The sequence below is a fragment of the Streptomyces sp. NPDC007808 genome, from assembly GCF_042868655.1.
GTDB lineage: Bacteria > Actinomycetota > Actinomycetes > Streptomycetales > Streptomycetaceae > Streptomyces.
This window is the reverse complement of record NZ_JBIAEQ010000012.1, coordinates 150,726-262,317: the sequence shown is the minus strand read 5'-3', so window position 1 is coordinate 262,317 and position 111,592 is coordinate 150,726. Positions and strand designations below refer to the sequence as shown.

Sequence of the window (111,592 nt, the reverse complement as noted above, 5' to 3'; positions counted from 1 at the left end):
GCCGTCGTCCGGAGCGGGTGGCGACGTACCGCCGCCGCCTCCGCCTCCTCCCCCGCCACCCGGGAAGCCGAAGGGGCGCTAGGGGGTGGCGGGAGGTCCCGCACAGCACCCACGGCGCCCGGCACGCACGCTCGCCGCACCGGACGAACTCCGCGAACGCCCAGTACGGGGACTTTCGTCCGGCACTCCCCAGCCTTCGCCCGGGGGCACCCCAGGGCACGCACCGGGCACCGCGGGCACCGCACAGGACTTTCGAAACTCCCTGGGGAGCGCCGCCGTGCCGGTTCGGGGGCGCGGACGCGTCCGCGGCCGGAACGCAAGGCCCACGCCACCCGGGCGACACCCAGTGTTCCCTGTCCGGCAGGCGGACCTCACGGGCGAGGGGCACTGCGTGCCGGATACGGTGGAGGCACCATGAGCGCATCGCAGACCTCTGACATCCCCACCCTTCTCGTCAAGATCTTCGGGAAGGACAGGCCGGGCATCACGGCCGGCCTCTTCGACACGCTGGCCGCCTACTCGCTGGACGTGGTCGACATCGAGCAGGTCGTCACCCGTGGCCGGATCACGCTGTGCGCGCTCGTGACGCAGCCGCCGGCCGGTCTGGAAGGCGATCTGCGGGCGACCGTCCACAGCTGGGCGGAGTCGATGAAGATGCAGGCGGAGATCATCTCCGGTCGCGGCGACAACCGGCCCCGTGGGCTCGGCCGGTCCCTGGTGACCGTGCTCGGACACCCGCTCACCGCGGAGGCCACTGCCGCGATCGCCGCCAGGATCACCGAGTCCGGCGGCAACATCGACCGTATCTTCCGGCTGGCCAAGTACCCCGTGACGGCGGTGGAGTTCGCGGTGTCCGGCGTGGAGACGGAGCCGCTGCGCACCGCCCTGGTGACCGAGGCGGCGGCACTGGGTGTCGATGTCGCCGTCGTCGCCGCCGGGCTGCACCGGCGCGCCCAGCGGCTCGTCGTCATGGACGTGGACTCCACGCTCATCCAGGACGAGGTGATCGAGCTCTTCGCCGCGCACGCCGGCTGCGAGGACAAGGTGGCCGAGGTGACGGCGGCCGCGATGCGCGGGGAACTCGACTTCGAGCAGTCGCTGCACGCGCGCGTCGCCCTCCTGGAGGGGCTGGACGCCTCGGTGGTGGAGAAGGTGCGCAGCGATGTGCGCCTGACGCCGGGCGCGCGCACGCTGATCCGCACCCTCAAGCGGCTCGGCTACCAAGTCGGAGTCGTCTCGGGTGGGTTCACCCAGGTCACCGACGATCTCAAGGAGCGGCTCGGGCTCGACTTCGCGCAGGCGAACACGTTGGAGATCATCGACGGCAAGCTGACCGGGAAGGTCACCGGGGAGATCGTCGACCGGGCGGGCAAGGCGCGACTGCTGCGCCGGTTCGCCGCCGAGGCGGGGGTGCCGCTGTCCCAGACGGTGGCGATCGGTGACGGTGCCAACGATCTGGACATGCTGAACGCGGCCGGGCTGGGCGTCGCCTTCAACGCCAAGCCGGTGGTGCGGGAAGCGGCGCACACGGCGGTGAACGTGCCGTTCCTGGACACCGTCCTGTATCTGCTGGGCGTCACCCGGGAAGAGGTCGAGGCGGCGGACATGCACGACGAGGACTGACCGCACGGCCGGCACGTCCGCAGAGCACGGGGGCCCCGCACCACGACGGTGCGGGGCCCCTCGCGTGCCGGTCGGTCACTCCGAGGGTGCCCAGTAGTCGAGCAGCGTGGCCACGCCGGGCTCCAGCGCCTTCCAGGTGCCGCCGAAGGACAGGACGGCGAAGGCGGCGGCCGGGAAGCCGCGGCGGCTCATCCGCTCGCGCGCGTCGCCCTCGGCCGAGCCGGCGAGGATGTCTGCGAGTCCCTGCACACCCGGGTTGTGGCCGATCAGCAGGACGTTCTGCACGTCGTCGGGCGTCTCGTTGAGCACGGCGATCAGCTCGCCGGGCGAGGCCTCGTAGACCCGCTCCTCGTAGATGGTTTTCGGCCGGTGCGGGAACTCGTGGACGGCGAGCTTCCAGGTCTCCCGGGTCCGGGTCGCGGTGGAGCACAGGGCCAGGTCGAAGGGGATGTCGGTGTCGGCCAGCCGGCGCCCGGCCTCTGCCGCGTCCATTCGGCCCCGGTCCGCGAGGGGCCGCTCATGGTCGGTCACCTGTGGCCAGTCGGCTTTCGCATGCCGGAAGAGGACGATCCTGCGGGATTCTGCGACGCTCATGAGACCCAGCTTCGCATGAAACAGGCCACGGGGCGCAGGGAGTTGACGTGCGGCTTCCGGGGTGCTCAGCGTGTGATCAGCTGCAGTACGCGCTCGAAGAGCCGGGTGACCGCGGGCTCGGCGGGCGCGGCATGGGCGTCGGCCGGGTCGAGTATCAGCAGCAGCAGGGTGACGAAGGCCAGCGTCGGCAGGGCGAGGGCCCACCAGGGCAGCCGGATGTCGGCACGGCCCGTGGACGCCGGGTGGGGCGAGGTGTGCGTGCGGGCCGACATGACGCCTCCGTGAGTCTTCGAGTGGTCCGGTACCGCGCTCTCGCGGTCACACTTCGAAGGTACGGAGGTCTCGGCTCTCAACCCATCCGGTGATCCACCCAGTTGACCCTGACACTCGCCCCCTAGGGGATGGGGGGTTAGCCCCACCACGGGGTTAGCCCCACCACCGGGTCAACCCCACCACGGGCGTAGCCCCACCACGAGAAAGGCGCACCGGCGCCGGACAATGCGTGGGCGCGGGCGTCGAGAAGGGTGGGCCGGGACACCTCAGGGAGAGGCGATCGTCGCGATGATCCCGATGATCAGGAAGATGGCGAAGAACGCGCCGAAGACGAGCAGCATCTTCTTCTGGCCGTTCTGGGGGTTCGGGTCGAGCACTGGCATACGGCAAGTCTCGCACCCTTCGCCCCCGCCCGCGGCGCCGGGGTGAGGCTCAGCGGGCCGCCTCGTCCTCCACCGTGCGGTCGCGGCCCGCCAGGACGCCCACCGCCATCTGCGGGATCATGAGGCCGGCCATGAGCGCGATGGGCAGCCCCCAGCCGTCGCTGTGCTGGTAGAGCACACCCACCAGGAGCGGGCCCGGGATGGAGAGCAGGTAGCCGGTGCTCTGCGCGAAGGCCGACAGCTGGGCCACTCCCGCGCTGGTCCTGGCGCGCATGCCGACCATGGTCAGGGCCAGCGGGAACGAGCAGTTGGAGATGCCGAGCAGCACGGCCCAGGCCCAGGCGCCGGAGTCCGGGGCGAGGTACAGGCCGGCGTAGCCCGCGAGGCCGCAGACGCCGAGCGCGACGACGATCGGGCCCTGGTGCGGCAGCCGGGTGGCCAGGCGCGGGATGACGAAGGCCAGCGGCACGCCCATCACCATGGTGACGGCGAGCAGCACCCCGGCCGTGCCGGCGTGCACTCCCGCGTCCCGGAAGATCTGCGCCATCCACCCCATCGTGATGTAGGCGCCGGTCGCCTGGAGACCGAAGTAGACGGCGAGGGCCCAGGAGGTGCGGCTCCGGGTGATCCGCAGCGGGGGCGCGGCCACGCGCGCGTGCTTGTCGGCGGAGGGCGCGGCGGGCGCCGCCTCCCGGTCCCGCGCGAACGGGAGCCACGGCAGCACGGCGGCCGCCCCGAGCCCGGCCCAGACCGCGAGCCCGGTCTGCCAGCTGCCGCCCAGCACGTCGGTCATGGGCACCGTCACCGCGGCCGCGGAGGCGGTGCCCAGGGCGAGGGCCATGGAGTACAGGCCGGTCATGGAGCCGACCCGGTCCGGGAACCAGCGCTTGACGATGACCGGCATCAGGACGTTGCTGACCGCGATGCCCATGAGGGCGAGCGCGGTGGCGGCCAGGAAGCCGGCCGTGCTGCCCACGTACGGCCGTAGGAGCAGACCCGCGGTGATGGCGGCCATGCCCGCGCACACCACCGCCCCCGGGCCGAAGCGGCGGGCCAGGCGCGGGGCCGCCACGCCGAACACGGCGAAGCAGAGCGGGGGCACGGAGGTCAGCAGTCCGGCGACGCTGCCGCTCATGCCGAGCGCGTCGCGGACCTCTTCGAGGAGGGCGCCGAGGCTGGTGATGGCGGGGCGGAGGTTCAGCGCGGTCAGCACGATGCCGAGCACGAGCAGCCGCGTCGTCCACGCGCGCGTGGCGGGTTCCGCGGCGGTGCGGGTCTGTGAGCTGCGTATCGGCATGGACGTCACCGTCCGGGTCTTGTCGCTGGCCATGCCGCCCATCATAGAATCATGGGATGATTGGTTGTCCACTGCCCAGGTGCCCGGCCTCGGCCGTCCCGTGCGAAGGTGTGCCATGCCCTTGAGCCACCCCCGCCGCTCGGCGCTGTCCGAGCAGGTCATCGCGGCCCTGCGGAACCAGATCACGTCGGGTGAATGGCCGGTCGGGTCCCGTATCCCGCCCGAGCCCGAGCTGGTCGAGCAGCTCGGTGTGGCCCGCAACACGATCCGTGAGGCGGTTCGCGCGCTCGCCCACAACGGCCTGCTGGACATCCGCCAGGGCTCCGGCACCTACGTCGTGGCGACCAGTGAGCTGGCCGGCGTCATGCACCGCCGCTTCGCCGACGCCGACCCCCGGCACGTCGCCGAGCTGCGCTCCACACTGGAGTCGGCCTCCGCGAAGCTGGCCGCCGAGCGGCGCACGGAGAAGGACCTCAAGCAGCTGGACGTCCTGCTGGCACGGCGTGAGGAGGCATGGGAGTCCGGCGACGCCGAGGCCTTCGTGGCGGCCGACGCGACCTTCCACCTGGCGGTGGTGTCGGCGTCCCACAACGACGTGATGATCGAGATGTACGCGGACCTGGGCGAGGTGCTGCGGGACTGGCTGCGCGAGGACATCGGCGAGGAGCTGACGCCGGAGACCCACATGGACCACACGCGGCTGGTCGACGCGATCCGCGCGGGCGACGCCGCGGCGGCCGCCGCGGAGGCGGCGAGCTACCCGTTCCTGTGCCGTCCGGGACGCTTCAGCCCTCCCGGCGGTGACTGATCCACACCGACCCGACCTCTTTCCAGCACCGCCCGACCAGCCGCACGGTCTGCGCGGGCCCGGCGGCCACCGGGGAGCCGTCGCTGTCCAGGTCCCACCAACGGGCGCACTCGACGTGCAGGCTGACCCGGTCGGTGTCCGGATAGGGGTTGTGGCAGTACGCGGTCACCTGGGAGCCGGTGATCCGGACCCGGCAGGCGGCGCCGAACGGGTCCTGCGTCTCGGCTCGCGTGACGTGCACGCGCGCGTGGGCCATCGCGTCGTACGACAGGGGCAGTACGAGAGCGACGGCGACGGTCGTTGAGGCCAGGCGGCGGAACAAGCGCACAAGGGGACCTCCTCGGCCGTAATGGGGAGGGGCTCGCGTGGTGAACGCGTACTCCAGAGTGCGCGGTTGAGTGCCTCGCCCGCCCGGAGTGGTAGGCCGAACGGGTGACGCCCCGCTCCCCGCGCGGTGCGGGAAACGGGGCGTCGCGAACTACCTGGAGGCTCAGGCGCCGATGGCGTGCAGGCCGCCGTCCACGTGGACGATCTCGCCGGTGGTCTTCGGGAACCAGTCGCTCAGCAGGGCGACGACGCCGCGACCGGCCGGCTCCGGGTCCTTGAGGTCCCACTCCAGCGGGGAGCGGCTGTCCCACACGGAGGCGAGCTCGTTGAAGCCCGGGATGGACTTGGCGGCCATCGAGCCGATCGGGCCCGCGGAGATCAGGTTGCAGCGGATGTTCTGCTTGCCGAGGTCGCGCGCCATGTAGCGGTTGGTGGCCTCCAGGGCGGCCTTGGCCGGGCCCATCCAGTCGTACTGCGGCCAGGCGAACTGGGCGTCGAAGGTGAGGCCGACGACCGAGCCGCCGTTCTGCATCAGCGGCAGGCAGGCCATGGTCAGCGACTTCAGGGAGTACGCCGAGACATGCATGGCCGTGGCGACCGACTCGAACGGCGTGTTGAGGAAGTTGCCGCCGAGGGCGTCCTGCGGCGCGAAGCCGATGGAGTGGACGACACCGTCAAGACCGCCCAGCTCCTCGCCGACGATGTCGGCCAGGCGCCCGAGGTGCTCGTCGTTGGTGACGTCGAGCTCGATGACCTTGGTGGGCTTGGGGAGCTTCTTGGCGATGCGCTCGGTCAGCGTGGGCCGCGGGAACGCGGTCAGGATGATCTCGGCGCCCTGCTCCTGGGCCAGCTTGGCGGTGTGGAAGGCGATGGAGGACTCCATCAGCACACCGGTGATCAGGACGCGCTTGCCCTCGAGAATTCCGCTCATGGTGATCAGTGACCCATTCCCAGTCCGCCGTCAACGGGGATGACGGCTCCAGTGATGTACGAGGCGTCGTCCGAGGCGAGGAACCGCACCGCCGCGGCGATCTCCTCCGGCTGCGCGTACCGGCCGAGCGGGACCTGCGACACGATGTTCGCGCGCTGCTCGTCGGTGAGCACCTTGGTCATGTCGGTGTCGACGAAGCCGGGCGCGACGACGTTGAAGGTGATGTTGCGCGAGCCCAGCTCACGGGCGAGGGAGCGCGCGAAGCCGACCAGGGCGGCCTTGGAGGCGGCGTAGTTCGCCTGCCCCGCGGAGCCGAGCAGCCCGACGACCGACGAGATCAGCACGACGCGGCCCTTCTTGGCCCGCAGCATCCCGCGGTTGGCACGCTTGACGACGCGGAAGGTGCCGGTGAGGTTGGTGTCGATGACCGAGGTGAAGTCCTCCTCGGACATGCGCATCAGGAGCTGGTCCTTGGTGACGCCGGCGTTGGCGATCAGGACCTCGACCGGGCCGTGCTCGGCCTCGATCTCCTTGTAGGCCTGCTCCACCTGCTCGGGGTCGGTGATGTCGCACTTCACCGCGAGGAAGCCGGCCGGCGGCTCGCCCGAGCGGTAGGTGACGGCGACCTTGTCGCCGGCGTCGGCGAAGACGCGGGCGATGGCGAGGCCGATGCCCCGGTTGCCTCCGGTGACGAGAACCGAGCGGCTCAACGGATCACCCTTTCGATAGGGATCTGACACATCCGCCCGAACACAGGGATGGCAGGCGGCTTCCCGGAAAACCTATCGGTCCCGTCCCTCGCCGGGACATTCGGGCACCGACAGTGGCACACCGGAGTCACTGTCGGGTCCCTACAGAAAGATGCGGACTCCAGCCGGAAACGTGTGGTCCCTGGCCCCGCCCGCGCGACATGATCGTGCCGAACAGGCCACGACAGCAGGGAGACCTCCGTGCCCCATACGATCGATGAAGCCTTCACGGCGCTTCCCCTACGCCCCCTGGCGGACGCGGCGCTGGCTCGCGCGCGTGCGCTGGGCGCCGAGCACGCGGACTTCCGCTTCGAGCGGGTGCGCAGCGCGTCCTGGCGGCTGCGGGACGCCCGGCTCGCCGGTTCGTCGGACACCACCGACCTCGGGTACGCGGTACGGGTGGTGCACGGCGGCACCTGGGGTTTCGCGTCCGGTGTGGATCTGACCCTGGACGCCGCCGCCAAGGTCGCCTCGCAGGCGGTGGCGATGGCCAAGCTGTCCGCGCAGGTGATCAAGGCCGCCGGCTCGGACGAGCGGGTGGAGCTGGCCGACGAGCCGGTGCACGCCGACCGGACGTGGATCTCGTCGTACGAGATCGATCCGTTCAGCGTGCCCGACGAGGAGAAGTCGGGACTGCTGGCCGAGTGGAGCGCGCGGCTCATGGCGGCGGACGGGGTCGACCATGTCGACGCCTCGCTGCTCACCGTCCACGAGAACAAGTTCTACGCCGACACCGCCGGGACCGTGACGACCCAGCAGCGCGTACGGCTGCATCCGCAGCTGACCGCCGTGTCCGTCGACGAGTCGAGCGGGGAGTTCGACTCGATGCGCACCATCGCGCCGCCCGTCGGACGCGGCTGGGAGTACCTGACGGGCACCGGCTGGGACTGGGAGTCCGAGCTGGCGCAGATCCCGGAGCTGCTCGCCGAGAAGATGCGGGCGCCGAGCGTCGAGGCGGGCCCGTACGACCTCGTCGTCGACCCGTCCAACCTGTGGCTGACCATCCACGAGTCCATCGGCCACGCCACCGAGCTGGACCGGGCCCTCGGCTACGAGGCCGCCTACGCCGGCACCTCGTTCGCCACCTTCGACCAGATCGGCAAGCTGAGGTACGGCTCCGACCTGATGAACGTCACCGGTGACCGCACCGCCGAGCACGGCCTCGCGACCATCGGGTACGACGACGAGGGCGTCGAGGGCCAGTCCTGGGACCTGGTGAGGAACGGCACCCTCGTCGGCTACCAGCTGGACCGGCGGATCGCGCGGCTGACCGGGTTCGAGCGGTCCAACGGGTGCGCGTTCGCCGACTCCCCCGGCCATGTGCCGGTGCAGCGCATGGCCAATGTGTCGTTGCAGCCGGATCCGGCCGGGATGTCGACCGAGGATCTGATCGGCAGCGTGGACCGCGGGATCTACGTCGTCGGGGACCGGTCCTGGTCGATCGACATGCAGCGCTACAACTTCCAGTTCACCGGCCAGCGGTTCTTCAAGATCGAGAACGGGCGGATCACCGGTCAGCTGCGGGACGTCGCCTACCAGGCGACGACGACGGACTTCTGGGGCTCGATGGCCGCGGTGGGCGGTCCGCAGACGTACGTCCTGGGCGGAGCCTTCAACTGCGGCAAGGCTCAGCCGGGGCAGGTCGCGGCGGTCTCGCACGGCTGCCCGTCCGCCCTCTTCAAGGGCGTCAACATTCTGAACACCACGCAGGAGGCCGGTCGATGAGCGCTCAGTCCGACAAGGCGCACAAGCCCCACGAGATCGTCGAGCGGGCACTGGAACTGTCCCGGGCCGACGGGTGTGTCGTGATCGCCGACGAGCGGTCGACCGCCAACCTGCGCTGGGCGGGCAACGCGCTGACCACGAACGGTGTCACGCGCGGGCGGACGCTCACCGTGGTCGCGACCGTCGACGGCAAGGAGGGCACGGCCTCCGGGGTCGTCTCCCGGTCCGCGGTGACCGCCGATGAGCTGGAATCCCTGGTGCGGGCCGCCGAGGCCGCCGCGCGCGGTGCCGGGCCCGCCGAGGACGCGCAGCCGCTGGTGACGGGCGTACCGGCGTCGCCGGACTTCGCGGACGCCCCGGCCGAGACGTCGTCCACCGTGTTCGCCGACTTCGCCCCGGCGCTCGGGGAGGCGTTCGCACGCGCGCGTGCGGGCGGTCGGGAGCTGTACGGCTTCGCCAACCACGAGCTGGTGTCGACGTACGTGGGCACCTCCACGGGGTTGCGGCTGCGGCACGACCAGCCCAACGGCACGCTGGAGCTCAACGCCAAGTCGCCGGACCGCACCCGCTCGGCGTGGGCGGGACGCTCCACGCGGGACTTCAAGGACGTCGACCCCACGGCGCTCGACGCCGAGCTGGCGGTGCGCCTCGGGTGGGCCGAGCGGCGCCTGGAGCTGCCGGCGGGCCGGTACGAGACGCTGCTGCCGCCGACCGCCGTGGCCGACCTGCTGATCTACCAGATGTGGTCGGCGTCGGGACGGGACGCGGTCGAGGGCCGGACCGTGTTCTCCAAGCCGGGCGGGAAGACACGCGTCGGCGAGCGGCTGACCGATCTTCCGCTGACCCTGCGCAGCGATCCGAACGAGCCCGGCCTGGAGTCCGCGCCCTTCGTGATCGCGCACTCCTCCGGCGGCGACCAGTCCGTGTTCGACAACGGGTTGCCGGTCGCGGCCACCGAGTGGATGCGCGAGGGCGAGCTGAAGCACCTCATGACCACCCGGCACAGTGCGGGGCTGACCGGTCTGCCGGTGGCGCCGGGCGCAGACAACCTGATCCTGGACGGTGGCGACGACCGCTCCGTCGAGGAGATGGTCGCGAGCACCGAGCGCGGACTGCTGCTGACCTGCCTGTGGTACATCCGCGAGGTCGACCCGGCGACGCTGCTGCTGACCGGCCTCACCCGGGACGGGGTCTACCTCGTCGAGAACGGCGAGGTGACCGGCGAGGTCAACAACTTCCGGTTCAACGAGTCGCCGGTGGGCCTGCTGGGACGGGCCACGGAGGCGGGGCGTACCGAGAAGACGCTGCCCCGGGAGTGGAGCGACTGGTTCACCAGGGCGGCGATGCCTGCGCTGCGCGTCCCCGATTTCAACATGAGCTCTGTCAGTCAGGGCGTATAACCTCGTAGTCGGCTGTCACCCGACCGCCCGAGGATCATCGAGGAGACACGAGAACCGTGACGGACATCGTCGACGAGCTGAAGTGGCGTGGCGTGATCGCCCTGTCCACTGACGAGGACGCATTGCGCAAGGCGCTCGCGGACGGTCCCGTCACGTTCTATTGCGGCTTCGACCCGACCGCGGCCAGCCTGCACGTCGGTCACCTGGTCCAGGTCCTCACCATGCGCCGCCTCCAGCAGGCGGGCCTGCGCCCGTTGGCGCTGGTGGGCGGGGCGACGGGCCAGATCGGTGACCCGCGCCCCACCGCCGAGCGCACGCTGAACGACCCGGAGACGGTCGCGAACTGGGTGAACCGGCTGCGCGGGCAGATCGAGCCGTTCCTGTCCTTCGAGGGCGAGAACGCCGCGGTGATGGTGAACAACCTGGACTGGACGGCCGGCATGTCGGCCATCGAGTTCCTGCGGGACATCGGCAAGCACTTCCGCGTCAACAAGATGCTGACCAAGGACTCGGTCGCCCGTCGGCTGCAGTCCGAAGAGGGCATCAGCTACACGGAGTTCAGCTACCAGCTGCTGCAGGGCATGGACTTCCTGGAGCTGTACCGGCGGTACGGCTGCACGCTGCAGCAGGGCGGCAGCGACCAGTGGGGCAACCTCACGGCGGGTCTGGACCTGATCCACAAGCTGGAGCCGCACGCGGGCGTGCACGCGCTGGCGACTCCGCTGATGACCAAGGCGGACGGCACCAAGTTCGGCAAGACCGAGGGCGGCGCCGTCTGGCTCGACCCGGAGATGACGACGCCGTACGCGTTCTACCAGTTCTGGCTGAACGCGGACGACCGGGACATCTCGACGTACATGCGCATCCTGTCCTTCAAGTCCCGTGCGGAGCTGGAGGAGCTGGAGAAGCAGACCGAGGAGCGCCCCCAGGCCCGTGCCGCACAGCGTGCGCTGGCCGAGGAGCTGACGACGCTGGTGCACGGCGCCGACCAGACGGCCGCCGTGATCGCCGCGTCGAAGGCGCTGTTCGGCCAGGGCGAGCTGACGGAGCTGGACGACCGGACGCTGGCGGCGGCCCTCTCCGAGGTGCCCCACATCCAGGTCGAGCGGCTCGGTCCGGTCGTCGACCTGCTCGCCGAGGTCGGCCTGGTGGCCAGCAAGTCCGCAGCGCGGCGCACCGTGAAGGAGGGCGGCGCCTACGTGAACAACGTGAAGGTCGCCTCCGAGGACGCGGTGCCCGCGAAGGAGGACCTGCTGCACGGGCGGTGGCTGGTGCTGCGCCGGGGCAAGAAGAACCTGGCGGCGGTCGAAGTGACCGGCGGCTGAGCAAGCATGTGAACGGGGCGGCTCCGGTGGCGGGGGCCGTCCCGTTCGCCGTATGCGCCGTCAGGCTCTCCGCTTGCTGCCCCGGGCCGCCGTGTATGCCCTGTCGCCGAGGCCGACGAGGATGACCGCGGCCACCAGCTGGAAGGCGTGGCGCCACCAGTCGATCCCCGAAGTCGCGTCGACACCGGCCGCCCGCGCGATCGCGTTGCCCCCGATGGCCCCGATCATGCCCAGAATGATCGTCAGCCACAGCGGGATGTGCTGCTTGCCCGGGATGACCGCCTTGGCGATCAGGCCGAGCACGAGTCCCACGATGATCGCCCACAACCAGCCCATGGTGGCCTCCTCGTACGGCTCGACGTGAGCACTAAGGCCAGTGTCGGTCCAGGCGCCTTACGCCGCATGCCGGATACGGTCGTACACGGTACGGCTGGCAGCGTTCCTCCAGGTCGCAGGGGCCCCGGTCTCGTAGGCGGCGCAGGCGAGGCGTACCGTGGGAGGTGTCCTGGCCCGGGCCCCCGACCGAGGGCGGGCGGGCAGGGACAGGGGGAGAGTCCGATGCGGGCGGATGGTGGAATGTGATGCGGAAGCTGCATGGCGACGGCAACGCCCAGGTGTTCCGGATCACCGGGGCCCGGGCGGGTCTCCAGGACGATGTGCGGGCCCGGCAGCGCCGGTACGTCATCTCGATGTCGGTGCGTACGGTGTCGGTGATCCTCGCGGCCTCGCTGTGGAACGTCGAACGGCACGTCGCGATCGTGGCGTTGGTGCTCGGGGCGGTCCTGCCGTACATCGCGGTGGTGATCGCCAACGCGGGGCGGGAGAACGCGCCGTCCTTGCCGTCGACGTTCGTGATGGCGCCGACGCGGCCGATGATCTCGCCGCCGCGGACGAACGACGGTTCCGCGGAATCCGTCCCGGAAGATGTCGCGGGTGAGCGCGCGTCCGGCGGACAAAGCAAACCCCACGACGGGACGTGATCCTGCGGAGTGGAGTACTCCGGAGTCGACTCCACGCCAAGCTCAGGAAAAGCTCAGATCAATAGTGTTGTTCCGGTGCCGGGGGACGGGTTACCCGTGACATACTTCGTGGACGCTCCGCATCCCCCGTCGGAGCGATGGACCGACGCCGGGCAGCTCCCCCCGTGGCTGCTCGGCGTCGCCTTTTTGTGCGCGAACCTGTGAGACGAATCTGTGAGTGACGAGACGCCGATCTGCTCCGCCAAGGGGTGCCGTGCCGACGCCGTGTGGGTACTGGCGTGGAACAACCCCAAGATCCATACGCCGGAGCGACGCAAGACGTGGCTGGCCTGTGAGGAGCACCGCGAGCATCTGTCTCAGTTCCTCGGGGTGCGGGGTTTCCTGAAGGACGTCGTCCCGCTGACGGAGTGGGAAGCGGCCTCTTCAGCCGCCGATGGCTGACATCGGCCGGTCCGGCTGGACGAAGCTCGGGTCGTCCAGGCCGGCGCCTGCCTTCTTGCCCCACATCGCCAGCCGCCAGATACGGGCGATCTCCTCGTCCGGGGCGCCCGAGCGCAGGGCGGCGCGCAGGTCGGTCTCCTCGGTGGCGAACAGGCAGGTGCGGACCTGGCCGTCGGCGGTCAGTCGGGTGCGGTCGCAGGCCGAGCAGAAGGGACGGGTGACCGAGGCGATCACGCCGACCACGTGGGGGCCGCCGTCGACGAGCCAGCGCTCGGCGGGGGCCGAGCCGCGCTTGTCCGCGCCCTCCTCGGTCAGCTCGAAGCGGGTGCGCAGGGAGGTCAGGATGTCCCCGGCGGTGATCATGCCGTCGCGCTTCCAGCCGTGCTGGGCGTCCAGGGGCATCTGCTCGATGAAGCGCAGTTCGTAGTCGTGCTCCACGGCCCAGGCGAGCAGGTCGGGGGCCTCGTCGTCGTTCAGCCCCGGCATGAGGACCGAGTTGACCTTGACCGGGGTCAGGCCGGCCTCGCGGGCGGCGTGCAGGCCCTCGATGACGTCCTTGTGGCGGTCTCGGCGGGTGAGGGTCTTGAAGACGTCGGGGCGCAGGGTGTCCAGGGAGACGTTGACGCGGTCCAGGCCCGCCGCCTTCAGGGCGGTCGCGGTGCGGCTCAGGCCGATGCCGTTCGTCGTCAGGGACATCTGCGGGCGGGGCTCAAGGGCCGCGACCCGCTCCACGATGCCGACCAGGCCGGGGCGCAGCAGGGGCTCGCCGCCGGTGAAGCGGACCTCCTCGATACCGAGGGAGGTGACGGCGATGTCGATCAGGCGGACGATCTCGTCGTCGGTGAGCAAATCGGGCTTCGCCAGCCACTGCAGGCCCTCCTCGGGCATGCAGTACGTGCACCGCAGGTTGCAGCGGTCGGTCAGCGAGACCCTCAGGTCGGTGGCCACACGGCCGTAGGTGTCGATGAGCACTGGGCCCCCTCCCTCGTCACGGAGCACATCTCTTCCGTTGCCTGCGAGCCTACGTGACCGTACCGACAACGACAGGGCCCGATCCCACGACGTAGGACGCGGCCGCGTCGTAGAGACCTACGACGCGGCCGCCGAGGGGGCCTGCTCAGTGGGCTCCGGTGCCGGTCAGGGACCGGACCTCCAGCTCCGCGTACTTGCCCTTGTCCGCCTCTTCCTTGGACAGGACCGTGCCGAGCCAGCCCATCAGGAAGCCGAACGGGATGGAGATGATGCCCGGGTTCTTCAGCGGGAACCAGGCGAAGTCGACGTCCGGGAACATCGCCTTGGGGTCGCCGGAGACGACCGGCGAGAACAGCACCAGGCCGACGGCGACGATGAGACCGCCGTAGATCGACCACAGCGCGCCCTGGGTGGTGAAGCGCTTCCAGAACAGGCTGTACAGGATCGTCGGCAGGTTGGCGGAGGCCGCGACCGCGAAGGCCAGGGCGACCAGGCCGGCGACGTTGAGGTCGCGGGCGAGGGCGCCGAGCAGGATGGAGACGGCGCCGATGCCGATCGTGGCGAGGCGGGCGGCCCTGACCTCCTGCTTCTCGGTGGCCTGGCCCTTCTTGATGACGTTCGCGTAGATGTCGTGGGCGAACGACGAGGACGAGGCCAGGGTCAGGCCGGCGACGACCGCGAGGATCGTCGCGAAGGCCACCGCCGAGATGGTGGCGAGCAGGATCGCGCCCCAGGCCGAGTCGACGCCGCCCAGGTGCAGGGCGAGCAGGGGTGCCGCCGTGTTGCCGGACGGGTTCGACGCGATGATCTCCTCCTGGGAGATGAGCGCGGCGGCGCCGAAGCCGAGGGCGATGGTCATCAGGTAGAAGCCGCCGATGATGCCGATCGCCCAGTTCACGGACTTCCGGGCGGCCTTGGCGTTGGGCACCGTGTAGAAGCGGATCAGGATGTGCGGCAGACCGGCGGTGCCGAGCACCAGGGCGATGCCGAGGGAGATGAAGTCCAGCTTGGAGGTGCCGGTGGCGCCGTACTGCAGGCCGGGCTCCAGGAAGGCGGCGCCCTTGCCGCTGTTCTCGGCGGCCTTGCCGAGCAGGTCGGAGATGTTGAAGTTGAACTTCAGCAGCACCAGGAAGGTGATCAGGATGGTGCCGCCGATGAGCAGCACGGCCTTGACCATCTGGACCCAGGTGGTGCCCTTCATGCCGCCGATGGAGACGTAGACGATCATCAGCACGCCGACCAGGGCGACGATGAGGATCTTGCCGGCGTCGGAGGTGATGCCGAGCAGCAGCGACACCAGGACGCCGGCGCCCGCCATCTGGGCCAGCAGGTAGAAGATCGACACGACGATCGTGGACGTACCGGCCGCCGTGCGCACGGGGCGCTGGCGCATGCGGTACGCGAGGACGTCACCCATCGTGTAGCGGCCCGAGTTCCGCAGCGGCTCGGCCACCAGGAGCAGGGCGACCAGCCAGGCGACCAGGAAGCCGATGGAGTACAGGAAACCGTCGTAACCGAAGAGGGCGATGGCGCCCGCGATGCCGAGGAAGGACGCTGCGGACATGTAGTCGCCGGAGACGGCGAGGCCGTTCTGGAAGGCGCTGAACGAACGGCCGCCCGCGTAGAAGTCGGCGGCGTCCTTGGTCTGGCGGCCCGCCCAGACGGTGATGAACAGGGTCGCGATCACGAAGGCCGCGAACAGGCTGATGATGAGCGGACGGTGCTGGCTGGCCTCGTTGGCGGCGAGCTGGAGCTGGGTCATCTCGGGGCTCATGCGCCGCCCTCCATACGGGTCTTGATGGCCTCGGCCTTGGGGTCGAGCTTGGCGCCCGCGTGGCGCGCGTACCACCAGGCGATGAGGAACGTGGTGACGAACTGGGCGATACCGAAGACGAACGCGATGTTGATGTTGCCGAACAGCTTGGTGCCCATGAAGTCGCCCGCGTAGTTGGAGAGCAGGACGTACAGCAAGTACCAGACGATGAAGGCGACGGTCAGCGGAAAGGCGAAGGAGCGGTACGAGCGGCGCAGTTCGGCGAACTCCGCGCTCTGCTGCACCTCGGCGAACTCCTCGGTGGAGGGGAGTTTGTGTTGCTCTTTCGAGGGGGGCGGTGCGTCGGTGGCCACGGAGTCTCCTCGCGTTGCGGGCGCTGTTGCGACGGTGGACGGGGACGAGTCGGGTGTGGGGGGCGGGTCGGGGGTCGGGGACGGATCGGAAACGGACATGCGACGGCTCTGTTCCTCGTGGTGATGTGGATCACTGGAGCCGGGTGGCGAATGGTAGGGCCCCGGCGGGTGACCCAACAGGGGCTCGATCGTGCTCGCGCCTCCTGCCCAAGGTCACGGCGCCACGCTAGGACCGGTTCAACGGCTCGGGCGTCTTTCCGAAGTCGCCCGGATCACGATTGCCGACCGGGAGGGCCGGGGATAGCTTCACCCTGCACCACTCGTCATGTACCTGCCCGCACGCTCACCCGCGCCCCGGGCGGTGCCCGTTCCGGATGATGTGGAGATCCCATGGCTCATCTGCGGTCCAGACGCAGGCTCGGCCTCGCCGTACCGCTGGTCCTGTCCCTCGCCGCCTCGCTCGGCCCGCTTCCGACGGCGGTCTCGGCGGCACCGCTCGCGGAGCCCGCCGCTCCGGCCGCACAGGCGCCCACCCTCGCGTACGTGGTCAACACCCGGACCGATCGCCGCACGGTGGAATCGGTGCGGAAGGCGATCGCCGAAGCCGGCGGGACCGTGGTGGTCACGCACGGGAGGATCGGCGTGATCGTCGTCCACTCGGCGAACCCCGGCTTCGCCGAGGCCATGCGCGCCGTGCGCGGGGTCGAGTCGGCGGGTGCGACCCGTACGGCGCCCCTGACGCCCGCCGGCTCGACCGACGAGGGGCCCGTCCAGGTCCTGACGAAACAGCAGGCCGCGAAGACGGCAGGTGCCGCGAAGGCCGGCGGTGAGCCGCTGGAGGCCGACCAGTGGAACCTGCGCGCGATCGGCGCCGACCGGGCCGCCGGCATCGACCCCGGCAGCGCCAGGGTGACCGTCGCCGTGATCGACAACGGCGTCGACGACACCCACCCGGACCTCGCGCCGAACTTCTCCGCCGCCCAGTCCGCCAACTGCGCCGGCGGCAAGGCGGACACCCGTGCCGGAGCCTGGCGGCCGTACTCCCCCGCCATCGGCCACGGCACACACGTGGCCGGTGAGATCGCCGCACCCCGCAACGGCGTCGGCATCGCCGGTGTCGCTCCCGGGGTCAAGGTCTCCGCCATCAACGTGAGCGACCCGGTCAACGGCCTCTATTACCCCGAAAGCGTGGTGTGCGCCTTCATGTTCGCCGCCGATCACGGGGTGGAGATCACCAACAACAGCTACTACGTCGACCCGTGGCTGTACAACTGCGTGGACGAGCCGGACCAGCGGGCGATCGTCGACGCGGTCGACCGGGCGCAGTCGTACGCCCAGCGCAAGGGCACGCTCCATGTCGCCTCCTCCGGCAACTCCAACCACGACCTCGACTCCGACGCACTCGTCGACGCCAGCAGCCCCGACGACTCGACGCCGGTCGAGCGCACCGTCGACCCGCACGAGTGCCTCGACGTGCCGACGCAGTTGCCGGGTGTCGTCACGGTCGGCGCGACGGGCGTGCGGAACGTCAAGTCGTACTACTCCTCGTACGGTTACGGCGTCGTCGACGTCGCGGCACCGGGCGGTGACCGGCTCTACCAGATCCCGGACACCCCCTCCAGGAACGGCCGCATCCTGTCCACCCTCCCGGACGGCAAGTACGGCTACCTGCAGGGCACGTCGATGGCGGCCCCGCACGCCGCGGGTGTCGCCGCGCTGCTGAAGTCGCGGTACCCGCACGCGACTCCGGCCCGGCTGAGGGCTCTGCTGAAGGCCCAGGCGGACAACCCGGGCTGCCCCGAGTCCTACGACCCGAACGGCGACGGCACACAGGACGCGGTGTGCGAGGGCGGCGAGCGGCGCAACGGCTTCTACGGGGCCGGCATCGTGGACGCGCTGGACGCGGTCGACTGACGCGCGGACTCCGGGAAGGGGCGGGGGCCCGGTGGCGTGCCGCACGGGCCTCACGGCCGAGGGCGGCGATGTGACGGGCAGTGGCGCCATGACCGACAGTGAGCCCATGACAGACGCATCCCGAGTCCCCGCCACCGCCCTGGAGTACGCATGGTCCGCGCTGGGCGCAGACCCCGCCCTCCTCACCCGCGTGTCGTGCCTGCCCCGGCCCGCCGTCCTCGAAGCGAGGCTTCCCGTAAGGGAGTTGGCGCGCGCGTGCGTCGGTGCGTGCGCGCTGGCCGCGGCCGAGCTGGGGGCGCGGCGGGCCGGGCTCACCGAGGTGCCGCAGGTGCGGCTGGACGACGGGGCGATCGCCACGGCGTTCACGAGTGAACGGCATCTGCTGGTCGACGGGCGCGCCCCGGTCACCTTCGCGCCCCTGTCACGGTTCTGGCGGACGGCGGACGGCTGGGTGCGGACGCACGCCAACTATCCGCATCACCGGGCCCGGCTGCTGGCCGCGCTGGATCTGCCGAAGGAGGATCCGGAGGCCGTCGCGGCCGCCCTCGCCGAGCGGTCCGCGGGTGAGGTGGAGGAGTCCGTGTACGCGGCCGGGGGGCTGGCCGTGGCGCTGCGCACGCCCGAGGAGTGGGCGGCGCACGAGCAGGCGGCCGAGGTGGCCCGGCGGCCGCTCGTGGAGCGCGAGGCACCGGCCGGTGAAGGTCGGGACGGCCGGCTCGGCGGGGCACGCGCGCGTGCGCTGCCGCCGATCGACGCTGCTCCCCTGCTGCCCGCCGCCGGGGTACGCGTACTGGATCTGACGCGGGTCATCGCGGGTCCCGTCGCCACGCGCACCCTCGCCCTGCTCGGCGCGGACGTCCTGCGCGTGGACCCGCCGCACCTGCCCGAACTCACCGACCAGCACGCCGACACCGGCTTCGGGAAGCGCTCGGCGGCCCTCGACCTGGCGGCCGACCGGCGCGTCTTCGAGGAGCTTCTCGCGGCGGCGGACGTCGTGGTCATCGGGTACCGGCCGGGCGCCCTGGACCGGTTCGGGCTGTCTCCGCAGGAGCTGGCGGCGCGGTGGCCGGGGCTGGTCGTGGCGCAGCTGTCGGCCTGGGGGGCCGGCGGTCCGTGGGGCGGTCGGCGCGGCTTCGACAGCCTCGTGCAGGTCGCCACCGGTATCGCCGCCCTGGAGGCGGCCCCGGCCGACGACTCGGCCCGGCGGCCCGATGCGCCGCCCGCGCGGGGCGGTTCGGTCGAGCGCCCGGGTGCGCTGCCCGCGCAGGCCCTCGACCACGGCACGGGCTATCTGCTGGCGGCGGCCGTGCTGCGGGCGCTGACCGAGCGGCAGGAGCACGGGTACGGCCGGTGGGTGCGCCTGTCACTGGCGCGCACCGCGTGGTGGCTGACGCACGGGATCCGGCCGGCTTCGCAGGGGACCGTCGCGTACGACGGGCCCGGGGCCTGGCTCACCGAGCGGGACAGCCCGCTCGGGCGGCTGCGGTACGCCCTGCCGCCGGTGTCGTTCGCGGGCGGCCCCGCCGACTGGGCGCGACCTCCCGGGGTCCCGGGGGCGGACGAGGCGCGCTGGGAGCGGTGGGACGCGGCACCTCGCGTGGACTGAGCACCCGGCCGGTGGCCGACGTACCCCTGGGTGGAATGCCGGAGCACCACTTGTTTTCCCGTGCTTGCCTGTTCTGTGGCGACTTGTGATGATCTTGAGGTGACATTGACGAAACCTTCCCTCGCCGGGGCGGACGGGAGCCCGTCCAGACCCCGCCCCGGCGTCGGTCCCGCGGTCGCCCTTCTCGTCCTGGTGGGGCTGGCGGCGCTCGTCCCGCTGCTCGGGCCGTCCGCCGCGTTGCGCGGCACCGGGGAGGCCGCCGCCCCCGGCACCGGTGGGATCGCGTTGCTGCGTTCGGTGCTGTTCGCGGCGCTGTGCGTCCCGCTGGGTGAGCTGCTCGTGCGGCGACTGGCCCGTTCCGTGCCCGGCGCTCCCTCGGCCCTGCCTCGCAGTTGGGCCCCCCATGCGGCCGCCGTCGGTTTCGTCGCCGCCCTCGGTCTCGCCTCGGTCGTCTCGACGGGCAACCTCGTGCCGGACAGCCCCTCCGACCTCGACATCGGCGGCCTGTACGCGTCACGGGACGGCAAGCTCGCCCTGGTGGAGGTCAACGCCTTCGCGGCGGCCTGGCTGTGCGCCCGCTCGCGCCGGCCCGCCGCGCAGGTCTGGCCGTCGGCCGCGATCGTGGTCGCCGAGGCGCTGCGTGCGCACCCGACGACCGAGTACAGCCCGCTGCTCGGCTCCGGACTGACGCTGGTGCACCTGACCTGCGCGTCGCTGTGGGTGGGCGGACTGCTGTACACGCTGCGGGCCCTGCGCGCAGGGGCCGCCCGGGAGGCGGGCGCGACTCTGCTGGGGCTCTACGCGCGCGTGGCGGCCGTCCTGCTCGCCGCCATCACCGCGACGGGGGTGGGGAGTTCGCTGCGCCGGATGCCGTCGGACACGATCCTCGCGCAGCTGACGGAGACCGCGTACGGGCGTGCCCTGCTGGCCAAGGTGATCCTGGTGGCGGCCGTGGCCGCGCTGGCCCTGTGGGCGCGTATCCGGTTGAGCCGGGCGGCGGACCCGCTGACCGCGTGCTCCCCCGCCCGGGCGGAGGTCGCCGTCCTGGCAGTGGTGGTCGCGCTGTCGGGGCTGCTGACAGCCCTTCCGGTACCGATCCGCTGGTGAACCCGGCCGCAAGCTTGTCGGCGGCCGTCGTACGGACGCCGGGCGGCGGGACGCGCGACCGCCGTCCCAGACGCCCGCCCGAGCGGAGATCGCCCTCCCGGGAACAGTGATCGCGCTGTCAGGGCTGCTGACAGCCCATCCGGTACCGATCCGCTCGTGAACCCGGCCGCAAGCTTGTCGGCGGCCGTCGTACGGACGCCGGGCGGCAAGGCACGCGACCGCCGTCTCAGGTCCCGGCCGCTTCCAGCAGCGTCCCGGCCGCGTAGGTGACGCCCATGGCGAGCGCGCCGCCCGCCACGTTGCGCAGCACCGCTCGGGCCGGGGCGGCGGCTCCCAGGCGGGCGCTGCTCCAGCCGGTCAGGGCGAGCGCGGCGAGGACGGAGGCGACGGTGACCGCCAGCCGCCACGGCGTCGGCGGCAGCACCATCGCGAGCAGCGGCAGCAGCGCCCCGGCCGTGAACGCCAGGAAGCTCGCCCACGCCGCGTGCCAGGGGTCGGTGAGCGCGTCCGGGTCGATGCCGAGCTCCACGCGCGCGTGGGCCCTGAGAGCGTCACGTCGCGTCAGCTGGACAGCCGCTTCCAGGGCCACCTCCCGCGACAGTCCGCGCCGCTCGAGCAGCTCCGCCAGCTCCTTGAGTTCCTCCTCCGGCCGCTCCCGCAACTCCCGCCGCTCCACGGCCAGGGCGGCCTTCTCCGAGTCGCGCTGCGTGGAGACCGAGACGTACTCCCCCGCCGCCATCGACATCGACCCGGCGAGCAGCCCGGCCAGTCCGGCCGTGAGCAGGGCCGAACGGTCGTCCGTCGCACCGGCCACACCGACGACGAGACCGGCGGTCGACACGATGCCGTCGTTCGCTCCGAGCACGGCGGCCCGCAGCCAGTTCAGCCGCTCGGCCAGTGGGCCGCCGTGGGCCTCGTCCCGCGTTGGTTCGGTCACATGCGGAGGATTTCACCGCAAGGGACATCAGGGACGTACCGACGCTCCCGGGCAACTCCGGCCCCCCGGCGCGGGACCATGGGACACCCAACGCCCCCTGCACGCCCACCGGTTGGCGCCCATGCGTTCGCCCCGCTCGAACGGGCGGGCGAGGCAAGGCACCTGACGGACCGGACTGTCAGTCGTGGCCCGTATCCTCAGTGACCATGCTCGAAGACCGTACGACCGTAGCGTCGTCCCCCACAGCGTGGCCGGCCGCGTATCCGCAGGGGTACGCGGTCGTTGACGTGGAGACCACCGGCCTGGCCCGGGACGACCGGATAATCTCCGCCGCCGTCTACCGGCTGGACGCGTGCGGCGAGGTCGAGGACCACTGGTACACGCTGGTCAATCCGGAGCGGGACCCGGGCCCGGTGTGGATCCACGGCCTGACGAGCGAGACGCTGGAAGGCGCCCCCCTCTTCACGGACATCGCGGAGGAGTTCTCGGCCCGGCTGGACGGCCGGGTGCTCGTCGCGCACAACGCCGTCTTCGACTGGCAGATGATCGCCCGGGAGTACGCGCGCGCGGAGCGCGAGGCCCCGGTGCGGCAGCGGCTGTGCACCATCGCGCTGTCCAAGGAGCTGGGCCTGCCGCTGCCCAACCACAAGCTGGAGTCGCTGGCCGCGCATTTCGGTGTCGTCCAGCGGCGCGCGCACCACGCGCTGGACGACGCGCGTGTGCTCGCGGAGGCATTCCGCCCGAGCCTGCGGGCCGCGGCGGCGGGCCGCGTACGGCTGCCGCTGCAGGAGTGCCGGCCGCTGACCGAGTGGCGGGACACGGCCACGCCCCGGATCGGGCAGCAGCCCGGCGGATACGGCGGTTACCGGCCGACCAGTTGGCGGCCCTCCCGGAAGAGGCCCGCCTGCCCCTACCCCAACCCAGGGCGGTACGAGGAGGGCAAAAGGCTTAAGCAGGGCATGCGGGTCGCCTTCTCGGGCGACACGTCGGTCGAGCGCGACCTGCTGGAGGACCGCGCGATCGAGGCCGGGCTGCATGTGGCGACGAGCCTGTCCCGACTGACCAGCCTGCTCGTGACGAACGACCCGGACGCGGGCACCTCCAAGGTGGTCAAGGCCCGGCAGTACGGGACTCCGGTGGTGGACGAGGCCGCGTTCGGACAACTCCTGCGGGACGTGGAACCGGCGTCGGAGCCGTGACCGTACGGACGGGTGATTGCCGCGCGACTCGCCCGCAGCCGTCTCGCCCGGACCGCGGCGACGGCTCACCCTGTGGCGCATGGCGACATGTGAAGTGTGCGGAAACGACTACGGAATGACCTTCGAGGTGCACGCGCAGGGCGCGGTGCACGTCTTCGACTGCTTCTCCTGTGCGATCCACCGCATGGCCCCGATCTGCGAGCACTGCCGTGTCCAGATCATCGGGCAGGGCGTCGAGGTCGACGGCCACTGGTACTGCGGCGCCCACTGCGCCCGCGCCGAGGGGAAGGCGGGAATCGTCGACAAGGTCTGACCCGGTACCCGCCTGAAAGCACCCCGCGACCGAGTTGTACGGTCGTGGGGTGTACCGCTTCCTGTTGTCCCGGCAGTGGGTGATCCTCACGGTGGTCGCCCTGCTCCTCATCCCCACGATGATCAGGCTGGGCATCTGGCAGATGCACCGCTACGAGGAGCGCAGCGCCCGCAACGAGCTGGTCGCCGACGCGCTGGGCGCCGAGCCGGTGCCGGTGGAGGAGCTGACCTCCCCGGGGCACACCGTCACCTCGAAGCAGCGGTACCGCACGGTGACCGCCGAGGGCCACTTCGACACCGACCGGGAACAGGTCGTCAGGCGGCGTGTCAACGCCGACGAAGAGGTCGGCTTCCACGTCCTGACCCCCTTCGTCCTGACGGACGGCAAGGTACTGCTGGTCAACCGGGGCTGGATCCCGGCCGACGGCCCCAGCCAGACGGCGTTCCCCGAGATCCCCGCCCCGCCGAGCGGCAGGGTCACCGTCACCGGGCGGCTGATGCCGGACGAGACGACCGAGGCGAGCGGCATCAAGAACCTCAAGGGCCTCCCCGACCGGCAGGTCATGCTGATCAACAGCGAGCAGGAGGCCGGGCGCCTCGACGCCCGGGTGCTCGGCGGGTACATCGCGCTGACGAAGCCCGAGCCCAAGGGCGGCACCCCGGAGCCGGTCGGCAGGCCCGGTGACGAGAACGCCCCGCTGAACTACGCGTACGCCATCCAGTGGTGGCTGTTCGCGGCGGGCGTCCCCGTGGGCTGGTTCATCCTGGCCCGCCGCGAGGCCCGGGACCGGGCGCAGGCAGCGGCGGCGAAGGAGACGGAGACGGCTCCGGCCCCGGTATAGCGTCCGCTCACCTTCCCCGCCCCGTGAGCTGGTCGCGCCAGTAGCGGAAGCTGCGTTCCGGGTCGGGCAGCAGATCCCACGGGTGGCGGGTCATGTGGCGGCCGATGCGCTGGAAGACCAGGCCCGCCTCGGTCGTGCGGTGGGCGCGGGTGAGCGCGAAGGCGAGCAGGTTGAGGTCGCTGACGGCCTCCGCGTGCGGTGCGGCGGTGGTGTGGAACCAGCGGGTGAGGGCCGTGTCGATCTCCCTGACCGCCCTGGGTTCGTTCCAGTGACCGCCCGCGCCGAGCGCGGCGGGTCCCGTCTGCCTCTGGCGGTGGGCGACGAGTTCGACGCGGGCCGCCACCGGCAGCAGGGCCACCGGGGAGCCGTGCGGCGCCTGGAAGGCGGCCTGCCAGGCGAAGTCCATCATGTCGGGGACCGCGCCCTGCCCGCGTGGGGACAGGTGGCTCAGCATCAGGTGGTAGGCCGTCCGATGCCAGGGTGCGCGGTTGACGGCCTGCGTCCACACCGGGACGGCGTCCTGCACCGGTGCGGCGCAGGCGTGCAACAGCGACAGCAGCGCCAGCCAGGGCGTCGGGTCCTCGGGACAGGCAGCGGCGGCCCGCAGACAGGTCTGCTCGGCCCGGCGGACCGCGGTGTGCCCCTCGACCGGGGCGCGGGTCGACTCGACGAACGCGCGCAGCACCAGGGCGTCACCGTCGTCGGGCCGGTCGGCGATCCATCTCTCGCCGACCACGGCCGGCAGGCACCGGGCGAGGACGCGGACCCGGTGGGCACGGCGGTCCCAGTCGCGTCCGGTGGCGCGCAGCAGGTCGGCGACGGGTTCCCAGGCGGGGGTGGTGCGGCCCGCGCCGAGGCCGTGGAGCTGTGGGGCGGGGCGAAGCTCCACCAGGATTCTGTGCAGGGGGTCGTCGTCGAGTTCGGGGCGGGTCAGGAGGGGGGCTCTGCGTCTCAGCATCCGGGTTCGCGTCTCGCCGTGGGGTTGTGCTTCGTGGGCGGCCACGGGGAGCCGTGGGCCGGGGTTCGGTTCCCCGCGCCTCGTGGACGTACGCACGAGGCGCGGGGGCCTGTCTCCTGTACGGCGTCAGCAGCACCGGCTCCGCGGGTGTTCCTCGCGGCGCAGGGTGCGCAGCACCTCGTACTCCCGCCGGGTCGGTACCGGCGCGTGCGGGTGCCGGCATCGGTGCCGCTCGCAGTAGCGGTCGTACTCGGCCTCTCCGGTCACCTCCCGCAGATACCAGCGCACGGTCCCGGCCCACCGTCGGACGTTCATGACCGGGCACCCGCCAGCGGCTCGTGCGCGGCCTGCTCCGGCACGTCGATCCGGGACTGGACGTACGGCGCCTCGGAGGTCGGCAGCGGCTCGGTCGCGCGGACGGCGCGGACGCACACCACGGCGCAGTTGATCAGGACGGTGAGGACGAGCAGCAGGAAGACGGCCATGAGCACACCGTCGACCGTGTTGTTCAGGACGATGGTGTGCATGTCGTCCATGGTCGTGGCGCCCGGCAGGAGCTGACCGTCCTCGATGGCCCGGGCGTACTTGTCGCGCAGGGCGAAGAAGCCGATCGCCGGGTTGTCGGAGAAGATCTTCTGCCAGCCGGCGGTGAAGGTGACGGCCACGTCCCAGGCCAGCGGGATGCCGGTGACCCACGCCCAGCGCAGTCTGCCGGACTTGATCAGCACGGTGGTGGTGACGGCGAGGGCGACCGCGGCGAGGAGCTGGTTGGCGATGCCGAAGAGCGGGAACAGCTGCTTGATTCCGCCGAGCGGGTCGGTGACACCGGCGTACAGGAAGTAGCCCCAGGCTCCGACGACCAGGGCGCTGGTGATCCAGATGCCCGGCTTCCAGGTGACCCGGCCGATCGGCTTCCACACGTTGCCGAGCATGTCCTGGAGCATGAAGCGGCCGACCCGGGTGCCGGCATCCACCGTGGTGAGGATGAACAGCGCCTCGAACATGATGGCGAAGTGGTACCAGAACGCCTTCATCCCGGCGCCGCCGAGCACCGCGGCGAAGATCTCCGACATGCCGACCGCGAGGGTGGGGGCGCCGCCGGAGCGGCCCACCAGTGTCTGCTCCTCGACCGCCGCGGCCGCCGCGGTGAGCTGGTCGGGGGTGACGGTGAAGCCGAGGTTCTTCACGGCTTCGGCGGCGGTGTCCACGGTCGGGCCGAGCAGCGCGGCCGGGGAGTTCATGGCGTAGAAGAGGCCGGGTTCGAGGACGCAGGCGGCGATCAGGGCCATGACGGCCACGAAGGACTCCGTGAGCATGGAGCCGTAGCCGATCAGCCGGACCTGGGACTCCTTCTGGATCAGCTTCGGGGTGGTGCCCGAGGAGACCAGGGCGTGGAAACCGGACAGGGCGCCGCAGGCGATGGTGATGAACAGGAACGGGAAGAGGGAACCGGCGAACACCGGCCCGGCGCCGGAGGAGGCGAAGTCGGTGACCGACTCGGCCCTGAGGTTCGGGGCGGCGATGACCACGCCGACGGCCATCAGGGCGATGGTGCCGACCTTCATGAAGGTCGACAGGTAGTCACGGGGCGCCAGCAGCATCCACACCGGCAGCACGGAGGCGAAGAAGCCGTAGCCGACCAGGCAGAAGACCAGGGTCTCGGGGCTCCACACGAAGTACTCGGCGAGGGAGGAGTCCTGGATCCAGCCGCCGCCGAGGATGGCGAGCAGCAGCAGGGCGACGCCGATGAAGCTGGTCTCCACGACCCGGCCGGGCCGCAGGTAGCGCAGGTAGAAGCCCATGAAGAGCGCGATGGGGATGGTCATGGAGACCGAGAAGGTGCCCCACGCGGACTCCGCCAGCGCGTTGACCACGACCATCGCGAGGACCGCCAGCAGGATGATCATGATGGCGAAGACACCGATCAGCGCGGCGGCACCGCCCACCTTGCCGATCTCGTCGCGGGCCATCTGGCCGAGGCTCTTGCCGTCCCGGCGCATGGAGAGGAACAGGACGATCATGTCCTGCACGGCCCCCGCGAAGATCACGCCCGCGATGATCCAGATCGTGCCCGGCAGATAGCCCATCTGGGCGGCCAGCACCGGTCCGACCAGCGGCCCTGCGCCGGCGATGGCGGCGAAGTGGTGGCCGAACAGGACCCGCTTGTCGGTGGGGTGGTAGTCGACGCCGTCCTCCAGCCGCTCGGCCGGGGTGGCGCGGGTGTCGTCGACCCGCAGGACGCGCCGCGCGATGAAGCGGGAGTAGAAGCGGTAGGCGATCGCGTACGAGCCGAGGGCCGCCACGACCAGCCAGACGGCCGAGATCTCCTCGCCCCGGGACAGGGCAAGCACGGCCCAGCCGAGGGCGCCGACGAGGGCGACGGCACTCCAGAGCGCGATCGACTTCGGCGACATCCGGGACTTTTCCGGCGCCCCACGACCGGATTCGGGCATGGCTGATGTGGGCATGACGGCTCCTGACCTCGACGGTTGGGTGGTGCGGGGGTGAAACGGTGCGGGAACTGCGGCTCAGCGATGTCGGTTCGCCAGCACGTACGCGGCGAGCAGGCACAGACCGCACCCCGGCACCCAGGCGAGCTGGTACCAGTAGAAGAACGGCGTCCCGGCCAGCCGCGGCTCGGCCCCGGCGTACAGAGGGACCCACAGCAGACCCGCGGCGGGTGCGAGGAGCAGTACGGCGATCGCGACGCGCCGTAGCCGGTGATGACCGGTCCGTGCCATGACCTGCGCTCCTCTCCCGCTCGCTGTGGGTTTGTGCAAGAGTTGCCCACCCGCCGGAGACGGTTGACAGCGGATGCCGAGAAAATTTCCCCCCGCTTTCCGTCCTCCGGACAAGCCCCCCGCGCAACTACGTCGGTGAGGGCCCAGGCACACCAAGGACGGTGACCCATGGCGGATGGCGCCATGACCGCGACGTTTCTCGCCGTGATCGGCGGAGCGTCGCTGCTCGCCGTCACCGCGCGCCGGCTGCACCCCAGCGACCGGTTGCCCTCACTGGAGGGCTGGGCGCTGGCCGACCGCAGCCTCGGCCCGGTGTGGACCTGGCTGCTGCTCGGCGGCACGATCTTCACCGCGTACACCTTCACCGCCGTACCGGGACTGGCGTACGGCAACGGCGCCGCCGCCTTCTTCGCGGTGCCCTACACGGTGATCGTCTGTCCGATCGCGTTCGTGCTGCTGAGCCGGCTGTGGTCGGTGGCGCAGCGGCACGGCTACGTGACCGCCGCCGACTTCGTGCGCGGCCGGTACGGGTCGGCGCCGCTGGCCCTGGTGGTGGCGCTGACCGGGATACTTGCGACGATGCCGTATCTGGCGTTGCAGCTGCTGGGCATACGCGCGGTGCTGACGGCCGGCGGGCTCTATCCGCGGGGCGCGGCCGGTGACCTGGTGATGGTGGCGCTGTTCGCGGGGCTCGCGGTGGCGACGTACCGGCACGGGCTGCGCGCGCCGACGGTCATCTCGGCGCTGAAGGCGGTGGCCGTGTTCGTCTCCCTCACGGCCGTGTGCTGGCTGGTCCTGGAGCGGCTCGGCGGGTTCGGCGCGGTCTTCGACGGGGCGGCCCGGCGGCTCGGCGGCACGGACGCCGCGAACTCCCCGCTCCTGCTGTCCCCGCAGCAGCAGCCCGCGTACGCCACCCTCGCGCTCGGCTCCGCGCTCGCCCTGCTGATGTACCCGCACGTCCTCACCGCGGGCTTCGCCGCCGACGGCCCGCGCACCCTGCGCAAGGCCTCGGTGGCGCTGCCCGCCTGGACCGGACTGCTCGCCCTCTTCGGCTTCCTCGGCATCGCGGCCCTCGCGACGGGCGTGCAGGCACCCGCCGGCGGCGCGGAAGCGGCCGTACCGATGCTGGTCGACCGGCTGATGCCGGGGCCGCTGGCCGGGCTGGTGTTCGGCGCGATCACCGTGGGGGCGCTGGTCCCGGCGGCCGTGATGTCGATCGCCGCCGCCACCAGCTTCGTACGGAACGTGTACGTCGAGTACGTCCACCCCACCGCCACCCCCAAGCGGCAGGTGCGCATCGCCAAGGCGGTGTCGCTGACCGCGAAGGTGGGAGCGGTGGCGTTCGTGTTCGGGCTGCGCGACCAGGACGCCATCAACCTGCAGTTGCTCGGCGGCGTATGGATCCTGCAGGTCTTCCCGGCCGTCGCCGTCGGGCTGTTCACCGGGCGGCTGCATCCGCGGGCGCTGCTCGCCGGGTGGGCCGCGGGCATGGTGACCGGCACCTTCCTGGTGGTGCGCGAGGGGTTCTCCTCGGTCGTGCCGCTCGGCACCGGCAGCGGACCGGTCGAGGTCTACGCCGGACTCGCCGCCCTGCTGCTCAACCTGATCGTCGCCGTGGCCGGGACCGCGGTGCTCGAACGCCTCGGCGTCCCGCGCGGCGCCGACCTCACCGACCTGCCGTCCCGCCTGACCGTCAGGCGGCGCCCCGAGACGGGAGCGAACCAGCCGTGAGACGCAGACAGACAACTCCCCTGCGGGAGACGGCCGTTCACAGTCCGCAGGGCCCCCTCACCGCCCCGGTCGCCGACCCCGGCGAGACGCTCGCGTCCGCGCCGGCCGGTGAGGGGCTGGTACCGCCCCGGCGCGACCCCGCCGACCTGGAGCGCGAGGCAGGCCTCGCCAGGCTCTTCGAGCTGCACTACTCCTCGATGCTGCGCCTCGCGGTCCTGCTCGGCGCCGACGACCCGGAGAACGTGGTGGCCGAGGCCTACTACCAGATCTACCGGAAGTGGCGGCGGCTGCGGGACGTCGAGTCGGCGGAGGCGTATCTGCGCTCGACGGTCTGCAATCTGACGCGGATGCGGATACGCCACCTCCAGGTCGCCCGCAAGCACACCGAGAACCCCCCGGCCGCGCCCGTCGACGTCGTCGCCTCCGCGGAGAGCACCGCGCTCCTGCGGGACGACCAGCGCGTGCTGATCGACGCGCTGCAGCAACTGCCGCCCCGGCAGCGTGAGGCACTCGTGCTGCGGCACTGGCTCGGGCTGAAGGAGAGCGAGATCGCCGCGGCGATGGGCATCTCCTGCGGATCCGTCAAGACCCACACGGCACGCGGCCTGGCCGCCCTGACCCAGGCGATGGAGGCACGGCGATGACGTATCGGGACGCGACCGGGTCGCGTGGCACCAGTCCGGACCGCACGGAGCGGGAACTGCGCGAGGCGCTCGCCGCGCTCGCCGGCGGAGTCCAGGCCGCGCCCGACGCCTATCGCACGGCGCGCGGCGAGTGGCTGCGCCGGGAACGCCGACGCCGGCTCGTGCTGGCCGTCCTCGTCATGGTCGTGTTCGCCCTGGCCACGCTGATCGGGCTGTGGGTGCTCAACCAGGCTCCGGCGGACCCCGGCGTGGTCTTCTCCGGGACCGGCTCCTCGGCCGGCGTGTCGCTTCGACCACACCCCTGATTGGCCCACCGCCCCGCAGGGAACCCGCACTTCGTGCATCCGCGTATCGAGGACTACGCCCTCATCGGCGACGAGCAGACGGCTGCCCTGATCGGCACGGACGGCTCCGTCGACTGGCTGTGCCTGCCCCGCTTCGACTCCGCCGCCTGCTTCGCCCGGCTCCTCGGCGACGAGGAGAACGGCTACTGGCGCATCGCCCCCGCGGACGCGCAGGGCGCCTGCACCCGGCGCGCCTACCGCCCGGACACCCTGGTGCTGGACACCGAGTGGGAGACCGACGACGGCACGATCCGCGTCACCGACCTGATGCCGCAACGCGACCGGGCGCCCGACCTCGTGCGCATCGTGGAGGGCGTCAGCGGCCGGGTCACCGTGCGCAGCGATCTGCGGCTGCGCTTCGACTACGGCTCGATCGTCCCGTGGGTGCGCAGGTCCGACGGGCACCGGGTGGCCGTCGCCGGGCCGGACTCGGTCTGGCTGCGCAGCGAGCCCGAGGTGCGCACCTGGGGCGAGAAGTTCGGCACGCACGCGGAGTTCACGGTCGAGGCGGGCGAGAAGGTCGCGTTCGTCCTCACCTGGCACCCCTCGCACGAGCCGCGGCCACCGCTCGTCGACCCGTACAAGGCGTTGCACACCAGCGTCCGGGACTGGCGGAAGTGGGCGGGGCGCTGCACCTACGACGGTCCGTACCGGGACGCCGTGATCCGCTCCCTGATCACTCTCAAGGCCCTCACCTACCGGCCGACCGGCGGTATCGTCGCCGCCCCCACCACCTCACTCCCCGAGGAGCTGGGCGGTGTGCGCAACTGGGACTACCGGTACTGCTGGCTGCGCGACTCCACCCTCACCCTGAACGCGCTGCTCGCCGCGGGCTACCAGGAGGAGGCCGAGGCGTGGCGCAACTGGCTGCTGCGCGCGGTCGCCGGCGACCCTGCGGACCTGCAGATCATGTACGGCCTGGCGGGCGAGCGGCGGCTGCCGGAGTTCGAGGTGCCGTGGCTGTCCGGATTCGCCGGCTCCGCCCCCGTACGCATCGGCAACCAGGCCGTGGAGCAGCTCCAGTTGGACGTGTACGGCCAGGTCATGGACACGCTGGCGCTGGCCCGGCACGCGGGTCTGCCCCCGAAGCCGCAGATCTGGGCGATCCAGGCCGCACTGGTCGACTGGCTGCGGTCGCACTGGCGGCAGCCGGACGAGGGGCTGTGGGAGGTGCGCGGCGGCCGCCGTCACTTCGTGCACTCGAAGGTGATGGTGTGGGTGGCCGCGGACCGGGCCGTGCGCACCCTGGAGAAGAACCCCGAGCTGGAGGGCGACCTCGACGGCTGGCGGGAGCTGCGCGACGAGGTGCACCGCGAAGTCTGCGAGAAGGGCTACGACGCCGAGCGGAACACCTTCACCCAGTCCTACGGCTCCCGTGAACTGGACGCCGCGCTGCTGGTCATCCCGCGCGTCGGCTTCCTGCCTCCCGACGACCCGCGTGTCGTCGGCACGATCGACGCGGTCCGCGCCGAGCTCGGTCACGACGGCTTCCTGCGCCGCTACAGCGCGGACGAGACGGCCGTGGACGGGCTGCCCGGCGGCGAGGGCACGTTTTTGGTCTGCTCGTTCTGGCTGGCGGACGCGCTGCACATGACGGGCCGTACGCAGGAGGCCCGGGAGCTGTTCGAGCGGCTGGTCGGGCTCGCCAACGACGTGGGCCTGCTGTCCGAGGAGTACGACCCCGCCGCCCGCCACCAGCTCGGGAACTTCCCCCAGGCGTTCAGCCACATCGGCCTGGTGAACACCGCCCTCGCCCTGTTCGGGGGCGACGGGGCAGGATAGGGACCATGGATCTTGGACTGAAGGACCGGGTGTACGTCGTCACGGGGGCCACGCGCGGGCTGGGCAACGCGGCGGCGCGTGAACTGGTGGCCGACGGGGCGAAGGTGGTCATCACCGGACGGGACGAGACGACCGTCGCCGAGGCGGCGGCCGCGCTGGGCCCGAACGCGGTCGGGGTGGCCGTGGACAACGCCGATCCCGATGCGGCCGGGCGGCTGATCGAGGCCGCCCGCACGCACTTCGGCGGGTTCCACGGCGTGTTCGTCAGCGTCGGCGGGCCGGCGCCCGGCTTCGTCGCCGACAACACCGACGAGCAGTGGCAGGCGGCGTTCGAGTCGGTGTTCCTGGGCGCGGTACGGCTGGCGCGGGCAGCAGCGGCCGAGCTCGACGCGGGCGGTGTCATCGGGTTCGTGCTGTCCGGCTCGGTGTACGAGCCGATTCCCGGACTGACGATCTCGAACAGCCTGCGTCCCGGGCTCGCCGGATTCGCCAAGTCCCTCGCCGACGAGCTGGGGCCGCGCGGCATCCGTGTGGTCGGCCTGCTCCCGGGGCGCATCGACACGGACCGTGTGCGCGAGCTGGACGCCTTGTCCGCCGACCCCGAGGCGACCCGCGCGGCGTCCGAGTCCCGCATCCCGCTGCGCCGGTACGGCACCCCGGAGGAGTTCGGCCGCGCGGCCGCGTTCCTGCTGTCCCCTGCGGCGTCCTACGTGACCGGGGTCATGCTGCCGGTGGACGGCGGGGCGCGGCACGGGTTCTAGGGTCCGGCGTCACATTCCCGTCGTCCAAGGGCGGGCCCGGCGGCGGCGAGCCGGACACCGCCGGGCGGACGCGGAGGTGACGACATGGCCCAGGTCGCGTCCGCGAAGTCCCGTTGTCCGCCCGGGGGCGGGCCCCGCGGTGTGGCGGGGGGCTCCGGGAGTGTCCCCGGCCGAAGGCTGGGGGGCGCCGGTCGGACGCCCTCGTCACGGCCCCGAGGTCCCGCGCACCGCTCCGGGCCCTCTTCCATGACCGTCAACTGACCCGTTCCGCCCGGTGCTTGACGCCCCGGAGGCGGACCTCGGTCGGCAGGGAGGCCAGGCCGGCCGAGCCGCGGGCGTGCGCCAGCGCCCGGGTCGTGAGGTCGTCCAGGGCGGTCCCCGGATCCACGTGGGGTTCCAGCAGGAGCCGTACGCGTGCCTCGGGGGCGAGCCGCCTGCCGGTCAGGTGCGCCCGGGCGCGCTGGACTCCCCGCGCACCCGTCGCCTCGCTCGCCAGGACGCTCTCCAGGGCCCGGCCCCGCAGCAGCGCGCCCTCGCCGTCACCGGTGTCGACCAGGACCTCGGTGAGGCGGTGCCGGCGCAGGTTCGCGGTCAGCCACCACAGGGCGAGCAGCGCCAGCACGGCCAGGGCGGCGATGACGGTGGGCCACCACCAGCCCTCGGACCGCCAGCGCGTGCGCTCGGCTTCGCTGAGCAGGACGTCGTGCTTGCTGTCGTGGATCCACCAGGACGGCGGGTCCAGCCCGAGCCCGACGGCCAGCACGGACCCGCCGATCACGAGCAGTACCAGTCCGACGAGCCCGATCAGCACCCGGTTGACCACCCTGAGCACGGCCCTCACCCCTTCCGTCCGGGCCGCCGTACATGGACCGACAGCGACGGCGGGCGGGCCAGGCCCAGACCCGTGATCGCGTCGGTGAGCGCGACGTCCAGGTCGGCGCGTACGTCGTCCAGGTCGCGGAAGTGGGAGAGCGCGCGGACGTCGGCGCGACGGCGGCCCATCCGGACCCGCGCGGACTGGACCCCGGAGACCTCCATCGCCCGGTCGCGCAGGACCAGCGCGGCCAGGTCGCGCTCCAGGCCGGCGCGCACGTCGGGGTGGGTGCGCCGCATCGTCAGCACCGACCGCAGGCCGGGTGTGACGGCGAGGAGCAGCAGCCACAGGCCGAGGACGGCGGCGACGCCCGCGCCGACGAGCACCCAGGTGTCGTCCACCGGGCGCTCGGCGAGTTGCCGGGCCAGTTCGCGGCGCCAGCGCATGGCGGGCCGGTCGGCGCGCACGGAGGCGATGTCGTAGAGGAAGAGGCCGGCCGTGCCGAGGAGCACGAGCGCCGTGATCGCGGCCGGGATCCTGCGCGCGGACCAGAAGCGTCGCGCTCGGCCGCTCTCGCCCTCCAGCACGGGCGGGGGCTCGTCGGCCGGCGCCGACACCGACTGGTCGAGAGGCTCGGGTCCGGTCTCCTTCTCGATGACCGGCAGTCGCCGGGTGGTGCCCTCGGTGCCCTGGGACTCGCTCATCGCGTCCTCCCGTGTGCCGCGCCCTGTCCGGACGCCGGGTGCAGCCGCTCCACGTGCACGGCGACCTCCGGCACGTCCATGCCCACCAACGCGCCTACCCGCTCGGCGACATGCCGACGCACGGCCGCGCACCGGGCGCCGATGTCGGTGGGGTAGTCGAGTTCGAGATGGACCCGGACCCGGGCGGTGTCGTACGCCACCACGACATCGGCGTAGGGCCGGTTCGCGCCCTCGCTGAGCTTGCCCACCGCCTCCCGTGCGGCCTGGGAGGCGATCTTCGCGACGACCCGGTCGGCGATCCGGGTGGCTCCGCGCTCGCCGGGCACGACCGCGGTCGGCGGCTCGCGCAGCTCCACCGCCCCACCGCTCACGGCCGTCACCGCCTCCGTTCGTCACGGTGCCGGAAGAAGTCACCGAACTCCCAGTCGCCCTCCAGGAACCGTCCGACGACGAATCCGACGGCGCCCAGTGCCGCCACCAGCAAAAAGGCGCCGAATCCGCCGAAATACCCGGCGAAGCCGAGTGCCATGCCGGCGATCATGCCGGCCACGGCCATGCTCATGGTCCGCTCCTCAGTTCCTCAGCAACTCCCCGGCACCCGCGTCGTCCTTGCGCCCGCGCGTCACTGGATCCGGCGCTCCGGTTCCTCTTCCTCCTCCTCCGGCAGCTTCACGTCACTCACCGCGATGTTGACCTCGACGACTTCGAGGCCGGTCATCCGCTCCACGGCGTTGATCACGTTCTCGCGGACGTCCCGGGACACATCGGCGATCGAGACGCCGTACTCGACGACGATCTCCAGGTCGAGCGCGGACTGCACCTCACCGACCTCGGCCTTCACCCCGCGCGTCACCGACTTCGTCGTCCCGCCCGGCACCCGGTCGCGTACCGCCCCGAAGGTCCGCGAGATTCCGCTGCCCATGGCGTGGACGCCGTCCACGTCCCGTGCGGCCATTCCGGCGATCTTCTCCACGACGCCGTCCGCGATCGTCGTGCGGCCCCGGCTGCCGGGGTCACCGCCGCCGCGCCTGGCCGCCTGCGCCTTGCGCATGGTGGGCGTCTCGCCCTCCGTCCCCCGGTTCTGCTCCGTCACATCAGTCATGGCCGTTTCGTCCTTTTCGGTCGTCGTCCCATGACCACCGTAAGCACGGTTGCGCGATTGCGCGCCAGGGATACGGCAGGCTGGAGGAATGACGACGGCGGATCGCTGGACGCGGGAAGTCCGACAGCAGCTGGGACTCGGCAGGCTGCTGCCCCTGGGCGACGCGCGCGACGGCGCGTGGATCTCCGAGAAGGCGGCCGAGGCGGTGCTGCGGAGCACGGCCGAGGCCATGGGCGGGGTACGGCTGGGGGCGCTGCGGTTGGCGCTGACCGACCCGCAGCAGGCGCAGGAGGCGGCCGTACCGCCGCCGCCCAGCGCCCTGCCGCCGGGGCCGCTGCGGATCACGGCGGACTTCGCGACGACGGCCGCGGAGCCGCTACCCGCGACGGCGGAACGGCTGCGCGTGCTGCTGTCCACCGCGGCGGCGCAGCGCCTGGGCCTGGCGGTGACCGAGGTGGACCTGCGAGTGACGGCCCTGCTCGACGAGGAGGTGGAACCGGCTGCCGTGCACCCGCCCGAACCGGCGCGGGCGGCGGAGCCGGCCAACCCCGACGAGGAGCGGGTCGTCGCCGTGACCCGGGCGACCCCGGGCGTCACCCGGCTGACGGGCACCCTCGGCGGGTTGGGCCGCTCGGTGCACATCGACCGGCGGCAGGGCGAGGCCGCACTACCGCGCCGGCATGTGCGCGTGGAGATCGCGGTGAGCGCGGACCACCGGGCCGTGGAGGTGGCCCGGGAGGTACGCGAGCGGGTCGGGCGTGCGCTGGCCGACCACCCGACGGTGGCCGTACTGGTCACGTCCGTCGGCTGATCGGCGCAAGTCTCACTCGCCGAGGCCGGCCAGGTCCCGCAGCCGCCGCGCCTGCGCGGCCCGTTCGGCGCCGCGCTGCTCGTCGTAGGTGCGATCGACAGCGCCACGAAGCAGCGCCTTGGTCTCGATCACGGCGTCCCGCGGTGCGGCCACGATGGCCCCGGCGAGGTCCCGTACGGCGTCGTCGAGTTGCCCGGCGGGCACGGCGAGGTTGGCCAGCCCGCTGCTGACGGCCTCCTCGGCCGACACGAAGCGGCCGGTCACGCAGATCTCCAGCGCGCGGCCGTATCCGACCAGCCCGACCAGCGGGTGCGTGCCCGTCAGGTCCGGCACCAGCCCGAGGCTGGTCTCGCGCATGGCGAACTGCACGTCGTCGGCGACGACGCGCACGTCACAGGCGAGCGCGAGTTGGAAGCCCGCCCCGATGGCATGCCCCTGGACGGCGGCGATGGACACGATGTCGTTGCGCCGCCACCAGGTGAAGCCCTCCTGGAACTCGGCGATGGCAGCGTCGAGTTCGCCGTCGCTGCTGCGCGCGAGGTCGATGAACGAGGACTCGCCCTCGATTCCCTCGGGCGTGAACATCTGCCGGTCGAGGCCGGCGGAGAAGGACTTGCCCTCACCGCGCAGCACCACGACCCGCACGCTGCCCGGCACGGTCCGCCCGGCCTCGGCGAGCGTCCGCCACATGGCGGGGCTCTGTGCGTTGCGCTTGTCCGGGTTCGTCAGGGTCACCGTCGCGATGGCGCCGTCGACGGTGAGCCGTACGCCGTCCTTGTCGAGCAGGGGCGCGAGTTCCTGGTCGGGCGAAGCCATGGGGTTGCCTCCGATGCGTGCGGTCACATGGGATGCCCGTCAGGGCACCCCCTAAGTGACTGCACAGTAACCACCCGCCCGACCCGGAGTCCCTCCAGGTCCCTCCAAGGACACCGAGGGAGGACCGGCCGGGTGGTCACCATCGAAGCCGATGGGCCGCCCGAATCAGCCTGCGGCCTTCTTGCCTCGTGTCGCACCGCCACGCCCACGGAGCGTGACGCCCGACTCGCTGAGCATCCGGTGTACGAAGCCATACGAGCGGCCGGTTTCCTCGGCCAGTGCCCGAATGCTCGCACCGGAGTCGTACTTCTTCTTCAGGTCTGCCGCGAGCTTGTCGCGCGCGGCGCCGGTCACCCGGCTGCCCTTCTTCAGAGTCTCGGCCACCCGTGCCTCCTCATGGGAAGTGCGCTCTGGTCTCCTCATGATCACCCCTCCGGGGCTTCATGGCCACCCATTCGGCAAGGTCCGTGAGACAAGGTTGTGACGACAGGAGCGCGCCCCCACATGCGGAATCTCGAATTCCGCGAAGCCCTGCCCGTACGGCCGAACGGGTTCTTCTGCGAAACGCCAGGTCAGCGACGCACGACGGCCGAGCCCTTGTCGATGAAGGACTCGGCCGCGAAATTGATGTAGTACACACCTCGGTACGAGGAGATCTCACACAGATGATGGATCAACGATGGGCCGAATGATCCATACGCCGGTGATCAGGCATTCGATCAAGCCAGGGCGACGAGATCCGCGTAGTCGGCACCCCACAGGTCCTCGACACCGTCCGGCAGCAGAATGATCCGTTCCGGCTGGAGCGCCTCGACCGCGCCCTCGTCGTGGGTGACGAGCACGACCGCGCCCTTGTACGTGCGCAGCGCGCCGAGGATCTCCTCGCGGCTGGCCGGGTCGAGGTTGTTGGTGGGCTCGTCGAGGAGCAGGACGTTCGCCGAGGAGACGACCAGGGTCGCCAGGGCGAGGCGGGTCTTCTCACCGCCGGAGAGCACCCCGGCCGGCTTGTCGACGTCGTCGCCGGAGAACAGGAACGAGCCCAGCACCTTGCGGACCTCCACGAGGTCCATGTCGGGGGCGGCCGAGCGCATGTTCTCCAGGACGGTGCGGTCGGCGTCCAGGGTCTCGTGCTCCTGGGCGTAGTAGCCGATCTTGAGGCCGTGCCCGGGGATGACCGCGCCGGTGTCCGGCTGTTCGACCCCGGCCAGGAGCCTGAGCAGGGTGGTCTTGCCCGCGCCGTTGAGCCCGAGGATGACCACCCTCGACCCCTTGTCGATGGCCAGGTCGACGTCGGTGAAGATCTCCAGCGAGCCGTACGACTTCGACAGGCCCTCCGCCGTGAGGGGCGTCTTGCCGCAGGGCGCGGGATCGGGGAAGCGGAGCTTGGCGACCTTGTCGGACTGCCGGACCTCCTCCAGCCCCGACAGCAGCCGCTCCGCGCGCCGGGCCATGTTCTGCGCGGCGACGGTCTTGGTCGCCTTGGCACGCATCTTGTCGGCCTGGGCGTTGAGCGCGGCGGCCTTCTTCTCGGCGTTCTGCCGCTCGCGCTTGCGGCGCTTCTCGTCGGCCTCGCGCTGCTGCTGGTAGAGCTTCCAGCCCATGTTGTAGATGTCGATCTGGGCGCGGTTGGCGTCCAGGTAGAACACCTTGTTGACGACCGTCTCGACCAGGTCGACGTCGTGGGAGATCACGATGAAGCCGCCGCGGTAGGTCTTCAGGTAGTCCCGCAGCCAGACGATCGAGTCCGCGTCGAGGTGGTTGGTGGGCTCGTCGAGCAGCAGTGTGTCGGCGTCCGAGAACAGGATGCGGGCGAGCTCGATACGGCGGCGCTGACCACCGGAGAGGGTGTGCAGCGGCTGGCCGAGCACCCGGTCGGGCAGGTTGAGCGCGGCGGCGATGGTGGCGGCCTCGGCCTCGGCGGCGTATCCGCCCTTGGTGAGGAACTCCGTCTCCTGGCGCTCGTACTGCTTCAGCGCCTTCTCGCGGGTGGCGCCCTGACCGTTGGCGATGCGCTGCTCGTTCTCGCGCATCTTGCGGATCAGCACGTCCAGGCCGCGCGCGGACAGGACCCGGTCGCGGGCGAGCACGTCGAGGTCGCCGGTGCGGGGGTCCTGCGGGAGGTAGCCGACCTCGCCGGAGCGGGTGATGGTGCCGCCGGCGGGGATGCCCTCGCCGGCGAGGCACTTGGTGAGGGTGGTCTTGCCGGCGCCGTTGCGGCCGACGAGGCCGATGCGGTCGCCCTTGGCGACGCGGAAGGACGCGGACTCGATGAGGACGCGCGCACCGGCGCGCAGCTCGATACCGGAGGCGGAGATCACGGACAGACTCCAGGGCGGGTGGGTGGCGGGATGGGCGGCTGAGGACGTTCCCGCCGTCTAATGCGCGAGGAGAATGGCCATGGGTTCAGTCTAACGGGACCGTGCAACCACTTTTTCTGGGTTCACGTGTTCGGATCGGCCGCCCCCCGGCCCAGCCACCCCCGTCCCAGCAGCCCCCGTCCCAGCAGCCCCGCGCCCCAGCTGCTCCCGTTCTCCGCGGCCCCGTCGCCCCGGCGCGGCCGGCGGGCCGATGTCAGTGGCCGCTGCGAGACTGGCGGCGGACCGGAACCGACGGATCACAACGGATCACAAAGGGGTGATCGGCATGGCGGGCACGAGCGGTGGGCGTCCGAGCATCTTCCCGACGCTGCTGTACGCGGACGCGAAGGCGGCGATCAAGCAGCTCACGGAGGCCTTCGGGTTCACGGAGCTCGCGGTCTACGAGGACGAGGACGGCAAGGTCGCGCACGCCGAGCTGGCGCAGGGCAACGGCGCGGTGATGCTCGGCTCGAAGGGCACCGGCAGCGCCTTCGACAAGGCGATGGAGGCCGCGGGCACGACCGGGGTGTACGTCGTCGTGGACGACGTCGACGCACACCACCGACGGGCCGTGGAGCACGGCGCCCGGATCCTGATGCCCCCGACGGACCAGGACTACGGCTCGCGGGACTACATGGCCCGGGACGTCGAGGGCAACGTGTGGAGCTTCGGCACGTACGCACCCGAGCCGGGCGCCTGAGCCCCGCTCCGGCTCAGCTCCCCCCGGTGTGCACCTGGAAGGCGGCGCGGCGCACGGCCTTGGCGAGGGCGGGGTCGGGGTGCGCGGCGGCGAGCGCGACCAGCACCTGCACGGTGCGGGGGTGTCCGACGGCCCGGACCTCGTCGAGCAGCATCGGCACCGTGGGCTGGACGGCCGACTCCAGGTGGCGTACCAGCATCGGGGCCTCGCCGTGGTCGGCGACGGCGGCGGCGGTGTCGACCCACAGCCAGGTGGCCTCTTCCCTGGTGAGCACCTCATGGGCGTCCTCGGGGTCGACGCCGTCGTGCTCGGCGAGCCACAGCAGGGCGTAGGGCCGCAGGGTCGGCTCGTCGAGGACAGCGCGCACGTCGTGCTCGGCGGGGGCGCCGACGACGCGCAGCGCCTCGAAGGCGAGGCCGCGCAGCAGGGCGTCGTCGCCGCGGGCGGCGCCGAGGAGTTCGGTGACGGCGCTGCCGACGGGGCGGGCGGCGAGCCAGGCGCGGTACTCGTCGCGGGCGGCGTTCGGGCGCAGCTGGGCGCAGCCGCGGAGCATGTCCTCGGCCGCGCGCTCGATGTTCCCCGCCGGGCTCTGGGCGGCGACGCAGATCTGCTCCAGCTTGACCCAGACCGCCCAGTTGCCGAGTGGGGTGAGCGTGGCCTGTCCGTCGCCGTAGGTGAGGGCTCCGACGGAGGCGAGGGCGTGCAGGGCCCAGTCGAGGAGGGGGGCGAGGGGGGCGTCCTCGGCGCCTGCCGGGGCCGGGGCCGGCTCGGGCTGCGGCCCGTAGGGGATCTCGCATCTCTCGGTGCGCAGTTCGGTGACGCGCTGCTCCAGCAGGTCCAGGAGCTGCTCGACGGGGACCGGCCCGGCGGACAGGTGCAGGAAGGAGAGCACCTGGGGCATGGCCGAGACGACGTCGGGGACGGCGCCGTGCTCCAGCCGCTCCGGTTCCGGGTGGGCGAGCGACCAGGCGTCGAACAGGGCGACCCAGCCGCGCAGGACAGCGCTGTCGTCGCGGTCCCAGGCGCGCAGCCGCCAGCCGGGGCGGGCGCTGTCGCCGTGCACCTCGACGAGACCGGCGAGGCGGGCGGTGTCCCAGTCGGCGCGGACCTGAGCCACGGTCAGGCCCAGGTCCCGGGCCGCGCGTTCGGCGGTCGCGTCGGAGAGGGTGCCCTTGCCGTCGGAGGCGCTGCCGTCCCGGCCGGGGCCCAGGGCGGCGTCGGCCCAGTGGGCGACGCGGGCCGCCGCGGCCAGGCCGGAGCGTGCCATTCTGGCCAGCTCGGACCGGGCCGGTGTGCCCTCCGGGGGGCGCGGGGCGGGGCGGCGTGGGCGCCGCTGGTTCACGGCTCTGGGGGCGGCGGCCAGGGGTCGCGGGCGGACGAGTCGAAGCCTGGAGTCGCGCGGGATACGGGACGTCACGGGTGCAGTCTTCCGGTTGACGGTCCGAAAACCCAAACGGAATGTCACGAGGGGCTACGGGGATGGCCAACGCACGGGGTTCCGCGGGCGGCCGGGGACCGATAACAGGCCAGTGGTCCGGGGTTAAACGGAATCTGCGGCGCCGGATCCTCCCGCTCACGCGGGACCGCCCCGAGGGCGTCCCCGGGGAGCGGTCGCACGAGCGTCACATGAGCGGGGTGACGAATCGGCGCAGCGCCTCTTCGTAGCCCTCGGGGTCGGCGTTCCACATGGCGGCGTGCGGGGCGCGTCGAACCGTGTGCAGGGAGACCAGGTCGGGGTGGGCGGCGGCCAGGCGGCGGGAGAGGCTCCAGGGGGCCACCTCGTCGTCGGGGCCGTGGAAGATCAGGGTCGGCACCGGGGGCCGGTCGGGGGCGCCCGTACCGGTGCCGCGGCCGGCGTGCAGGCCGGTGCGGCCCTGCGCCGCGCGGACGGCGAGGGGCAGCAGCGGGCCGGGGGTGTGGCGGGCCGCGGCGAGGGCACGCAGGGTGGCTTCCCAGCTGAGCACCGGGGAGTCCAGGACGAGCCCGGAGACCCGGTCCCGCAGCCCCGAGTGCTGGGCGGCGCGCAGGGCCATCGTCGCCCCGGTCGACCAGCCGAGCAGGACGAGTTGCCTGGCGCCGTACCGCACGGCGTAGCGCATCGCGGCGTCCAGGTCGCGCCACTCGGTCTCGCCCAGGTGGCCGAGGCCGTCCGGAGGGCGGGGTGCGCCCAGGTCACCTCGGTAGGAGAGGGCGAGGACCGGGAAGTGCCGGCCGCTGAGGAACCCCATGAGGTTCATGGCGTGCTCGCGCGTGGTGCCGAGGCCGTGCACGGCGATGACCCAGGTGCCGCGGCTGCCGGGGACGAACCAGGCGGGCAGGGAGCCGAGTTCGCCGGGGACGTCGACGTCGGCGTGTTCGAGGCCGAGGGCGGCGGCGGGGTCGCCGACGTATACGTTCGGGGTGAGCCAGACGCTGTCGCCGGGGTCGAGGGTGCCGTGGGTGACACGTTCCAGGCGGCGTACGACGGTGTCGGCGGAGTGCTTCGCCGCGGCGAGGACCGGGCCGACGACGGCGTGCGAGCCGTCGCCGGCGAGGCCGTAGGTGCCGGGCCGCAGTGAGGCCAGGTCGCGGGTGAGGGTGATCTGGCCGGCGGCCGTGGCGTGCACGGTGAGCCGGGGTTCGGTGGGCAGGGGCCTGCCGGGAGAGGCCGTCAGGGCGGCACCACTGGCGTACCGCCCGGCGGCGACGCTCGCGACGCCGGCGGCCAGGGCCACGGTGACGGCAGCGGCCGTCGTTTTGACAGTGCGCACGGATCCAGTGTCCGGGCGCGGACGGGGTCGGGCCAGTGGGAGGACGACTCGGGGTGAGGGCCGCCGCCGGACGGCCCCCCACCCGACCCGCGCCTCACTCCCGCTGCCCGTACCCCCGCAGCCGCTCCCCCACCTCGGCCACCTGCTCCCCCGACAGCAGGCTCGGCGCGCGGCCCGGCACCGAGGAGGCCGTGAGCCACAGGCGGGACATCCACTCCAGTTGGGCGGTGCGGTCGTAGGCCTGGGCCAGCCTCGCGCCGTAGGCGATCGTGCCGTGGTTCTGGAGGAGACAGGCGGTGCGGTCGGTGAGGGCCCGGAGCATGCTGTCGGCCAACTCCTCGGTGCCGTACGTCGCATAGGGGGCGACTCGGACGGGTCCTCCGAGCGCCGCCGCCATGTAGTGGATCAGCGGTAGCTCGGGGACCAGGGTCGAGACGGCCGTCGCATGGACCGCGTGCGTGTGGACGACGGCGCCGGCGTCGGTGGTGCGGTACACGGCGAGGTGCATCGGCAGTTCGCTCGTCGGCACCAGGGCACCCAGGACCTGCCGGCCCTCCAGGTCCACCCCGGTCACGTCCTCCGCGGTCAGCCGGTCGTACGGCACGCCCGACGGCGTGACCAGGACGGTGTCCCCGACGCGCACCGAGACGTTCCCGGACGTGCCGACCACCAGCCCGTCGGCCACGGTCCGCCGCGCGGTCGCCACCAGCGCCTCCCAGGCTTCCAGCTCCTCGGGGCGCACCTTCCTGCCTCGCTGTTCGTGCAGCTCCTCAGTCATGCGGCGATCCTGCCAGCCGGCACCCCGGCACGGCCTTGAGTCCGCCCAGGACGGGTACCGGATCCGCACGCGCCGAGACGTCCGCGTCCCCGTCGGACGAGAGGCGGCGACGGCTGCGGCTGCCGGGTGACCAGAATCTCTTCGACGGGTCGGTGACCCGGCTGAGGACGTCCGCCCGGGGGCCACCGGCCCCGCCCCGCCCGGGCTGCGCGCCGCCAGACGGAACGAGAGCCTCCGCCCGCATGGGAGAAACCCTCCCTGTCGGACACCGTGCGGCCCGCCCCAGTTCACCTTCCGTTCACTCAGGTTACCTACGTTCAGCAAGCCAATGACCTCGAACGATTGCCTGGGTAAATGGAAAGCTTCTCGCTGATCCTCGCGATTGTGGTGGTAACCGCACTCGCGTTCGATTTCACGAACGGTTTCCACGACACCGCGAACGCGATGGCCACGACCATTTCCACGGGCGCCATGAGGCCCAAGGTCGCGGTGGCCATGTCCGCCGTCCTCAATCTCGTCGGCGCCTTCCTCTCCGTGGAGGTCGCCAACACCATCTCCAAGGGCCTCGTCGACGAGGCCGGCATCCGTCCCGAAGTCATCTTCGCCGCGCTGGTCGGCGCGATCCTGTGGAATCTGCTGACCTGGCTGGTGGGCCTGCCCTCCAGCTCGTCGCACGCCCTCATGGGCGGCCTGATCGGCGCCACCGTCGCCTCGGCCGGCTTCGGCGCGGTCCACGGCGACGTGCTCGTCACCAAGGTGCTGATCCCGGCGATCGCCGCCCCGCTGGTCGCGGGCATCGCCGCGATGCTGGCCACCCGCCTGACCTACACCCTCGGCAAGAAGGCCGACGGCGAGGCGTCCAAGAAGGGCTACCGCGCCGGCCAGATCGCCTCCGCCGGCCTGGTCTCCCTCGCCCACGGCACGAACGACGCCCAGAAGACCATGGGCATCATCACCCTCGCCCTGGTCGCCGGCGGCACCCTCGCCCCCGACTCCGACCCGCCCATGTGGGTCATCCTCTCGGCGGGCGTCGCCATCGCGCTCGGCACCTACCTCGGCGGCTGGCGCATCATCCGCACCATGGGCAAGGGCCTGACCGACCTCCAGCCGCAGCAGGGCTTCGCCGCCCAGACCAGCGCGGCCACGGTCATCCTGGCCTCCTCCCACCTGGGCTTCTCCCTCTCCACCACGCACTCCGTCTCCGGCGCGGTGATGGGCGCGGGCCTCGGCCGCAAGGGCGGCGTGGTCCGCTGGTCGACGGCGACCCGGATGTTCGTCGCGTGGGGCCTGACCCTGCCGGCGGCAGCCCTGGTCGGCGCGCTCGCGGAGTACGTGACGGGCTTCGGCGCCTGGGGCACGGGCCTGGTCGCGGTCTTCCTGGTCGTCTCCAGCGCCGCCATCTGGAAGATTTCCCGCCGCGAGGTCGTCGACCACACCAACGTCAACGACACCGAGGAGCCGGCCGGTGTGGTGACCCAGGCCATGGCCGCCGTGACCGTGCCGCCGGCGCACCCGGTGGCCGAGGACATCACGGCCACGGTCCCGCCCCAGACCTCCGAGTCGACGCCGTCGAAGGCGTCGGTCTGACCCCCACCCGGTTCCTCCTCGCCGGTTACTCAAGGAAGTAGAAGCATGAAGATCGACTGGGCGGCTCTCGGCTCCGTCTTCGGGGTCAGCCTCGTGGTCACGGTTGCCCTGGTGGGCCTGTTCACCCTCGGCATCTCCGGCCTGTCCCGCCGCGAACGTGCGGCGGCCCAGGGCGACTCGGCCGCGCTCGCGGTCACCGGGGCGTACGCCTGCTTCGCGGCGTGCGCGGCGGCCGTGGGCTACGGCATCTACCTGATCGTGGCCTGACACACACGCCGATCGTGGCCTGACGCACAGAGCGCTCGTGGCCTGAGCAACAGTGCGCCGGAGCGCGCGCGAGCACCCGGGGTGCGGGACGGAACACCGTCTCGCACCTCACGCGTGTGTGGGCCTCCGCACACTCTCCCTCCGCAGGTCAACGGCAAGTTGACGGCCCTTCCGACCCCGTGGTGGACTGCCGGGGCCATGTACGGCGGCAGAAGAGGAAGCCGGTGTGAATCCGGCGCGGTCCCGCCACTGTCACCGGGGTGGAAAGCCCCGGGAGCCAGGAACTCTCGCCGCCGGTCTCGTCGAACCAGGGCGTGGACACCCTGAGTGAGGACATAACGCGATGCTCGGCTGCCGTTCGAGATTGAGGTCCCGCACCAGGGCTCTGCCCTTCCCCGCGGCCGGCTGACGCCGATGCGTGCCGATCGCGTCTTCGCGTACGGTGCCGCCGCCGGACTTCTCGGTGATCTGCTGCTCGGCGACCCCCACCGCGGGCATCCGGTCGCCGCGTTCGGACGGGCCGCCGCCGCCGTGGAGGGGGTGTTGTGGCGCGACCACCGCGCGTGGGGTGCGCTGCACACCGCCGTGTGCGCCGGTGGCGCCGTGGCACTGGGCGCCGTCGCCGCCCGCGCCGTCCGCACCTCCCCGGCCGCGTCCGTCGCGCTGACCGGCGCCGCCGCCTGGGCGGTGGTCGGAGGGACGTCGCTGGCCCGCGAGGCCCGGCTCGTCGCGCGTGCGCTGGAGGCGGGGGACGTGGAGGCCGCGCGGGCGCGGCTGCCGCATCTGTGCGGGCGGGACCCGCAGGCGCTGGACGCGGACGGGATCGCGCGGGCCGTGGTGGAGTCCGTCGCCGAGAACACCTCCGACGCGGTCGTGGGGGCGCTGGTCTGGGGGGCCGTCGGGGGTGTGCCGGGGCTGGTCGGCTTCCGGGCCGTGAACACGCTGGACGCCATGGTGGGCCACAAGTCGCCCAGGTACCGGCGCTACGGGTGGGCCTCGGCGCGGCTGGACGACGTGGCCGGGTGGCCGGGCGCGCGGCTCACCGCCGTACTCGCGGCGCTGGCCGGACCCGATCCGCGGGGTGCCGTACGCGCCTGGCGGGAGGACGCGGCGAAGCATCCGAGCCCCAACGCCGGGCCCGTGGAGGCCTCGTTCGCCGGAGCGCTCGGGGTGCGGCTGGGCGGGACGCTCTCGTACGGCGGGCGGGTGGAGCACCGGCCCGTGCTGAACACGCGGGGGCGTGCCGTCGGCACGCCCGACGTCGAACGCGCCGTGCGGCTGTCGCGGCGCGTCACCTGGCTCGCGCTCGGCGTGTGCGCCGGAGCCCGGTTGCTGAAGAGGGGGCAATGAGCATGAGCGGTGGTCTTCTCGTCGCCGGCACCACGTCCGACGCGGGCAAGAGCGTCGTCACGGCGGGGATCTGCCGGTGGCTGGTACGGCAGGGCGTCAAGGTCGCGCCCTTCAAGGCACAGAACATGTCCCTCAACTCGTTCGTCACCCGCGAGGGCGCGGAGATCGGGCGGGCGCAGGCCATGCAGGCGCAGGCCTGCCGCGTCGAACCCACCGCGCTGATGAACCCCGTGCTGCTCAAGCCCGGTGGCGAGCAGAGCAGTCAGGTCGTGCTGCTGGGCAAGCCGGTGGGCGAGCTGAGCGCGCGCGGGTACCACGGCGGACGGCAGCAGCGGCTGCTCGGGACGGTGCTGGACTGTCTGGAGCAGTTGCGGGGCACGTATGACGCGGTGATCTGTGAGGGGGCCGGTTCTCCCGCCGAGATCAATCTGCGGCGGACCGACATCGTGAACATGGGGATCGCCCGGGGCGCCGGGCTCCCCGTCCTGGTCGTCGGTGACATCGACCGGGGCGGTGTCTTCGCCTCGTTCTTCGGCACGGTCGCGCTGCTGTCGCGCGAGGACCAGGAGTGCGTCGCCGGGTTCCTCGTCAACAAGTTCCGCGGGGACGTCTCCCTGCTGGAGCCGGGCCTGGACATGCTCCACGACCTCACGGGGCGCCGGACGTACGGCGTGCTGCCCTTCCGGCACGGACTCGGCATCGACGAGGAGGACGGGCTGCGCGTGTCCCTGCGCGGAACGGTGCGGGAGTCCGTCGTCGCGCCGCCCCTCGGCGAGGACGTGCTGCGGGTCGCCGTCTGCGCCGTACCGCTGATGTCGAACTTCACCGACGTCGACGCACTGGCCGCCGAGCCCGGTGTCGTGGTGCGGTTCGTGGACCGGCCGGAGGAACTGGCCGACGCCGACCTGGTGGTGGTCCCCGGCACCCGGGGAACCGTCCGGGCCCTGGAGTGGCTGCGCGAGCGGGGGCTCGCCGACGCCCTCGTGCGCAGGGCCGCCGAGCAGCGGCCCGTCCTCGGCATCTGCGGGGGCTTCCAGGTCCTCGGCGAGCACATCGAGGACGACGTCGAGAGCCGCCGCGGGCATGTCGACGGGCTGGGGGTCCTGCCCGTGCGGGTGCGGTTCGCCCGCGAGAAGACCCTCACCCGGCCGGAGGGCGAGGCCCTCGGGGAGCGGGTCGCGGGCTACGAGATCCACCACGGCGTCGCCGAAGTGACCGGCGGCGAGACCTTCCTGGACGGCTGCCGGGTCGGTCAGACCTGGGGCACGCACTGGCACGGTTCGCTGGAGTCGGACGGATTTCGGCGGGCGTTCCTGCGCGAGGTGGCGTCCGCCGCGGGCCGCCGCTTCGTACCGGCCCCCGACACGTCGTTCGCCGCGCTGCGCGAGGAGCAGCTCGACCGGCTCGGCGATCTGATCGAACAGCACGCGGACACGGACGCGCTGTGGCGGCTCATCGAGTCGGGCGCGCCGCGAGGACTGCCCTTCATCCCCCCGGGAGCGCCCGCATGAGCACGGTGTTGTTGCTGTCGACCGCCGACACGGACCTGCTCGCGGCCCGGGCCTGCGGTGCCGGCTACCGGATCGGCAACCCGACCCGTATCGACGTCGCGTCCGAACTCCCCTCGCTCGTGGCGGGCGCGGACATCGCGGTCGTGCGCCTGCTGGGCGGCAAGCGGGCCTGGGAGGACGGGCTGGCCGCGCTCAGGGCATCCGGTGTCCCGACCGTGCTGCTGGGCGGGGAGGCGGTGCCCGACGCGGAGTTGATGGCCGAGTCGTCCGTTCCGGCCGGGGTCGTGGCCGAGGCGCTGAAGTACCTCGTCGAGGGCGGCCCCGCCAACCTCGCCGAACTCGCCCGGTTCCTCTCCGACACCGTGCTGCTGACGGGCGAGGGGTTCGTCGAGCCGCGGAAGATGCCCGAGTACGGCGTCCACGGGACCCGGACCTTCCAGGAGGGCCGCCCCACCGTCGGCGTGCTCTTCTACCGGGCCCACGAGCTGAGCGGCAACACCGCGTTCGTGGACACCCTGTGCGACGCGATCGAGGCGCGGGACGCCAACGCCCTGCCCGTGTACTGCGGTTCGCTGCGCGGCGCCGACGCCGGGCTGTACGAGCTGCTCGGGAAGGCCGACGCCGTGGTCGCCACCGTCCTCGCGGCCGGCGGCACGCACGCCTCGCAGGCCTCGGCGGGCGGCGACGAGGAGGCCTGGGACGTCGGCCGGCTGGCCGAGCTGGACGTGCCCGTGCTGCAGGGTCTGTGCCTCACCTCCTCGCGCGCCGCCTGGGACGCCTCGGACGCCGCCCTGTCGCCCATGGACGCGGCGATGCAGGTCGCGATCCCGGAGTTCGACGGGCGGCTGATCACGGTCCCGTTCTCCTTCAAGGAGCAGGGCCCGGACGAGGTGCCGGTGTACGTCGCCGACCCGGAGCGGGCCGCGCGGGTCGCCGGGATCGCCGTACGGCACGCACGGCTGGGGCACAAGCCGAACGCCGAGAAGAAGCTCGCCCTGGTCTTCACCGCCTACCCGACCAAGCACTCGCGCGTCGGCAACGCGGTCGGCCTGGACACGCCCGCGTCGGCGGTGCGGGTGCTGGACGCGTTGAAGCAGGCGGGGTACGGGCTCACCGAGTACCCCGACAACGGCGACGAGTTGATCCACCGGCTCATCGAGGCCGGCGGGCACGACGTGGAGTGGCTCACCGAGGAGCAGCTGGCCGCCGCGCCCGCGCGCGTGCCGCTCGCCGACTACCGGGCGTGGTTCGACAAGCTCGACCCGGACCTGCGGAACGCCATGCTCCGGGCGTGGGGCGAGCCGCCGGGTTCGCTGTACGTCGACGGGGAGGACATCGTCCTCGCCTCGCTGCGCTTCGGGAACGTCGTCGTCATGATCCAGCCGCCGCGCGGCTTCGGCGAGAACCCGATCGCGATCTACCACGACCCGGACATGCCGCCGTCCCACCACTACATGGCGGCGTACCGGTGGCTGGAGAACAGCTTCGGCGCCGACGCGATCGTGCACATGGGCAAGCACGGCACGATGGAGTGGCTGCCGGGCAAGGGGCTCGGGCTGGGCGGCGGTTGCGCGCCCGACGCCGTGCTCGGCGATCTGCCCCTGGTCTACCCGTTCATCGTCAACGATCCCGGTGAGGGCACCCAGGCCAAGCGGCGCGGGCATGCCACCGTCGTCGACCATCTGGTGCCGCCGATGGCACGGGCCGACACCTACGGCGACCTGGCCAAGCTGGAGCAGCTGCTGGACGAGTACGCGCTCGTCAGCGACCTGGACCCGGCCAAGGCGCCGGCCGTGCGCGCCCAGATCTGGACGCTGGTCAAGGCGGCCGAACTCCACCACGACCTGCATGTCGACGAGCAGCCGGACGACGAGGCGTTCGACGAGTTCGTCATGCACATCGACGGCTATCTCTGCGAGATCAAGGACGTGCAGATCCGCGACGGTCTGCACGTCCTGGGCGGCGGTCCGGTCGGTGAGCCCCGTGTGAACCTCGTGCTGGCCGTGCTGCGCGCCGCGCAGGTGTGGGGCGGGCGGGCGAACGCGCTGCCGGGGCTGCGGGCGGCGCTGGCGGCCCGTTTCGGGCTCAGCGAGAAGGAGTTGCTCGCCGAGCCGGGGGCGCCGGTCGAGGTCCCGGTGGAGCTGACGGACCTGGTGGACGGCCCGGCACGGACCGCCGCCGACGCCGTCGACCTGCTGGAGCAGCTGTGCCGGCGCATCGCCGAGGGGATGGAGGAGCGCGACTGGTCGGTCACGCAGAGCCGTTCCCTCCTGCGTGACGTACTGGGCGGGCAACTCCCCGACGCCGAAGCCGTGTTGGAGTTCGCCTGCGACGAGGTCGTGCCCCGGCTCGCCCGCACCACCGACGAGATCGGCCACATCCTCAAGGCGCTCGACGGCGGTTACGTTCCTGCGGGGCCGTCCGGATCCCCGACGCGCGGCCTGGTCAACGTCCTGCCGACCGGCCGCAACTTCTACTCCGTCGACCCCAAGGCCATCCCGTCCAGGCTGAGCTGGGAGGTCGGGCAGTCGCTGGCCGACTCGCTGGTGCAGCGGTATCTGCGGGACACGGGCGCGTACCCGAGGTCCGTCGGCCTGACGGTGTGGGGCACGTCCGCGATGCGTACCCAGGGCGACGACATCGCCGAGATCCTCGCGCTGCTGGGCTGCCGTCCGGTGTGGGACGACGCCTCACGGCGGGTGACGGGCTTCGAGGTGATCGGCCTGGAGGAGCTCGGGCGTCCCCGCATCGACGTCACGGTCCGTATCTCCGGGTTCTTCAGGGACGCCTTCCCGCACGTCGTGGGGCTGATCGACGACGCCGTCCGCGAGGTGGCCGAGTTGGACGAGCCCGCCGAGCGCAACTTCGTCAAGGCGCACGCCGACGAGGACACCGCCGGGCACGGCGACCGGCGGCGCGCGACGGCCCGGGTCTTCGGCTCCAAGCCGGGCGCGTACGGCGCCGGTCTGCTGCCGCTGATCGACGCCCGCAACTGGCGTTCGGACGCCGACCTGGCCGAGGTGTACGCGGTCTGGGGCGGGTACGCCTACGGGCGCGGGCTCGACGGACGGGCGGCGCGCGGGGACATGGAGACCGCGTTCCGGCGGATCGCGGTCGCCGCGAAGAACGTCGACACGCGTGAGCACGACCTCGTCGACGCCGACGACTACTTCCAGTACCACGGCGGCATGGTCGCCATGGTGCGGCACCTGACGGGCGCCAGCCCCGAGGCGTACGTGGGTGACAGCGCCGTACCGGACCAGGTGAGGACCCGGACCCTCGGCGAGGAGACGCACCGCGTCTTCCGGGCCCGGGTGGTCAACCCGCGTTGGATGGCGGCCATGCGCCGGCACGGCTACAAGGGCGCGTTCGAGATGGCGGCGACCGTGGACTACCTGTTCGGGTACGACGCCACGGCCGGGGTCGTCGACGACTGGATGTACGAGAAGCTGTCGGCCGAGTACGTCTTCGACGCCGAGAACCGGGACTTCATGAAGAAGTCCAACCCGTGGGCGCTGCGGGGCATCACCGAGCGCCTGCTGGAGGCCGCCGACCGTGGACTGTGGGCCGAGCCGGACGCCGGCACGCTGGAGCGGCTGCGCGCCACGTACCTGGAGCTTGAAGGCAACTTGGAGGGCGACGACCAGTGACCACCCCCTTCCCCTTTACGGCCGTTGTCGGCCAGGACGACCTGCGGCTGGCGCTGCTGCTGAACGCCGTGTCACCGGCGGTCGGCGGTGTGCTGGTGCGCGGCGAGAAGGGCACGGCCAAGTCGACGGCCGTACGAGCGCTGTCGGCGCTGATGCCCGAGGTGCCGGTCGTGCCCGGGTGCCGTTTCTCGTGCGACCCGGACTCCCCCGACCCGCGGTGCCCGGACGGCCCGCACGAGCCGGGCGCGGGCACGTGCCGCGCCGCCCGTATGGTCGAGCTCCCCGTCGGCGCCTCCGAGGACCGGCTGGTGGGTGCGCTGGACATCGAGCGGGCGCTCGCCGAGGGCGTCAAGGCGTTCGAGCCGGGCCTGCTCGCCGACGCACACCGCGGCATCCTGTACGTCGACGAGGTCAACCTCCTGCACGACCACCTGGTCGACCTGCTCCTCGACGCGGCCGCGATGGGCGCGTCGTACGTGGAGCGCGAGGGTGTGTCCGTCCGGCACGCGGCGCGGTTCCTGCTGGTGGGCACCATGAACCCCGAGGAGGGTGAGCTGCGGCCGCAGCTGCTCGACCGGTTCGGGCTGACCGTCGAGGTCGCGGCCTCGCGGGAGCCCGAGCAGCGGGTGGAGGTGGTGCGGCGGCGGCTCGCGTACGACGACGACCCGGTCGCCTTCGCCGCCCGCTGGGCGGACGAGGAGGCCGCCGTACGCCGACGCATCGCCGCGGCACGGGAGTTGCTGCCGTCGGTGCGGCTCGGCGACGGGGCGCTGCGGCAGATCGCGGCGACCTGTGCCGCGTTCGAGGTGGACGGGATGCGGGCCGACATCGTGATGGCGCGTACGGCCACCGCGCTGGCCGCGTGGGCGGGGCGGACGGACGTGCTCGCGGAGGACGTACGGCAGGCGGCGCTGCTCGCGCTGCCGCACCGCAGGCGGCGCAACCCCTTCGACGCGCCGGGGCTCGACGAGGACAAGCTCGACGAGACCCTGGAGGAGTTCTCGGGCTCCGAGGACGACGACCCGGATCCGGACCCCGGACCGGACGGGCCCGGCGGCGGTGGCGGACAGCCACCGCAATCCGGTGACGGCCCGCAGGGCGGCGCCGACCCGGCCGCGTCCGCCGAGCCCGGCGAGCCCGGCGAAGGCGGGCAGCCGCAGGCGTCCGGCGCCGGGGAGCAGGCTCCCGTACGGGCCTTCGAGCCGTTCCGCACGAAGGTGCTGAGCGTGCCGGGCGTCGGGCAGGGCGCCGCGGGGCGGCGTTCGCGCGCGCGGACGGAGCAGGGGCGCACCACCGGGGCCAGGCGCCCCAGGGGGGCCCTGGGCAAGTTGCACCTGGCGGCCACCGTGCAGGCGGCGGCGCCGCATCAGCGGGCCCGGGGGCGGTCCGGTGCGGGGCTGGTGGTGCGCCGGGACGATCTGCGGCAGGCCGTGCGGGAAGGGCGCGAGGGCAATCTCGTGCTGTTCGTCGTGGACGCCTCCGGGTCGATGGCGGCCCGGCAGCGGATGGGCGCGGTGAAGGGGGCCGTGCTGTCGTTGCTGCTGGACGCCTACCAGCGGCGGGACAAGGTGGGGCTGGTGACGTTCCGGGGGTCTGCCGCCGACGTGGCGCTGCCGCCGACGTCGTCCGTGGACGCCGCCGCCGCCCGGCTGGAGTCGCTGCCCACGGGTGGTCGTACGCCGCTCGCGGCCGGGCTGCTCAAGGCGCACGAGGTGCTGCGGGTGGAGCGGCTGAGGGATCCGGCCCGGCGTGCGCTCGTCGTGGTGGTGACGGACGGGCGGGCCACGGGCGGCCCGGAGCCGGTCGCGCTGGCCGGGCGGGCGGCCCGGTTGTTCGCGGCCGAGGGTGTCGCGTCCGTGGTGGTCGACTGCGAGTCGGGGCCGGTGCGGCTGGGGCTCGCGGGGCAGCTCGCGGGTGAGCTGGGAGGCACGGCGGTGACGCTCGACGAGTTGCGGGCGGACTCGATCGCCGGGCTGGTCAGGGATGTTCAGGGGACTTCGAGGAAGGTGGCGTGATGCCGAAGGGACAGCCGAGTGTCGTGCCGGAGGACGGGCTGACGACGCGACAGCGCCGTAACCGGCCGCTGGTCGTCGTGCACACCGGGGTGGGCAAGGGCAAGTCGACCGCCGCCTTCGGGCTGGCGCTGCGGGCGTGGAACCAGGGGTGGCCCATCGGGGTGTTCCAGTTCGTCAAGTCCGCCAAGTGGAAGGTCGGCGAGGAGAACGCGCTGCGGGTGCTGGGGGCCTCCGGCGAGGGCGGGTCCGTCGACTGGCACAAGATGGGTGAGGGCTGGTCGTGGGTGCAGCGCGACGATCAGATGGACAACGAGGAGAAGGCCCGGGAGGGCTGGGAGCAGGTCAAGCGGGACATCGCCGCCGAGCGGTACAAGCTGTACGTGCTCGACGAGTTCGCGTACCCGCTGCACTGGGGGTGGGTCGACACCGATGAGGTCGTCGACGTGCTCCGCCACCGTCCCGGCACCCAGCATGTCGTGATCACCGGGCGGAACGCCCCGGAGAAGCTGGTCGACTTCGCCGACCTCGTGACCGACATGTCCAAGGTCAAGCACCCGATGGACGCGGGTCAGAAGGGCCAGAGAGGCATCGAGTGGTGACAGCTGTGCCCCGGCTGGTCATCGCCGCGCCCTCCTCGGGCAGCGGCAAGACCACCGTCGCCACGGGACTGATGGCCGCGCTGACCGCGCGGGGACTCGCCGTGTCCCCGCACAAGGTCGGGCCGGACTACATCGACCCCGGCTACCACGCGCTCGCGACCGGGCGGGTCGGGCGCAACCTCGACGCGTACATGTGCGGACCCGAGCTGATCGGGCCGTTGTTCCTGCACGGGGCGCGCGGCTGCGACGTCGCGGTCGTCGAGGGTGTGATGGGGCTGTACGACGGTGCCGCGAAGGAGGGCGAGCTGGCGTCCACCGCGCATGTCGCGAAGCTGCTGCGGGCGCCGGTCGTGCTGGTCGTGGACGCCTCCTCGCAGTCGCGGTCGGTGGCGGCGCTGGTGCACGGGTTCGCGTCCTGGGACCCGGAGGTGCGCCTCGGGGGCGTGATCCTCAACAAGGTCGCCTCCGACCGGCACGAGGAACTGCTGCGGGACGCGCTGGACTCGACCGGCGTGCCCGTGCTGGGCGTGCTGCGGCGGGCCCCGCAGGTGGACACGCCGTCACGGCATCTGGGCCTGGTGCCGGTCGCCGAGCGGCGGGCGGAGGCCGTGGAGGCGGTCGCGGCGATGGCCGCGCAGGTGTCCCAGGGGTGCGACCTGGAAGGGCTGCTGGGGCTGGCGCGCACTGCGGGCCCCTTGAGCGGTGAGCCGTGGCGGCCTCCCGTGACCGCCCCGAGTACGGGTGCGGTGGTCGCGGTCGCCGGGGGGCCGGCCTTCACCTTCTCCTACGCCGAGCACACCGAGCTGCTCACCGCCGCCGGCGCCGAGGTGGTCCCCTTCGATCCGCTGCGGGACGAGCAACTCCCCGACGGTACCGGCGGGTTGGTCGTCGGCGGCGGGTTCCCCGAGGTGTACGCCGCCGAGCTGTCCGCCAACGAGCCGCTGCGCAAGGCCATCGGTGACTTCGCGCTGAGCGGCGCTCCCGTCGCCGCCGAGTGCGCCGGGCTGCTCTATCTGTGCCGGGAGCTCGACGGGCAGCCGATGTGCGGGGTGCTGGACGCGACCGCCCGGATGAGCGGGCGGCTGACGCTCGGCTACCGGGACGCCGTCGCCGTGAGCGACAGTGTGCTGGCCGCCGCGGGCACCCGGATGCGGGCGCACGAGTTCCACCGTACGGTCGTCGAGCCCGGCTCGGGGGCAGCGCCCGCCTGGGGGGTGCGCAGCCCCGTGCGGCGGGTCGAGGGCTTCGTGCAGCAGGGCGTGCACGCGAGCTATCTGCACACGCACTGGGCCGCGCAGCCCGCTGTCGCCCGTCGGTTCGTGGAGAGGTGCCGGACGTCATGAGCAGCAGGCTGGTCGGAGTCGGCGTCGGTCCGGGCGATCCGGAACTGGTGACCGTCAAGGGCGTCAACGCGCTGCGGGCCGCCGAGGTCGTCGTCGTACCGGTGATGGACGGCGGGGAGCGGGGCCGGGCCGAGGCGACGGTGCTGCACTACGTGCCGCGGGAGAAGGTCGTCCGGGTGGTGTTCGCCCTGAACGAGCGGAGCGACCGGGCGCGGCGCGAGGCCGCCTGGGACGCGGCCGGTGAGCGGGTGGCCGAGCTGTTGCGCGAGCGCGTCCACGTCGCCTTCGCGACCATCGGCGATCCCAACGTGTACTCCACCTTCACCTATCTCGCGCAGACCGTCGCCGAGCTGGTGCCGGGGACCGTCGTCGAGACCGTGCCCGGCATCACCGCCATGCAGGACCTCGCCGCGCGCTCGGGTGCCGTGCTGACCGAGGGGACCGAGCCGCTCACGCTGGTGCCCGTCACCGCGGGGGCTGCCGTGCTCAAGGAGGCGCTCGCCGGGCCCGGCACGGTCGTCGCCTACAAGTTCGGCCGGCAGGCGGGCGAGGTCGCCGAGGCACTGCGGCAGGCCGGGCGGATCGGGGACGCGGTGTGGGGGTCGGCGCTGGGCCTGGCGGAGGAGTCGATCCGCCCGGCCGCCGAGCTCGACGACGCTCCCCTGCCCTACCTGTCCACGCTCATCGTCCCCGCCCGGCGCGACGGCGGCCGGGGCGGAAAGCTCTGACACGGGCCCCGCCGCTCCCCCGCCGACCCCCTGTACGAGAGGACCGATTCCCATGGCCGACGCCCCCAGCGGCAAGGTGACCTTCGTCGGTGCCGGCCCCGGCGCCGCCGATCTGCTGACGTTCCGGGCCGCGCGTGCCATCGCCGAGGCGGACGTCGTGATCTGGGCGGCCAGCCTGGTCCAGGAGGAGGTCCTGCGGCACGCGCGCGAGGACGCCGAGATCCTCGACTCGGCGGCCCTGCCCCTGGAGGACGTGGTCGCGGTGTACGAGCGGGCGAGGGCCGAGGGCCTGAAGGTCGCCCGGATCCACTCCGGTGACCCCGCCCTGTGGGGCGGTACGCAGGAGCAGCTCGACCGGTGTGCGGCGATCGGCATCGAGACCGAGGTCGTGCCCGGGGTCTCCGCCTTCTCCGCGGTCGCCGCGATCGCTGGGCGCGAGTTGACGATCCCCGAGGTCGCCCAGTCGGTCGTCCTCACCAGGCTCGGCGGCGGCAAGACACCGATGCCGCCCGGCGAGGAGGTGCGGGAGTTCGCCAGGCACGGCACCACGATGGCGATCTTCCTGTCCGCCGCGCGCAGCGGGCAGCTCGTGCGGGAGCTGCTGGAGGGCGGTTATCCGACGTCCACCCCGGTCGTGGTCGCCCACCAGGCGACCTGGCCGGAGGAACTCGTCGTGAAGTGCACGGTCGGGACGCTGGAGGAGACCGTCAAGGAGCACAAGCTGTGGAAGCACACCCTCTTCCTCGTCGGCCCGGCCCTCGACGCGCACGGCACCCGCTCGCACCTGTACCACCCCGGCCACTTCCACGGGTACCGCAAGGCGGACCCGGAGGCCCGCCGGGCGCTGCGCGAGCGGGGGGCGAGTACGTGACCGCGGTCGCCTGTTCCGAAGGAGTTGCGCAGTGATCGGTCTCATTTCCGCCACCGCGGCGGGTGCGGTGGCGCGTGACCGGCTGGCCGCGGCGTGGCCGGACCGGACGCGCGTGTACGACGGGCCCGTCGGGGACGCCGTGCGGCGGGCGTTCGCCGAGTGCGAGCAGCTGGTGTGCTTCCTGGCCACCGGGGCGGTCGTACGGCTGATCGCCCCGCTGCTGGGTGACAAGGCCGGCGACCCCGGTGTGGTGTGCGTCGACGAGGGCGGGCGGTTCGCCGTGGCGCTGGTCGGCGGGCACGGCGGCGGCGCCAATGAACTCGCCCGGGAGACCGGGGAGTTGCTGGGCGCCGAGCCCGTGGTGACCACGGCTACGGACGCGGTGGGCCTGCCCGGCCTTGACCTGCTCGGCCTTCCGGTGGAGGGCGATGTCGCCGGGGTCTCGCGGGCCCTGCTGGACGGCGAACCGGTGGCGCTTCGGGCCGAGGTGGCCTGGCCGCTGCCGCCGCTGCGGGCCGGCGCCGAGGGGGCGTACGCGATCCGGGTGACGGACCGGCTCGTGGAGCCCGCCGAGCGCGAGGTCGTCCTGCGTCCGCCGTCCCTCGTCGTCGGTGTCGGCGCCTCCAGGGGCGCCCCCGTGGAGGAGGTCCTCGGGCTGGTCGAGCGCGTGCTCGGCGAGGCCGGCCTCTCCCGCGCGTCGCTCGCGGAACTCGCCACCGTCGACGCCAAGGCGGGCGAGCCCGGCATCGTCGAGGCCGCCGCACGCCTGGGCGTTCCCCTCGTCGCCCACTGCGCCGAGCGGCTGGCGGCCGTCGAGGTCCCCAACCCCTCCGACGCGCCCCTGGCAGCCGTGGGCACCCCCTCCGTCGCGGAGGCCGCCGCCCTGGTGCGCGGCGGTGAACTCCTCGTCCCGAAGCGGAAGTCGCAGCGCCCCGACGGACGGCCGGCGATGGCGACCTGCGCCGTGGTACGGCGTCCCGGCCGGGGGCGGCTCGCGGTGGTCGGACTCGGGCCGGGCGCCCGGGACCTGCTCACCCCGCGGGCCAGGGCCGAGCTGCAGCGGGCTTCCGTGCTCGTCGGCCTCGACCAGTACGTCGACCAGATCCGCGACCTGCTGCGGCCCGGCACGCGGGTTGTGGAGTCGGGGCTCGGGGCCGAGGAGGAGCGGGCGCGGACGGCGGTCGAGGAGGCCCGCGAGGGGCGGGCCGTCGCGCTGATCGGCAGCGGGGACGCGGGCGTGTACGCCATGGCCTCGCCGGCGCTGGCGGAAGCCCGCGACGACATCGACGTGGTCGGCGTACCGGGGGTGACGGCCGCGCTGGCCGCCGCCGCGGTCCTCGGTGCCCCCCTGGGCCACGACCACGCCTCGGTCAGCCTCTCCGACCTGCACACCCCGTGGGAGGTCATCGAGCGGCGGGTGCGGGCGGCGGCCGAGGCGGACTTCGTGGTGACTTTCTACAACCCGCGTTCACGCGGCCGGGACTGGCAGCTGCCCGAGGCCCTCGCGATCCTCGCCGGGCACCGCGGGCCGACGACGCCGGTCGGTGTCGTACGGAACGCGTCACGGCCGGACGAGTCCGTTCGGCTCACGACCCTGGGTGCCCTGGACCCGGCGACGGTCGACATGATGACGGTCGTGACCGTGGGCAACACGGCGACCCGCGAGGTGGCGGGCCGGATGGTCACGCCGCGCGGCTACCGCTGGCAGGAGCGGCCGGGGACACGGGAGGGCACCGAGTGAACCGTGTGCCGCCCGTGCCCGATCCCCTGCCGAGCCATCCCGTTCCCCACTCCGAGGAGACATCGTGACCAGCCCGCCGCCCGCCCTGCTCCTCGCCGGACACGGCACCCGGGACGACGCCGGGGCCGAGGCGTTCCGTGACTTCGTCCGGGAGCTGGGCCGCCGCCACCCCGAGCTGCCCGTCGCGGGCGGCTTCATCGAGCTCTCCCCGCCGCCGCTCGGCGAGGCCGTCACCGAGCTGGTCGAACGAGGGGTACGGCGGTTCGCCGCGGTACCGCTGATGCTGGTGTCCGCCGGGCACGCCAAGGGCGACATCCCGGCGGCGCTGGCCCGCGAGAAGGAACGGCACCCGGGTGTCTCGTACACCTACGGCCGCCCGCTGGGCCCGCACCCCTCACTGCTGTCCGTGCTGGAGCGGCGGCTGGACGAGGCCCTCGGCACCGAGGGGCGCACGCCCGGGGACCGGGCCGATGTGACCGTGCTGCTGGTCGGGCGCGGCTCGACCGACCCGGACGCCAACTCCGAGGTGCACAAGGCGGCGCGGCTGCTGTGGGAGGGGCGCGGGTACGCGGGCGTGGAGACGGCGTTCGTGTCACTGGCCGCGCCGGACGTGCCGAGCGGCCTGGACCGGTGCGCGAGGCTGGGCGCACGACGGATCGTCGTCCTGCCGTACTTCCTGTTCACCGGCGTCCTCCCGGACCGCGTCCGGCAGCAGACCGAGGGGTGGGCCGACGCGCACCCGGACATCGACGTGCGCTCGGCGGACGTCATCGGCCCGGAGCCGGAGCTGCTGGACCTGGTGATGGAGCGGTACCGGGAGGCCGTCGAGGGCGACCTGCGGATGAACTGCGACTCGTGCGTGTACCGCGTCGCGCTGCCCGGCTTCGAGGACAAGGTCGGCATGCCGCAGCAGCCGCACTTCCACCCGGACGACGACGGCCATCACCACGGGCCCGGCCCGCACGGCCACGGCCACCACGCCCCGCACACCCATGGCGCCCACTCCCATGTCCACTGAGCCGCACGACCTGAGGCACCACGGCGACGCCGAGGTCCGCGACGACGGCGCGGCCCTCGTCGACCTCGCGGTGAACGTCCGCGCGGACACACCGCCCGTGTGGCTGCGGGAGCACATCACGGCGTCGCTGGGCGGGCTCGCGGCCTACCCGGACGGGCGGGCCGCGCGGGCGGCGGTGGCGGCACGGCACGGGCTGCCGGTGGAGCGGGTGCTGCTGACGGCGGGCGCGGCGGAGGCGTTCGTGCTGCTGGCCCGCGCGCTGAAGGTGCGCCGGCCGGTCGTGGTGCACCCGCAGTTCACCGAGCCGGAGGCGGCGTTGCGCGACGCCGGGCACACGGTGGACCGGGTGCTGCTGCGGGAGGAGGACGGCTTCCGGCTCGACCCGGCGGCCGTTCCCGAGGACGCCGACCTGGTGGTGGTGGGCAACCCCACCAATCCGACGTCGGTCCTGCATCCGGCGGCCCGCCTCGCCGAACTCGCCCGCCCCGGGCGGATGTTGGTGGTGGACGAGGCGTTCATGGACGCGGTGCCGGGCGAGCGGGAGGCGCTGGCGGACCGGACGGACGTACCCGGCCTGGTCGTGCTGCGCAGCCTGACGAAGACGTGGGGGCTGGCCGGGCTGCGCATCGGCTACGTCCTGGCCGCACCGGAGACCATCGCGGACCTGGAGCGCGCCCAGCCGCTGTGGCCGGTCTCCACGCCCGCGCTCGCCGCGGCTGAGGCCTGTGTGTCCCCGCGTGCCCTGGCGGAGGCGGCCCACGCGGCCCACCGCGTCGCCTCCGACCGGGCGCATCTGGTCGCCGGGCTGGGCGCGTTCGCCTCGGCCGGAGTCCGGGTCGTCGAGCCCGCCGAGGGCCCCTTCGTCCTCGTACGGCTGCCCGGCGCGGTGGCCGTACGGCGGCGGCTGCGCGCTCTCGGTTTCGCGGTCCGGCGGGGGGACACCTTCCCCGGGCTGGGCGAGGAGTGGCTGCGGCTGGCGGTGCGGGACCGGGCGACGACGGGCTCGTTCCTGCGGGCGCTGGAGGAAACGCTGACGCCGGGTGGGTGCGCGGCACGGTGAGCCGCCGGGCCACCCAGGGCCCGGGGCGGCTGCGGCAGCCGGCCCGGGCCGGGAGCGAGGGGGCCCGGGCTCGCTCCCCGGGCCGGCCCGGAACAGTCGGCGATCCGCTCGGACTTCACTCCGGCGCGGGGTCGCCGTGAACCTCTTCGCAACTCACGGCGCGGGGGTTCCCTGCATGCACCGTCGCACCGACGTCTTTTCGCATGCGCGGGTCGACGCCCCGGAACGCACGACGAGGGTGCGCGGCGATCCCGGGCGGCCCCCGTCCCGCTCGTCGAGGTCAGCCGACCACGCGCCCGTTCAGCACCACCCGTCGGGGCGCCGCCAGCACGCGTACGTCGGCACGCGGGTCGGACTCGTACACGACGAGGTCCGCGGCCGCCCCCTCCTCCAGGCCGGGGCGGCCGAGCCAGTCGCGGGCCGCCCAGGTGGTCGCCGCGAGGGCCTCGACCGGGGGGATGCCCGCGGTGACCAGTTCCGCCACCTCGGCGGCCACCAGGCCGTGCGGCAGGGTGCCGCCCGCGTCGGTGCCCACGAAGACCGGGATGCCGGCGTCGTAGGCGGAGCGGACCGTGTCGTAGCGGCGCTCGTGGAGCCGGCGCATATGGGCCGACCAGCGGGGGAACCTGGACTCGCCGCCGTCGGCCAGCTTCGGGAAGGTCGCGATGTTCACAAGGGTGGGGACGATCGCCACCCCGCGTTCGGCGAACAGCGGGATCAGCTCCTCGGTCAGGCCCGTGGCGTGCTCGATGCAGTCGATGCCCGACTCGACCAGGTCCTGGAGGGAGTCCTCCGAGAAGCAGTGCGCGGTCACCCGGGCACCCAGGCGGTGCGCTTCCGCGATGCCCGCCTCGACCGCCTCACGCGGCCAGGTGGGCGCCAGGTCCCCGAGGTCGCGGTCGATCCAGTCGCCGACCAGCTTGACCCAGCCGTCGCCGCGCCGGGCCTCCTGGGCGACGTAGGCGACCAGGTCCTCCGGTTCGATCTCGTGCGCGTAGCCGCGGATGTAGCGGCGGGTGCGGGCGATGTGCCGGCCGGCCCTGATGATCTTCGGCAGGTCCTCGCGCTCGTCGACCCAGCGGGTGTCGGAGGGCGAGCCGGCGTCACGGATCAGCAGGGTGCCCGCCTCACGGTCGGTCAGGGCCTGCTGCTCGGCGACGTCCTTGTCGACCGGGCCGTGGGCGCCGAGCCCCACATGGCAGTGCGCGTCGACGAGGCCGGGCAGGGCCCAGCCCTGGACGGTGCGGATGTCGCGGGCACCGGCCGGGCGGGCGTAGGCCACCCGGCCGTCGACGACCCACAGCTCGTCCCGGACGTCGTCCGGCCCGACGAGGATCCGGCCCTTCACGTGCAGCACCGCGCGTTCGCTCATGCCTTGCACCCTAATCACCGGCCGGTGCCCGGCGTGCAACAGGTCGCCGGCTCAGTCGCCCTTGCCGACCTGGTCGGAGGTCTCCTCCTCCACCTCGGCCATCGCGGGGTCGAGGAGGCGGGAGAGGAAGTGGCGGGTGCGCTCGTGCCGCGGGTGTGCGATGACCTGGTCGGGGGTGCCGTCCTCGACGATCACCCCGCCGTCCATGAAGACGACCCGGTCGGCGACCTCACGGGCGAAGGTCATCTCGTGGGTGACGACCATCATCGTCATGCCCTCCTGGGCCAGCATGCGCATGACGGCCAGGACGTCCCCCACCAGTTCGGGGTCCAGCGCCGAGGTCGGCTCGTCGAACAGCATCACCTCGGGGCCCATGGCGAGCGCGCGGGCGATGGCCACGCGCTGCTGCTGGCCACCGGAGAGGGAGGCCGGGTACGCCGACGCCTTCTCCGCGAGGCCGACCCGCTGAAGGTTCTCGGCGGCGACCGCGGCGGCCGTCGCCTTGTCCCGCCCGAGGACCCGCCGCTGCGGCAGGGTGAGGTTCTCGGTCACCGTGAGGTGCGGGAACAGGTTGAACTGCTGGAAGACCATGCCGATCCGGCGGCGTACGGCGTCGATGTCCACGTCCGGGTCGGTGAGTTCGGTGCCGCCGACGAGGACCTGGCCCTTGGTGGGTTCCTCCAGCAGGTTCACGCAGCGCAGCAGGGTCGACTTGCCCGAGCCGGACGGTCCGATGACGCACACGACCTCGCCCCGGCCGATCTCCAGGTCGATGCCGCGCAGCACCTCGTTGTCGCCGAAGGACTTGTGCAGGCCCCGGACTTCGATCTCGGGTCGGGTCATTTCACGGCCTCCTGGGCCTTCGCCTCCATACGGCGTACGACGAAGCCGAGCGGGATGGTCACCAGGAGGTAGCACAGGCCGGCGACCAGGATCGGCGTGGAGTTGGCGGTCTGGCTGGCCAGGTCCCGGCCGAACTTGGACAGCTCCCGCTCCTCCAGCGTCACACCGAGGAACAGCACGAGCGAGGAGTCCTTGAAGAGCAGCACGAGTTCGTTGGTCAGCGGCGGCAGGATGATCCGGAACGCCTGCGGAATGATGATCGAGATCATGGCGCGGGCCGGTGAGAAGCCGAGCGAGCGCGCCGCCTCCATCTGGCCCTTGGGCACCGCCTGGATGCCGGCGCGGATCGTCTCCGCCATGTACGCGGCGGCGACGAGGCCGAGGGCGAGGGCGACCTTGCCGTAGGTCCCGCCCGGGATCTCCGTGCCCGGGAAGGCCAGCGGTACGGCGACGCCGATGAAGATGAAGATCAGCAGGGCGGGCAGACCGCGGAAGATCTCGATGTAGACGCCGGCCAGCCAGCGGTACGGCCCCACGGACGACAGCCGCATCAGCGCGATCACCATGCCGAGGACCAGTCCGACGGCGAAGCCGGACAGGGTGTACAGCACGGTGTTCTTCAGCGCGAGGGTGATGACCTCCGGGAACATCTGCCGGGCGATGTCGCCCTGCGCGAACTGGTTCGCCAGCCGGTCCCAGTCGGCCGCGACCGCGAAGGCGATCACGGCCGCGACGAAGACGACGTACTGGACACCGCGCGACAGGCTGCGCTTCTGGCGCCGGGTGAGGCCCTTCTTCCTGGGCTGGAGTGCTACGTCCTTGCCGGTCGTGTCACTCATGGGGTCAGGCGGCGGGCGACGGCGAGGCGGCGGACTCGTCGTACGGGCCGATCCACTGCTCGTACAGCTTCTTGTAGGTGCCGTCGGCCTTGGCGTCCTTGATGGCCTTGTTGATGGCCTCGCGGAGCTTGGTGTTGCCCTTCTTCACGGTGAAGCCGTACTGCTCGCCGGTGTTGATCTGCTCGGCGACCTGGAAGGCGTCGGCGTTGGCCTTGTCCTTCAGCCAGCCCTGGACGACCGGGTAGTCGATGACGACCGCCTGGACCTGGCCGGTGCGCAGGCCGTTGAGGACGGCGTCGGAGGACTCGAAGGAGACCGGGTCCAGGCCCTTGCTCTTGGCGTAGTCCTCACCGGTGGTCTGCGCCTGGGCGCCGACCTTCTTGCCCTTGAGGCCGGCGAAGGAGGAGATGCCGCTCTTCTTGTCGACGAGGACCGCCTGGGTGGCCTCGAAGTACGGGTCCGAGAAGTCGACGTTCTTCTTGCGCTCCTCGGTGATGGTCATGCCGGCCGCGGCGAGGTCGCACTGACCGGCGTTGAGGGAGCCACCGGTCTTGAAGTTCTCGAAGGGCTGGTCGACGATGGCCTGCTTCACGCCCAGGTCCTCGGCGACCAGGTCGATCAGCGAGACGTCGAAGCCCTGCACCTTGCCGTCGATCTCCGACTGGAAGGGCGGGTACGGCAGGTGGGTGCATGTGGTGAGCCGGCCCGCCTTGACGACTTCGACGCCGCCGGCCGCGGTCTTCGTACCACCGCCGCCGTTGTCGTCGGAGGAGCAGCCGGCCAAGAGCACCAGCCCGGCCGTCGCGGTGGTGGCGGCCAGGACGCGCGTCCGGCGCCCGAGGGTCGTCTTCACGGGAAGCCTCCTGTGGGGGAACTGTGGGTTCCGATTATAAGGAGAAGTTTGGGATGCTCAAACCAAACCGATGGTTTGTGAGGCGTTCGACCTAAGAAGTCGGGAGGGGCAGGGGCGCGGGTACGCCCGGTTACGCTCGTGATCGTCGGCCCCGGAGCGACCGGAGCGCAGAGAACGAAGAGAGTCCCGTCGTGACCCACCCCCTCCTGGACCCGGCCCCGCTGACTGCCGCTCGCTTCGCCGAGATCGAGGACCGGGTGGCGCGGCTGCTCGGCACCCGGCAGGACGTCGTGATCATGCAGGGTGAGGCGCTGCTGCCGCTGGAAGGGGCGCTCCGGGGGACGGCCGGGCCGGGTACGACCGCACTGAACGTGATCACCGGTCCGTACGGGCAGACCTTCGGGGACTGGCTGCGGGACTGCGGCGCGACCGTGATCGACCTGGCGGTCCCCTTCCGCACGGCGGTGACGGCGCGGCAGATCCGGGAGGCGTTCGCCGAGCATCCGGAGATCGACCTCGTGTCGCTGGTGCACGCGGAGGCGGCGACCGGCAACACCAACCCCGTGGCGGAGATCGGTGAGGTGGTGCGGGCGCACGGGGCGCTGTTCCACCTGGACGCGGTGGCGTCGATCGGGGCCGAACCGGTGCTGCCGGACGCGTGGGGCGTGGACCTGTGCGTGATCGGGGCGCAGAAGGCGATGGGCGGGCCGGCCGGGGTGTCGGCGGTGTCGGTGAGCGAGCGGGCGTGGGCGCGGATGGCGGCGAATCCATCGGCGCCGCGCCGGTCGTATCTGTCGCTGCTGGACTGGAAGGAGCGCTGGATCGACGGCGGGCGCCGGGCGCTGCCGCACGCACCCGCACAGCTGGAGATGCTGGCGCTGGAGGCGTGCGTGGCGCGGATCGAGGCGGACGGGCTGGAGGCGGTGATGGCGCGGCACCGGTCCGCGGCACGGGCGATGCGGGCCGGTGCGGTGGCGCTGGGCGGGGGGCTGGAGCCGTACGTCCACGACGCGGCGGACGCCGCTCCGGTCGCCACGACGCTGCGCGTGCCGCCGCAGGTGGTGGCCGCGGAGGTGGTGAGCCGTGCGCTGGTCCGCGAGCCCGGGCTGCCGCTCGCCGCGGGCGGCGGGGTACTGGCCGGGGAGATGATCCGGGTCAACCACTACGGGGTGGACGCGACGGTGGCCGCGGTGCGCGGGTGCGTGGCCGCGGTGGGGACCGCGCTGAGGCAGGCGGGGCTGGTCGTGGACGTCGAGGCGGCGGTGCGGGCGGTCGACGCCGGGTGGCGCTGACGGGTCCTCGCCCGAACCGCTCCGCACAGGCCGAGGGTCCGGCATGCTGCCTCCATGACCACGAACACACCGGCCCGCCTCCCTGACGGCCGTCCCGTCCCTCTTATGACCGGCGACGAGCGCCCCATGCTCGAAAGCTGGCTCGACTTCCACCGGGCCACCCTGGAGCTCAGGTGCGCGGGGCTGACCGACGCGCAGTCACGGCTCCGTTCCGCGGAGCCCTCGGAGCTGACCCTGCTCGGGCTGGTGCAGCACCTCGCCGAGTGCGAGCGGAACTGGTTCCAGCGGGCGGCGGGCGGACTCGACGTGCCGCCCGTGTACGGGGACGCCAACGCGAGCGGGTACGTCCTCGATCCGGCGCTCGGCATGGACGAGGCGCTCGCCGTGTGGCGGCGGGAGATCGCCCGGGGGCAGGAGGTCTGCGCCGAGCGCTCACTGGAGAGCGTGGGGCGCATCGCGGACGGGGCGATGGCCGGGGCCGAGGTCAGTCTTCGCTGGGTGTTCGTCCACATGATCGAGGAGTACGCCCGGCACAACGGGCACGCCGACATTCTGCGCGAACGTATCGACGGAGTTACCGGAGCCTGAATTCGGCGTAATTCTGGAATTCCTTTCCAGGGTAGCTTCCCATTCTCTTCTGCCCGCTTTCGTCGACCCTAAACGCAAAGATTCCGCGAACGCGAACCGGAGTAATTCGGGAGGGTTCCGCCAGGGTTACACGGCTGTGACGCGTTCCACATCACGCCCCTTTTGTGCGGTATTAACCGGACAGACCACGGCAAATACCAGCGACTTCGCCCTAACGCGCACGCCCGCGTGATAACACATCCCGCCGCCATCCGTAACCCCTCACGGCCATGCATTTTTCAATTTCCCTCGGTAAATTCAATTCGCATGACTGCCGCTCAAGCAGACCTGCAAATCGACCGTCCGGCGGTGGCCGACGGGGCCGCGCTGTGGCGTATTGCCCGAGACTCGAAGGCCCTGGACCTCAACTCGTCGTACAGCTATCTGCTGTGGTGCCGGGACTTCGCCGGCACATCGGCCGTCGCCCGCGACGAGCGCGGGGAGCCGGTCGGCTTCGTCACCGGGTACGTACGGCCGGAACGTCCGCACACCCTGCTCGTCTGGCAGGTGGCCGTGGACGACGCCCATCGCGGCCGCGGCATCGCCGCCAAGCTGCTCGACGGGCTCGTCGCGCGCGTCGCCGACGAGTACGGCGTCACCGGCATCGAGACCACCATCACACCGGGCAACACCGCCTCGGAGCGCCTGTTCGGCTCCTTCGCCGAGCGCCACGGTGCCGCCCTGGAACGCGAGGTGCTGTTCCCGGCCGGCCTGTTCCCGGACGGGCCGCACGAGCCAGAGGTGCTGTACCGCATCGGTCCCCTCACCCTCTGACCTCCCCAGACCTCCCCCGACCTCCCCAGACCTCCCCCCACGCATCGAGGAGCGATTCGTCGTGACCATCACCCAGCCCGACCTCAGCGTCTTCGAGACCCTGGAGTCCGAGGTACGCAGCTACTGCCGCGGCTGGCCCACCGTCTTCGACCGTGCGCGAGGCAGCCGCATGTACGACGAGGACGGCCACGAGTACCTGGACTTCTTCGCCGGGGCCGGCTCACTGAACTACGGGCACAACAACCCGGTCCTGAAACGCGCGCTGATCGACTACCTGGAGCGGGACGGCGTCACGCACGGGCTGGACATGTCCACCAGCGCCAAGCGTGCCTTCCTGGAGTCCTTCCAGAACATCGTGCTGCGACCGCGGGACCTGCCGTACAAGGTCATGTTCCCCGGGCCGACCGGCACCAACGCGGTCGAGTCGGCGCTGAAGCTGGCCCGGAAGGTGAAGGGGCGCGAGGCCATCGTGTCGTTCACCAACGCCTTCCACGGCATGTCCCTCGGCTCCCTCGCCGTCACCGGCAACGCGTTCAAGCGGGCCGGCGCCGGCATCCCGCTGGTGCACGGCACCCCCATGCCGTTCGACAACTACTTCGACGGCCAGGTCCCGGACTTCCTGTGGTTCGAGCGGCTCCTGGAGGACCAGGGCTCCGGCCTCAACAAGCCGGCCGCCGTGATCGTGGAGACCGTGCAGGGCGAGGGCGGCATCAACGTCGCCCGCCCGGAGTGGCTGCGGGCGCTCTCCGACCTGTGCGAGCGGCAGGACATGCTGCTCATCGTCGACGACATCCAGATGGGGTGCGGCCGTACCGGCGCCTTCTTCTCCTTCGAGGAGGCGGGCATCACGCCCGACATCGTCACCGTCTCGAAGTCGATCAGCGGTTACGGACTGCCCATGTCTCTCTGCCTGTTCAAGCCGGAGCTGGACATATGGGAGCCGGGCGAGCACAACGGCACCTTCCGCGGCAACAACCCCGCGTTCGTCACGGCCACCGCCGCCCTGGAGGCGTACTGGACGGACGGGTCCGCCATGGAGAAGCAGACGCGGGGACGCGGCGAGCAGGTCGAGCAGGCGCTCATCTCCATCACCGAGGAGAACCTCGCCGACGTGAAGGAGTACCGCGGACGCGGGCTCGTGTGGGGCATGGAGTTCCACGACAAGGAGCGCGCCGGACGAGTGGCGCGCCGCGCGTTCGAACTGGGCCTGCTCATCGAGACGTCGGGCCCCGAGAGCGAGGTCGTGAAGCTGCTCCCGGCACTCACGATCACCCCGGAGGAGCTGGACGAGGGGCTCAGCATCCTCGCCCGCTCCGTGCGGGAAACCATCTGAAACACCACCTAGGAGGCATCGCAGCACCGTGATCGTCCGTTCGTTCAAGGACATCGAAGGCACCGACCGGCATGTGAAGGCCGCGTCGGGCACCTGGGAGAGCAAGCGCATCGTCCTCGCCAAGGAGCGGGTCGGTTTCTCGCTCCACGAGACGATCCTGTACGCGGGTACGGAGACGTCGATGTGGTACGCGAACCACATCGAGGCCGTCGTGTGCGTCGAGGGCGAGGCCGAGCTCACCGACGACGAGACCGGGAAGAAGTACACGATCACGCCCGGCACCATGTACCTGCTCGACGGTCACGAGCGGCACACGATGCGGATCAAGGAGGACTTCCGCTGCATCTGCGTGTTCAACCCGCCCGTGACCGGCCGGGAGGACCACGACGAGAACGGCGTGTACCCGCTGCTCACCGAGCCCGAGGAGGTGTGAGAAACCCATGACCACCGCCATCAGCGCAAACGTCACCGATCTCTACCCCAGCCGCGGCGCCACCGAGGTGTCGGTCCCGCGCCAGGACCCCGTCGTGTGGGGCGCCCCCGACACCCCGGGCCCGATCACGACCACCGACCTCCAGTCGTACGAGCGCGACGGCTTCCTCGCCATCGACCAGCTCATCACCGACGACGAGGTCGCCGTCTACCGGCAGGAGTTGGAACGGCTGGTCACCGACCCGGCGATCCGCATGGACGAGCGGTCGATCATCGAGCCGAAGTCCAAGGAGATCCGGTCGGTCTTCGAAGTGCACCGGATCAGCGAGGTGTTCGCGAACCTCGTGCGCGACGAGCGGGTCGTCGGCCGGGCGCGGCAGATCCTCGGCTCGGACGTGTACGTCCACCAGTCGCGGATCAACGTCAAGCCGGGCTTCGGGGCCAGTGGCTTCTACTGGCACTCCGACTTCGAGACCTGGCACGCCGAGGACGGGCTGCCGAACATGCGGACGGTGTCCGTCTCGATCGCGCTGACCGAGAACTACGACACCAACGGCGGGCTCATGATCATGCCCGGCTCGCACAAGACCTTCCTCGGGTGTGCGGGGGCCACGCCGAAGGACAACTACAAGAAGTCCCTGCAGATGCAGGACGCGGGCACCCCGTCCGACGAGGCGCTGACCAAGATGGCCTCCGAGTACGGCATCAAGCTCTTCACGGGCAGGGCCGGTTCGGCGACCTGGTTCGACTGCAACGCCATGCACGGCTCCGGCGACAACATCACGCCGTTCCCGCGCAGCAACGTGTTCATCGTGTTCAACAGCGTGGAGAACGCGGCCGTCGAGCCGTTCGCGGCTCCGATCCGGCGGCCGGAGTTCATCGGCGCACGGGACTTCACCCCGGTGAAGTGATTCCTCAGCGGTGAGACGGCCTCACCGCGACGACCGACGCGGCCCGCTCCTCCGTCTCGTACGGGGGGCGGGCCGCGTCGTTCGGCGCGGGGTTTCAGTCGGACAGGGCGTCCAGCAGGCGGTCCACGTCCCCAGGGGTGTTGTAGAGGTGGAAGGCCGCGCGCAGGTTGCCCGCGCGGTTGGAGACCTCGATGCCCGCGCGGCTCAACTCCGGCTGGCGCTCGCCGAGTCCGGGCACCGAGACGATGGCCGAGCCGGGCGCGGGCACCGGGGCGTGGCCGAGACCGGCGAGCCCCGCGCGGAAGCGGTCGGCGAGGGCGAGGTCGTGGGCCCGGATGGCGGCCACGCCGAGTTCCTCGACGAGTTCCAGGGAGGTCCGCAGACCGGCGTACGTGAAGAGGCTGGGGCTGATGTCGAAACGCCGGGCGGAGCGGGCGAGGTTCTCGACGGGGCCGTAGCAGCTGTCCCAGGGGACCTCTCCGGCGACCCAGCCGGCGAGCAGCGGGGTCAGCCCGCCGAAGTCCTCGGGGACGACGCAGAAGGCGACGCCGTGCGGGCCCAGAAGCCACTTGAAGCCCACGGCGGCGAGGAAGTCGTGCTCGTCGGCCTCCATCGGCAGCCATCCGGCCGACTGGGAGGCGTCGACGTAGGTGCGGGCCCCGTGCGCTCGGGCCGCCGCGCGCACCGCGGACAGGTCGGCGACGCGGCCGTCGGCGGACTGGGCGGCGCTGACCGCGACGAGCGCGGTGTCGGGGCGGACGGACTCGGCGAGGCGGTCCAGCGGGACGGTCCGCACCTTGAGGTCGCCGCGCATGTGGAAGGGGTTCACGAGGGAGGCGAAGTCGGCCTCGGCGGTGAGGACTTCGGCACCGGCGGGCAGGGACGCGGCGATCAGACCGCCGTACTCGGCGACGGACGCCCCGGTCGCGACCCGCTCGGCGGGCACGCCGGCCAGCCGGGCGAACGAGGCGCGGACGATCTCCACGTCCTCGTACAGCGACCCCAGGGCGGTGCCCTCGGCCCGCATCCGCACGGCCCGGTCGAGGGCGGCCACGGTGCGGGCCGGCAGCAGCCCGTTGCTCGCGGTGTTGAGATAGACGGTCTTCGGGGCGAACTCTGCGCGGACGAGGCTCTCGAAGGTCTCCATGGCTCCACTGTGGGCCCTGAACACCTATCGGTCCATTGCGATTTTTTACGCGATGTCCCTAAGGAGCGCTTATGGATGCCGTCCGACCTGCGTGTTCGTTCACCGCTGCGGAACCGCGCAGCCCTCGGGACCGCACGCGTCCGCGTCCCCCTGGTCGATGAGCGTCAGGGGCGACCGCTCCCCCCAGGCCTGGGCCAGCGCCTGCTCGAAGACCTCGGAGGGCTGGGCGCCGGAGACGCCGTAGGTGCGGTCGAGGACGAAGAAGGGCACCCCGGAGGCGCCGAGCCGGGCGGCCTCGCGCTCGTCGGCGCGGACCTCCTCGGCGTAGGCGTCCGGGTCGGCGAGGACCCCGCGGGCGTCGTCGGCGTCGAGTCCGGCGGCGACGGCCAGCTCCACGAGCCGCTCGTCGCCCTCGGTGAAGACGGACCGCTCCTCGGCGAAGTTCGCCGTGTAGAGGACCTGGATCAGCGCGTCCTGCCTGCCGTGCTCCTTGGCCAGGTGCAGCAGGCGGTGCATGTCGAAGGTGCTGCCGTGGTCGCGGTCCCGCGTGCGGTACTCCAGACCCTCGGCGGCGGCCTGCGCGCCGAGGTTGTCCTCACCGGCCTGGGCCTGCGCCGCGCTCATGCCGTACTTCTTCGTGAGCATGGCGATCACGGGCTGGACATCGCCCTTGGCGCGCCCGGGATCCAGCTCGAACGAGCGGTGCACCACCTCGACCTGGTCGCGGTGCGGGAAGGCGGCGAGCGCCTTGTCGAAGCGGGCCTTGCCCACGTAGCACCAGGGGCAGGCGATGTCGCTCCAGATCTCGACGCGCATGGGTTGCTCTCTCCAGGTCGGGCGGATGCGGAGACTCCCTCCGGCTTATAGGTGAACATTCAAGCAGCGGGATCCATTCCCGGCTGACCCAGCCGGCTGAACTGCGCCCGGTGGGCGCTCGGCGTCAGCCCCGTGCGCCGCACGACATGCCCCCGCAGCGAGTCGCCGTGCCGAGGCCGCAGGCGCGGGCCACCTGGTCCATGGGCAGACCGGTGGTCTCCAGCAGCTCCTCGGCGCACTCGATGCGCCGGTGGAGCAGCCATTGCGGCGGGCTCACACCGCTCTCGGCGTGGAAGCGGCGGGTGAGGGTGCGGACGCTGACGCCGGCATCGCGGGCGAGGTCGGTGAGGGTGAGCGGCTCGTCGAGGTTGCGCATGGCCCAGCCGCGGGTGTCGGAGCAGGCGTTGACGCGCTCGGACGGCAGCGGGGTCCGGGTGAACCGGGTCCGACGCCCGGCCGTAGTGCTCAGCTTCCGTCTCGCAGGTCCGTCATCCAGTTCGGCCTGAACTCCAGGTGGTCGTACGTCACCACGCACCCCTCCCCCATCGGGGACTGTGCCATGAAGCCGACGAGGGCGGCGCCGGTCTCCTTCTCGTCGCCGAGGGTGAACAGCCGGACGAAGGTCCAGCGCTCGCCGTCGCGGGAGGCGTGGAAGGCGAAGGCGCGGCCCGTGCGGCTCACCCGCAGCCACACCGAACTCCCCTCCACGGTGAAGGAGTTGGCGTCGTCGGAGTGGCCTCGGGTGACGACCGTGCACACGGTGGGCACGTCCGGGGAGTACTCCAGGCACAGTTTGGCCCAGGCCCGCTCACCGACGTGGACATAGAGGACCCCGGCGTCGAAGGCCCCGGCGAACCCGACGGTGACCCGGGCGATCAACTGGAAGTCGCCCTCGGGCGCGCCGAGCAGCCGCGGCGCGTCGGAGGCGGGGTCCAGGGCCTCGCCGGTGGGCGGCACGAAACGGTCCTGCCGGGGGCCGGCCCATCCGGACAGGATGCCGTCCTCGTGGCACCAGTGGCCGTCGGGGCCGTACGTGCGCAGCGGGAAGGGCAGTTCCGGGATCTCCATGTCCATGCGGGGATTCTTCCAGGCGCGGCCCGGCGCCGGGGCCCCCGGCGGTGATCCGGTCAGCGGGACTGGAGCGCGTCCAGGGCCACGGCCTGGGCGAGGGCGAGGCGCAGGTCCAGATCGGGCGAGGCCACGTCGACCAGATAGCGGTCGCGCAGCCCGAGCTTCTTGTCGACCCGCATCACCGGCCGGTCACCCGAGGTGAAGTCGAAGTGGTACGGCCACATGAACGGCACGAAGTCGAACGGCAGCAGCTCCCAGACCCGGCGCAGCACGGCCACCAGCCGGTTGCGCTCCCGCCCGACGGCCGTGACCGAGCCCGGCTGGTCCAGCTCCCACGTCGAGCGCAGCAGCGAGGCGGCGAACTTCTTGCGGAACGTGCCGATGGGGTTGTCCCACGCGTCCCGCACCTCCAGGACGGCGCCGACGTCGAGGATCTGGCGGGCCTTGGCGGTGAACAGGACCTGGGACTTGGACTCGTCGGTGTAGAAGGTCATCTGCTCCCTGAGCGTCATCCGCTTCTGCTCGGCGAAGGCGACGACTTTGCCGTCGGATCCGTCGGGCAGCGTCTCGGTCACCACATACCGGTTGATCATCAGGGTGGTCTTCTGCCGGATGGTGAAACGCTCGTTCGCCTGCCGCCGCGCGCTGTCCACTGTTTCCCTCCCCCTGCCGGTGACCCCCTGTCGCCGGCGTTCGTGTCCTGCGGAACCATCGTCACCGCCGGCCGCGGCCGGGCGCAGTCTCCGTAAGTCGACGGCCGCAACGACCAAAGATGACGGGGAGGGCGGGGAGCGGGCGCCGACTTTCGTCGTGGGGGGCCGCGCCGAAGGGCGGATGCGCCCACCGTGGTGCGGCTGTCTATCGTCTGCGCGTGGACGCAACGCAGACACCCCGCACCGATCGGCCGCTCTGGTCGCGGCTCACCGCCGCCTCCCCCTGGCCCCGCAGGCGGATCGTCGGGGAGGTCGTGCTCACGCTCGTGCTCGCCGGGCTCGCGGCACTCGTCGATGTCGTGGACGACGGAACCGGGGTACGGGCGGGTGCCGTCGCCCTGGGCGTCGCCGTGCTGTCACTGGTCCGCCGCTCGCTGCCGGCCACGGTGCTGCTGATCTCGTCCGCCCTGGGCGGGGCCGTGGCCGGTGCGACACCGCTGCTGATCTACGCGAGTTGGTCGGCGGGCAGCCGCATCATGCGCCCCGGACGCGCGCTGGCCGCGTACGCCGCCGGGTTCGCGCTCAACGTCGCCCTCACCACCCACGACGCGGCCGACCGCGAGTCGCGACTGCCGCTGCTCATGACGGCCGTGCTGGCCGCGGGCTCGTTCCTGGCACTGGTGGTCGTGCCGGGGCTCGCCTCCCGGTACCGCGCCCAGCGTCACGCGCTGCTCGACGCCCTGCGGCGGCACAACGCCCAACTGGTGCGCGAACAGGCGATGGTGGCGGGCCAGGCCCGGCTCCTCGAACGGCAGCGCATCGCCCAGGACATGCACGACAGCCTCGGTCACCAGCTCGCCCTGATCGCCGTGCACACCGGGGCGCTGGAGGTGGACCCGGACCTGAGCGACCGCCAGCGCGAAGGGGTGGGCATCCTGCGGGAGGCCTCCAGGACGGCGATGCGGGAACTGCGCGAGGCGGTGGGCATCCTGCGCGACGGCGTCGCGGCGCCTGCCGGGCAGGGGACGGACCCGTCCGACGCCGAGGCCCCGACGGCCCGGGGGGCGGCCACCGTCGACGGCCTGGTCGAGGCGTCGCGGGCCGCGGGGGCCGCCGTCGAGCTGCATCGCTCGGGCGCGGTACGGCCGCTCGCGCCCGCCGCCGACCACGCGGCGTACCGCATCGCCCAGGAGGGCCTGACGAACGCGCACAAGCACGCGCCGGGCGCCCCGATCAGCGTGGCGCTGCGCTATGAACCGGACAGCCTGGTGGTCGAGGTGGCCAACGGGCCCGTGCCGTCCGGGGCGCCGGCCTCCCCGCCCGCGGTCAGCGGCGGCCAGGGGCTGGCGGGCCTGCGGGAGCGGGCCCGGCTGGTGGGCGGCATGGTGCACACCGCCCCTACCCCGGACGGCGGGTTCCGCCTCGCCGGTGTGCTGCCCTACAGCGGGGGCGAGGCGCGGCCGCACCGGGAGGGGGCGACCTCCGTCGCCCAGGACGAAGACTTTCGGGGGCAGTGGGAGCAGGACGCGGCGGGCGACGGTGGAGCGGTCAAGGACCGGTCCGATCCGCAAAGGGAGTTCGCCGCCATCATGAGCAGCAAGAAGAAGGTCGCCCTCGGCTGCGCCGTCACCGCCGCCGTCCTGATCGTGGGCGTCGTCGCCCTCGGGGCCTGGGGCCTGAAGGCGCTGTGGGACGAGGTGGAGAGCGGCACCATCTCGGCGAGCACGTACAAGTCCGCGAAGATCGGCGACGCCGAGGCGGACGTGAAGGCCAAGCTGCCGGGGGGCAGTTCGCTGCTCACCGACGGCCAGGACAGGCAGGGTCCGCCGCTGCCGGAGGGTGCGGCCTGCCGTCACTACCTGGACGTCGACGACGACATCGTCTACCGGTTCTGCTTCCGGGACGGCAAGCTGGTCGCGAAGGCGACCTACAAGGACGAGCTGTGAACGGGACGTGACGACCGGGCGGGGGGGACGACCGGCGACGACGGTCGCACACATGACCGGATCGGGCATGATGGCGGGGCTCAGCCATCCGTACATCGCACCGACACCGCGCAGGAGGCCGCGTGATCCGGGTCCTCGTCGCCGACGACGAGCCGCTCATCAGGGCCGGCATCAGGATGATCCTCACCTCGGCCGACGACATCGACGTGGTGGCCGAGGCGGCGGACGGCCGGGAGGCGGTGGAGACCGCCCGGAGCACCGCGGTGGACGTGGCCCTGCTGGACATCCGGATGCCGGTGATGGACGGGCTGACCGCACTGGCCGAGATCGCCCGGGCGGCGCCGGACGTGCGCGTGCTGATCCTGACCACGTTCGGTGAACGCGACAACGTCCTGCGCGCCCTCGGCCACGGCGGGGCGGGCTTCCTGCTGAAGGACTCGGCGCCGCAGGAGTTGATCCACGCGGTCCGCGCGGCGGCGGCCGGCAACGCCTACCTCTCCCCGGCCGCCACCCGGCACGTCGTGGACACCCTCGCCTCCCCCACCGCCACCGCGCGCGGCGAGGAGGCCCGCCGCCGCCTCGCGGGGCTGACCGAACGGGAGCGGGACGTCCTGGCCCTCCTGGGCGAGGGCCTGTCCAACGCGGACGCGGGCGCTCGGCTGCACATGAGCGAGGCCACGGTGAAGACCTACGTCAGCCGCATCCTGACCAAGCTCCACTGCGAGAACCGGGTCCAGGCGGCGCTCCTGGCCCGGGACGCGGGCCTGGAGTCGAACGCGGGCTGACCGGTCTCGGCGGTCCTTGCCGAAGGACCCTCAGCGCTCCAGCCGGCCGTTGAACCGGCGCGGCAGCCCCAGCGGGTTGTCGTCCCGCAGCTCCGCGGGCAGCAGCGCCTGGGGCGCCCCCTGGTACACCACCGGCCGCAGCCACCGCTCGACGGCGGTACCGCCCACCGACGTGGACGTCGAGGTCGTCGCCGGGTACGGACCGCCGTGGTGCTGGGCCGGCGCCACGGCGACACCGGTCGGCCAACCGTTGACCAGCACGCGCCCGGCCAGCGGGGTCAGCTCCTGCAGGATCTCCGCGCCACGCCCCTCACCGGCGGCCTCCTCGGCCGACAGGTGCACCGTCGCCGTCAGGTTGCCCGGCAGCCGCGAGAGCACGCCCGTCGCCTCGGCCTCGTCCTCGTAGCGGACCACCACGGTGACCGGCCCGAAGCACTCCTCCAGGAGCAGGTCGTAGGCGCCCTCCTCGGCCAGCTTGCTCGCGGCGACCGTGAGGAACCCGGCACTGACGGTGTGCTCGCCGCCCGCGCCCGGCGTCACCGGCGACTCCACCTCGGGCAGTTGTGCGCGCTCGGCGACGCCGGCGATGAAGTTGTCGCGCATCCGGTGGTCGAGCAGGACCCCGGCCTCGGTGTCGCTGACGGCGTCCGTGAGCGACTTGACCAGGCCGTCGCCCGCCGCGCCGGACGGCACCAGCACGAGCCCCGGCTTCACGCAGAACTGCCCCACGCCCAGCGTCATGGACCCGGCGAGACCGGCACCGATCGCCTCGGCCCGCTCGGCCGCCGCCGCCTCGGTGACGACGACCGGGTTCAGCGAACCCAGCTCGCCGTGGAACGGGATCGGCACCGGGCGCGCCGCCGCCGCGTCGAACAGCGCACGCCCGCCCTTCACGGAACCGGTGAATCCGGCGGCGGCGACCAGCGGGTGCTCGATCAGCTCGATACCGGCCTCGAAGCCATGGACGAGACCCACGACGCCGGCCGGGACGCCGTGCTCGGCGGCGGCCGTACGCAGCACGTGCGCGACCAGCTCGGACAGGCCCGGGTGGTCGGGGTGCGCCTTGACGACGACCGGGCATCCCGCGGCCAGCGCGCTCGCGGTGTCGCCGCCGGCGACGGAGAAGGCGAAGGGGAAGTTGGACGCCGAGTACACGGCGACGACGCCGAGGGGCACCTTGTAGCGGCGCAGGTCCGGGATCGGCGGGGTGGCGGTGTCGTCGGGGTGGTTGATGACGACGTCCAGGAAGGCGCCCTCGTCGACGATGTCCGCGAAGGCCCTCAGCTGGTAGCAGGTGCGGGCGAGTTCACCGGTGAGGCGGACCGGTCCGAGCGCGGTCTCGGCGTCGGCGGCCTCGACGAGCTGGTCCTTCGCGGCCTGGAGCTTGTCGGCGGCGGTGCGCAGGAAGGCCGAGCGGACCGTGCGGTCGGCCAGGGCGCCGCGCGCCTCGTGGGCGGCGCGGACGGCGGTGTCCACCTCCTGGGCTGTGGCCTCCACCGCAACCTGTTCACGCTGCTTCCCGGTTCGGGGGTCGACACTCCAGACTGGTGCTGCTGCCACCGCGGGTCCCTCCACACATGTAATGCCGCAGTACTGGGTCATCCACCAGGGGCGTTCGATATACTGAACGCCGTCCCCGATGATGAATACGCTGGGGAGACTATTTCCCGTCGAACGAAGGGGTCAAGGGCGATGTCGGCTGGCGAGACGGGCGGCGGGTCGCAGGTCAAGTCCGCGGTGCGGACGGTTGAACTGCTCGAATACTTCGCCGGACGCCCCGGTATGCACTCCCTGGCGTCGGTCCAGGAGGCCGTCGGCTACCCCAAGTCCAGCCTCTACATGCTGCTGCGCACGCTCGTCGAGCTGGGCTGGGTGGAGACGGACGCCACGGGCACGCGCTACGGCATCGGCGTACGGGCCTTGCTGGTCGGCACCTCGTACATCGACGGCGACGAGGTGGTCGCCGCGGCCCGCCCGACGCTGGACCGCCTCTCGGACGACACGACCGAGACCATCCACCTGGCGCGGCTGGACGGCACGAACGTCGTCTACCTGGCCACCCGCCAGTCCCAGCACTATCTGCGCCCCTTCACCCGGGTGGGGCGCCGGCTGCCCGCGCACTCGACCTCCCTCGGCAAGGCCCTGCTGAGCACCTACACGGACGAGCAGGTGCGCAAGATGCTCCCGGAGACGCTGCCGGCGCTCACCGAGAACACGATCACCGACCGCGAGAAGCTCATCGAGGAGCTCCACCAGGTCCGCGACCAGGGCTTCGCCGTCGACCGTGAGGAGAACACCCTCGGTCTGCGCTGCTTCGGCGTCGCGATCCCCTACCGCACCCCGGCCCGTGACGCGATCAGCTGCTCGGTGCCGGTGGCACGGCTGACGCCCGCGCACGAGCAGATGGTCAAGGACGCGCTGTTCGACGCGCGGGACAGGCTCACGCTGGCCACCCGCAGGCTCTGAGCCTTCCGTAGGCTCTGGCCCCATGGATGTCCCCATGGATGTGGTACTGCGCGAGGTGCACGACAGCGATCTGCCGGTGTTCTACCGGCAGATGAACGACCCGGAGGCCCTGCGCATGGCGGCCTTCACACCCAAGGACCCGGCCGACCGGGACGCCTTCGACGCCCACTGGCGGCGGATCCGGTCCTCGTCGGACGTCCTGCGCACGATCCTGGCCGACGGGGACGTGGTGGGCAGCGCGGCCGTGTACGGGGAGCCCGGTGAGCGTGAGGTGACGTACTGGGTGGACCGCGCGTACTGGGGCCGGGGTGTCGCCACGGCCGCGCTGCGGGAGTTGCTCGCCGAGGTTCCCGAACGCCCGCTGTACGCACGGGCCGCGGCGGACAACGAGGGCTCGCTGCGGGTGCTGCGCAAGTGCGGGTTCCGGGTGACCGCGCGGGCCCGGGGCTTCGCCCACGCGCGGGGGGAGGAGATCGACGAGGTCGTGCTGCACCTGGAGGGGTGAGGGCCTCTCCCCCGTCCGGCGGACACGGATCGTCGGCGCGCAGGAGGTGCCGGGCACCGCCCGCACGGGAGCGTGGACGCATGACGCAGACACTCGCCCCCTCGCAGGTGACGACCCCGACCGGCCTCAGCCGCTCCCGTCGGATCCTGCGCGCCGTCACCGTGCTCGCGTGCGTGCCGTACCTGTCGCTCAAGTTCGCCTGGATCGCGGGGAGTCGGCTCGGGATCCCGGACGGCAGCTCGCTGCTGGAGCACCGGGCGACCATGGCCGTCGCCAACGGCGTCACCGTGCTCATGGACGGGGCCGTGATCGTGCTGGCGCTGGTCCTGACCCGGCCCTGGGGGCTGCGGGTGCCCGCGTGGCTGCTGGGCGTCCCGGCCTGGGTGGCGACCGGCCTGCTCGCACCGATCATGGCCGGGTTCCCGGCGCAGCTGCTGGTCGACGCGCTCGGCGGCACCACGGCCACCACCGCCGACAGCGGGGAGCCGTTCCTCGACGCCTGGGTGTTCGGGGTCGTCTACGTCGGGTTCATCGTGCAGGGCCTCGCCCTCGGCACCCTGTTCGTGCTGTACGCCCGCGACCGCTGGGGCGGACTGTGGGCGGGCCGGGTCTGGGAGCTGCCGGTCGGCCTCATCGGGGCGGCCCAGCGAGCCGTCGCCGTCACGGCCGCCGCACTCGCCCCGCTCCCCTTGTCGGTCCACGTCCTGTGGGCGTGCGGCGCGACCGTCGGGCTGGACGACTCCCAGGTCGACGCCCGGACGAGCGGCTTCCACATCATGGAGGTGCTGTCGGCCGTCTTCCTCGCCATGGCCGTCACGGGTGGGCTGCTGCTCGCCTTCCGGCGCGGCCGGCCGCTGCCCGTCCGGCTGCCGCTCGCCCTCCTCTGGGTCGGCTCCGCGGCCACCGCCTGCTGGGCGGGCTGGTTGTCGCTGGCGTCGCTGACCGAAGTGGCCGACGACCCTTCGCCGCTGATGGGCCTCGCCTACGCTGGCCAGATGATCGTCGGCCTGCTCGTCGCCAGCCTCGGCGTCCACTTCCTCGCGGAACGCTCCGCGAGCCGTGACCGCACCCCGGCATGAGCCGGTTCATCCGCTTCCTGTTCGGCAGGCGGGCGCGGCGCAGGTGGCTGCATCTGATCATCGGCGGCGCGCTCGCCATGCCGTACGTCTTCGTGGGCCAGATCATCGTCGGTCCCGCCATGGACGCCCGGTACGTGTTCCACGACTTCTCCCTCCAGGTGCTCTCCTTCGCCGTCGGCCTGCCCCTCGCCTCGCTCACCTCCGTGCTGTTCCCGCTGACCCGGCCGCTGGAGGCCGGCGCCGTGCAGTGGCTGTGCGGGGTCGAAGGGGAGCTGCTCGCCGTCGGGCCGGCCCGGACGCGGGAGGCGAAGGGACGTACGGCGGCCTGGTTCACGCTGCACCTCGGGTTCGGCGGGATCATCGCCGGGATGTCGCTGGCGGTGCCGCCGTTCGCCGCCTTCCTCGTCGCGCTGCCGTTGATCGAGTGGCTGGGTGGCGGCCGCCTGGAGCTGCCCGAAGCCCTCGACCAGGCCTGGGTGACGGCGCTCGCGCCGGTGGCGGGGGTGGCGATGCTGATCGCGCTGGCGGGCTGCGCGGCGGTCTCGGGCGCGCTGCTGGCCCGGTGGGCGCCCGTCCTGCTCGGCCCCACCCACGAGGACCGGCTCGCGGCGGCCGAGGCGCGGGCCGCGGACCTCGCCGTACGCAACCGGCTCGCGCGTGAACTGCACGACTCCGTCGGGCATGCCCTCAGTGCCGTCACTCTCCAGGCGAGCGCCGCCCGCCGGGTCCTCGACAGCGACCCGGAGTTCGTCCGCGAGGCCCTCGCCGCCATCGAGGACACCACCCGGCGCACGGTCGGCGAACTCGACGCCGTACTGGGCGTGTTGCGCGACGGCGACGCTCCGGGCACGGCCCCCGCGCCGACCCTCGCCGCCGACCTCGAAGGACTTCTGCGCCGCACGCGCGCGAGCGGGCTGCGGGTGACCGCCACGGTGCCCGCCGACCCCGGGGCCCTGCCGCCCGTCCTGTCCCGCGAGGCCTACCGCATCGTGCAGGAGGGGTTGAGCAACGCTCTCAAGCACGCCGGTGAACGGGTGGCCGTGACCCTGCGGATCGCGGTGGTCGACGAGTATCTGGAGATCACCGTCGAGAACCCGGTGGAGCGCGCATCCCGCGGCCGGCCCGGCGGCGGCCACGGTCTCGGGGGCATCGCCGACCGGGCCCGGCTGCTGGGCGGGACGGCACGGGCCGGCGCCGACCAGGGGGTGTGGCGACTGCACGTACGACTGCCCATGAAGGGACCCGCATGACGATCCGGATCGTCCTCGCCGACGACGAACGCATGGTCCGCAGCGCCCTGCGCGCCATCCTTTCCGCCGAGCCGGACCTGGAGGTGGTCGGTGAGGCGGCGACCGGGGCCGAGGCCGTGTCCGTGGTGCGCGAGCGGCGGCCCGACGTGGTCCTCATGGACGTACGGATGCCGGAGATCGACGGCATCCGCGCCACCGAGCAGATCCTGGCCACGCTCGACGACCCGCCCCGCATCGTCGTCGTGACCACCTTCGAGAACGACTCCTACGTGTACGACGCCCTGCGCGCCGGAGCCGCCGGGTTCCTGCTGAAGCGGGCGGACGCCGACGCGCTCGTCCAGGCCGTGCGGCTGCTCGCGCACAGCGACACCCTGCTCTTCCCGTCGGCCGTGCGTGCCCTCGCGGCGGAGCACGCGCGCGCGACCCCCGCGCCCGCGCCCTGGGTGGCGAGGCTCACGGCCCGGGAGAGCGACGTGCTGCGGCTGATGGCGCAGGGCCTGACCAACGCGGAGATCGCCCGGCGCATGGAGGTCGGCCCCGCCACCGTGAAGTCGCACGTGGCGGCCGTCCTGGCGAAGACCGGCACCCGGGACCGCACCCAGGCCGTGATCGCCGCGTACGAGGCGGGCTTCATGAACAGTCGATGAGAAAACGGGGCGCAAGGAACGATTGCCCCCACCCCGGTCGTCCCTGTAGTGGGATGAACAAGACGATCAGGCGGGCCTCCGTCTTCGCGCTGCTCCTCGTTCTCGCCCTGCTGGTCAGGGCGACCTGGGTGCAGTTCTACGACGGTCAGGCGCTCGCGGACGACAAGGACAACCGGCGGAACACGATCGAGCTGTACAGCGAGCCGCTCGGCAACATCGTCGTGGGCGGGAAGGCCGTCACCGGCTCCGCCCGGATGAAGAGCGGCGACCTCGCCTACAAGCGGACGTACACGGACGGCCCGCTGTACGCGGCGGTCACGGGCTACAGCTCGCAGGCGTTCGGGGCGACACAGCTGGAGGGGATCTACCGGGACCTGCTCGACGGCACCGACAACCGGCTCAAGAGCGTGCTGGACACGGTCACGAACAAGCGCTCCGACCCGGGCAACGTGATCACGACGATCGATCCGGACGTGCAGAAGGCCGCGTACGAGGCGCTCGGGGACAACAAGGGCGCCGCCGTCGCGATCGACCCGGCCACGGGCAGGATCCTGGGGGTCGTCTCCACTCCGTCGTACGACCCGTCGAAGATCACCACGGGTGACTCGGACGCCTGGAAACGGCTGACCGAGGACTCCGACAAGCCGATGACGAACCGCGCGCTGCGCCAGCCGCTGCCGCCGGGTTCGACGTTCAAGCTGGTCGTCGCGGCGGCGGCGCTGGAGGACGGGCTGTACTCGTCGGTGGACGAGAAGACGGACAGCCCGGATCCGTACCCGCTGCCGCAGTCGAGCGGCAAGCTGACCAACGAGAACCCGTCGGCCCCGTGCGAGAACGCCTCGATCCGGGTGGCCCTGCAGTACTCGTGCAACAACGTCTTCGGCAGCCTGGCCGTCGACCTGGGCCAGGACAAGGTCAGGGCGATGGCGGAGAAGTTCGGGTTCGACGACGAGGCGCAGGACGTGCCGGTGAGGGCGTACGAGTCGGTGTACCCGACGGGCATGGACAAGGCGCAGACCGCGCTGTCCGGCATCGGCCAGTTCGACGTGACCGCGACGCCGCTGCAGATGGCCATGGTGTCGGCGGCCATCGCCAACGACGGCAAGCTGGTCTCGCCGCACATGGTGTCCCGGATCACCGACGGCGGCGGGGACACCCTGGAGAACTACGACGACAGCGCCGGGACGACGGAGGTCGTCAGCTCCGGCACGGCCGAGCAGCTGCAGTCGGCGATGCGGACGGTCGTCGAGAAGGGCACGGGCACCAACGCGCGGATCCCGGGCGCGACGGTGGGCGGCAAGACGGGCACCGCCCAGCATGGCGAGAACAACAGCAAGACGCCGTACGCCTGGTTCACGTCCTACGGCAAGGCCGGCGGCAAGGAGGTCGCGGTGGCGGTGGTCGTCGAGCAGTCGGACGCGGCGCGCTCGGAGGTCAGCGGCAACGGACTGGCCGCCCCCGTGGCCCGGAAGGTGATGGAGGCGGCACTCAAGGACTAGAGCTGCGCGAGGGCCGGCCCCTCCGAAGGGTCGGCCCTCGCGCGAGGGCGGGTGCTACTTCACGCCCAAGAGCTGCTCGATCGGGTCGATCGCGAAGTACACCAGGAACAGCGCCGAGGTCCCCCACAGCAGCCAGTGCACCTCCTTCGCCTTCCCGAGCACCACCTTGATCACGACGTAGGAGAGGAACCCCGCCCCGATGCCGTTGGTGATCGAGTAGGTGAACGGCATGACGGCGATGGTCAGGAACGCCGGGATGGCGATCTCGTACTTGTCCCAGTCGATGTACTTGACCTGGGTCATCATCAGGAAGCCGACGGCGACCAGGGCGGGCGCGGCCGCCTGGAGCGGGACGATGGTGAGCAGCGGGGTCAGGAAGAGGGCCAGGGCGAAGAGGCCGCCGGTGACGAGGTTGGCGAAGCCCGTGCGCGCGCCCTCGCCGACGCCGGCCGCCGACTCGATGTAGGAGGTGGCGGAGGACGCCGAGGCCGCGCCTCCGGCGGCGGCCGCGGCGCCGTCGATCAGCAGGACCCGGCCGAGGCCCGGCACCTTGCCCTGCTCGTCCAGCAGCCCCGCCTCGGCGCTGACGCCGACGACCGTGCCCATGGTGTCGAAGAAGTCGGACAGGACGAGGGTGAAGACGAGCAGGACGACGGTGATGACCGTGGTCGCGCCGAACGCGCCGAACAGGCTGAAGTCGCCGATGAGTCCGAAGTCGGGGGTGTCCACCACCTTGTCGGGCCACGCCGGCGTGGTCAGGCCCCAGGCCTTGATGTCGGCGACCGAGTTGATGATCATCGCGACGAGCGTCATGGTGACGATGCTGATCAGGATCGCCCCCTTGACCTTGCGGGCGAGCAGGGCGATCGTCAGCAGGACACCGAGGCAGAACACCAGCATCGGCCATCCGGTGAGCGCGCCGGTGCCGCCCAGCTGAACCGGCACGGTGGTGTTCGCGGCGTCCGGGATGCGGCTGACGAACCCGGCGTCGACGAAGCCGATGAACGCGATGAACAGGCCGATGCCGACGCTGATCGCCTGCTTGAGCGGTTGCGGTATGGCGTGCATGACGGCCTCGCGCAGACCGGTGACCACGAGCACGCAGATCAGCAGTCCTTCGAGGACGACCAGTCCCATCGCGTCGTCCCAGGACATCAACGGCGCGATCTGGAAGGCGACCACGGCGTTCAGGCCCAGGCCGGCCGCGAGCGCGAGCGGCAGGTTGCCGCCGACCCCCATGATGATCGTCATGACCGCGGCCACCAGGGCGGTGGCGGTGGTGAGTTGGACCGCGTCCAGCTGCTGGCCGAACTTGTCCTTCGCGCTGCCGAGGATGATGGGATTCAGGACAAGTATGTAGGCCATAGTGAAGAACGTGGCGAAGCCGCCGCGTATCTCACGGCCGAAGGTGGATCCCCGCGCGGAGATCTTGAAGAACCGGTCGACGCTGTTCACGCCTGCTGGCGTGGCACTTTGCCGGTCGGTCACCTTCTGGGATTCGGACATGAGGGTCGCTCCTCGGTGCGTACGTGATCGGTGTGCGGATGCTGGCTGGATTGTTCCCGCGTTGAACCCGTTTCAGGTTTTCTCCGTGTTACGGAATCAGCGCCGTTCAACGTACGGCCTGCCACACGGCGTTCGAAGCCTCGTACGAACCTCGTACTCGATCGCTGCTACGCTTCCGCATCTCGCCCGGATGATCTCCGGACAAGCACATGTCATCCACATGGCACGCACAGGCAGGAGAGGTCGCCCGTGGGCACAGTCGTCGACGACGCCGCCTCCGTGGAGTTCCACACTTTCTTCGAGCGCCACTACGCCGAACTGTCGCGACTGGCCCATCTGCTCACGGGCGAGGCGGACGCCGCCGACGATCTGGCCGCGGACGCGTTGCTGGCGCTGTGGCACCGCTGGGACCGGGTCCGGGCGGCCGACCATCCGGTGGCGTACGCGCGCGGGGTCGTGGCCAACCTGGCCCGCACCAGGATCCGCAGCGCCGTCCGGGAGCGGCGGCGTATCGCCCTGTTCTGGTCGCAGCGCGAGGAGAAGGTCGAGAACCCGGACGTCGCGGGCGTCGTCGACGTCCAGGAGGCATTGCGTAGACTCCCGTTCCGCAAACGCGCCTGCGTGGTGCTGCGGCACGCCTTCGATCTCTCCGAGAAGGACACCGCGCTCGCCCTGGGCGTCTCGGTCGGTACGGTGAAGAGCCAGACCTCGAAGGGGATGGCCGAGCTGCAGCGGCTGCTCGGGGCGCAGGGCGCTCCGCTCAAGGTGCACGCGGCGGCGATGGCCCGCAACGGGAACGCCGGAGGAAGGAACCGATGATGCAGCGGGACGTGCACGACGAACTGCGCGCCCGGCTGCACGAGGCGGCCGAGGCGCACGAGCCCAACCGCGAGCGGATCCTGGCCCGCGTCGAGCGCGGCATGACCGAGCAGACCCGCCCCGACCACCGGGCGATCCGTCCGCCGGTCTACGGCTGGTTCCGGGTGGCGACCGCCACGGCCGCGGTGGCCGGTGTCCTCGCGGTCGGCGGCTATGCGGTGGCGTCCGCCGTCAAGGACGACACCCCGCAGCAGTCGGTGGCCACGTCGCCGACGCCCACCCCGTCGCCGGAGGCGACGAGCCGCGCCCCTGTCCCGCCCGCCCCGCCGGCCGACCCGACGCCCGAGGACACACCGCGGTCCCGCGAGACGACCGAGGCTCCGGCGCGGACCACCCCGGCGCGGCCGCCCGCCGCCAAGGGCGAGGAGGACGGCCCCCTGCGGTCGGACGGCTCGGTGGACCCGCACAGCAACGACTTCTGGGCGCAGAGCAATCTGACCCTCAGGACCAGCGAACAACTCACCGCGCTCACCGTGCGGTTGAAGGTCGCCCAGACCGGCGGTGTCACCTCGACCGGCGCCTGGCGCTCGCTGCCGGAGGACGACTTCACGCTGACGGTCGAGGAGAAGGACGGCTTCCTCGTCTACACCTGGGTGCTCAAGGAAGGCCGTACGGTCCGTGCGGGCGAGTGGGTGTTCGCGGGGCAGTACGACCATGACCGCGGCGGACGGGACGCCAAGGACGACAGCTATGCGATGACGGCCACGGCGGGCGGCGAGCAGTTGTCCGTGGCGGGCGACTTCGCGTCGCGGGGCGGTGACGACTCGGCGTCCGGCGGGGACTCGTAGAGAATTTCTTTCCGGACCGGCAACCTTTTCCCCACGCGTGGCGACCAGGAGACGCAAGGGTCCCCCGCCACGCAAGGAAACGGGTCATGGCAGCTCAGTCCGAACAGCGCGTCCGTCACCGTCGCAAGGTCACCGAGCGGCGTGCCGTGATCGCCGGGGCCCTTGCGCTCGGCGTCACCGGTGCGGCGATCGTCACCACCACGTCGTTGCTGTCCTCGGCCGGCGCGGCCGCTTCCTGGCCGACGGCGAACGGCAGCAAGGCCGTGACGTCGACGATCGAGGTGTCGGGCACGTACGACGGCAGGCTGACGAAGTTCCACGGCTCCGGCGCCCTCGGCGGCAGTGGCCAGGAGGAGGACCAGGACCCGATCTTCCGGCTGGCGGACGGCGCGGTCCTGAAGAACGTGATCATCGGCAGGGCGGCCGTGTCACCGTCGGACCTGCGTCCGCTTCCAGGGCAACAGCAGCGGCAAGGAGCCGAAGGAACTCGGCACCGGACCGGATGGAACCTCCTGCAGGTTCTCGTCATCTGACATCACGTACCAGTGAGTGAACGTTCAAGCACCAGCCCGGAGCCTCTTCCGGGCCGTCCCCCGGAGCACGACCTGTGAGCACGCACGGAAGAAGCCCGACCCGCAAACGGGTGGGTCGTCCGGCCGTCCCCTCGGCTCCCGTTCAGCCCTCCACGCACTCGCTCCCCACGGGTTCGTACCGCGGAAACAACCACATGTTCACGTTCGGCGTCCCTAGGAGTGCATGGAAGAGGGACACGGCCCGGTACCACGTACGGAAGATCGACATCGTCAGTGGTTCGAGCGGCTCGGCGCACCTCAGCCCGGGCACCTCGTTCGACTGCCTGGACCTGCTGACCTGAGCCCCCCTCGGTCAGCAGCGCCGGCTGGAGCCCCCCTCGGGCCGGCAAGGAGAACGCCCCGCCTGTGACGACAGGCGGGGCGTTCGTCTTGATCGAGACCTAGTTCATCGTGGAGCCGATGGTGGCGGAGCCCGTCGTCAGAAACGTCGTCGCGGGCAGTGATCCGTCCGCCTCGCGGGCACCGTACGCCGTCGTCGCGTCCGTGGACCTGAAGGAAGGGGCGGTCACCCCGCTGTCCCAGCCGTTCGCCGCGGACACGGTCGACGGCCCCAGCTCGGCCGGACCCCTCTTGTTGCTCACGGCGAGGCTGCGCGCCAACCGCGCCTTGCCGGTGGCGAAGTAGAAGCCCGACTCGGCGTTGGCGTAGGCGGTGTTGCGGTTCAGCACGATCGCCCCGGTGTTGGAGTTCTCCGTGAACCCGTGCAGGGTGTTGTCCCAGGCCGCGTTGTCGGTGACGACATGCGCGACCGAGGCGCCGCCACCGCCGAGCTTGAACCCGTTGCCGTTGCCCTCGAAGGCGGAGTCGTTCCAGCGGTTCTTGCCGTTGCCGAAGGCCCAGGTGTGCTCGATGGTGACCGGCGAGGAGAACTGCCAGAGGTCGATGCCGTCGTCCGCGTTGTTGTACAGACGCGCCCCGGTGATCTTGTTGCCCGTCCCGGAGCCGAACTTGACGGCGATCCCGTCGGCGTTCTGACCGTGCCCGGCCGGATCGTAGTTGCCGTGACTGTCCAGGTTCTGCACGAGGTTGCCGGACGTGCCGTCACCGCGCAGCGTGAACCCGGAGTCGCCGTTGTTCGCGGTGACCAGGTTCTTGAAGACGCCGCCCACCGACGACGTGGCGACGAAGCCCTGCGCCGGGGAGTTGACGAAGGTCAGGTTCTGCACCGTCCAGTGGTCGCCGTGGATCCCGGCCAGCCAGGAGCCGTCGGGGAGCTTCGACCCGTCGATCCTCACCTTCTCGCGGCCGTACGCCTTCCACGTGATGCGCGCCGAACTCGTGCCGTTCGCCGTGGACTTGAGGGTGGAGGTCGGCCGGTACGTGCCGCCGCGCACCTGGATGGTCGTACCGGCGGCGGCGTTCTTGACGGCCGACTCCAGCTGAGCGGTGCTGGACACGGTGACCGTCGTCGAGGCGGCCTCGGCGCCGCCGTCGGACAGACCGAGGCAGACGCCGCCCGCTCCGGAGGCGACGGCGACCGCCGCGGCGACGGAGAGGGTACGGGTCCTGCGGTGACGGCCGGTGCTCGGACGCACGGGACGTTCCTTTCCTGGGGAATGGAGGACGAAGCGGGCCGGAGGGGCCACCACCCCGGCCCGCTTCTGCCATCCGGTCGCCGTGCGGGCCGGGAAGGTTGCCGCACCGCTTTGAAAACGAGCGAAACTTTCGCCGCCCCCCATCCCGCACTCACCGATTGACGTGCCGTTTCCCGCTGGCGAGACTCCCAAGGCGCACACCACTCAACAGGAACCCCCACACTCACACAGGACTGATATGCGCCCACGCATACTTCTCGTCGCCTGTCTCTCGCTGCTTGTCGCCCTCCTCACCGCCCCACCCGGTTCCGCCCACTCAGGAGCACCCCCCGTGAGCAAGCCCGAGTACGCCGGTTACCTCTTCGCCTACTTCACCGGCGAGGGCACCGCCGACGGCGAGCAGATCCGCTACGCCCTCAGTCGCGGCAACGACCCGCTGCACTGGCGTGAGCTGAACGCCGGGAAACCGGTCCTCACCTCGACGACCGGTGAGAAGGGGCTGCGCGACCCGTTCGTGATCCGCTCCCCCGAGGGCGACAAGTTCTACATGATCGCCACGGACCTGCGGATGTACCGGAACAGCAGCGGCAGCTGGGACCACGTCCAGCGGCACGGCAGCAAGTCCATCATGGTCTGGGAATCCACGGACCTGGTCCACTGGACGGACCAGCGCCTGGTGAAGGTCTCCCCAGACAACGCGGGCAACACCTGGGCGCCGGAGGCCTACTGGGACGCCGGCCTCGGTGAGTACGTCGTCTTCTGGGCGTCGAAGCTGTACGCCCCCGACGACCCCGACCACACGGGATCGACGTACAACAAGATGCTGTACGCGACCACGAAGGACTTCCGCACCTTCAGCGAGCCGAAGGTCTGGAACGACCCGGGGTACTCGGTCATCGACTCGACGGTGGTCGAGCACAGGGGCACGTACTACCGCTACACCAAGGACGAGCGGGACCCGGCCTCCAGCTCGCCCTGCGCGAAGTTCATCACCGGGGAGAAGTCGGCGGACCTGACCTCCACCCGGTACGACCTCGTCGCGGACTGCATCGGCAGCGGCGCGATGGAGCGCGGTGAGGGGCCCACCGTCTTCAAGTCGAACACCGAGAACAAGTGGTACCTGTTCATCGACGAGTACGGCGGCCGCGGCTATGTCCCCTTCGAGACCACCGACCTCGACTCGGGCAAGTGGACCCCGTCGCGCGACTACCAGCTGCCGGCCAGTCCCCGGCACGGCACGGTGATCCCGGTGACGCGGGCGGAGTACGACCGGCTGCTGGCCGCGTACCCCGCGAGCCCCGCCTCGGTCGTGGACGCGACGGCGAAGGACCAGAAGGGCTGGGCGATCGTCACGGAGAGCACCTCCAAGGTCGTCCTGCCGATGCGGCCCGACGCCGATCTGGCGCGCCTGGCCCCGCGGCTGTGGGTGGCGGAGGGGGCGAGGCTCAGCCCCCGCTCCGGTACCCGGCGTGACTTCCGCACGCCGCAGACGTACACCGTCACGGCCGCGGACGGCACGAAGCGCACCTGGACGGTGGAGGCCGTGCGCACCAAGTCCCCCGTCCTGCCCGGCCTCAACGCCGACCCGGACGTGCACCATCTGAACGGCGAGTACTGGATCTACCCGACGACGGACGGCTTCCAGGGCTGGAGCGGCACGAAGTTCAAGGCGTACTCGTCGAAGGACCTGGTCCACTGGAAGGACCACGGCGTCATCCTGGACCTCGGCCCCGACGTGTCGTGGGCGGACAAGTACGCCTGGGCGCCCGCCATCGCCGAGCGCGGCGGCAGGTACTACTTCTACTTCTGCGCCGAGCAGCAGATCGGCGTGGCCGTGGCCGACTCACCCGCGGGCCCCTTCAAGGACGCGCTGGGCAAACCCCTGGTGGCCAAGGGTGGTTCGCTGAAGGGCCAGATGATCGACCCGGCCGTCTTCACGGACGACGACGGCCAGGCGTACCTGTACTGGGGCAACGGACACGGGTACGTGGTCCCGCTCAACGACGACATGGTGTCGTTCGACGCGTCGAAGGTGCGGGACATCACCCCGGGCGACTTCCGCGAGGGTTCGTTCGTGATCAAGCGCAAGGGCACGTACTACTTCATGTGGTCGGAGGACGACACCCGCAGCGAGAACTACCACGTGGCCTACGCGACGGGTCCGTCCCCGCTCGGCCCGTGGACCAAGCGGGGCACGATCCTGTCCAAGCGCCCCGAGTACGGCATCCTCGCCACCGGCCACCACTCGGTGGTGAACGCCCCCGGCACCGACGACTGGTACGCCGTCTACCACCGCTTCGCCCTCAACGGCCCCGGCCGCCCCGGCGGCGACGGCACGCACCGCGAGACGACCATCGACCGCATGGAATTCGCCCCCGACGGCACGATCGAGCCGGTGGTACCGACACTGGAGGGAATCACGCCGATACGAACCGGCCGATGACACCCGGCTGACGGCGCACCGGGGGTCGGCAGCCGGCCCGTCGCGGTACGGCCGAACTCGCGTGCAGGTCCGAGTCGAGGGATACGGCTGAAGCCGGTTCAACGGGCAAGCAACTGATCCGCCGGGACTGACGGGACAGGGACGTACCACCGGGCGGATCACAGGACCTGGTCGAGCCAGTCGAAGACCTCGTCCTGCATGCGGTCGGTGAAGACATGGCCGAGGTCGGGCCAGGTCTTCAGGTGCAGCCGCTCCTCGGCGTGCCGCGAACGCCAGACGGCTCGCAGTCTGTCGTACGCGGCACGCACGCCCTGCGCCGGGAACAGCGGGTCGAGGCCGCCGTCGAAGAAGAGCATCGGCCTGGGAGCGGCGATGCTCGCCACGTCGGGGAAGTCGAGATGCCGGGCGAGCCCGGGGTGGAGCATGTAGTACGCCGACTGCCCGCGCAGGGTGTTGTTGCCGGGCACCATGATGTCCTTCAGCCCGGTCATCCAGCAGATGCTCGCCGCGGCGGCGACGTGGTCGCTGAGGGCGGCGGTCTGCCAGGCGCGATAGGCGCCCATCGAGAAGCCGACGGCGGCGACACGGCGTGCGTCCACGCGGTCCAGGCCCGCCAGGAAGGTGGCGGCACGGGCGTCCTCCCTGGCCACGAGCCCCGCGAGCGACGAGCCGAGGTGGTAGAAGTTGCCGGCGAGGGCCTGCTGCTGGTCGTAGGTGATCGGCCCCCGGTCGCCCCAGCCGAGTGCGTCCAGGGCGAGCACGACGTATCCGCGCCGGGCGAGTTCGTCGCCGATGAAACGTCCGCTGAAGTACCGGTCGGCCCATGCCCGTGCGGAGGCCAGCCGGGTGTCGTCGTACCAGGGCCGGACCAGCTTCTCCTTGCCGATGTCGAACCGGGCGCCGTGGTCGTGCAGGAGCAGGACGGCGGGGAAGGGCCCGGAGCCGTGCGGGGTGAGCAGGGCGCCGCGGACGCGTTCGTACCGGGTGAGGGAGAGGGTCACCAACTCCCTTGTGAAGCCGTCGGCTTCGAGGCGTCCGCCGGATTCCGGGCCGTACGGGGTGCGCTCGTCCCGGTCGACGACGAGCAGCTCCTCGACCTTGGCGCGGGCGGCCCGGCGCCAGGCGCGGAAGTCGCGGACCGGGGACCGTCCCCAGGCGAGCGGGAAGGTCAGCTCGTCCTTGAGCGCGGAGTGGAAGTCGGGCAGCGGCCCGTCCACCACGGCCGCCTGTGCCTCGTCCACCGCTCCTGGGGCGAGCAGCGCCGCCCCGGCTCCCCTCACGAACGCCCGGCGTCCCACTGGTCCATGGCCGCTCATACGGCCTCCCCGCCCCGGCGGGCCGCGACGTACCGCTCGGCCGCCGACGAGGACGGCGGAACGCGGTGGCCGTACCCGTCGGCGGGGTTCCAGCCGACGTCCAGGGGCCTACGCATACGGCCGCCAGTGGCCGAGATACGCCCTCCTGGTGTGCGACTGCGCCTCGGCGGCGGTGAGCCGGGGCCGGTTCTCGGGGACGGTGACGACCGCGCCGGGTCCGGTGTTGCGGTACTCGGCGAAGCGCTGGGCCTGCCAGGGGTGGGCGTCACGCATGTCGGCGTAGGGCGCGACCGCGTCGATGCCGGGGCCCAGCCAGGTCTCCCGGACGGTGAGCATCGGGCGGGCGGTGGTGCTGGAGCTGGGCACCCAGGGGCGCGCCAGCTTGTAGTGGGCGTCGGGGGCCCGGCTGGTCACCCGGCCGCGCAGGACCAGGTAGCCGTACGGGTTCGCCGCCTCCGTCGAGGGGGCGAAGACGAAGCCGTACGGGGCCGAGGCGAGGTCCGTGCGGTCGAGCGTGCGGAAGTGGCAGTGCTCGTAGACGGCCGTGGCCCGGCCGAAGACGAAGTCGACGTCGCCCTCGACGTAGCAGTGGGAGTAGTACTGGCGGGCGAAGAGGGCGGCGGAGTGGGAGTCGGCGTACAGGGTGTCCTGGTGGCCGAGGAACCGGCAGTGGTGGAAGGCCGAGCGGTCGCCCTGCACCTTGATGGCGACGGCTTGCGTGCCGCTGATCTCGGGGTGCTCCTCGCGCAGGAAGTCGTTGGCGAAGGTGATCCGCCGGGCGGTGAAGCCGTCCGCCCGGACGGTGGTGGTGGCCGAACCGCTGGTGCCGTAAGTGCCGGAGCCGTCGGGCTTCGGGGTGCCGGCCGCGTTGTCGTGGACGATGACGACGTCGCGCGGGTCGTCGCCGGCGCCGAGCCACGTCATGTCGGTGGCGGCGCGGTCGACCAGGACCGTCTCGCGGTAGGTTCCCGGCGCGACGACGAGCGTCCAGCCGCTGCCGGCCGCAGCGGTCACGGCTGCCTGGACGGTGGTGAAGTCGCCCCGGCCGTACAGGTCGACGTACAGGGTGCGGGCGTTCGGGCGGGCGGCCGGGGAACCGTGGCAGCCGAACGGGCGGGACCTCGCGGCGGCGGACGCGGGGGCCGCCGCGAGGCCGAGGGCGGCGCCGGCGGCGGCGGCGGCGGCGGTCGCGGTCAGCAGACCTCTTCTGGACAGGGCGGGTCGGGGGTGGGACGAAGGCATGCGGGTGCTCCTTCGAAGTGCGGCTCGTGCGGGATTCGGGGCCGGGGCGGGCGCACGCCGGGGTGGGGGGGCGTGCGGTGGGGGGCCGCCCCGGCCCGCTGGGGAAACGGTCAGTGCAGACGGCCGGCGCCCGCGCGGGTGCCGACGATCACCGGCACCGCCCTGGGGTTGTCGACCTTGGTCCGCAGGGTCGGCCTCCATCCGGCGCCGGACTGCAGGATCTCGTCCGGGACCTCGGCGTTGTGGACCGCGATGAGGTCGGTCAGCCTGCCGTTGACGTAGTTGTTCTCAGCGGTGAGCGGGGATTCCTTCCACTTCTTCAGCAGCTTGCCGGCGCGGGCGCCGGGCAGCAGCGTGAAGGCGTTGTCGGTGGCGTACAGCTGCGAGGAGATGCCGACGCCGAGGGCGTAGGCCTCACCCTTCGGGTCCGCGGCGACCACGTAGTGGTTGTTGTAGACGTCGACCTGCCCGAACCGCACGCGCGGGGAGCGCTGCAGGATCCCCTCGAAGCGGTTGTGGTGCAGGGTGACCTTGAGCTTGCCGGCGTCGACGGCGGCGAGGTTGTCGCCGTTGCCGATCAGCATGTTCTTGTCGTGGTCGTCGAAGCGGTTCCACGACACCGTCACGTGGTCGGAGCCGCGCACGATGTCCGCCAGCCCGTCGTGCTGCTGGAAGACCCTGCCGAAGTAGGAGGGCGCCTCGCTGTCGGGGTGGCGCCCGTCGGTCAGCGTGTTGTGGTCGATCCACACGTGGTCGGAGCCGTGCACGACGACGGCGTCGTACCTGGAGTTCCAGGCGCCCAGATCGCCGTTGCCGTTGTCGTCGGTGGGGTCCCACATCGGGAAGCAGTCGAGCGGGGCCTCGATGGTGAGGTTGCGCAGGATGACGTTCGAGGCGTCCCTGATCTGGAGGCTGCCGCCGAGGATGCCGGAGTTCCGGCCGACGCCGACGATGGTGGTGTTGCTGGGGACGGTGACCGTGATCTCCGTGCCCTGCCGGTCGGCGGACGCCGCCCGTGCCTCCTCCTGCGGACCGCCGGCGGGCTTGTCGTTGCCCCAGACGGCCGGGTCGTAGTCCTTGAGGTACTGCTGGAAGTCGAACCCGCCGGTGACGAAGGCGTCACAGCCCTCGGAGACGGCGTCGATCATGCCCTTGACCTTGATGATCTTGGGGGCGTCGCCGCCGTCGACGAGTGCCCGCTTGAACTGGGCCCAGGTGGTGACGGTGTGGACGTGGGCGGCGTCGGCGGCCGAGCCACCGGTGGTCCCCGTGCCCTGCGCACCCCAGCCGTCGCCCGCGGCGAGGACCTGACGCCCGAGGTCCCGGGGCCCGGCCTGTGCGCCGCCGCCGGTGCCGCCCACGACGAGCGCGGTACAGCCGATCAGCACGGCCGCTCTCGTTGTGACATGCCCCTGCCATACATGTGTGTTCATGGTGCGGTTCCCTTTTCTGCGGTCGGGGGTTACGCGGCGGCCTGCGGCCAGGTGATCCAGGACTGCGGGATCGTCTCGTCCAGCCGGCGCAGGTCCTGCGGTGCGAGCACGCGCGTGCGCAGGAGCTCCCGGGCCACGAGACGCGCCACCTCGATCGCACCCGGCGGGTTGAAGTGCGTGTTGTCCTGCTCGGTGGCGGTCCAGTTGAAGTACTTCTTGGTCTCCTCGACCCCGAGCCGCTGCCAGAGCGCGAGGGACAGTGCCTGGATGTCGAGCAGCGTGACGCGCTCCTCCTGGGCGAGCGCCCGCATCGCCGCCGGGTATTCGCCGTGGGTCGGCACGGCCTTGCCCGCCGCGTCGAACTTGCGCCGCTCGACGGAGGTGGCGAGCACCGGTCGCGCACCGCGGGCGCGGGCTCCGTCGATGTACCGCCGCAGACACTCCTGGTACGTCGTCCAGGGCTCGGTGTAGCGAGTGGGGTCGGCGACCTTCGCGTCGTTGTGGCCGAACTGGATGAGCAGGAAGTCCCCCGGCCGAACGGCACGGAGGATGACGTCGAGCCGCCCCTCGTCGACGAAGCTCTTCGAACTGCGCCCGTTCTGCGCGTGGTTGGCGACGGACCGGTCCTTGCGCAAGAAGAAGGGGAGCGCCATGCCCCACCCGGTCTCGGGGGCGGCATCGGTGTACTTCTGGGCGGCGGTCGAATCACCGGCGATGTAGAGGGTGCGGGTGCGGTGGAGGGAGGTGGCCCGAGCGGTACCGGTGGCCGCGAAGGTGAGCGGTGCGGCGGCGAGGGCCGCCATGGCGGCCTGTCTGCGGGTGAGCGACACGACGATGTGCCTTTCTCGACAGTGCTGGTGAAGTGACTTCGAAGTGCCTTTCGACCTGGGGACGGCACCGTCCCCGGGGCGGGGGATGTCCTGATCCGCGACTGCCGCCGCGTGGGGCGCGGCCGGCCACGAGCCGACGGGCGGCCGACCGCGCCGAGGAGGGACCGGGCCGTCAGCCGTTCCTTTCCTTCCACTCGGCCTGGGCCTCGTTGAGCTGGTCGGCCATCGTGTCCAGGAAGTCCTTGGCGCTCATGTCACCGTTCAGGACCTTCTGGAAGTTGGGCTCGTTGTCGGCCTTGGAGATGGTGTTCCAGTCCGGCAGGTAGTACGGCAGCTGGACGATCGTCGTGGAGCCGTCGGTCAGCGCCTGGGCGGCCAGCTTGGTCGGCTCGGCCTTGGAGATCCAGGCGTCCTCGGCGGCGTCCGTGTTCGCCGGCACCGCGCCCGCGGACTCGTTCCACTTGGAGTTCTCCGCCGCCGAGACCGCGAACTCGACGAACTTCCAGGCCGCTTCCTTGTTCTTCGAGCTCTTGAACACACCCAGGCCGTCGACCGGGTTGGAGACCTGGACGCGCTTGCCGCCCGGGCCGGTCGGCTGCGGGATGCCCCGGAACTTGTCGACGCCGAGCGCCTTCACATGGTCCTGGTAGGAGCCCAGGTTGTGGTTGAGCATGCCGATGGTGCCCGAGTCCCACTGGGCGACCATCTTGGTGAAGTCGTTGTTGAGGTCGGCGGCCGGGGTGACCTTCTTGTACAGGCCCGCGTACTTCTCCAGCGCCTTGACGTTCTTCGGGTCGTCGACCGTGGTCTTCTCACCGGAGGAGTCCCAGAACGAGGTGATGCCGGACTGCCCGTACATCGCGTCCAGGGCCTGCGCGATGGAGCCGGCGCCCCCGCGGATGGTGTACCCGAACTCGTTCTTGCCCTTGTTCGTGAGCTTGTCCGCAGCCTCGTAGAACTTGTCCCAGGTGGTGGGCTCGCCCAGGCCCGCCTTCTTGAACAGGTCGGTCCGGTAGTACAGGACGCCGTTGTTCGCGGAGGTCGGGATCGAGTACAGCTTGTCGTCACCGCCGCCGGCCGCCTTCATCGAAGCGACCAGGTCGTCGTTGAGCTTCCCGTTCAGGGGGGACTTGGCGAACCGGTCGTCCAGCGGCTCCAGCGCGTTCTGCGCGGCGAACCCGGCGAGCATCGCCGCGCCGACACCGCCGACGTCCGGCAGGCCGCCGCCCTGGAGGGCGGTGTCCACCTTGGACTGGTAGTCGGTGGACGGGATCCCGACGTACTCCACCTCGATGTCCGGGTTCGCCTTCTCGAAGTCGGCGATGACCTCCTTCCAGATGTCGGTGCGGACACCGCCGTTGTTGTCCCAGAAGACGATCTTTCCCTTGCCGCTGCCCTCGGAGCCCTTGTCGCCGCCCGTGCCGCTGCCGTCGTCGCCGCAGGCGGTGGCGGTCAGGGCGAGCACGGCGCCCAGGGCGACGGCGGCCGGTGTGCGGCGCCCGCGTGTGCTGCTTCTGCGATTGCTGATCTTCATTGGTCGGCTCTCTTCTTCTGGATCGGACGGAGACATGCGGTTGTGGGGGCTTCGGGGCTGCTGCGCCGGCCGTCAGCGCCGGATGTGCGGCGCCCAGCCGTCGGTGCCCTTGAGGTAGTCGGAGACGGTGTGGGACCGCGCCGCCTCGTCGCTCATCTGCGGGCGGTCCGCCGTGATGGCGGCGCCCGGCCCGTAGTTGCGGTACTCCGCGAGGCGCGCGTCCTTCCACGAGAACCCGCTCATGTCGGTCCACGGCGTCGCCTTGATCGCGGCGGGCAGCAGGGTGTCGCGGATCAGCACCTGCGCGACCGCCGCCGGCTCACCGCCCGGGTGCCAGGGCCGCCCGAGGTGGAAGCTCCCGTCGGGCGCGTCGCTCACGATCTTCGACCGTGTGATCAGGAAGCCGTACGGGTTGCCGGTCCAGGTCGATGCCGCCGTGATCCAGCCGTTGTTGGTGGTGGAGCCGCGGTTCAGCGCCCTGATCAGCGAGTGCTCGATGACGGTGCTCGCCCGCCCGTAGATGAAGTCGACGTCGCCCTCGATGTAGCAGTCGCGGAGGTAGACCCGGCTGAGGGTGGTGAGCTTGGGGCTGTCGGTCATCAGGGTGTCCTGGTTGCCGAGGAAGCCGACGTTCTCGAAGACGATCCGGTCACCGGTCGTCTTCATCGCCAGCGCCTGTTCGCCCTTGAGCTCGTGCGCGGCCTCGTCGAAGTCGTTGCTGAAGGTGAGGTTGCGGGCGGTGACGTCGTTCGCGGCGATCCGGACGGTGGCGCTTCCGGTCGAACCCCCGTACTCGGCGGGCGTGTCGAAGACGATCAGGGTGTCGGCGCGGTCGCGTCCGGTCCCCTTGAGCACGATGTTCGGCTTCTTCGCGGGGATGAACACCTTCTCGCGGTACGTCCCCGGGGCGACGGCGATCGTCACCGTGCCGTCGTTGCCCTCGGGCACGGCGTCCACCGCGGCCTGCACGGTCGGATAGGCGGCCGGTACGTTCAGCACCACGCCGATGCGCTCCTGCGGCCCGGAGAACCGGGTCACCAGCGCCGGCACCGCGGCCGCCGGGTCGAGCCGGTAGTCGTAGAAGTCCCGCGGTTCGAAGGCGGCACCCCACTCCTCGTGCCGGCCGGTCGTGTTCCTCAGGATCGAACCGCGCTGCACCAGCTCCGCGGTGGCGTCGGCCTGGTAGGGGTGCTGGACGTCCCGGTAGTAGCTGTTCTCGATGACCATCTTCGTCCGGCCGCGCGACCAGTTGCCGTACGTCCACACCGGGTCACCCGGGTCCACCTGTGCGGTCAGGTAGTTGTTGTACAGGTGCGCGTAGGCGGCGTTGTCGATGGAGGGGTTGCGCTGCTTGGTGTGCGCGAACCAGTTGTGGTCGATGGTGATCTGCGTCTTGAGGTTGCTCGTCCAGCCGAGGCCGAACGTCTTGTTGTTGTTCTCGAACCGGTTGTAGGAGACCGTGACGTACTCGCTGTCCTTGCGGACGTCGAGCTGGCCGTCGCAGATGTTCGAGAAGCGGTTGTGGTCGACCCACACGTGGTGGACGGTGTCCATCTGGATGCCGTCGAAGTCGGTGTCCTTACAGTCCCAGTTGCCCGCGACCGCGGAGTCCCGGATCGTCATGTTGCGGATGATCACGTTGTGCGTGCCGGGCGCGAGATGGAACTCGCCCTGCACCAGCTCACCGCTGGTGCCGACGCCGATGATCGTCTTGTCCGAGGCGACGTCGATCTTCGCGCCGAAGGGCTGCGCGGTGATGGTGCCCCGGACCCGGATGACGTACGGCTCCGGCGCCGCCGCGTACCTGGCCAGGGAGGCCTGGTCGGTGACGGTGACGACCTTGCCGCCCGCGCCGCCGGTCGTACCGCCGGCGAGGGAGGCGAAGCCGTGGGCCTGGTCGCTCCAGCGGGGAGCCGGGGTCTCGGTGGCGGCGGCAGCGGGCGCCGCGGGTGAGGCGGCGTTCGCCTCACCGATCGCCCCGAGGCCCAGGGCGGCCACCAGACCGAAGACGGTGGCCAGGGTTCTGCCGGCACCGGGGCCGGATGCTGGCAAGCGCTTGCTACGGAGATGCGTCATTGCGACTCCCATCGCTCAACAGGCTTACGGGACAGGCGAGTTACAAAGAACCGATCCTGAACTGCGTGAACGTCGCCGCGCCGGCGTGCCCCTGACCGCCGGGAGCGAGGGCGAACAGCCCCAGCAGGGCACCCACCCAGCGCCACGGCGTGGCCGCGAAGACCGGCCCCGAGGCACGCGGACCGTCACCGACGTCGGCGAAGAACCGGCACCGCGCCCCGGCCCCGACCTCGATCCGCAGGCGCACCTGCCCTTCGGGCGCGAGCCGCGCGTGCTCGGCGTCCCGCTCTGTGTCCGCGACCCCCTCCGCGAACCGGTGCACGACGTGCACCGCCCCGTCCGCCCCCCGCTGGAGCCCGATCCAGGAGAACGCGTCCCCCAGCACCGCGAGCCCCGCCCGCGCCCCCGGCGCCTCGCTGTCCAGCCGTAACCGCACCTCCACCGCGCAGGGCGTGCCCGGCAGCCGCTGGGTGAGGATGTGCGGCAGTTTGCGCAGGTCGTGCGCGTCGGCCGAGCGGACACAGGCCAGTTTCAGCCCGTCGCCGGAGTGCTGTGTGGACCAGCCGGCAGGGGGAGGGTTGGCGGTCCACGACCACTGGCGGCCGTGCCGTCCGCCGGGGAAGTCGTCGTCGGTGGCGGGCGCGGCGGTCGGCTGCGGCGGCAGGCCGGGCCTGCGGTGGACGGCGACGGGGGCGCCGTCGTCCCCGAGCACCGGCCAGCCGTCGGAGCCCCAGCGCATCGGCTGCAGGTGCACGACCCGGCCGTAGGCGCCGCGCTGCTGGAAGTGCAGGAACCAGTCCTCACCGGACGGGGTGCGCACCCAGCCGCCCTGGTGCGGTCCGTTGACGTCGGTGTCCTTCTGTTCGAGGACGATCCTCTCCTCGTACGGCCCGAAGAACTCACGCGAGCGGAAGGCGCCCTGCCAGCCGGTGGCCACTCCCCCGGCGGGCGCCAGGATCCAGAACCAGCCGTCGTGCCGGTAGAGCTTCGGGCCTTCGAGGGTGAACCAGCCGGGGATCCGGTCGCCGTCGACGATCACCTTGCCCTCGTCGAGGAGTGCGGTGCCGTCGGGGTGCATCCGGTGGCCGGTGAGGCGGTTCTTGACGCCGGAGCGGGACTTGGCCCAGGCGTGCACGAGGTAGGCATCCCCGGTCTCGTCGTCCCACAGCGGGCACGGGTCGATCAGGCCCTTGCCCGCCTTCACCAGGTGCGGTGTGGTCCAAGGGCCCCGGATCTCGGGGGCGTTGACCTGGAGGATGCCCTGGTCGGGGTCGCCCCAGAAGATCCAGAAGCGGTCCTCGTGGTGGCGGATCGACGGGGCCCAGACCCCGCAGTCGTGCCGGGGCACCGCGAACTCCGCGGCCGGTTCCAGGCGTTCGACCGCGTGGCCGACCAGCGTCCAGCTCACCAGGTCGCGGGAGTGCAGCAGGGGCAGGCCGGGGGCGCGGCCGAAGCTGGAGGCGGTCAGGTAGAAGTCGTCACCGACGCGGACGACGTCCGGGTCGGACCAGTCGGCGTTCAGGACGGGGTTGGTGTACGTCTCGGCGGTCATGCGCTCACCGCCTCGCGGACGAGGGCGCAGGCCGCGTCCCGGTCGAGGCGGCCGTCCGCGACGACGGTGACGACACGGCGTACTACGGCGTCACCCGGCTCGATCGGGAGCCGCTCGTCGTGTGCCAGGCAGGAGCCCACGCCCGGGTACTCGGCGGTGCGGACGAACCAGGGGTCCTGCCGGGTGCGGTCCGTGGCTCCGGCGAAGACCAACGTCCAGCCGGAGCCGACGAGGGCGAGCCAGTCGGCGCGCCTGCCGTGCACGGCCTCCTCGCCCTCGGCGTCCGGGGTGAACACGTCCGGCGCCGAGGACTCCTTGCGGGCACGCCAGAAGAAGCCGCCGTACGCCGCGCCGGGACGTCCGTTGGTGGCGGGGCTGCCGATCGACAGCGGGCCGGAGGTGACGTTGGTCAGCGAGAAGGTGAAGTCCAGCGTCCAGGCGGCGTCGGTGAGTTCGGTGACCGCGACGGTACGGCGCTCGCGCAGCAGCTCGGATCCCGCCGCCACCCAGCGCAGCTCCTCGACGAAGCCCTCGGGGTCGCACCGTTGGAAGACCGTGTGCCGCTGGGCGCCGTGGTTGTCCAGCTCGGTGGGGCCCTGGTCGCGGACGTAGGTGCGGCCGCCCCAGAAGTTGGACCCCTCGACGTCGGGAACGGCGACACCGACGCCGAGGTGGTGTGTGTGGTCGGCGGGGCTCAGCTCGGTGACCGCCGTGCCGGCCAGGGTGGTGACGGGGTGCAGGTACGGGCGCGGGGAGAGCCGGGCGGGCAGTTCGGGCCGGGTGACGTACCGGCCGACCGGCCGGCCCGCGACGCGCAGCACCGCGGTGTCGTGGGGGGTCATCAGGTGCTCACCTCTCTCGATCGGGCCGCAAGGGCCCAGGGGGCGCCCAGCTCGGAGTAGAGGGCGAGGGTGTCGGCGGCCGCGGCGACCAGGCCGTCGACGCCGGGCACGACCCGGCGCCGCTCGCCGGGGAGCAGGTGCCATGCCCCGCCGGGCAGGGGGGCCGGGTCGGGGGCCAGCCGGATCGCCTCGACGACCTTCATGAAGGCGCCGGTCGTCTCGGGTGCGACCAGCAGGCCGGTCCCGTCGGTGAGGTGCTCGACGAGGTTCTCCAACAGGTCGGTGCGACCGTACTCGTACTCCTCGGGGCCGTGGTTCGCGCGCTGGAGCAGGACGCGGTCCTGCTTGTACCAGAAGGTGATGCGGCCGCGGGTGCCGTGCACGACGACGTACGGCTCGTCGGGGTCCTCGGCGCACAGGGTCGCGGCGACGACGACCCGCGGGCCGTGCGGGCCGGTGACACGGACGCAGGAGGTGTCGTCGGACTCGATGTCGTTGGCGCGCAGCAGCTCGGTCTCCACGGCGGTGACGTCCTCGGCGCGGGTGGTGCCGCCGAGCGCGAGTGCGGTGGCGACGGCGTGCGCGAGCGGGTTGGTGAGGGCGCCGTCGATCACGTCGACCCCGTTCAGCCTGCGCTTGCCCGCCCAGGGCGCCCGCCGGTAGTAGGCCTCGGGACGGGCCCAGGCACCGGCCCCGCCGATCCCGGTGATCTCGCCGATCGCGCCGTCGGCCATCAGCGTCCGGATCGCGGGCACGGCGTGCGAGCCCAGCGACTGGAAGCCGATCTGGCAGGCGACGCCGGCCTCGGCGACCCCGTCGGCCATGCGCCGGAACTCGGCGTACGACGGGGCGGGCGGCTTCTCCAGCAGCACGTGCACGCCCTTGCGCGCCGCCGTCAGGGCCAGGTCGGTGTGGGTGGGGATGGGCGTGCAGATCACCGCGACGCGGGCGCCGGTGGAGTCGAGGAGGGCGCCGAAGTCGGCGGACTGCTCCGGCTCCCCGAGGCCCTCGGGCAGCTCCCGCGCGCTCAGCGGGGTCAGCTCGCAGATCCCCGCGAGCCGCACGATCCCCTTGTCCTGGAGCCGGCGGATGTTGTCCAGGTGCCAGCGGCCGTGGCCACGCGCGCCTGCCAGGACGACGGGTACGGCAGTGCTCATGGGATCCTCCCTGCGCCCGCGCCGCGTGCCACCGCTCGGTCGGCCGTCTCGGCGCTGTCGATCTTTGTGTGCAGGGTAGGTGTCCATCCCACGTCGGCCGTGAGGTCACGCTCGCTGCCGGAGTTGTAGGCGTTGTGGATGGCCAGCAGGTCGACCGGGAAGCCGTTGAAGAGGGTGCCGGTCTGGTGCAGGGCGGTGCCGTTCCAGCTCTTGACCAGGTCGGCCACCTCGATGCGGCCGGGGGTGTGGAAGGCGTTGTTCTCCGCGTACAGGCCCGACTCGGTGGAGACGCCGAGCGAGTACCGGTAGTCGTGCGCGTCGACCGGGACGACGTACCGGTTGTTGTAGAGGTGCACCTGCCCGAAGCGGACGCGGGGGGCGCGCTGGACGACGGACTCGAACTCGTTGTGGTGCAGGGTGACGCGGAGCCTGCCCCGGTCACCGGTGGCGGTGTCGCCGTTGCCGATGAGCATCGCCTTGTCGTGGTCGGCGAACCGGCTCCAGGAGACGGTGACCAGGTCGGAGGCGTTGGTGATGTCCAGCAGCCCGTCGTGGCGCAGGTGGTTGCGGCCGAAGTAGGTGGGTTCCTTCTCGTCCGGGTGGCCCTTGTCGCTGACGGTGACGTGGTCGATCCAGACGTGGGTGGCGCCGCGCAGCCAGATGTTGTCGTAGGCCGTCTTCCAGTCGCCGAGGCCGCCGGTGTTGGGCTGCCAGACGGGGAAGCAGTCGTAGGCGTCGCGCAGCTCCAGGTTGCGGATGATCACGTTGTCCGCGCCCTTCACCTGGAGGCTGGCGCCCTTGAGCACGGCGTCGTCGCCGAGTCCGACGATCGTGGTGTGGGAGCCGACGGTCAGCTCGATCCGCTCGGCCTGCCTCGCCGCCGACGCCCGGCGGGCCTCCTCCTGGGGGCCGGCGGGCTTGGCGGAACCCCAGGTGCGGGGGTCGTAGGCGGCCAGGTACTTCCTGGTGCCGTAGCCGTCGGTGGCGTAGTCGGCGCAGTCCAGGTGGTCGCCGTCGTCGTCGGTGTTGGCGTCGATGGTCCCGACGATCTTGATGATCTTCGGGGTGGCGCTGCCGCCGTCGAGGGCTCGGACCAGCTCGCCGCGGTTGCGTACGGTGAAGACGTGGGCGTCGTCGGCGGTGGAACCCCCCGTGGTACCACCGTCGGCCGCCGCCCAGCCGTCGTTCGGGGCGAGGGTGTCGCGGCTGATGTCGCGGGCGTCACCGGCATGGGCCGGGACGCCGAGCAGCATCAGCGAGGCCCCGAGGAAGGCGATCCGACGCATTCTCCTCTCGGCGCCACCCCCTCCGATACGACGAGGTCTCATCCCTTCACCGCCCCCGCACTGAAGCCCGTGATCAGCCACTTCTGGATGAAGGCGAACACGAGCACCACGGGGACGGCCGCGATGATGCCGCCCGCGGCGAGCGCGCCCAGGTCGACGCTGTCGGCGCCCATCAGGGTGTTGAGGCCGACCGGGATGGTCTGCTTCTCCTGGTTGTTGAGGAACATCAGGGCGAACAGGAAGTGGTTCCAGGAGTGCACGAAGGCGAACGAGCCGACGGCGATCAGACCGGGCCGCAGCAGTGGCAGGACGACGATCCTGAACGCCGTCATGCGGTTGCAGCCGTCGACCCAGGCGGCCTCCTCCAGGGAGTACGGCACGTTCTTGATGAAGTTGCTGATCAGGATGATCGACAGCGGCAGCTGGAAGACCGTCTCGGCGAGGATGACGCTGCCCAGCGAGTTGATCATTTGGAGTTCGGCGAAGATCTCGAACAGCGGCACCAGGAGCAGCGCGCCCGGCACGAACTGGGAGCAGAGCAGGGCGAGCATGAACGCCCGCTTGATCTTGAAGTCGAACCGGGCGAGTGCGTAGCCGCCGGCGAGGGCGACGAGCGTCGTCATCAGCAGGGTGACGACGCCGACCAGCACGCTGTTGTGGAAGTAGGTGCCGAAACTCCGCTCCGTCCAGACCTTCTCGAAGTGGTCGAAGGTGATCGGCCAGGGCACGAGCGAGGTCGAGCCGGCCGGGCGCAGGGAGAACAGCAGGATCCAGTAGAAGGGGATGAGGGTGAAGACGAGGTAGACCGACAGCGGGAGGTAGATCTGCCAGCGCGGTACCTCGTCCCAGGAACGGTTCCGCTTCGCCGGACGCGGCGGTTCGGGGGCGGTGCGCCTGGGAGCGGGCGCGGTCATGGTGGCTTCCTTGACGCTCACTTGTCCTCACCTCCGAACTTGCTCAGCCGCAGATAGACGATCGAGCAGAAGAGCAGGATCACGAACGCGACCGTGGTCAGGGCGGACGCGTAGCCGAAGTCGTGGGATTCGACGCTGGTGTTGGCGATGTAGAGCGGCAGTGTCGTGGTCTCGCCCGCGGGTCCGCCGCCGGTCAGCGTGTAGAGCAGGTCGACGTTGTTGAACTCCCACACCGCGCGCAGCAGCGTGGACAGGACGATGGCGTCCTTCAGATGGGGCAGGGTGATGTGCCAGAACTGCTTGATCCGGCCGGCCCCGTCGACCTCGGCGGCCTCGTACAGGTCCTTCGAGACGGACTGGAGGTCGGCGAGGATGAGGATCGCGAAGAAGGGGACGCCCCGCCACAGGTCGGCGACGATCGCTGCCGGGAACACCGTGGAGGTGTCCGACAGCCAGCTGGTGCCGTAGGAGCCGACGCCCAGGTCGGCGAGGTAACGGGTGATGCCGGTCTGGGAGTTGTAGAGCAGCACCCAGATCGCCGAGGTCAGCACGCCGGAGACGGCCCACGGGGAGAAGACCAGGGCGCGGCCGAGCGCCCGGCCCACGAAGGTCTGGTTGACGATCAGCGCGAGGGCGAGACCGAACAGCAGTTGGAGCCCGACCTCGACGAACACCCACTTGGCGCTGAAGACCAGCGTGTCCCAGAACAGCGGGTCCTCGGTGAAGGCGTGGACGAAGTTGTCGAAGCCCGTGTAGCCGTTGCGCCACGGCTTGGTGGGGTTGTACTCCTGCAGGCTGTAGTAGAAGACGCTGATGACGGGGTAGGCGATGAAGCCCAGCATGAGCAGGGCCGCCGGGGCGATCAGCAGGTAGGGGAGCCTGCGCGGGGTGGCGGAGGCACGGCGCCGCCGGGGTGGCGCGGGCGGTTTCGCCACGGCTGCGGCTTGGGCCATGACTGTTCTCCGTTCTCGTACGTCGTGCGTGCGTGGTGCGGGCGCGCGTCGTGCAGGAAGCGCTTTCTCGATGGACAGACGTGTGCGAGGTCGTACTGCTGCGGCGCCTCAGCCCGTGTAGGGGTCGGCGACCTTGCCCGGCCGGGCGAGGAACTCGAAGTCGCAGCCGGTGTCGGCCTGGGTGATCTGTTCGTTGTAGAGCGCGCCGTAGCCACGCTCGTAACGGACCTCGGGCGGCGTCCACTCGGCCCTGCGACGCTCCAACTCCTCGTCGTCCACGTCGAGTTGCAGCAGGCGGGCCTCGACGTCGAGCGTGATCGAGTCACCCGTGCGGACCAGGGCGAGCGGTCCTCCGATGTACGACTCCGGGGCCACGTGCAGCGCGCACGCCCCGTAGCTCGTGCCGCTCATCCGCGCGTCGGAGATCCGGACCATGTCCCGTACGCCCTGCTTCAGCAGGTGGTCGGGGATGGGCAGCATGCCGTACTCGGGCATGCCCGGACCGCCCTTGGGCCCGGCGTTGCGCAGCACCAGCACACTGTCGGCGGTGATGTTCAGCGACGGGTCGTCGATGGTGCGCTGCATGGTCCTGTAGTCGTCGAAGACGACCGCGGGCCCGGTGTGCTTGAGCAGGTGCCGCTCGGCTGCGATGTGCTTGATGACCGCGCCGTCCGGGCAGAGGTTGCCGCGCAGGACGGCGACCCCGCCCTCGCTCGCCACCGGGTTCTCGCGGGTGCGGATCACGTCGTCGTCGTGCACGACGGCACCTTCGATCTGCCGGCCCAGGGTGCCGTTGACGGTCGGCCGCTCCAGGTGGAGCAGGTCGGGGATCCGCGAGAGGAAGGCGGGCAGGCCGCCGGCGAAGTGGAAGTCCTCCATGAGGTACGTCTGTCCGCCGGGCCGGACGTTGGCGAGCACCGGGACCGTGCGCGCGATGCGGTCGAAGTCGTCCAGGGTGAGCCGGACGCCGGCCCGGCCCGCCATGGCGATCAGGTGGATGACGGCGTTGGTGGACCCGCAGAGCCCGAGCACGGTGGTGACGGCGTCCTCGAAGGCCTCGCGGCTGAGGATCCGGGACGGCTTGAGGCCGGTCCACGCGAGTTCCACGGCCCGGCGCCCGGAGGCGGCGGCCATCCGCTCGTGCCCGGAGTCGACGGCCGGGATCGAGGAGGCGCCCGGCAGCGTCATACCGAGGGCCTCCGCCGCCGCGGTCATCGTGGACGCGGTGCCCATGGTCATGCAGTGCCCGGGAGAACGCGCCAACCCGCCTTGCAGCTCGCGCAGTTCGCAGTCCGTCAGGTTGCCCGCGCGGTGCTCGTCCCAGTACTTCCACATGTCGGTGCCGGACCCGAGGGTCTCCCCGCGCCAGTGCCCCGGCAGCATCGGTCCCGCGGGAACGAAGATCGACGGCACGTCGGCCGAGGTGGCACCCATCAGCAGCGCCGGCGTCGACTTGTCGCAGCCGCCGAGCAGTACCGCCGCGTCGATCGGATACGACCGCAGGAGCTCCTCCGTCTCCATCGCGAGCAGGTTGCGGTACAGCATCGGGGTCGGCTTCTGGTACGTCTCCGAGAGCGTGGCGACCGGGAACTCGAGCGGGAAGCCCCCGGCCTGCCACACCCCCCGCTTGACCGCCTCGGCACGCTCACGCAGGTGGACGTGACAGGGGTTGATGTCGGACCAGGTGTTGAGGACGGCGACCACCGGGCGGCCCTGGTACTCCTCCGCCTCGTATCCCAGCTGCCGCATACGGGCGTTGTGCGACCAGGTGCGCAGCCGACCCTCGGAGCCGTACCACTGGTGGCTGCGCAGTTCCTCCGGGCTCATGCGCTCGCCGTCGGTCATATCGACCACCCGGCGGCTATCGCGGCGACCTCGGCTCGCTCGTCCTCGGGCAGTCGCCGGCTCGGCGGGCGCACGTCGCGGCGGCACAGGCCGAGGGAGGCGAGGGCCTCCTTGACGACGGTGACGTTGTCGGCGGAGCCGTTCGCGGCGCGCAGTTCCTCGAAGCGGCGGATCTGCTCCCAGACCTTCATCGCGGCCGGGTAGTCCCCGCAGCGAAGCGCTTCGATCATGTTCACGGAGACGGCAGGGGCCACGTTGACCAGGCCGGAGGTGAATCCGGTGGCACCGGCGGAGAAGTACGAGGGGGCGTACGGCTCGGCGAGGCCGGCGACCCAGACGAAGCGGTCCAGTCCGGCGTCACGAGCGAAGGCGGCGAACCTGGCGGCGTCCGGGACGGCGTACTTCACGCCGATGACGTTCGGGCACCGGTCGGCGAGTTCGGCCAGGCGAACGCCCCTGAGCTGGGCGTTGCGGATGTACGGCACGACACCGAGTTCGGGAACGGCCTCGGCGACCGCCCGGTGGTAGTCGACCCAGCCGCTCTGCGAGACGTAGGGGTGGACCGGCTGGTGGACCATGACCATCTGGGCACCGAGCTCGCGGGCGTGCCGGGCGGAGGCCACCGCGGTCGGCACGTCGTGGCCGACGCCGACGAGGACGACGGCGCGGTCGCCGACCTCGTCGACGGTCAACTCGGTGACGAGGCGGCGCTCTTCGGGGGTGAGGGCGTAGAACTCGCCGGTGTTGCCGTTGGGGGTGAGGGTGGTGATGCCCCCGTCGAGCAGACGACGCAGCAGGGCCCGGTAGGTGTCCTGCGCGACGGAGCCGTCCTCGGCGAACGGGGTCACCGGAATCGCGACCACGTCGGCCAGGGCCGCCCGCTGGGTCTCGAACGTCCTTGTCATGCCGGACCGTCCTCTCCCAGGGCCGCGATCTCCACGTCGGGGAAGGCCCGCTCGACGAAGGACGCGATGTGGGCGTGCAGGGCGCGCGCGGCGCCGTCGGCGTCCCCTTCGAGCGCCAGCCGCAGGATCTCCCGGTGCTCGCCGGCCTCCCGCTCCCAGGAGGGGGAGGCGGCCCAGGCGACGGCGGAGACGAGGGCGGCCTGGTCGCGGACCTCGTCGAGCATCCGGCCGAGCAGGGGGTTGCCGCAGGGCAGGTAGAGGGCGCGGTGGAACTCCCGGTTGGCGAGGGAGCGTTCGGCGGTGTCGGTGGCGGCGTCGGCGCGGGTCAGGGCGTCACGGGCGGCGTCGAGGGAGGCCCCGCGCCGTACGGAGCGCTTCAGCGCCTCGGGCTCCAGCAGCAGCCGCACGTCGTAGACCTCGCGGGCCATGTCCGCGTCCACCATGCGCACCGTGACGCCCTTGTACTGGCTCATCACGACCAGCCCGGTCCCGGCCAGCGTCTTGAGGGCCTCGCGCACCGGGGTCTTCGACACCCCGAACTGCGCGGCGAGCTCGGTCTCGACCAGCGCCTGGCCGGGCGTCAACCGCCCGGTGAGGATGCGGCGTTTGATCTCCTCCAGCACGTACTGCGTGCGGGAGGGGATCGGCGTGGGCACAGAGGTCATGCGCGCCTCTCGGATCTTCGCGGGATGGCTCTCGCGTATGGGATCTCACGTATCGCGTCTCATATATGACGTACGAAGTACGACGCGATGAAGGTAGGAGGGGGCGCATGTTTCGTCAATGCTTCTGACAAAGGAAGTCGGGCCGCCGGTCGGACGCGCGGTCCGCGCCCCGCGCGGGCAGGAGGGTGTGACCAGCGAGGACGGGGGTGCGCGGGAGGCGGCCGGTTTCCGGGGGGCGCGGGGGTCCGGTTCCGGGGGCGCGGGGGTCCGGTTCCGGGGGCGCGGGGGTCCGGTTCCGGGGGCGCGGGGGTCCGGTTCCGAGGTGCGCAGGGGTCCGTTCCGGGGTGCGCAGGGGTCCGGTTCCGAGGTGCGCAGGGGTCCGGTTCCGGGGTACGCAGGGGTCCGGTTCCGGGGTACGCAAGGGTCCGATGCGCGCGCTTCGCACGGGCACGGGCCGCTCGGTCCGCGCCCCGTACGCCTCGGCGTCGCCCGCAGCACGCGACCGGAGGCCGGGCCCACTCCCCCGGCGCGCGAACCGGGACCGGGCGTCCGCCGCGGGTCCGCCACGGGCCCGCACGTGTGCGGCCGTGCAGAGATCGGCGGTGCGATCGGTGTGCGCACGCCAGGTCCGGATCGCGCCGGGCCGCCTTCGGACCCGTGAGGCGCCACATCTGCGCGAGGGCGCCGGTGGCGGCATCCCTGCGCGCGGCGGGCGGACGCGCTGGGCAGGCGGTGCGCCCGCATGTGCGCGAG

General features: G+C 71.9%; 106 protein-coding genes, 1 pseudogene and 1 riboswitch (1 of these 108 running past the window's edge). Of the genes and pseudogenes, 53 read left to right on the top strand and 54 right to left on the bottom strand.

What is annotated here, in order from left to right; genetic code table 11:
• Both ACFYNL_RS37920 and serB read left to right on the top strand, forming a co-directional pair.
• Nucleotides 1-82: the 3' portion of a streptophobe family protein gene (locus ACFYNL_RS37920; protein ID WP_388812296.1), read on the top strand. Its footprint begins 2,147 nt before the window's first position; the window shows 82 of its 2,229 coding nt (coding positions 2,148-2,229); its start codon lies off the left edge, out of view; the stop codon is at nucleotides 80-82.
• 332 nt (nucleotides 83-414) lie between these two features.
• Nucleotides 415-1,623: a phosphoserine phosphatase SerB gene (gene serB, locus ACFYNL_RS37915; protein ID WP_388812294.1), complete on the top strand. Its 1,209-nt coding sequence runs from the start codon at nucleotides 415-417 to the stop codon at nucleotides 1,621-1,623.
• 75 nt (nucleotides 1,624-1,698) lie between these two features.
• Here the strand turns inward: serB and ACFYNL_RS37910 are convergent, their stop codons facing one another.
• From ACFYNL_RS37910 to ACFYNL_RS37895, 4 genes are all read right to left on the bottom strand, one after another.
• Nucleotides 1,699-2,217, bottom strand: coding sequence for a SixA phosphatase family protein (locus ACFYNL_RS37910; protein ID WP_388812291.1), 519 nt, complete (start codon nucleotides 2,215-2,217; stop codon nucleotides 1,699-1,701).
• A 65-nt stretch (nucleotides 2,218-2,282) separates the two neighbouring features.
• Nucleotides 2,283-2,489, bottom strand: a complete 207-nt coding sequence (locus tag ACFYNL_RS37905; RefSeq protein ID WP_388812288.1) for a hypothetical protein — start codon at nucleotides 2,487-2,489, stop codon at nucleotides 2,283-2,285.
• 267 nt (nucleotides 2,490-2,756) lie between these two features.
• On the bottom strand, nucleotides 2,757-2,873 hold the full coding sequence (locus ACFYNL_RS37900) for an SGM_5486 family transporter-associated protein (protein WP_388812285.1): 117 nt from the start codon (nucleotides 2,871-2,873) through the stop codon (nucleotides 2,757-2,759).
• Between the two features lie 49 nt (nucleotides 2,874-2,922).
• Nucleotides 2,923-4,215, bottom strand: coding sequence for a CynX/NimT family MFS transporter (locus tag ACFYNL_RS37895; protein ID WP_388812283.1), 1,293 nt, complete (start codon nucleotides 4,213-4,215; stop codon nucleotides 2,923-2,925).
• 70 nt (nucleotides 4,216-4,285) lie between these two features.
• Between ACFYNL_RS37895 and ACFYNL_RS37890 the strand changes: the two genes are divergently transcribed.
• On the top strand, nucleotides 4,286-4,978 hold the full coding sequence (locus ACFYNL_RS37890) for a FadR/GntR family transcriptional regulator (protein ID WP_388812281.1): 693 nt from the start codon (nucleotides 4,286-4,288) through the stop codon (nucleotides 4,976-4,978).
• Here ACFYNL_RS37890 and ACFYNL_RS37885 read toward each other — a convergent pair.
• The 3 genes from ACFYNL_RS37885 to fabG all read right to left on the bottom strand — a co-directional run bounded on the left by ACFYNL_RS37885 (nucleotide 4,956) and on the right by fabG (nucleotide 6,946).
• Nucleotides 4,956-5,306 (bottom strand): hypothetical protein, encoded by a 351-nt coding sequence (locus ACFYNL_RS37885; protein ID WP_388812278.1) that lies wholly within the window; start codon nucleotides 5,304-5,306, stop codon nucleotides 4,956-4,958. The genes ACFYNL_RS37890 and ACFYNL_RS37885 overlap by 23 nt on opposite strands.
• 162 nt (nucleotides 5,307-5,468) lie before the next feature.
• Nucleotides 5,469-6,236 (bottom strand): enoyl-ACP reductase FabI, encoded by a 768-nt coding sequence (fabI, locus tag ACFYNL_RS37880; protein WP_019756346.1) that lies wholly within the window; start codon nucleotides 6,234-6,236, stop codon nucleotides 5,469-5,471.
• A 5-nt stretch (nucleotides 6,237-6,241) separates the two neighbouring features.
• Complete coding sequence (gene fabG / locus ACFYNL_RS37875; RefSeq protein WP_019756347.1) at nucleotides 6,242-6,946, bottom strand: 3-oxoacyl-[acyl-carrier-protein] reductase; 705 nt, start codon at nucleotides 6,944-6,946, stop codon at nucleotides 6,242-6,244.
• A 240-nt stretch (nucleotides 6,947-7,186) separates the two neighbouring features.
• Here fabG and ACFYNL_RS37870 point away from each other — a divergent pair, with 240 nt between their 5' ends.
• From ACFYNL_RS37870 to tyrS, 3 genes are read left to right on the top strand one after another with little or no spacing between them, the layout of a single operon-like run.
• Nucleotides 7,187-8,710, top strand: coding sequence for a TldD/PmbA family protein (locus ACFYNL_RS37870; RefSeq protein WP_388812274.1), 1,524 nt, complete (start codon nucleotides 7,187-7,189; stop codon nucleotides 8,708-8,710).
• Nucleotides 8,707-10,110, top strand: a complete 1,404-nt coding sequence (locus ACFYNL_RS37865; RefSeq protein WP_388812271.1) for a metallopeptidase TldD-related protein — start codon at nucleotides 8,707-8,709, stop codon at nucleotides 10,108-10,110. The genes ACFYNL_RS37870 and ACFYNL_RS37865 overlap by 4 nt, the downstream gene beginning before the upstream one ends.
• A gap of 56 nt (nucleotides 10,111-10,166) precedes the next feature.
• Nucleotides 10,167-11,435: a tyrosine--tRNA ligase gene (gene tyrS / locus ACFYNL_RS37860; protein WP_388812268.1), complete on the top strand. Its 1,269-nt coding sequence runs from the start codon at nucleotides 10,167-10,169 to the stop codon at nucleotides 11,433-11,435.
• A gap of 60 nt (nucleotides 11,436-11,495) precedes the next feature.
• Here the strand turns inward: tyrS and ACFYNL_RS37855 are convergent, their stop codons facing one another.
• Nucleotides 11,496-11,771, bottom strand: coding sequence for a GlsB/YeaQ/YmgE family stress response membrane protein (locus ACFYNL_RS37855; protein WP_388812265.1), 276 nt, complete (start codon nucleotides 11,769-11,771; stop codon nucleotides 11,496-11,498).
• A gap of 245 nt (nucleotides 11,772-12,016) precedes the next feature.
• Between ACFYNL_RS37855 and ACFYNL_RS37850 the strand changes: the two genes are divergently transcribed.
• The gene (locus ACFYNL_RS37850; protein WP_388812262.1) at nucleotides 12,017-12,415 is read left to right on the top strand and encodes a DUF3099 domain-containing protein; all 399 of its coding nucleotides are present in this window, start codon (nucleotides 12,017-12,019) and stop codon (nucleotides 12,413-12,415) included.
• Between the two features lie 213 nt (nucleotides 12,416-12,628).
• On the top strand, nucleotides 12,629-12,856 hold the full coding sequence (locus ACFYNL_RS37845; RefSeq protein ID WP_388812260.1) for a hypothetical protein: 228 nt from the start codon (nucleotides 12,629-12,631) through the stop codon (nucleotides 12,854-12,856).
• Here ACFYNL_RS37845 and moaA read toward each other — a convergent pair.
• From moaA to ACFYNL_RS37830, 3 genes are all read right to left on the bottom strand, one after another.
• Complete coding sequence (moaA, locus tag ACFYNL_RS37840; RefSeq protein WP_388812257.1) at nucleotides 12,839-13,828, bottom strand: GTP 3',8-cyclase MoaA; 990 nt, start codon at nucleotides 13,826-13,828, stop codon at nucleotides 12,839-12,841. The genes ACFYNL_RS37845 and moaA overlap by 18 nt on opposite strands.
• Before the next feature lie 145 nt (nucleotides 13,829-13,973).
• On the bottom strand, nucleotides 13,974-15,602 hold the full coding sequence (locus tag ACFYNL_RS37835; RefSeq protein ID WP_388812254.1) for a cation acetate symporter: 1,629 nt from the start codon (nucleotides 15,600-15,602) through the stop codon (nucleotides 13,974-13,976).
• On the bottom strand, nucleotides 15,599-15,955 hold the full coding sequence (locus ACFYNL_RS37830; protein ID WP_019758746.1) for a DUF485 domain-containing protein: 357 nt from the start codon (nucleotides 15,953-15,955) through the stop codon (nucleotides 15,599-15,601). Before ACFYNL_RS37830 ends, ACFYNL_RS37835 begins: the two co-directional genes overlap by 4 nt.
• A 390-nt stretch (nucleotides 15,956-16,345) precedes the next feature.
• Between ACFYNL_RS37830 and ACFYNL_RS37825 the strand changes: the two genes are divergently transcribed.
• The 3 genes from ACFYNL_RS37825 to ACFYNL_RS37815 all read left to right on the top strand — a co-directional run bounded on the left by ACFYNL_RS37825 (nucleotide 16,346) and on the right by ACFYNL_RS37815 (nucleotide 20,582).
• Nucleotides 16,346-17,869, top strand: a complete 1,524-nt coding sequence (locus tag ACFYNL_RS37825; protein WP_388812252.1) for a S8 family serine peptidase — start codon at nucleotides 16,346-16,348, stop codon at nucleotides 17,867-17,869.
• A 106-nt stretch (nucleotides 17,870-17,975) separates the two neighbouring features.
• Nucleotides 17,976-19,475: a CoA transferase gene (locus tag ACFYNL_RS37820; protein WP_388812250.1), complete on the top strand. Its 1,500-nt coding sequence runs from the start codon at nucleotides 17,976-17,978 to the stop codon at nucleotides 19,473-19,475.
• A 99-nt stretch (nucleotides 19,476-19,574) separates the two neighbouring features.
• Nucleotides 19,575-20,582, top strand: coding sequence for a CopD family protein (locus tag ACFYNL_RS37815; protein WP_388812247.1), 1,008 nt, complete (start codon nucleotides 19,575-19,577; stop codon nucleotides 20,580-20,582).
• Between the two features lie 226 nt (nucleotides 20,583-20,808).
• Here ACFYNL_RS37815 and ACFYNL_RS37810 read toward each other — a convergent pair whose 3' ends face one another.
• Nucleotides 20,809-21,519 (bottom strand): VIT family protein, encoded by a 711-nt coding sequence (locus tag ACFYNL_RS37810; RefSeq protein WP_388812245.1) that lies wholly within the window; start codon nucleotides 21,517-21,519, stop codon nucleotides 20,809-20,811.
• Between the two features lie 206 nt (nucleotides 21,520-21,725).
• Here ACFYNL_RS37810 and ACFYNL_RS37805 point away from each other — a divergent pair, with 206 nt between their 5' ends.
• The 3 genes from ACFYNL_RS37805 (at nucleotide 21,726) to ACFYNL_RS37795 (ending at nucleotide 23,872) form a co-directional block, all read left to right on the top strand.
• Nucleotides 21,726-22,718 (top strand): DEDDh family exonuclease, encoded by a 993-nt coding sequence (locus ACFYNL_RS37805; protein WP_388812243.1) that lies wholly within the window; start codon nucleotides 21,726-21,728, stop codon nucleotides 22,716-22,718.
• Nucleotides 22,719-22,797: 79 nt separating this feature from the next.
• Nucleotides 22,798-23,031 carry a hypothetical protein gene (locus tag ACFYNL_RS37800; protein ID WP_356578721.1) on the top strand — a complete coding sequence of 78 codons (234 nt, stop codon included), beginning with the start codon at nucleotides 22,798-22,800 and terminating at the stop codon, nucleotides 23,029-23,031.
• Between the two features lie 49 nt (nucleotides 23,032-23,080).
• Nucleotides 23,081-23,872, top strand: a complete 792-nt coding sequence (locus tag ACFYNL_RS37795; protein ID WP_388812240.1) for an SURF1 family protein — start codon at nucleotides 23,081-23,083, stop codon at nucleotides 23,870-23,872.
• A gap of 7 nt (nucleotides 23,873-23,879) precedes the next feature.
• On the opposite strand, the gene ACFYNL_RS37790 is transcribed toward ACFYNL_RS37795, so the two are convergent.
• The 4 genes from ACFYNL_RS37790 to ACFYNL_RS37775 all read right to left on the bottom strand — a co-directional run bounded on the left by ACFYNL_RS37790 (nucleotide 23,880) and on the right by ACFYNL_RS37775 (nucleotide 27,571).
• Nucleotides 23,880-24,830: a hypothetical protein gene (locus ACFYNL_RS37790; RefSeq protein ID WP_388812238.1), complete on the bottom strand. Its 951-nt coding sequence runs from the start codon at nucleotides 24,828-24,830 to the stop codon at nucleotides 23,880-23,882.
• Between the two features lie 126 nt (nucleotides 24,831-24,956).
• On the bottom strand, nucleotides 24,957-25,145 hold the full coding sequence (locus ACFYNL_RS37785; RefSeq protein WP_388812236.1) for a YbdD/YjiX family protein: 189 nt from the start codon (nucleotides 25,143-25,145) through the stop codon (nucleotides 24,957-24,959).
• Nucleotides 25,142-27,298 carry a carbon starvation CstA family protein gene (locus ACFYNL_RS37780; protein WP_388812233.1) on the bottom strand — a complete coding sequence of 719 codons (2,157 nt, stop codon included), beginning with the start codon at nucleotides 27,296-27,298 and terminating at the stop codon, nucleotides 25,142-25,144. The genes ACFYNL_RS37785 and ACFYNL_RS37780 overlap by 4 nt, the downstream gene beginning before the upstream one ends.
• Before the next feature lie 60 nt (nucleotides 27,299-27,358).
• Nucleotides 27,359-27,571 (bottom strand): DUF3311 domain-containing protein, encoded by a 213-nt coding sequence (locus tag ACFYNL_RS37775; RefSeq protein ID WP_388812230.1) that lies wholly within the window; start codon nucleotides 27,569-27,571, stop codon nucleotides 27,359-27,361.
• A gap of 168 nt (nucleotides 27,572-27,739) precedes the next feature.
• Between ACFYNL_RS37775 and ACFYNL_RS37770 the strand changes: the two genes are divergently transcribed.
• From ACFYNL_RS37770 to ACFYNL_RS37750, 5 genes are read left to right on the top strand one after another with little or no spacing between them, the layout of a single operon-like run.
• Nucleotides 27,740-29,302, top strand: coding sequence for a sodium:solute symporter (locus ACFYNL_RS37770; RefSeq protein WP_388812228.1), 1,563 nt, complete (start codon nucleotides 27,740-27,742; stop codon nucleotides 29,300-29,302).
• Entirely contained in the window at nucleotides 29,299-29,946 is a 648-nt protein-coding gene (locus tag ACFYNL_RS37765; protein ID WP_388812225.1) for an RNA polymerase sigma factor, read from the top strand. The genes ACFYNL_RS37770 and ACFYNL_RS37765 overlap by 4 nt, the downstream gene beginning before the upstream one ends.
• A complete protein-coding gene (locus ACFYNL_RS37760) occupies nucleotides 29,943-30,251 on the top strand; it encodes a hypothetical protein (protein ID WP_388812223.1) in 309 nt (102 codons plus the stop codon). The genes ACFYNL_RS37765 and ACFYNL_RS37760 overlap by 4 nt, the downstream gene beginning before the upstream one ends.
• Nucleotides 30,252-30,284: 33 nt before the next feature.
• Nucleotides 30,285-32,072 (top strand): glycoside hydrolase family 15 protein, encoded by a 1,788-nt coding sequence (locus tag ACFYNL_RS37755; protein WP_388812221.1) that lies wholly within the window; start codon nucleotides 30,285-30,287, stop codon nucleotides 32,070-32,072.
• Nucleotides 32,073-32,077: 5 nt separating this feature from the next.
• Nucleotides 32,078-32,833 carry an SDR family oxidoreductase gene (locus ACFYNL_RS37750; RefSeq protein ID WP_388812218.1) on the top strand — a complete coding sequence of 252 codons (756 nt, stop codon included), beginning with the start codon at nucleotides 32,078-32,080 and terminating at the stop codon, nucleotides 32,831-32,833.
• A 253-nt stretch (nucleotides 32,834-33,086) separates the two neighbouring features.
• On the opposite strand, the gene amaP is transcribed toward ACFYNL_RS37750, so the two are convergent.
• From amaP to ACFYNL_RS37725, 5 genes are read right to left on the bottom strand one after another with little or no spacing between them, the layout of a single operon-like run.
• Entirely contained in the window at nucleotides 33,087-33,674 is a 588-nt protein-coding gene (gene amaP, locus ACFYNL_RS37745) for an alkaline shock response membrane anchor protein AmaP (protein ID WP_388812215.1), read from the bottom strand.
• Nucleotides 33,671-34,351: a DUF6286 domain-containing protein gene (locus tag ACFYNL_RS37740; protein WP_388812213.1), complete on the bottom strand. Its 681-nt coding sequence runs from the start codon at nucleotides 34,349-34,351 to the stop codon at nucleotides 33,671-33,673. The genes amaP and ACFYNL_RS37740 overlap by 4 nt, the downstream gene beginning before the upstream one ends.
• Nucleotides 34,348-34,731, bottom strand: a complete 384-nt coding sequence (locus tag ACFYNL_RS37735) for an Asp23/Gls24 family envelope stress response protein (RefSeq protein WP_388812211.1) — start codon at nucleotides 34,729-34,731, stop codon at nucleotides 34,348-34,350. Before ACFYNL_RS37735 ends, ACFYNL_RS37740 begins: the two co-directional genes overlap by 4 nt.
• Nucleotides 34,728-34,913, bottom strand: coding sequence for a hypothetical protein (locus tag ACFYNL_RS37730; protein ID WP_388812209.1), 186 nt, complete (start codon nucleotides 34,911-34,913; stop codon nucleotides 34,728-34,730). The genes ACFYNL_RS37735 and ACFYNL_RS37730 overlap by 4 nt, the downstream gene beginning before the upstream one ends.
• Nucleotides 34,914-34,973: 60 nt before the next feature.
• Entirely contained in the window at nucleotides 34,974-35,453 is a 480-nt protein-coding gene (locus ACFYNL_RS37725; protein WP_388812206.1) for an Asp23/Gls24 family envelope stress response protein, read from the bottom strand.
• 88 nt (nucleotides 35,454-35,541) lie between these two features.
• On the opposite strand from ACFYNL_RS37725, the gene ACFYNL_RS37720 reads away from it, so the two are divergent.
• A complete protein-coding gene (locus ACFYNL_RS37720; protein ID WP_388812204.1) occupies nucleotides 35,542-36,264 on the top strand; it encodes a nucleopolyhedrovirus P10 family protein in 723 nt (240 codons plus the stop codon).
• Between the two features lie 12 nt (nucleotides 36,265-36,276).
• On the opposite strand, the gene ACFYNL_RS37715 is transcribed toward ACFYNL_RS37720, so the two are convergent.
• From ACFYNL_RS37715 to ACFYNL_RS37705, 3 genes are all read right to left on the bottom strand, one after another.
• On the bottom strand, nucleotides 36,277-37,080 hold the full coding sequence (locus tag ACFYNL_RS37715; RefSeq protein ID WP_388812201.1) for an enoyl-CoA hydratase/isomerase family protein: 804 nt from the start codon (nucleotides 37,078-37,080) through the stop codon (nucleotides 36,277-36,279).
• A gap of 165 nt (nucleotides 37,081-37,245) precedes the next feature.
• On the bottom strand, nucleotides 37,246-37,464 hold the full coding sequence (locus tag ACFYNL_RS37710) for a helix-turn-helix domain-containing protein (protein WP_019758351.1): 219 nt from the start codon (nucleotides 37,462-37,464) through the stop codon (nucleotides 37,246-37,248).
• Between the two features lie 335 nt (nucleotides 37,465-37,799).
• A complete protein-coding gene (locus tag ACFYNL_RS37705) occupies nucleotides 37,800-39,398 on the bottom strand; it encodes an ABC-F family ATP-binding cassette domain-containing protein (RefSeq protein ID WP_388812198.1) in 1,599 nt (532 codons plus the stop codon).
• A gap of 325 nt (nucleotides 39,399-39,723) precedes the next feature.
• On the opposite strand from ACFYNL_RS37705, the gene ACFYNL_RS37700 reads away from it, so the two are divergent.
• Entirely contained in the window at nucleotides 39,724-40,137 is a 414-nt protein-coding gene (locus ACFYNL_RS37700) for a VOC family protein (RefSeq protein WP_388812196.1), read from the top strand.
• 13 nt (nucleotides 40,138-40,150) lie between these two features.
• Here the strand turns inward: ACFYNL_RS37700 and ACFYNL_RS37695 are convergent, their stop codons facing one another.
• The 3 genes from ACFYNL_RS37695 to ACFYNL_RS37685 all read right to left on the bottom strand — a co-directional run bounded on the left by ACFYNL_RS37695 (nucleotide 40,151) and on the right by ACFYNL_RS37685 (nucleotide 43,665).
• Complete coding sequence (locus ACFYNL_RS37695; protein WP_388812194.1) at nucleotides 40,151-41,404, bottom strand: hypothetical protein; 1,254 nt, start codon at nucleotides 41,402-41,404, stop codon at nucleotides 40,151-40,153.
• A gap of 355 nt (nucleotides 41,405-41,759) precedes the next feature.
• Nucleotides 41,760-42,887, bottom strand: coding sequence for an alpha/beta hydrolase (locus ACFYNL_RS37690; protein WP_388812191.1), 1,128 nt, complete (start codon nucleotides 42,885-42,887; stop codon nucleotides 41,760-41,762).
• 94 nt (nucleotides 42,888-42,981) lie between these two features.
• The gene (locus ACFYNL_RS37685) at nucleotides 42,982-43,665 is read right to left on the bottom strand and encodes a class II aldolase/adducin family protein (RefSeq protein WP_388812188.1); all 684 of its coding nucleotides are present in this window, start codon (nucleotides 43,663-43,665) and stop codon (nucleotides 42,982-42,984) included.
• A gap of 354 nt (nucleotides 43,666-44,019) precedes the next feature.
• Here ACFYNL_RS37685 and ACFYNL_RS37680 point away from each other — a divergent pair, with 354 nt between their 5' ends.
• From ACFYNL_RS37680 to cobC, 13 genes are all read left to right on the top strand, one after another.
• Nucleotides 44,020-45,252 (top strand): anion permease, encoded by a 1,233-nt coding sequence (locus tag ACFYNL_RS37680; RefSeq protein WP_388812186.1) that lies wholly within the window; start codon nucleotides 44,020-44,022, stop codon nucleotides 45,250-45,252.
• A gap of 45 nt (nucleotides 45,253-45,297) precedes the next feature.
• Complete coding sequence (locus ACFYNL_RS37675) at nucleotides 45,298-45,519, top strand: hypothetical protein (protein ID WP_388812183.1); 222 nt, start codon at nucleotides 45,298-45,300, stop codon at nucleotides 45,517-45,519.
• A gap of 174 nt (nucleotides 45,520-45,693) precedes the next feature.
• Nucleotides 45,694-45,826: riboswitch (cobalamin riboswitch) on the top strand.
• Nucleotides 45,827-45,933: 107 nt separating this feature from the next.
• Nucleotides 45,934-46,869: a cobalamin biosynthesis protein gene (locus tag ACFYNL_RS37670; protein WP_388812181.1), complete on the top strand. Its 936-nt coding sequence runs from the start codon at nucleotides 45,934-45,936 to the stop codon at nucleotides 46,867-46,869.
• A gap of 2 nt (nucleotides 46,870-46,871) precedes the next feature.
• Nucleotides 46,872-48,380: a cobyric acid synthase gene (locus ACFYNL_RS37665; protein ID WP_388812178.1), complete on the top strand. Its 1,509-nt coding sequence runs from the start codon at nucleotides 46,872-46,874 to the stop codon at nucleotides 48,378-48,380.
• Nucleotides 48,377-52,030, top strand: a complete 3,654-nt coding sequence (cobN, locus tag ACFYNL_RS37660; RefSeq protein ID WP_388812175.1) for a cobaltochelatase subunit CobN — start codon at nucleotides 48,377-48,379, stop codon at nucleotides 52,028-52,030. Before ACFYNL_RS37665 ends, cobN begins: the two co-directional genes overlap by 4 nt.
• The gene (locus ACFYNL_RS37655) at nucleotides 52,027-54,045 is read left to right on the top strand and encodes a putative cobaltochelatase (RefSeq protein WP_388812172.1); all 2,019 of its coding nucleotides are present in this window, start codon (nucleotides 52,027-52,029) and stop codon (nucleotides 54,043-54,045) included. The genes cobN and ACFYNL_RS37655 overlap by 4 nt, the downstream gene beginning before the upstream one ends.
• Complete coding sequence (gene cobO, locus ACFYNL_RS37650; RefSeq protein WP_388812169.1) at nucleotides 54,045-54,644, top strand: cob(I)yrinic acid a,c-diamide adenosyltransferase; 600 nt, start codon at nucleotides 54,045-54,047, stop codon at nucleotides 54,642-54,644. The genes ACFYNL_RS37655 and cobO overlap by 1 nt, the downstream gene beginning before the upstream one ends.
• Nucleotides 54,638-55,987 carry a cobyrinate a,c-diamide synthase gene (locus ACFYNL_RS37645; RefSeq protein WP_388812166.1) on the top strand — a complete coding sequence of 450 codons (1,350 nt, stop codon included), beginning with the start codon at nucleotides 54,638-54,640 and terminating at the stop codon, nucleotides 55,985-55,987. Before cobO ends, ACFYNL_RS37645 begins: the two co-directional genes overlap by 7 nt.
• A complete protein-coding gene (gene cobI / locus ACFYNL_RS37640; RefSeq protein WP_388812165.1) occupies nucleotides 55,984-56,715 on the top strand; it encodes a precorrin-2 C(20)-methyltransferase in 732 nt (243 codons plus the stop codon). The genes ACFYNL_RS37645 and cobI overlap by 4 nt, the downstream gene beginning before the upstream one ends.
• 52 nt (nucleotides 56,716-56,767) lie before the next feature.
• The gene (gene cobM, locus ACFYNL_RS37635; protein WP_388812162.1) at nucleotides 56,768-57,586 is read left to right on the top strand and encodes a precorrin-4 C(11)-methyltransferase; all 819 of its coding nucleotides are present in this window, start codon (nucleotides 56,768-56,770) and stop codon (nucleotides 57,584-57,586) included.
• 31 nt (nucleotides 57,587-57,617) lie between these two features.
• Nucleotides 57,618-59,327: a precorrin-3B C(17)-methyltransferase gene (gene cobJ, locus ACFYNL_RS37630; RefSeq protein ID WP_388812160.1), complete on the top strand. Its 1,710-nt coding sequence runs from the start codon at nucleotides 57,618-57,620 to the stop codon at nucleotides 59,325-59,327.
• A 64-nt stretch (nucleotides 59,328-59,391) separates the two neighbouring features.
• Nucleotides 59,392-60,345, top strand: a complete 954-nt coding sequence (locus ACFYNL_RS37625) for a sirohydrochlorin chelatase (RefSeq protein ID WP_388812157.1) — start codon at nucleotides 59,392-59,394, stop codon at nucleotides 60,343-60,345.
• Complete coding sequence (gene cobC, locus ACFYNL_RS37620; protein WP_388812154.1) at nucleotides 60,335-61,405, top strand: Rv2231c family pyridoxal phosphate-dependent protein CobC; 1,071 nt, start codon at nucleotides 60,335-60,337, stop codon at nucleotides 61,403-61,405. Before ACFYNL_RS37625 ends, cobC begins: the two co-directional genes overlap by 11 nt.
• 280 nt (nucleotides 61,406-61,685) lie before the next feature.
• Here cobC and ACFYNL_RS37615 read toward each other — a convergent pair whose 3' ends face one another.
• From ACFYNL_RS37615 to ACFYNL_RS37600, 4 genes are read right to left on the bottom strand one after another with little or no spacing between them, the layout of a single operon-like run.
• Nucleotides 61,686-62,777, bottom strand: a complete 1,092-nt coding sequence (locus tag ACFYNL_RS37615; RefSeq protein WP_388812151.1) for an amidohydrolase family protein — start codon at nucleotides 62,775-62,777, stop codon at nucleotides 61,686-61,688.
• Nucleotides 62,778-62,828: 51 nt separating this feature from the next.
• Nucleotides 62,829-63,620, bottom strand: coding sequence for an amino acid ABC transporter ATP-binding protein (locus tag ACFYNL_RS37610; RefSeq protein ID WP_388812149.1), 792 nt, complete (start codon nucleotides 63,618-63,620; stop codon nucleotides 62,829-62,831).
• Nucleotides 63,617-64,459, bottom strand: a complete 843-nt coding sequence (locus ACFYNL_RS37605; protein ID WP_388812146.1) for an amino acid ABC transporter permease — start codon at nucleotides 64,457-64,459, stop codon at nucleotides 63,617-63,619. Before ACFYNL_RS37605 ends, ACFYNL_RS37610 begins: the two co-directional genes overlap by 4 nt.
• Nucleotides 64,460-64,463: 4 nt before the next feature.
• On the bottom strand, nucleotides 64,464-65,312 hold the full coding sequence (locus ACFYNL_RS37600) for a transporter substrate-binding domain-containing protein (RefSeq protein WP_388812144.1): 849 nt from the start codon (nucleotides 65,310-65,312) through the stop codon (nucleotides 64,464-64,466).
• Nucleotides 65,313-65,503: 191 nt separating this feature from the next.
• On the opposite strand from ACFYNL_RS37600, the gene ACFYNL_RS37595 reads away from it, so the two are divergent.
• The 6 genes from ACFYNL_RS37595 to thpD all read left to right on the top strand — a co-directional run bounded on the left by ACFYNL_RS37595 (nucleotide 65,504) and on the right by thpD (nucleotide 70,681).
• Complete coding sequence (locus ACFYNL_RS37595; RefSeq protein WP_388812142.1) at nucleotides 65,504-66,604, top strand: pyridoxal-phosphate-dependent aminotransferase family protein; 1,101 nt, start codon at nucleotides 65,504-65,506, stop codon at nucleotides 66,602-66,604.
• Between the two features lie 54 nt (nucleotides 66,605-66,658).
• A complete protein-coding gene (locus ACFYNL_RS37590) occupies nucleotides 66,659-67,192 on the top strand; it encodes a DinB family protein (RefSeq protein ID WP_388812140.1) in 534 nt (177 codons plus the stop codon).
• A 306-nt stretch (nucleotides 67,193-67,498) separates the two neighbouring features.
• Nucleotides 67,499-68,005 (top strand): diaminobutyrate acetyltransferase, encoded by a 507-nt coding sequence (ectA, locus tag ACFYNL_RS37585; RefSeq protein WP_388812138.1) that lies wholly within the window; start codon nucleotides 67,499-67,501, stop codon nucleotides 68,003-68,005.
• 61 nt (nucleotides 68,006-68,066) lie between these two features.
• Nucleotides 68,067-69,338 (top strand): diaminobutyrate--2-oxoglutarate transaminase, encoded by a 1,272-nt coding sequence (ectB, locus tag ACFYNL_RS37580; protein WP_388812135.1) that lies wholly within the window; start codon nucleotides 68,067-68,069, stop codon nucleotides 69,336-69,338.
• 28 nt (nucleotides 69,339-69,366) lie between these two features.
• Complete coding sequence (locus ACFYNL_RS37575) at nucleotides 69,367-69,771, top strand: ectoine synthase (protein ID WP_019758318.1); 405 nt, start codon at nucleotides 69,367-69,369, stop codon at nucleotides 69,769-69,771.
• 7 nt (nucleotides 69,772-69,778) lie between these two features.
• Entirely contained in the window at nucleotides 69,779-70,681 is a 903-nt protein-coding gene (gene thpD, locus ACFYNL_RS37570; RefSeq protein WP_388812131.1) for an ectoine hydroxylase, read from the top strand.
• A 94-nt stretch (nucleotides 70,682-70,775) separates the two neighbouring features.
• On the opposite strand, the gene ACFYNL_RS37565 is transcribed toward thpD, so the two are convergent.
• From ACFYNL_RS37565 to ACFYNL_RS37545, 5 genes and pseudogenes are all read right to left on the bottom strand, one after another.
• Nucleotides 70,776-71,828, bottom strand: a complete 1,053-nt coding sequence (locus ACFYNL_RS37565) for an aminotransferase class V-fold PLP-dependent enzyme (protein WP_388812129.1) — start codon at nucleotides 71,826-71,828, stop codon at nucleotides 70,776-70,778.
• 99 nt (nucleotides 71,829-71,927) lie between these two features.
• Entirely contained in the window at nucleotides 71,928-72,644 is a 717-nt protein-coding gene (locus tag ACFYNL_RS37560) for a DsbA family oxidoreductase (protein WP_388812126.1), read from the bottom strand.
• A gap of 59 nt (nucleotides 72,645-72,703) precedes the next feature.
• Nucleotides 72,704-73,098: pseudogene (locus ACFYNL_RS37555) on the bottom strand (helix-turn-helix domain-containing protein); the annotation flags it as partial.
• A gap of 11 nt (nucleotides 73,099-73,109) precedes the next feature.
• Entirely contained in the window at nucleotides 73,110-73,718 is a 609-nt protein-coding gene (locus ACFYNL_RS37550; RefSeq protein WP_388812123.1) for a DUF1349 domain-containing protein, read from the bottom strand.
• 53 nt (nucleotides 73,719-73,771) lie between these two features.
• Nucleotides 73,772-74,368, bottom strand: coding sequence for a hypothetical protein (locus ACFYNL_RS37545; protein ID WP_388812120.1), 597 nt, complete (start codon nucleotides 74,366-74,368; stop codon nucleotides 73,772-73,774).
• A gap of 218 nt (nucleotides 74,369-74,586) precedes the next feature.
• On the opposite strand from ACFYNL_RS37545, the gene ACFYNL_RS37540 reads away from it, so the two are divergent.
• Both ACFYNL_RS37540 and ACFYNL_RS37535 read left to right on the top strand, forming a co-directional pair.
• On the top strand, nucleotides 74,587-76,314 hold the full coding sequence (locus ACFYNL_RS37540; protein ID WP_388812117.1) for a sensor histidine kinase: 1,728 nt from the start codon (nucleotides 74,587-74,589) through the stop codon (nucleotides 76,312-76,314).
• A gap of 122 nt (nucleotides 76,315-76,436) precedes the next feature.
• Complete coding sequence (locus ACFYNL_RS37535; RefSeq protein ID WP_388812114.1) at nucleotides 76,437-77,099, top strand: response regulator; 663 nt, start codon at nucleotides 76,437-76,439, stop codon at nucleotides 77,097-77,099.
• Nucleotides 77,100-77,129: 30 nt separating this feature from the next.
• Here ACFYNL_RS37535 and ACFYNL_RS37530 read toward each other — a convergent pair whose 3' ends face one another.
• Nucleotides 77,130-78,659, bottom strand: a complete 1,530-nt coding sequence (locus ACFYNL_RS37530; protein WP_388812111.1) for an aldehyde dehydrogenase (NADP(+)) — start codon at nucleotides 78,657-78,659, stop codon at nucleotides 77,130-77,132.
• Nucleotides 78,660-78,791: 132 nt separating this feature from the next.
• On the opposite strand from ACFYNL_RS37530, the gene ACFYNL_RS37525 reads away from it, so the two are divergent.
• The 6 genes from ACFYNL_RS37525 (at nucleotide 78,792) to ACFYNL_RS37500 (ending at nucleotide 84,545) form a co-directional block, all read left to right on the top strand.
• Nucleotides 78,792-79,565, top strand: coding sequence for an IclR family transcriptional regulator (locus tag ACFYNL_RS37525; RefSeq protein WP_388812108.1), 774 nt, complete (start codon nucleotides 78,792-78,794; stop codon nucleotides 79,563-79,565).
• Between the two features lie 34 nt (nucleotides 79,566-79,599).
• Nucleotides 79,600-80,070, top strand: a complete 471-nt coding sequence (locus ACFYNL_RS37520; RefSeq protein ID WP_388812369.1) for a GNAT family N-acetyltransferase — start codon at nucleotides 79,600-79,602, stop codon at nucleotides 80,068-80,070.
• Nucleotides 80,071-80,150: 80 nt separating this feature from the next.
• Entirely contained in the window at nucleotides 80,151-81,149 is a 999-nt protein-coding gene (locus ACFYNL_RS37515; RefSeq protein WP_388812104.1) for a hypothetical protein, read from the top strand.
• The gene (locus ACFYNL_RS37510; protein ID WP_388812101.1) at nucleotides 81,146-82,399 is read left to right on the top strand and encodes a sensor histidine kinase; all 1,254 of its coding nucleotides are present in this window, start codon (nucleotides 81,146-81,148) and stop codon (nucleotides 82,397-82,399) included. Before ACFYNL_RS37515 ends, ACFYNL_RS37510 begins: the two co-directional genes overlap by 4 nt.
• Nucleotides 82,396-83,046: a response regulator gene (locus ACFYNL_RS37505; RefSeq protein WP_388812098.1), complete on the top strand. Its 651-nt coding sequence runs from the start codon at nucleotides 82,396-82,398 to the stop codon at nucleotides 83,044-83,046. The genes ACFYNL_RS37510 and ACFYNL_RS37505 overlap by 4 nt, the downstream gene beginning before the upstream one ends.
• A 53-nt stretch (nucleotides 83,047-83,099) precedes the next feature.
• On the top strand, nucleotides 83,100-84,545 hold the full coding sequence (locus ACFYNL_RS37500) for a penicillin-binding transpeptidase domain-containing protein (protein WP_388812095.1): 1,446 nt from the start codon (nucleotides 83,100-83,102) through the stop codon (nucleotides 84,543-84,545).
• 54 nt (nucleotides 84,546-84,599) lie between these two features.
• Here the strand turns inward: ACFYNL_RS37500 and ACFYNL_RS37495 are convergent, their stop codons facing one another.
• Nucleotides 84,600-86,051 carry an NCS2 family permease gene (locus tag ACFYNL_RS37495; protein ID WP_388812092.1) on the bottom strand — a complete coding sequence of 484 codons (1,452 nt, stop codon included), beginning with the start codon at nucleotides 86,049-86,051 and terminating at the stop codon, nucleotides 84,600-84,602.
• Nucleotides 86,052-86,300: 249 nt separating this feature from the next.
• On the opposite strand from ACFYNL_RS37495, the gene ACFYNL_RS37490 reads away from it, so the two are divergent.
• The 4 genes from ACFYNL_RS37490 (at nucleotide 86,301) to ACFYNL_RS37475 (ending at nucleotide 88,592) form a co-directional block, all read left to right on the top strand.
• Nucleotides 86,301-86,870, top strand: coding sequence for a SigE family RNA polymerase sigma factor (locus tag ACFYNL_RS37490; protein WP_388812089.1), 570 nt, complete (start codon nucleotides 86,301-86,303; stop codon nucleotides 86,868-86,870).
• Complete coding sequence (locus tag ACFYNL_RS37485; protein ID WP_388812086.1) at nucleotides 86,867-87,718, top strand: hypothetical protein; 852 nt, start codon at nucleotides 86,867-86,869, stop codon at nucleotides 87,716-87,718. Before ACFYNL_RS37490 ends, ACFYNL_RS37485 begins: the two co-directional genes overlap by 4 nt.
• Nucleotides 87,719-87,804: 86 nt before the next feature.
• Nucleotides 87,805-88,251 carry a pectate lyase gene (locus ACFYNL_RS37480; protein WP_388812084.1) on the top strand — a complete coding sequence of 149 codons (447 nt, stop codon included), beginning with the start codon at nucleotides 87,805-87,807 and terminating at the stop codon, nucleotides 88,249-88,251.
• 194 nt (nucleotides 88,252-88,445) lie between these two features.
• Nucleotides 88,446-88,592, top strand: a complete 147-nt coding sequence (locus ACFYNL_RS37475; protein WP_388812082.1) for a hypothetical protein — start codon at nucleotides 88,446-88,448, stop codon at nucleotides 88,590-88,592.
• A 99-nt stretch (nucleotides 88,593-88,691) separates the two neighbouring features.
• On the opposite strand, the gene ACFYNL_RS37470 is transcribed toward ACFYNL_RS37475, so the two are convergent.
• Nucleotides 88,692-89,846: a right-handed parallel beta-helix repeat-containing protein gene (locus tag ACFYNL_RS37470; RefSeq protein WP_388812079.1), complete on the bottom strand. Its 1,155-nt coding sequence runs from the start codon at nucleotides 89,844-89,846 to the stop codon at nucleotides 88,692-88,694.
• 238 nt (nucleotides 89,847-90,084) lie between these two features.
• Between ACFYNL_RS37470 and ACFYNL_RS37465 the strand changes: the two genes are divergently transcribed.
• Entirely contained in the window at nucleotides 90,085-92,289 is a 2,205-nt protein-coding gene (locus ACFYNL_RS37465) for a family 43 glycosylhydrolase (RefSeq protein WP_388812075.1), read from the top strand.
• Nucleotides 92,290-92,447: 158 nt separating this feature from the next.
• Here ACFYNL_RS37465 and ACFYNL_RS37460 read toward each other — a convergent pair whose 3' ends face one another.
• From ACFYNL_RS37460 to ACFYNL_RS37390, 15 genes are all read right to left on the bottom strand, one after another.
• Nucleotides 92,448-93,605, bottom strand: a complete 1,158-nt coding sequence (locus tag ACFYNL_RS37460; RefSeq protein ID WP_388812072.1) for a dienelactone hydrolase family protein — start codon at nucleotides 93,603-93,605, stop codon at nucleotides 92,448-92,450.
• Nucleotides 93,606-93,713: 108 nt separating this feature from the next.
• Nucleotides 93,714-94,847: a pectinesterase family protein gene (locus ACFYNL_RS37455; RefSeq protein ID WP_388812069.1), complete on the bottom strand. Its 1,134-nt coding sequence runs from the start codon at nucleotides 94,845-94,847 to the stop codon at nucleotides 93,714-93,716.
• A 110-nt stretch (nucleotides 94,848-94,957) separates the two neighbouring features.
• Nucleotides 94,958-96,280 carry a polysaccharide lyase family 1 protein gene (locus ACFYNL_RS37450; RefSeq protein WP_388812066.1) on the bottom strand — a complete coding sequence of 441 codons (1,323 nt, stop codon included), beginning with the start codon at nucleotides 96,278-96,280 and terminating at the stop codon, nucleotides 94,958-94,960.
• A gap of 29 nt (nucleotides 96,281-96,309) precedes the next feature.
• The gene (locus ACFYNL_RS37445) at nucleotides 96,310-97,110 is read right to left on the bottom strand and encodes a rhamnogalacturonan acetylesterase (protein WP_388812063.1); all 801 of its coding nucleotides are present in this window, start codon (nucleotides 97,108-97,110) and stop codon (nucleotides 96,310-96,312) included.
• Nucleotides 97,111-97,282: 172 nt separating this feature from the next.
• Nucleotides 97,283-98,644: an ABC transporter substrate-binding protein gene (locus tag ACFYNL_RS37440; RefSeq protein WP_388812060.1), complete on the bottom strand. Its 1,362-nt coding sequence runs from the start codon at nucleotides 98,642-98,644 to the stop codon at nucleotides 97,283-97,285.
• A gap of 72 nt (nucleotides 98,645-98,716) precedes the next feature.
• A complete protein-coding gene (locus ACFYNL_RS37435; RefSeq protein WP_388812058.1) occupies nucleotides 98,717-100,720 on the bottom strand; it encodes a pectinesterase family protein in 2,004 nt (667 codons plus the stop codon).
• Between the two features lie 40 nt (nucleotides 100,721-100,760).
• Nucleotides 100,761-102,272: a family 43 glycosylhydrolase gene (locus ACFYNL_RS37430; protein ID WP_388812055.1), complete on the bottom strand. Its 1,512-nt coding sequence runs from the start codon at nucleotides 102,270-102,272 to the stop codon at nucleotides 100,761-100,763.
• Nucleotides 102,269-103,114, bottom strand: coding sequence for a PmoA family protein (locus ACFYNL_RS37425; RefSeq protein ID WP_388812053.1), 846 nt, complete (start codon nucleotides 103,112-103,114; stop codon nucleotides 102,269-102,271). The genes ACFYNL_RS37430 and ACFYNL_RS37425 overlap by 4 nt, the downstream gene beginning before the upstream one ends.
• Nucleotides 103,114-104,271 carry a Gfo/Idh/MocA family protein gene (locus ACFYNL_RS37420; RefSeq protein WP_388812051.1) on the bottom strand — a complete coding sequence of 386 codons (1,158 nt, stop codon included), beginning with the start codon at nucleotides 104,269-104,271 and terminating at the stop codon, nucleotides 103,114-103,116. The genes ACFYNL_RS37425 and ACFYNL_RS37420 overlap by 1 nt, the downstream gene beginning before the upstream one ends.
• Entirely contained in the window at nucleotides 104,268-105,557 is a 1,290-nt protein-coding gene (locus ACFYNL_RS37415; RefSeq protein ID WP_388812049.1) for a polysaccharide lyase family 1 protein, read from the bottom strand. The genes ACFYNL_RS37420 and ACFYNL_RS37415 overlap by 4 nt, the downstream gene beginning before the upstream one ends.
• Nucleotides 105,558-105,595: 38 nt before the next feature.
• The gene (locus tag ACFYNL_RS37410; protein WP_388812046.1) at nucleotides 105,596-106,492 is read right to left on the bottom strand and encodes a carbohydrate ABC transporter permease; all 897 of its coding nucleotides are present in this window, start codon (nucleotides 106,490-106,492) and stop codon (nucleotides 105,596-105,598) included.
• On the bottom strand, nucleotides 106,489-107,424 hold the full coding sequence (locus ACFYNL_RS37405; RefSeq protein WP_388812043.1) for a carbohydrate ABC transporter permease: 936 nt from the start codon (nucleotides 107,422-107,424) through the stop codon (nucleotides 106,489-106,491). Before ACFYNL_RS37405 ends, ACFYNL_RS37410 begins: the two co-directional genes overlap by 4 nt.
• 108 nt (nucleotides 107,425-107,532) lie before the next feature.
• Complete coding sequence (gene araD, locus ACFYNL_RS37400) at nucleotides 107,533-109,269, bottom strand: L-arabinonate dehydratase (RefSeq protein ID WP_388812040.1); 1,737 nt, start codon at nucleotides 109,267-109,269, stop codon at nucleotides 107,533-107,535.
• Complete coding sequence (locus tag ACFYNL_RS37395; protein WP_388812038.1) at nucleotides 109,266-110,174, bottom strand: dihydrodipicolinate synthase family protein; 909 nt, start codon at nucleotides 110,172-110,174, stop codon at nucleotides 109,266-109,268. Before ACFYNL_RS37395 ends, araD begins: the two co-directional genes overlap by 4 nt.
• Nucleotides 110,171-110,839, bottom strand: a complete 669-nt coding sequence (locus ACFYNL_RS37390; RefSeq protein WP_388812035.1) for a GntR family transcriptional regulator — start codon at nucleotides 110,837-110,839, stop codon at nucleotides 110,171-110,173. The genes ACFYNL_RS37395 and ACFYNL_RS37390 overlap by 4 nt, the downstream gene beginning before the upstream one ends.
• Between the last annotated feature and the right edge of the window lie 753 nt (nucleotides 110,840-111,592).

Excerpts from the sequence above, each read along its gene's own strand:
- serB (WP_388812294.1), top strand. The coding sequence starts at position 415 with ATGAGCGCATCGCAGACCTCTGACATCCCCACCCTTCTCGTCAAGATC.
- ACFYNL_RS37910 (WP_388812291.1), bottom strand. The coding sequence starts at position 2,217 with ATGAGCGTCGCAGAATCCCGCAGGATCGTCCTCTTCCGGCATGCGAAA.
- ACFYNL_RS37905 (WP_388812288.1), bottom strand. The coding sequence starts at position 2,489 with ATGTCGGCCCGCACGCACACCTCGCCCCACCCGGCGTCCACGGGCCGT.
- ACFYNL_RS37900 (WP_388812285.1), bottom strand. The coding sequence starts at position 2,873 with ATGCCAGTGCTCGACCCGAACCCCCAGAACGGCCAGAAGAAGATGCTG.
- ACFYNL_RS37895 (WP_388812283.1), bottom strand. The coding sequence starts at position 4,215 with ATGATGGGCGGCATGGCCAGCGACAAGACCCGGACGGTGACGTCCATG.
- ACFYNL_RS37890 (WP_388812281.1), top strand. The coding sequence starts at position 4,286 with ATGCCCTTGAGCCACCCCCGCCGCTCGGCGCTGTCCGAGCAGGTCATC.
- fabI (WP_019756346.1), bottom strand. The coding sequence starts at position 6,236 with ATGAGCGGAATTCTCGAGGGCAAGCGCGTCCTGATCACCGGTGTGCTG.
- ACFYNL_RS37865 (WP_388812271.1), top strand. The coding sequence starts at position 8,707 with ATGAGCGCTCAGTCCGACAAGGCGCACAAGCCCCACGAGATCGTCGAG.
- ACFYNL_RS37855 (WP_388812265.1), bottom strand. The coding sequence starts at position 11,771 with ATGGGCTGGTTGTGGGCGATCATCGTGGGACTCGTGCTCGGCCTGATC.
- ACFYNL_RS37850 (WP_388812262.1), top strand. The coding sequence starts at position 12,017 with ATGCGGAAGCTGCATGGCGACGGCAACGCCCAGGTGTTCCGGATCACC.
- ACFYNL_RS37835 (WP_388812254.1), bottom strand. The coding sequence starts at position 15,602 with ATGAGCCCCGAGATGACCCAGCTCCAGCTCGCCGCCAACGAGGCCAGC.
- ACFYNL_RS37825 (WP_388812252.1), top strand. The coding sequence starts at position 16,346 with ATGGCTCATCTGCGGTCCAGACGCAGGCTCGGCCTCGCCGTACCGCTG.
- ACFYNL_RS37820 (WP_388812250.1), top strand. The coding sequence starts at position 17,976 with ATGACAGACGCATCCCGAGTCCCCGCCACCGCCCTGGAGTACGCATGG.
- ACFYNL_RS37805 (WP_388812243.1), top strand. The coding sequence starts at position 21,726 with ATGCTCGAAGACCGTACGACCGTAGCGTCGTCCCCCACAGCGTGGCCG.
- ACFYNL_RS37800 (WP_356578721.1), top strand. The coding sequence starts at position 22,798 with ATGGCGACATGTGAAGTGTGCGGAAACGACTACGGAATGACCTTCGAG.
- ACFYNL_RS37790 (WP_388812238.1), bottom strand. The coding sequence starts at position 24,830 with ATGCTGAGACGCAGAGCCCCCCTCCTGACCCGCCCCGAACTCGACGAC.
- ACFYNL_RS37785 (WP_388812236.1), bottom strand. The coding sequence starts at position 25,145 with ATGAACGTCCGACGGTGGGCCGGGACCGTGCGCTGGTATCTGCGGGAG.
- ACFYNL_RS37780 (WP_388812233.1), bottom strand. The coding sequence starts at position 27,298 with ATGCCCACATCAGCCATGCCCGAATCCGGTCGTGGGGCGCCGGAAAAG.
- ACFYNL_RS37775 (WP_388812230.1), bottom strand. The coding sequence starts at position 27,571 with ATGGCACGGACCGGTCATCACCGGCTACGGCGCGTCGCGATCGCCGTA.
- ACFYNL_RS37770 (WP_388812228.1), top strand. The coding sequence starts at position 27,740 with ATGGCGGATGGCGCCATGACCGCGACGTTTCTCGCCGTGATCGGCGGA.
- ACFYNL_RS37760 (WP_388812223.1), top strand. The coding sequence starts at position 29,943 with ATGACGTATCGGGACGCGACCGGGTCGCGTGGCACCAGTCCGGACCGC.
- ACFYNL_RS37750 (WP_388812218.1), top strand. The coding sequence starts at position 32,078 with ATGGATCTTGGACTGAAGGACCGGGTGTACGTCGTCACGGGGGCCACG.
- ACFYNL_RS37740 (WP_388812213.1), bottom strand. The coding sequence starts at position 34,351 with ATGAGCGAGTCCCAGGGCACCGAGGGCACCACCCGGCGACTGCCGGTC.
- ACFYNL_RS37730 (WP_388812209.1), bottom strand. The coding sequence starts at position 34,913 with ATGAGCATGGCCGTGGCCGGCATGATCGCCGGCATGGCACTCGGCTTC.
- ACFYNL_RS37725 (WP_388812206.1), bottom strand. The coding sequence starts at position 35,453 with ATGACTGATGTGACGGAGCAGAACCGGGGGACGGAGGGCGAGACGCCC.
- ACFYNL_RS37720 (WP_388812204.1), top strand. The coding sequence starts at position 35,542 with ATGACGACGGCGGATCGCTGGACGCGGGAAGTCCGACAGCAGCTGGGA.
- ACFYNL_RS37715 (WP_388812201.1), bottom strand. The coding sequence starts at position 37,080 with ATGGCTTCGCCCGACCAGGAACTCGCGCCCCTGCTCGACAAGGACGGC.
- ACFYNL_RS37700 (WP_388812196.1), top strand. The coding sequence starts at position 39,724 with ATGGCGGGCACGAGCGGTGGGCGTCCGAGCATCTTCCCGACGCTGCTG.
- ACFYNL_RS37695 (WP_388812194.1), bottom strand. The coding sequence starts at position 41,404 with ATGGCACGCTCCGGCCTGGCCGCGGCGGCCCGCGTCGCCCACTGGGCC.
- ACFYNL_RS37685 (WP_388812188.1), bottom strand. The coding sequence starts at position 43,665 with ATGACTGAGGAGCTGCACGAACAGCGAGGCAGGAAGGTGCGCCCCGAG.
- ACFYNL_RS37680 (WP_388812186.1), top strand. The coding sequence starts at position 44,020 with ATGGAAAGCTTCTCGCTGATCCTCGCGATTGTGGTGGTAACCGCACTC.
- ACFYNL_RS37675 (WP_388812183.1), top strand. The coding sequence starts at position 45,298 with ATGAAGATCGACTGGGCGGCTCTCGGCTCCGTCTTCGGGGTCAGCCTC.
- ACFYNL_RS37670 (WP_388812181.1), top strand. The coding sequence starts at position 45,934 with ATGCGTGCCGATCGCGTCTTCGCGTACGGTGCCGCCGCCGGACTTCTC.
- ACFYNL_RS37665 (WP_388812178.1), top strand. The coding sequence starts at position 46,872 with ATGAGCGGTGGTCTTCTCGTCGCCGGCACCACGTCCGACGCGGGCAAG.
- cobN (WP_388812175.1), top strand. The coding sequence starts at position 48,377 with ATGAGCACGGTGTTGTTGCTGTCGACCGCCGACACGGACCTGCTCGCG.
- cobO (WP_388812169.1), top strand. The coding sequence starts at position 54,045 with ATGCCGAAGGGACAGCCGAGTGTCGTGCCGGAGGACGGGCTGACGACG.
- cobI (WP_388812165.1), top strand. The coding sequence starts at position 55,984 with ATGAGCAGCAGGCTGGTCGGAGTCGGCGTCGGTCCGGGCGATCCGGAA.
- cobM (WP_388812162.1), top strand. The coding sequence starts at position 56,768 with ATGGCCGACGCCCCCAGCGGCAAGGTGACCTTCGTCGGTGCCGGCCCC.
- cobC (WP_388812154.1), top strand. The coding sequence starts at position 60,335 with ATGTCCACTGAGCCGCACGACCTGAGGCACCACGGCGACGCCGAGGTC.
- ACFYNL_RS37615 (WP_388812151.1), bottom strand. The coding sequence starts at position 62,777 with ATGAGCGAACGCGCGGTGCTGCACGTGAAGGGCCGGATCCTCGTCGGG.
- ACFYNL_RS37610 (WP_388812149.1), bottom strand. The coding sequence starts at position 63,620 with ATGACCCGACCCGAGATCGAAGTCCGGGGCCTGCACAAGTCCTTCGGC.
- ACFYNL_RS37605 (WP_388812146.1), bottom strand. The coding sequence starts at position 64,459 with ATGAGTGACACGACCGGCAAGGACGTAGCACTCCAGCCCAGGAAGAAG.
- ACFYNL_RS37590 (WP_388812140.1), top strand. The coding sequence starts at position 66,659 with ATGACCACGAACACACCGGCCCGCCTCCCTGACGGCCGTCCCGTCCCT.
- ectA (WP_388812138.1), top strand. The coding sequence starts at position 67,499 with ATGACTGCCGCTCAAGCAGACCTGCAAATCGACCGTCCGGCGGTGGCC.
- thpD (WP_388812131.1), top strand. The coding sequence starts at position 69,779 with ATGACCACCGCCATCAGCGCAAACGTCACCGATCTCTACCCCAGCCGC.
- ACFYNL_RS37565 (WP_388812129.1), bottom strand. The coding sequence starts at position 71,828 with ATGGAGACCTTCGAGAGCCTCGTCCGCGCAGAGTTCGCCCCGAAGACC.
- ACFYNL_RS37560 (WP_388812126.1), bottom strand. The coding sequence starts at position 72,644 with ATGCGCGTCGAGATCTGGAGCGACATCGCCTGCCCCTGGTGCTACGTG.
- ACFYNL_RS37550 (WP_388812123.1), bottom strand. The coding sequence starts at position 73,718 with ATGGACATGGAGATCCCGGAACTGCCCTTCCCGCTGCGCACGTACGGC.
- ACFYNL_RS37525 (WP_388812108.1), top strand. The coding sequence starts at position 78,792 with ATGTCGGCTGGCGAGACGGGCGGCGGGTCGCAGGTCAAGTCCGCGGTG.
- ACFYNL_RS37520 (WP_388812369.1), top strand. The coding sequence starts at position 79,600 with ATGGATGTGGTACTGCGCGAGGTGCACGACAGCGATCTGCCGGTGTTC.
- ACFYNL_RS37515 (WP_388812104.1), top strand. The coding sequence starts at position 80,151 with ATGACGCAGACACTCGCCCCCTCGCAGGTGACGACCCCGACCGGCCTC.
- ACFYNL_RS37510 (WP_388812101.1), top strand. The coding sequence starts at position 81,146 with ATGAGCCGGTTCATCCGCTTCCTGTTCGGCAGGCGGGCGCGGCGCAGG.
- ACFYNL_RS37505 (WP_388812098.1), top strand. The coding sequence starts at position 82,396 with ATGACGATCCGGATCGTCCTCGCCGACGACGAACGCATGGTCCGCAGC.
- ACFYNL_RS37500 (WP_388812095.1), top strand. The coding sequence starts at position 83,100 with ATGAACAAGACGATCAGGCGGGCCTCCGTCTTCGCGCTGCTCCTCGTT.
- ACFYNL_RS37495 (WP_388812092.1), bottom strand. The coding sequence starts at position 86,051 with ATGTCCGAATCCCAGAAGGTGACCGACCGGCAAAGTGCCACGCCAGCA.
- ACFYNL_RS37485 (WP_388812086.1), top strand. The coding sequence starts at position 86,867 with ATGATGCAGCGGGACGTGCACGACGAACTGCGCGCCCGGCTGCACGAG.
- ACFYNL_RS37480 (WP_388812084.1), top strand. The coding sequence starts at position 87,805 with ATGGCAGCTCAGTCCGAACAGCGCGTCCGTCACCGTCGCAAGGTCACC.
- ACFYNL_RS37475 (WP_388812082.1), top strand. The coding sequence starts at position 88,446 with ATGTTCACGTTCGGCGTCCCTAGGAGTGCATGGAAGAGGGACACGGCC.
- ACFYNL_RS37465 (WP_388812075.1), top strand. The coding sequence starts at position 90,085 with ATGCGCCCACGCATACTTCTCGTCGCCTGTCTCTCGCTGCTTGTCGCC.
- ACFYNL_RS37460 (WP_388812072.1), bottom strand. The coding sequence starts at position 93,605 with ATGAGCGGCCATGGACCAGTGGGACGCCGGGCGTTCGTGAGGGGAGCC.
- ACFYNL_RS37455 (WP_388812069.1), bottom strand. The coding sequence starts at position 94,847 with ATGCCTTCGTCCCACCCCCGACCCGCCCTGTCCAGAAGAGGTCTGCTG.
- ACFYNL_RS37450 (WP_388812066.1), bottom strand. The coding sequence starts at position 96,280 with ATGAACACACATGTATGGCAGGGGCATGTCACAACGAGAGCGGCCGTG.
- ACFYNL_RS37440 (WP_388812060.1), bottom strand. The coding sequence starts at position 98,644 with ATGAAGATCAGCAATCGCAGAAGCAGCACACGCGGGCGCCGCACACCG.
- ACFYNL_RS37435 (WP_388812058.1), bottom strand. The coding sequence starts at position 100,720 with ATGACGCATCTCCGTAGCAAGCGCTTGCCAGCATCCGGCCCCGGTGCC.
- ACFYNL_RS37430 (WP_388812055.1), bottom strand. The coding sequence starts at position 102,272 with ATGACCGCCGAGACGTACACCAACCCCGTCCTGAACGCCGACTGGTCC.
- ACFYNL_RS37425 (WP_388812053.1), bottom strand. The coding sequence starts at position 103,114 with ATGACCCCCCACGACACCGCGGTGCTGCGCGTCGCGGGCCGGCCGGTC.
- ACFYNL_RS37420 (WP_388812051.1), bottom strand. The coding sequence starts at position 104,271 with ATGAGCACTGCCGTACCCGTCGTCCTGGCAGGCGCGCGTGGCCACGGC.
- ACFYNL_RS37415 (WP_388812049.1), bottom strand. The coding sequence starts at position 105,557 with ATGCGTCGGATCGCCTTCCTCGGGGCCTCGCTGATGCTGCTCGGCGTC.
- ACFYNL_RS37405 (WP_388812043.1), bottom strand. The coding sequence starts at position 107,424 with ATGGCCCAAGCCGCAGCCGTGGCGAAACCGCCCGCGCCACCCCGGCGG.
- araD (WP_388812040.1), bottom strand. The coding sequence starts at position 109,269 with ATGACCGACGGCGAGCGCATGAGCCCGGAGGAACTGCGCAGCCACCAG.
- ACFYNL_RS37395 (WP_388812038.1), bottom strand. The coding sequence starts at position 110,174 with ATGACAAGGACGTTCGAGACCCAGCGGGCGGCCCTGGCCGACGTGGTC.
- ACFYNL_RS37390 (WP_388812035.1), bottom strand. The coding sequence starts at position 110,839 with ATGACCTCTGTGCCCACGCCGATCCCCTCCCGCACGCAGTACGTGCTG.